Below are 115343 nucleotides of genomic sequence, written 5' to 3'. Positions count from 1 at the left end.
TTCTTTATACCTTGATGATCAATAACCGCTCCCTCGTCTTCGTTCGTAACAGCAATCGCAATCCCTGAAGTATCTCCGTACGGATCCCATGCCGCTTTTAAATTGAACCATGCGTAAAGAGATGGAAGAATCATTAATCCAACAATTAAAAATAGAGCGATTGGCACTTTGAAAATATTTCGCCAATCTGTCACGTAAATGTGAAACATCTTTTTCATCTATTGTCCAAGTCCCTTCTCTTGCCTTACATATGTTAGGCACAATGAATATGGTGGAAGTGTATCTCAAATCCTTCTTGTCATTCAAGTCATTTGCCGTCGCGTGAAAAATAGACTTTCTCATAACGTTTCCTTCTTTGGTCAAAACAAAACACAACCACCGTACGTTATAACGTTCATAAAGAAAACTCCCCGTGAATGCACAAGGAGTTTCAAAAGGTAGTTATTCGTTGTCAATCTCATCCGCAATCGCTTTAGCAAAATGTCCAAGTGTACCATGTGCATAGGAACGGACGACCCCAGGAACAAGTGACAGCAGCACTCGTTTTTCATAATCACCTGAGTGACCGGCTTGTCGCAGTGCCTTTTCAATTTCTTTTGCTGCTTTAATCGCATGAAAGGTAGCGATGCGGTTCACGCTTTCAACCGAAGCTTCACTGTCTATTATGACGCGGCCGATGGACGAAAACAGTTCCATAGCGGCCGTCTTTTCATCCGCTTCCGTGACAAAAAGTCCATGCCCGTTTTCTTTTAAATCATCCGCTTGCCCGACAAACTTCATACCGATCCATTCAATATGTGGGTACTGCTGCTTTAAATCGGATGTATAAGCGGCGGTGGCCATATTTACGAAAATCGTTTCATGAAACGACATATTGAGTGTCTCTATAAATGGTTCAATTTGTTTCGCTGGGAGCGCCAAAATGATACCACCAGCTTTAGGGAGTTCTTCCTTTTTCACAGCGTAATGAAGAGAGTACTGCGCTGCACATGCTTTTGCCTTCTTCATATTCGGGTGGAAAATGCCTGCTTGAATGCCCTCTTTTTCTAATTGTGTCAATAACGCGGTTCCTAGTTTTCCTATGCCGACAACGGTCCATTTACATATAGTCAACCTCATCTCTCCCTTTTTTATGAAAAAAGCCAGAACAGATTGCTTCTGCTCAGGCTCTTTCTTCTTCACTATTGTGTTGAGCGGTTCTCACTTCGACAGTGAGTGTCCCATTTTCTTTATCCATCTTTGTTTGCAGTAAAATCGGATATTCTTTATCATTCATAAACTTAAAGTCAGGTCCTCCCCATGCAACAGTTGCATCTCGACCTTCTGGCACGTAGCCAACTGCCTTCGAATGATGTGTAATGGCGGTGATGGTCACACCGGTTTGATCGATGGCGTTATACAACGTTGAGGATGTTTGACAAATTCCGCCGCCTATCCCCATTACGAGCTCCTTGTTAAGAATTTCTGGAGCTGGCTGGTAGCCCGTTTCTTCTGTTCTTGGTCCAACGACTTCATTGTAAGAAAAATAATCGCCAGGGCCAAGGATCACGTTGTTGATCGCTGCAGCAGATAATTCAATGTTGCGGTTTCTCCCTGTATCAGTTGTTCGGAAATTGGTTGTGTAAGAACCGATGACTTTTTCTTCAAGGCCGTTAATGTCTTCTTTTGTAACGTTCGGCTGCATTTCATAAATAGGAACTGTCACAGTTAATTCATTGTCAATTTCTAAATGTTTTAAATTCTCCACGAGCTCTTTTTCATTCAACACAATCCGCTTTGTTCCTTCAATTAAACGACCTTGTTCATCTAATTTTGCATTTCTCATCGGTGTGTCAATCTCATTCGCCATGCGCTTCGCTAATTTTTTAATTTCTTTCTCGTAAACTTCTGTTTCGCTATAATGAATAGGTTGATATTCTGCGAGAAGTTCCCCTGTTCTTGAATCTATTAATTTATAAATAAAATAATCTGGCTTAATTTCTCTTTCCTCAAATCCGGAGGCTTTCACTACATGTTCATTTATTTCTTCCACTTCAATTGCAGGTATTTCGTTTGCTTGTTCACTGCCGCATCCTGTCAGTCCTAAAACCAATCCTGCCGCTATTAACCAATTTTTCATTTGCGCTCCAACCTTTTTCCTGTTGTTTATTTAATTTTGTTTTGAGTGTACAAAGATTATATACAATTTCCTCTTCTTTTTTAAGCATTTTTCACTAGTTATTTCATCTTATTTTTTCTTTCAACCGGTTAGCCTATTTCCTCTGTGCACTTTATCATCTATATGTTGACCATGTTTTGTCTTATCACGGTAAAATTTTCGCATTTTCGATATATAATTACTCTTTTTGATTATAAATATTTCCCTGAATAAGGTAAATGTTTTTGACCAAAAATTTCCTCCTTATTCGCGATAATTTATTTTGCGCTTCTTTATAGTATTTAACGGAATGGGACTTCTTTAAGTTTCCAATTATAAGGTTTGACTTAATAAATACAAAAAAGCCTCTTTACATCCGAGGCTTTTTTGCTGCATTATTTTTTTCTTTTTGGGATTTGGCCAATCCCTAGTTCTCTCGATTCTTTATATAACGATTTGACAAGGCTGATGGTCATCAGTGCCATGATGATGGAAAACGGCAAAGCGGCCGCAATCATCGTGTTTTGGAGTGCTTGTAGCCCGCCAGAATATAATAAAACAAGCGCGATAGCCGACAGCATAATTCCCCATGTTAATTTGATTTTGTTTCCAGGTGTATGAGACCCGTTTGTCGTCATCATCCCAAGTACGTATGTTCCAGAATCGGCGGATGTAATGAAGAAAGTACCAATTAAAATAATGGCAATAATGGACAGAAACGATCCGAATGGATAGTAGGAAAATACGCCGAACAGTGATTCTTCCATTGCCAATTCAGAAATAGCAGCAACTCCTTCATGCTCTAATAAGATGGCAGATCCGCCGAATGTGGAGAACCATAAAAAGCCGATCACAGACGGCACAAGTAGAACGCTGAATACAAACTCCCGAATGCTTCGTCCTCTTGACACACGGGCGATGAAGATCCCAACAAACGGTGACCAAGCAATCCACCATGCCCAATAGAAAATGGTCCAACCATTGATCCATGAACGCGTCTCTTCATTTAAAGGAGCAATTCGGAAACTCATTTGCGGTAAATTTTGTAAATATGTACCAATTGTATTTGTGAACAAATTTAAAATAAATAAGGTCGGCCCAAGTATAAACATTAGTAAAAATAGAAGTGCGGCAAGACCCATGTTCGCGTTACTTAAAATTTTAATGCCTTTTCCTAATCCAGACCAAGCGGAAATCATGAAAAGGACCGTCACGATCGCAATGATAATAAACTGAATTAAAATGGTTGACGGGATACCAAATAAGTAGGATAATCCCCCGTTGATTTGAACGGCTCCAAATCCGAGTGTCGTCGCGACCCCAATGACAGTTGCGAGTACAGCGACAATATCAATTAATTGACCGATTGGTCCGGTCACCCTGTCACCAAAGATGGGTCTTAACGTCGCACTAATGAGGCCTGGCTGATCATGACGGAAATTGAAATAGGCGAGTACTAACGCGACAATTCCGTAAATGGCCCATGCGTGGACGCCCCAGTGGAAAAACGTAAAGCGAAGCGAATCTTTAATCGCCTGTGCCGTCCCCACTTCTCCTGTCGGGGAGCTGACCGCGTAATGACTAATTGGCTCGGCTGTTCCCCAAAACACGAGTCCAATCCCCATTCCGGCACTAAACAGCATCGCCAGCCAAGTAGGTCTTGAAAATTCTGGCTCATCATCCGGTTTTCCAAGCTTGATGCGGCCAATAGGACTGATGAGGAAATAGAGGCACACAATTAAAATGAGTGTGACAAGGATAAGATAGTACCAGCCAAATGCATTGGAAATGAAAACTTGAATATTGCTTGTCATACGTTCTAATGCATCTGGCATTAGGGCACCAATTGTAACAAGCAAGGCAAGCAGCACAACTGATACATAAAATACAGTATAACTCTTCTTCATACATAATCTCCCTTTCATGACAACGGCAGTGAAACTGTTGAAACAGTGTCTAGTATACCGATGCTCTCTTGACAATATTGTCTGACGGAACGGTTTGAAATATGTGAATAGATTTTGTTTCAATCACCTTCCTTTCTAAAGAACCCTCATAACTATTTAGTCACGTTAAAAATCATACCATAGTTGTTACCGGCATTAAAAATATTCCCAGCGAGACCGGTAGCAGCCGTCGCAAATTCCGTGAATGGCATTCCACGGCAGCGGTTTGCGGCACGACGAACACTTTCTTCCGTATTGTTTAATTTTTGTCGTTAACAATCGGTGAATTTCTTTTGATACTCTTCGCCGTTCACTGTCTACCCACGAGTAATCAAGCTGGAGCTGAAACGCTTTGGAAAAGGAATAATACAAGTCGAGCGCCTTAAAGTACGTTTCGAGTGATACAAGGTCATTTCCTCGCGGATATGGCTTTGATACAGCTGGTTCATGCTCTGACAACTCTTCCAAGTAGTGCAACCATTGGGAGACGAGCGCTTCATTTCGTTCAGGGAATGGAATATGAATCGCTTTATAAAGTTGCTCATGTGTTAACACATTTTCAAAACTTTTCGCATACACAAGCAAATCAAGCTGCGTGCTAATGTCCGTTTTTTCAAAATAAGCAACCTCGATTTCATAATCGCTCCAAGCTCGAAGCCGTTCTTCAAGCGTCCCGAACGGAAGCTGTAAAATCGTTTCTTCCATCGGAGCTAAATAAGCAGATGAAAGAGGTGTTTCCTCTTTTGTCAGCGCTGATTTGACGAGCGTTCGTTTTGTATAAGTGTTCACAAACCCTTCGTCATACATGCCTTTTCGTCCCGCCCGTCCGGCAATTTGTTTAATTTCCTGGACACGAAGCGGACGATGTTTTTCGCCATCAAATTTTGCCGCTTCTAAAAAGACGATCCGCTTAATCGGCAAATTCAGTCCCATTCCAATCGCATCTGTAGCAACGACGACATCGGTTTCTCCAGTTAAAAAACGTTCGACCTGTCTTCGTCTCGTCTCCGGCGGTAAATTGCCGTAAATAATGCTTGCTTTCATTTTTTTATCAGCGAGCGCCGCGGCTACTTGAAGCACCATTTTGCGAGAAAAGACGATGAATGCATCCCCTTTTTGTGCATCACGCGGAAAACGGAACACCTTATCCTCAAATTGGAGCGGCGTTTGCCGTTCATGTTGTTCAATCACATATTCATCTTCGCAATCGTCCAACAGGCGCTGAATGACGGGCAGTGCAATAGGCGAGCAGCATACGTGGATTTCCTTTGCCCGAATACCTAATAACGCTTTCGTCCACGCATTTCCTCTTTGGGCATCGCCAATCATTTGAGCTTCATCAATAACAACTGTATCGTAAATGCGGGAAAAGTCCGCTTTTTCAATTGTACATGCGGTATGGCGAATGCTCGGTCGGCTAATTTCCTCTTCCCCTGTCAGCAAATTACAGCGAACACCTTCCTCATTCAACCGTTCAAACACTTCAAGTGCCAATAATCGAAGTGGAGCAAGGTAAAGTCCATTTTCTGCCCGTTTCAACTGTTCAAGTGCATGAAACGTTTTTCCTGAATTCGTTGGGCCGACATGGAGGACGAAATACCGCTTTAGCCTTCTTGTTTCCGGAAATTCATCTTTTGGATGTGTGGGAAGAATGGTGCTTAATTCCCGATGAAACAGATGATTTAGCAGCTTCTTTCGTTTAATGGTAGACATAAGCCCTTCTGAGTAATAAAAGTTTTCGTCACCTTCCATAATTTCTTCCAACGTAAAAGTTGTTCGATAATGATGGTTGAATTCCTTCAACATCCCGATCGAGACGTGCTTCATTCGTTCCTTTATGCGCTCAGCCAGCTTATGTCCATCTTCGCGCCAGCTCTCTGTTTCAGGGTCTTGTGCCATTTTGGTAATGGTTCCTTTTAACTGCTGCAGTAAGGTACGAAGCGTCTGTTCCTGGTCTAAAGCCGTATGAAATTTGTCGGCCTCAAGTGAATTCAATAAATTGAACCGTTCTTCAATTCGCTGAATCTTTTTGTGCGGTTTTGCATTTGGATACATAACATCACTCCACCTTGTTCAATATGTTTGTCTACCTCTTATTTTCCGCTCTTTTTCAATAGGATACAATGAAAAATGTGCTTTATAAGGAAAATTTTTGATAGACGAACACTTTTCTGTCAGCTATAATCAATGAGTTTCCTTTCCCAAAATCAACAAAAGGCGCTATAATAAGCGTGTGTTCAGAAAAAATGGAGGAATTTTTGATGAATGATTTCACGAGAAATCTAATGGATTTTTTCAAAATAGACTGGGATTCAGTCCAAAATTATTTTGTATCGCTTTTTTTGACGGCTGCTTCTGCTTACATCATTTTTGTCGTTCTGCGCTTTTTGCTACACCAGCTTTTTAAGCGGACGCACCTTCTCGATGAGAAAAAAGAACAAACCATCGAGAGCGTCGTTAAAAATACAGCGAATTACGTCATATTTATCGTCATACTAGTAGCCGCCATCAAACCATTCGTCGGCGATTTAAAGGACTTGATTCTTGCCGGGGGTATTATTGCGGCAGTCATTGGATTTGGTGCACAAAAGCTCATTAACGATTTATTGAGCGGAATGTTTATGATTTTTGAACAAACGATCCAAAAAGGCGATTTCGTAAATATCAACGGAGAACCGGAAGCAGGAACCGTTGAGGAACTTGGCTTTCGGGTCGTGAAAATCCGACTAATCAATGGAAAGCTTGTGACGATCCCAAATGGAGAAATCCGAAAAATGGTCAATGGGTCCGTGGAAAAACGCCGCGTATTTGAAAGCATCGTTGTTTCCTTTAATGAAAATCCGCGCCGCGTAAAGGAGTTACTTGAAGAAGTATGTCAAGAACTGAATGAACTTCATAAAGACTATTTAAAAACCGATAAACTGACAGGCGAAATCATTGAACCTTATCAATTGTACGGCCTGCATTCCCTTGATGTCAGCCCAATCGGCTATAAGTTTTCCATTACGGCAACGGTAAACGATACAGATTATTTAGCAGCATCACAAGGGACGAAAGAATTGCTGGCACAAAAAATATACGACCATGGTCTATTAATGCCAGCCCAGCAAATCGTGCTTCAAAACGATAAACAAAAACAAGTCTTATAGAAAAACTGTCTGCTCGCAGACAACCTCAACAACATGGCTCGTTAAAAGCCCAATCAATGGTTTTCTTAACGAGCCATGTTGTGTGAGATAGGAAAAAATCTACAAAGATGTGATCACTTCGATTTTTCCACCTTAAAATGATAGATGAGAAGTATGAATAGGTAGCTCATTGCAGATAGCCATATATTCTAGCTTCCCCCCTTAATCGCTCCCCTTTTTCATTAAAAATTCTACTAATCTCACAATCTCCCCCTTATTATATACCATTATTTACCGCAAACTAAACCTCGCAATCGTTTTTCAAATAACAATCTCTCTCCATTCAAAGTTTTCATCATAGTTTTTCAAATCACTGATATACATATATATATATTCTATTTGATAACTCGACACAGCTTCATTGGATTCAAGAACATGTCCAATGGTTATTCAGACTACTCGAATTCTCTAGATTGATTTATATAGTAATAAGACTGTTTGGAAGGATGTGAGAGCGTGTTCCAAATAAGGGACTTCCCGGAGTTTTCCTGGTCTCATTCTCGCCATCGAACATGGATGGAATGTCCGCGAAAATATGCTTATATGTACTATGTTTCCCATAATGGCTGGCTACATAATGCTCCCGACTCCTCGAAGTATGCCTATCGACTTAAAAAGCTCGTAACACTTCCGATCTTGTTTGGACAAGTTGTTCATGATGTGATTGACCAAACGATCGATCAATATAGAAAATCAGGCCGCATTCCAGACGAGAAGGAACTGGAGCATCGTGTACGCGCCCGCCTTCGCACTGCTTTTCTTGATTCAAGAGACCGCGGGGAACAATGGTTTCGAAACCCTAATCGTTATACAATGCTGTTTGATATGTATTATGAAGGGCAACTATCTGAACAAGACATTCAAGACACTCATAATCGCCTTAACACTTGCCTGCAAAACTTCCTGCACAGCAAATCATTCCGTGACATGACATCAAGTTCAAAAATCTCAATAGCGGCATCTGAAGCTTTTCGCTCGATTGAGATGAATGGAATAAAAGTATATGCGGCCATCGATACTATTTATCAGCACTTGCAAGACGGCCGATGGGTCATTGTTGATTGGAAAACGGGAAAACACACCGCTGACGATATTAGTCAGCTCGCCGTTTATGCTTTGTACGCGATGAAAAAATGGGGAGTTCCACTTGCGAAAATCACTGTACGCAATGAATATTTACAGACAGGAAGCAGTCATACGTACGCTTTGACCGCCAATGATATTGCGGCAATGACTGAACAAATGAACGAAAGTGTACAAGCGATGAAGCAATACCAACAACATGAAACACTGAACAAACCGGTCCCTCTGGAGCAATTCGAACCCACTACACAAACTTTTCGATGTCAGCGCTGCAACTTCAAAGAAATATGTCTTGAGCGCATAGAAGATGATGCACTCTCATATAAATGTGCAACATAATAGTAAACAAAAAAAGCTTCTTTACGAACAAGAAGCTTTTTTATATTGGACTAGCAGCAACTATTATCCACGCCTAGCAGGACAAAGCCTGCCCCTTCAGGTCCTTCTTGATGATCGAGTGTTACTCCTTCTGTCATGGAGAGTACTTTTTCATCAATCGCAACACGAATTCCATTGATCGTTTGAACAACATCTTTTTCTTCTGGAGCATCTAGCGACAAGCCAATTTGTGGCCCGCAACACCCCGCTCCTTCAAAATAAAAGCGAACTCCATCTGCCCCGTTATGTTGAAATGCATTCTCTAACACTTGTTTCGCTGCTTCTGTAATTTTCATTGTTTTTCTCCCCTCGTTTTTTCACAGTTAACCGTTAAATGTAATCTTTCACTTTACCATAGCCAATCTTCTCTTCTGGCTGCCAAGGAATGATAGCACAGTAAGAAGTGAAGTCTTGCTGAACTTTTAAAATCCATGATTTCTCTGCATTAGCTCTTCCTTTTAATACAGGGTCAGACGTTTCAGTCGCGTAAAGACTTTGGTTAATCACCCACCATGTGGGCTTAATGCCGGCCCGCTTTAAATCTTCCTGTAAACGTCCAGCTTCCAATACTGGTGTCGCTTCAGCTAATGTGACAATTACAACACTCGTCTCTTGCGGGTTACGCAAGCGAGGAAGCAATGTCATCACATTCTCTGGCACTTCTCCCGTCGAACGCGCAAGCTCCTTTTGGTATGATTGAGCGGCATCTAATAAAAGTAATGTATGCCCAGTCGGGGCTGTATCAATAATGACCATTTCTTCATCTGATTTGGCGACAACATCTGCAAAAGCTCGGAACACCGCAATTTCCTCTGTACAAGGAGATTTCAAATCCTCTTCTAAATACGTAACGCTGTCTTCATCGAGCTCTTCTTCCGCTTTTGATAATACCTCTTTCGTATAAGCTTCCACTTCAGCCTTCGGATCAATTTTACTAATCGTTAGAAGCTCTTTTGTCTCATGATGTTGGAAGATAAAATCTAAATGAGCGGCAGGGTCTGTTGTTGTTAAATGAACACGGTGTCCTTTTTCCGCTAACCCAACTGCAATGGCGGCAGCTGTCGTTGTTTTGCCAACTCCCCCTTTCCCCATTGTCAAGATGACTTTTGGTTGTTTCTCGGAAAAGTCTTCAATGACCGCTTTAAACGAATGGATATCCTCTTTCGATAAATGAACCTCTTCTTGACTCTCACTAGCTGGCAGTGTGTATGTTTTGAACAAGTAACGAAGGGGATTTATGCCTGTTAAGGAATACGACACAAACGGCAATGAGTAGATGACCATTTGCTTTAATCCTTTTGGCATGGCTGCTAGTGCTTTTTGCTGTTTTTCATAAAAAGCGGTGGACACCACATCATTTTCTACATGCTGCTGCAGTAAACCATTGATAATTAAGCGCTGGTTTTGCATGCCAATCGCTTTTAATTCTGTCGCCGCTCGATTCGCTTCCTGTAAAGAAGAAAGGTCAGGGCGCGCAACAAGTAATAAAGTTGTTTGGTCAGAATTCGCTAAAGCGTTCATCGTTTTTGCATACAATCCTTTTTTCTCATTCAAGCCAGACAGAGGACCTAAACAAGAGGCGCCATGTGTACTTTCCTCTAAAAATCCCGTCCACGCTGTTGGCAGCTGAAGCAGTCGGAGTGTGTGCCCTGTTGGAGCGGTATCGAAGATAATATGGTCAAATTCACGCACTATCTCTTCGTTTGCTAGTAAGTTCGTAAACTCATCAAAGGCAGCAATTTCGACTGTACAAGCTCCTGACAACTGTTCTTCCATAGTCGCTACAACGGAGTCTGGAAGCTTTCCGCGATAAGGACCGACTACTTTTTCACGGTAGGCTCTTGCTGCTTCTTCTGGATCGAGGTTACATGCAAACAGATTGTGGACATTCGGAATGGAGGTTGGCTTCGTACCTAACTCAATTTCAAAGACGTCCTGTAAATTAGAAGCTGGATCTGTACTTACGATTAACACTTTTTTCCCTGCATCCGCCAATGCTACAGCTGTTGCACAAGCCGTTGATGTTTTTCCTACCCCGCCTTTTCCAGTGAAAAATAGAAAAGGGGTTTGGACTGTATGTTCAGGATGAAAAGGTTGAAACATCCCTTTTTCCTCCTTTATTTTAGGTTATTAATGTTTAATTTTAAGCGAACGCGCGGTTTCTCAGCTTTCAGCTCTTCTACACTTACCCCAAACCACGTTGCAAGCTCTTCGTTCGTCGGATAAGTACCGACTTTTACTACTTCTCCATCTTTTAAAACAACAGGAAGTGCATCCGGTCCTTGCTCATGAAGGACTTTGTTCACCTGTGCATTGTCGGCAAACTGATCTGGTTCGTTTGCTAAATTGTAGCGGGTAATATCAAACCCTTTCTTTTCTAACGAGAAAACGGCTGATGCTACTCTTGTTAATTCAGGGTCTACACTCGGTCCACAAACACCTGTAGGACAGCACATCGCTGGGTCAAATAATTGAACTTTTGTCATTTTTTCCTCTCCTAACCATCAGATATAACTATATATTTATAGTTTCTAAAAAGCCGAGGGGTGATTCCCTTCTCGGCTTCTGTCGTTTTAATGATTATTCACCTGTTTTTGCGAAACGCTCAATACGTTCCCCGATTTCATCACGTACACGTTGGAAAAATGCCCATTTCTCTTCTTCTGTGCCTTCTGCTTTAGCCGGGTCATCAAAACCCCAATGAACACGTTTCACGTGAGGCGGTGTTACTGGGCAATGATCCGCTGCATGGCCGCATAATGTCACAACTAAATCTGCTCGATTTAAAATGTCTGAATCGATAACATCCGATGTTTGGTTGGAAATATCAATGCCTGCTTCTTTCATCGCTTTTACGGCATTCGGATTTAATCCGTGTGCTTCAAGGCCAGCACTGCGAACATCCCATTCATCACCTAAATGATGTTTCGCCCATCCTTCTGCCATTTGGCTGCGGCAAGAGTTTCCTGTACATAAGAAGTAGATAGTTTTTTTCTCCATGTTAGCTGTCTCCTTTAGAAAAAAGTTCGATATGTCCTAGTGGAAAATGAAAATTAATCACACGTAATACGCAATCCTTGTTTTTCCAGTTCTTTTAAATGTTCTTCTTGACTTGGAAGATAATCTAGAAGGCTTTGTACAAAATCATGATAATCACTTTCTCTATTCATGGAATAATGAATCCATTGACCTCTACGGGTTTCTTTCACTAATCCCGCATCTTTTAGCTTACGTAAGTGTTGACTAATTGCAGGCTGACTTGTTTTGAAAATACTAACAAATTCACATACACAATATTCATTGTCTTGAAGCATTTTCATCATCGTTAGCCGCGTTTTGTCACCGAGTAGCTTTAAGATGCTCGCCACTTTTTCTAGTTCAATCACTGATGTTATCTTCACCTTTAGTCCACCTCCTAGTCAAGAATTATTATATAATAATTCACTTATATAAGCAAAAGATTTAGTTTTTCGCTTTCATTAGTATCTACGAAATCTATCCACATATTGATGAAACCATTCCGGCTTCTTCCCTTTTCTTAATCCAATGATGGAAAAAAGAAGAATGAGTACAAGAAATATGCCAATGGGAACGAGCTGTAAAATATTTAACATACGCGTCAACTCCTTATTGTTGCGGACATAATTGTTGAGGCGGATTGCACCAGATTTTTGTTTTTAATTTAAAGCAAGGAATGTTCAATATTGTAGTTAATTCCTCCATGTAAGACTCCGTTGGCTAGACCGTGCTTTCTTCTGTTTGCTTCATAAACGAGACTGTTGTTTGCTAGTTGTTCAATCGAAAGACCTGCTTTTACTCGATATTCTTGAATAAATCCTCCATAGTCCTTGCATGGTGTGTATAACATATTGTTTCCTCCTTTTTTATATTAGCATATAACACAATACTTATATAATACTTTGCTTATATTTGATTTGTGTTAATGAATTATTAATTTTTTGTAAATTACCACGACAATAAACGCGATTACAGACAAAAAAACCGAACTCCTCTTCAGAGCTCGGTTTTTTTGATTATTTACTCATTACTTAACCCATTTCACAACGTCGTTCATGTTTTGACGAGATTTCGGGCGTGGCTCGTTGATACGGTAGCCAAATCCAGCTAACACCGCTACTTTAAAGTTTCCGCCTTCTAGTACGCCTGCTTCTTCAAGAATAGCATGAACTTTTTCTTGATCGAATCCTTCGATTGGGCAAGAGTCAATGCCGATTTGAGCCGCTGCAGTCAGCATGTTTCCAAGTGCGATATACACTTGTTTGCTTGCCCAGTCAAACATTGCGCGTTTGCTTTCTAAAAGATTGAAATCAGATTCTTGGAATGTTTTGTAGAAGCCGCTGATCATTCCTTGAACTTCTTCTGGAAGCTGATGAACATTTTGCATCATATGTTGGATGTAATCTGAGCTGTAAATCATATCATCCGCTGTACGAGCAAGCATTACAACAAAATGACTCGCTGTATCTAATTGTTTTTGCGCTCCCCATGCAACTGGTTTAAGCTGTTCGCGCAATTCTGGGTTTTGAACAACCACAAAACGCCAAGGCTCGAAACCAAATGAACTTGGAGATAAACGTCCAGTTTCAAGGATAAATTCGAAATCTGCGTCTGAAATCTTTTTGTTTGGATCAAATTCTTTTGTTGCATGTCTAAAGCGGTAAGCATCTAAAATTTCTTGTTTTTTTGTTTCTGCATTCATGTATCATTCTCCTCCATTATCGCACACAACTATCGTTGGCATGACCATGATGCAATGGGAAAAATCACATCATTTGTAGTTGTGGTTTATGTTTTATAAGTAGTAGTAGTTATTGTTCACACGATTTATTATAAAAGTAATTTCAGAAATGAAAAGTACGCACATTTTTGTGTGATAGTATCATTTTTTATACTAATGGAGGAGGGAGAATATAGATTGTCGAGCTTTTAATAACGAATTTACTTCTAAAGCGAGGGCATAAGAGGCATCTCCATGAGATAAGTTCTCTCCTTAGTTTCTTTGTTCTCATTGATTTGAACTACGAGCCATTACAGATTTTCCGAACGAGAAAGCCCATTAAGGTTCGATAGCCTAAACTCACGCTATCGGTAAAACTATATGTGTCGTCACGCAAAAGACGTTAAAACATATACGAACCAACATCTGTACGGTATGGTAACAGTACCGTAGCCCACGAACCTATATGGTCTGTCGTGGGAGTGTCAAGATAACCCCCTCGGCCATAACATTATCATTACACCGATTAAACAAATTAATCCTCCAATCCAATCGTGGAGATCGGGGGTTTTTTGATCCACCCACCAGCCCCAAAATAAGCTCATGACAATAAATACGCCACCATACGCAGCATATACACGACCAAAGTTAGGGAATACTTGCCACGTCGCGATTACACCATATAAAAATAAAAGGATTCCCCCTATCAAACCTAGCCATCCTGACTTTTCTTCACGTAACCATTGCCAAATCAAATATCCCCCGCCAATTTCACCTAATCCAGCGAGAATAAATACGACGATTGCTTTTAACATTGACTAACACTCCATCTGTAACTCATTCACTATCATACTGATGTGGAATGAACTAATTTAATATTTCTCTAGCATTAAAAAGGGCACAGATTACCCCTCTTTTTCTTCTAATTCTTTTATCCTTTTTTCTAGCCTCTTAATTCTTGTTGCACAATCCACATAAGCTCCTACGGCAATCGACATGGCTAACCAAGAAAATAACGAGTCCATCAGTCCCCCTCCTTCTTTGAATGACTTGTTTCCAGTTACCACTAGTCTATCGTGAGGTGACAGCTTTCTAATCAACAAAAAAAACGCTCTTTTGATGGCTGTCAAAAGAACGCTTTTAAGTGAAAAGATTCGTATAGAATTATTGGTCAAATCGTTTTAATGATAACGGAGCGGCCAATAGTTTTTCCGCATTTCCAATAAACTCAACGAAGTGCGGCGCTTGACTATGAATATCAATTGCTTCTTGGTCTTCCCATTCTTCTAGCATCACAAAGTGATTAGAGTTTTCCGCTTCTTCAAATAAAGCATAACTGATGTTTCCCTTTTCAGCGCGAGAACCTTGGATAAGCGGTTGAACTTTTTCTAAAAATTCATCTCGAAATTCAGGTTTCACTTGCATATAAGCTTGTAACGCAATCATGTACGACGCCTCCATTGCAATTATTTAAAATTGGCCATATCTGGTTGATATTACAATATCACTGTAGATAGGATGAAGACAATTTTTCTGCTTCATGCTTTGTCTGTTTGCACTTTGTCATGAATGACTTCTAAGAAATGTTTTAAAATGCGGGCCGTTAAGCCCCAAATCACTTTATCTTCAAAGAAATAAAAATACTCGTCCGCTGTTCGTGTTTGCCAGTTATAGTTCGTCCCTCCGGCAATCAAATGGAATGGGAAATTTTGTTCCGGCTCGATTTTAAAATCGATTGTATATCGTTCTGGCTCTGTTTTCTCGAAAAAAGAAAGAGGAACGGTGAACACCTCAGCCACTTCATCTGGATTAGGGCGGATGGTGTCTGCTTTAGAGATGACACCAACATACGGATGGATGATGGTTCCAAATGGAGAAATCATATAATCGAGCGGAGCCACGTCGAGTACGTCCTTTTCCTCAATCCCAAGCTCTTCTGACGTTTCGCGGATAGCGGTATGCTGTTCGTTCCGATCTGTTTCATCCACTTTTCCTCCTGGAAAACAGATTTCTCCAGGCTGTCTTCTCATATCGAACGAACGCACTTCAAATAAAATGTGAATCTCTCCATCTTTTTCGATTAGCGGCAGCAATACCGCAAATTTCGAGAATGTTTCCCCTCCTAAAATGCCGGGGGTACGGTTACTGAGCGTAGCTGTTAGTTTTTCTATATTCATTTCATCTCCCCCTCATAATCGTTTGCTTATTTTCCTGCTTTTAGCAATGACAGTTCTTATATCATTGTACACGATTTTTCAATTGGCTATGATACAAGCTGGAATAAGTTCCTTGTTTTTGCAGTAGTTGTGCATGTGTTCCATTTTCAATAATACGCCCCTTGTCCACCACGATGATTTGATCGGCTTGTTGGATTGTATTAAGACGATGGGCAATGACAAAGCTTGTACGGTTTTTCATTAACTGTTGCAACGCCTCTTGTATATGGAGCTCGGTAATGGTATCAATGCTGCTTGTCGCTTCATCTAAAATCAAGATGGACGGATTGGCTAGCAACGCTTTGGCAATGGATAGAAGCTGCTTTTGACCTTGACTAATGCCGCTCCCATCTTGTTGTAATAATGTATCATATTGTTTAGGAAGCTTCGCAATAAATGAATGTGCATTCGCAAGCTGTGCCGCTTCTTCTACTTCTTCATCAGTTGCATCTAATCTTCCATAACGGATATTTTCACGAATGGTTCCTTCAAATAGAAAAGGGTCTTGCAAGACAAATCCCATATGGCTGCGTAGATGCTTCCGTTTGATATTGCGGATATCGTGACCATCAATAAAAATGCTCCCGCCGTCTAGTTCATAAAAACGAGCAAGCAATTGGATAATGGTCGTTTTTCCAGCTCCTGTTTCTCCAACAAATGCGACGCTTTCACCGGGCTGAACGTGAAAACTAATATCCGTAAGCGTTTTTTGGTCTTGTTCATAAGAAAACGACACATGGCGAAATTCTACCTCTCCTTTTAGAGAAGGAAGAAAGGCCGCTTCCCCACCTTTTTCTTCTACTTGTTCGTCTAATAGTTCAAATACCCTTTCTGCTCCCGCAACAGCCGAAAGCAATGTATTGAATTGATTGGCCAAATCATTAAGTGGACGGGTAAATTGTCTCGAATACTCCGTAAAGACTACAATTGTCCCGATGGAAATCATCCCTTTCAATGCCAACACCCCTCCAGCTCCGGCAATAATGGCAAAACTTGCATTGTTGAGTACATTCATCAGCTTTGGGATAAAGCCCGCATATGTTTGTGCCCAATATCCGGATTGCTTCAACTGTTGGTTCCTCGTCAGAAAATCAGCGATTACTCTATCTTCCTGTGAAAATGTTTTGACGATTCGCTGGCCGGAAATCGTTTCTTCAATAAAGCCGTTCAAATCTCCAAGATTCCGCTGCTGTTGTTTATACAACACCCCTGTCCGTTTCGTAATCCATTTCATGCCGGCAAACATGGCCGGAATAATGGAAAGCGCCAAAAGTGTCAGAATGGGACTTAACCAAAACATAAGTACAACCGTTCCAATGAGCGTAAGTACACTTGAAACGATTTGGGTGACAGAGCTGTTTAATGTGGAGCTGACATTCTCAATGTCGTTCGTGACTCTACTCATCAATTCCCCGTGCTGGCGCCGCTCAAAAAAAGAAAGCGGCAGCCGGTGTAAATGGCGAAATAAATCGATTCGCATGGCATAGACCGTTTTTTGAGAAATTGTGACCATGCCGAAATTTTGAATAAGGAGGGAGATGACATACATGAAATAAGTGAAAGCCAACCCGGTCAACAGCGTAAGTAAACCCGTTTCATCTTTTGTCACGATATAGTCATCAATCGCTTTTCCGACTAAAAACGGGCCGAGCAGCGCTAAAACAGAACTAACCGCAACCATTAAAAAGATGAAGGCTAAGAGCCAGCGCTGCTGTGACAAATAACGGCTCAACCGTTTTATCGTTTTTAGAGAATCCTTCGCCCTTTGAGGTGTTCCTTTTTCTGGCGAGGATTCAGGCCGGGCTAAGTTTGGACGCGTATAGCGGAAAGGCTCTCTCATTTGTTTAAGCATGATGAGATTCCTCCTTTCCGAGCTGAGAGTCGAAAATGGTTTTGTAAAGCGTAGAATGCCTTAATAGCTCTTCATGACTTCCTTGAGCAAGGAGCTCGCCATCTTCCAGAAGCAGAATATGGTCTGCTGCCATAGCTGTACTGATTTTTTGAGTAATAATCATACTTGTACAAGGGTAAGAATCGATGGCTCGGAGTAAATTTGCCTCCGTTTTCATATCCAATGCACTTGTACTATCATCCATCAGCAAAATTTTCGGATTGCGGATAAGTGCCCTTGCAATGGACAACCGCTGTTTTTGACCACCAGAAAGATTGACGCCTTTTTGCCCAAGCCTTGTTTTATATTGCTTTGGCAAGCCTAAAATCGTTTCATGAATTTGGGCTGCTTTTGCGGCTTTCTCGATTTCTTCCATGGATGCATCTTCTTTTCCCCATCTGAGGTTGTCTTCAATCGTCCCCGAAAACAAAAAAGATTCTTGCGGCACAAAGCCAATCATTTTTCGAAGTGTTTGGAGCTTGATTGTATGGACGGGGTATCCATCAATAACCACCATCCCCTCTGTTGCATCATAGAGCCGGGGAATGAGCTGAAATAACGACGATTTTCCTGATCCGGTAGCACCTAACAGAGCGGTTGTCGTCCCAGCAGGAACCGTAAACGAAAGATTCTGCAAAACGGGGACTGTACTGCCTGGATAAGAAAATGACACCCGATCAAATTCAATCATGCCAGGCATATCCTCTGTTGACGAATGAGTGGACTCTTCCTCACGCATGCCTTCTCGGGTTTCTAATACTTCTACTATACGGGAAGAAGACGCTCTTGCACGTGAAAACGCCATGATGAGGAAGGAAAGAATGGAAAAAGCAGACGTAATGCGAAAAGCATAATTGACAATGGCGACAACTTCCCCCACTTGTCCGTTTCCATCGTGAATCTCTTTGCTGCCAAACCAGAGAATAGCGAGAATACTTACATTTAGAATGAAAAGCAGGACGGGCATTGTAATTTCCATTACTCTCAAAGCAGCCATGCTCTTGTTCCTTAAGTGCTCGCTCGCTTTTGTGAACCGTTTCACTTCATGGTCGCTCCGAAAAAACGCCTGAATGACTCGCATCCCCGTTAAGTTTTCCCGCATGACCCCATTGACGCGATCTACAGCTTGCTGAACTTGTTGAAATAACAACCTGCTTCGTTTCAGCGCCCATATAAGCAAGAGAAAAATGACAGGAATGGTCACAACAAGGGCGAGGGCGAGCTTGGCATGAATAATTAATGCCATCACCATGCCCCCTATTATAAGGAGCGGGGCTCGAAGCATAATTCTTAGTCCCATGAAAACGGTCTGCTGAACTTGCGTAACATCGTTGGTCATTCTCGTAATTAGTGATGCTGTTGAAAAATTGTTGAAAGTCGAAAAAGAGAAGGCTTGAATTTTTTTAAATAATGTTTGCCTTACGTCATATCCAAAACTTTGGCTGACATGAGCCGCATAAAAAGAATTAACCACTCCAACGACCAATGCAAGCAAGGAGAGTGCCATCATTATGCCTCCCCATTTCAACACGACATCCAAATCTCCATTCATGATCCCTTCGTCGATGATTTTGGCCATAAGTAACGGCTGAAGCAGTTCTACGGTCAATTCAATCATCATTAAAGAGAGCGCGAGGGCGACCGAAAATCGATAAGGCTTAAGAAAACCCATCATTTTGACCATACACACCCCTCCTAAACAGCGGTTGGGCCTTTGTTGAATATATTGCTAGTTTTCATCGATTTTATCATAATCTGTTTGCAAATATGAAAAAGAGGCTCACGACCCGGATGGTGTGCGAACAAAAGGAATTTCTAAATGTATATGGACTTAGAAAATCCGACATGACCTAAGCGGATGTTCATTCAGAAGGTCGGAAGAACCTTTTGTAAACGCCTCTCCCATAAATAAAACGATGCTGAATGATTAAGTAACATGTATATATGTTATTTGGTTTAACATGGATAATATTTTGTTTGAACTCTCTTCATTTTTCATATACTATTTTAAGAGAATTTATACAGCTTAGAGTTTTAGAAGGAGAACAAGATTGTGAAATGGTTAATCATTTTGGGACCAATTTTAGAAGTGCTTTTTTATGCCGTATTTGCTCGTTTTTGGGGAAATGAGTATAAAGAAATCAAGCCTATCATTATACTGCAAATCGTTCTTTATACCGTCCTTATCATGCCGATACTCATATGGAAAGTCATTCTTAATCATTAATAGTTTTATAGGATAATATTTACACAGTACATATGGAAGATCATTGACAAAAAAAGGTTCAGAACAAGTGCGTTCAGAACCCTTTTTTATTCATTTATTTTCACAGAACTACTATTAGGTTCTTAGGCTGATTGACTATTACCATCAACCACAGGTGCATATCTGATATTCATAGCACCTACTAAATCACGATGTTTTTCAAAGCCACATGTACATTTATATTTGCGATCTTGTGCTTTGTTCTTTTCAGAACACTTAGGGCATGTTTAGCTTGTATAAGCAGGATTCACATATTCAACTTTAATACCTTCTAAATTCGCCTTATATTCAATGAAATGGGATAGGCGATAGAATGACCATGTATGCAGATTCTTTTCGTTTTTACGGCTTGTTCTTGCCGTCTGTCTGATGTTCGCAAGTTTCTCTAGGCGAATGACAGAAATTTTATTTCTCTTAGCAAAATTTACAATTGCACGACTTATCTTATGGTCTTGGTCTTTCATCCAAAGCTGTTCTTTATCTTTTGAATTACGAATGGCATTTAGTTTTTTCTTCTTACCTAACGCTTTGCGTTCAGAACGAAACTTACGCTTCATATATTTGTTCTGCCTACCGTTGCCAAAGAAATGGACACGTTCATCATCTGTGACTGCAACAGCAGGAACTTTCAGACCTAAATCGACACCCATAACTTTTAGACCTGTTCCCTCAACAGTCGGGATCGTGACAGAAATTTGGGCAATCCATTTATCTGCTTTCTGCGTGATTCGAAGCGTACCTAACTTATATTTCAACAAATCAAAGTTTCGGTTGTCTTTATCACATTCAAGAGCAACAATTTGTATTTGCATCTCCTCACACACTTCATGCACTAATTCTTTGAAACGTTGTTCTCCTCTGTTTGAAGAAAAATCTTTCTTCTGTATCGAGGACAGAACACAAAATGATAATTCAATAAAATTAGTATATACAGGATAACTATAACAAATAGTTGAGCAATTAGGGGAAAATCAGCTCCGTTATAAGGATGGCCTACTTTCACCGCGCACAGTGCTCTAAGTAAAAATATGCTGCTAATTTTTTCCCCCTTCTAAAATACTTCGAATGATATGTTTTGAATCATATTCATTATGTGAAAGGTTCACAATCATTGGTACTTTAGAAAACAGTTCCGCATTTATTTCATCAGTGGTATGTCCTTTTTTATACAAGTCGTGTACTTGTTCACTCAGCTCTTCTAGATAGTGAAGCTTCTCCTTCATGGCTAGTTTTCCATTTTGTATATAACCTGCATGTTGGCAAAACATTTCTTGGAAATCAAGTTGAAGTACTTTTTTGATTGACTGAATCATAATAGGAACGGACTCATCATTCATAATGACCTTCGGCTTTGGGTATAAGAACAGGTCCCCAGAAAACAGTCGCCCTCGTTCCTCATCGTATAAAGACATATGATTCTTCTCGTGTCCTGGAGTATGTATTAGTCTATATGAATGACGCTCAGACTGGATGGTTTCACCATATGGTAAAGGTGAGAATGGCTCTCGCACTCCCCATAATTTTTCCCTGTATAACGGTAGATTCGCTTTATTCTCACATTCAGGAATGGCTTCTTTTTTAATGTATACAGGAAGACCTAATGTATTTTGAAGCCATCTCGCCGTCCCTGTGTGATCTTCATGGGAATGGGTCAGGCTAACAAATTCAATCGGGACTTCCTTATAGAAAGGCATAAAATCTTCAAGCATCTTCGTAGCACCCGTGTCCACCAACATCCCATCCACATAAAATATATAAACGGACATAGCAAAATCCCCATAGCTCACTTCCCCCAACACAGAGGTTACTTCTCCATGCTGATTAACTTTCATTTTAACTCCCCCTGTTTACGACTTTTTTATTCTGCCAGTAAATGTATTTATCGAATGTTCCTCAACATATGTTTTCCGCGAAATATTGGCGAGACTCCTAAATGAGCTAAGGAGGAACTTAATAGCAATATGTTTTCTTAACCTTCTTTTTTCTTCGTAATCGCTGTAATGAATGAGTATCCAAATATTATCTCCATCGGAATTCCCATGTGTAAAAAGAAAAGTGGTACAGGAAACTTGAAATAAAAAGCACCGATTGGATAAATACTTATGATAAAAGACGGTAGCGCCAAAAATAACATTTTTTCTAGATTAAATGTCCACAAACCGGGCTCTTTTCTTCTTGCAAGTAATGTAGGTATTCCAAGCAATATACCTAAAACGATATATCTTAAAAGAAAATAATAAGCAAACGGAGGAAAAAACATAGGCTGATAGGTTTGTTGTGAAATTTCTTCAAGTCGATCTTCCATTACATCCGTAGCCAACCAATAAGAAATAATACCAACTAAATATAATAAGTATTTAAAAGAATTTTTAATGATTATAAATCCCTCCCTTACAATCCCAACTTTATCTTGCAATTTTTCTCTAAATAGGGAAAATGATTTTTAAAATTAATTATTCTAATCTTCTTTTTTTTCTTGAGTTAATTCTAATAAAGTTACTGACACAACTTCTTCTTTATCGGTATCACGGGAAGTCACAATTTCTACTGTTTGTCCTTTAATATCTTCCGTTACTTGCTCTTCGGATTCCTTATTGGCACTACATCCAGCTAACAAAATCGTCCCAAGTAAAACACCTGTGCAAAGATATTTTTTCAATATTCTCACTTCTTGATAACATTATCTTACCATAAATAACCAAATATTGTTCAGCTAAGAAAAAATTCAAGAAAAATGGTAAAATAAAGAAAAGTTTTAGGAGTGATTTTGTGATTAGTCTATTCTTTAGCTATTTTATTATCTTTTTTGTTATCGCGAGATTAGTTAGCTTATTAGGTAATTTCGTACATTCGGTAAAATAAAAATCCGCCCTCTTCAAAGCGATCTCTCCTCTCTTCTCCAATCCAAAGAGATTGGGTATCCGAAAGACGACCAACCTCTTTTCGTTGACATAAGTGACCTTATTAAGAAGCAAACTTACTTTTCTCTGGCTTTCTTATTTTTTTCAAGTTTTTCACTAAAATACAACCAGTATCCAATTGCAATAAAACCAGCAATACCGGCTAAAGCTAAAATGACCTCTATGAAAAGATACATTCTTTGCCTCCTTTTAGTCACCATAATTGCGAATTATAGAAAATACCTATGATCTCTTTAGGAAATATAGCTTTTGGAACGCCTTTTTTGCATCCACTCTTAACTGTTCTTCTGATATTTCAAAATCTGTTTCTTCCCCTGGTTTACATTCGTGCCAATAACAATCTACTGATTCAAATAGGGCATTTAAAATAATAAATGGTTTGCCATCTAACTCTTCAGTTTCGTCTTTAAAAGTTCTTAAGTATCTCTGTTCAAATTCTTCAACATTTATCTCATTCTTTAAAAAAGATTCAATTAGCTTTATATACTTATCAAGTACTTTATATTTCATAAGCTAAACCCTCCGCCAAAATCAGTCTCCCACTTGCCCAGGTTTCCATAGCCTTCGTACTTGCCACTCAAAAAGCCTTTGGTTTTATAGAATCAAAGGCTTTTCAATACAACATTTCTCATTTTATTAATCCAAAAGATTGTTTTCTTCTAGCATTTGAGAACACTCACTTAGAAGGTTCCTTACTCCCCAAAAGCACCTTATTGTTGAAGATTATTTTTTATGGAAAGACCACGTTGAGCATTTTTAATGTTATATCGTTAAAGAATCCTCTTTAACAATTATCTCAGATGGTTGCTTTTTAATTACTATTACAAATAAACTTGCTAACAAACAAAATATTCCTGCCAAGAAAAATGCCCAAGTGTAAGAATTGAATATTTTATAGATCAGCCCACCACCAAAAGCTGCTACTGCTGCACCAGCCTGATGCGAAGCAAAAATCCATCCATATATTATTCCACTTTTTTCAACTCCAAAAATTCTCCTTGATATTCCAATCGTTGGTGGTACGGTTGCAATCCAGTCTAATCCGTAAAATACAGCAAAAATAACAAGTAAAGTGTAAGAACCTTCCGATAACGCTAAAGGAAGTAAAACAAGCGATGCACCTCTTAAGCCATAGTACCAAAATAATAACCATCGATTATCGAAACGATCTGACAACCAACCAGAAAGGGTTGTTCCTACTAGATCAAAAACTCCCATAAATGAAAGTAGCGTTGCGGCTGTCACCAAAGGTATACCAAAGCTGATGCAATAAGAAACAAAGTGGGTACCAATTAATCCACTTGTTGAAAGTCCACAAATAAAGAAACTACCAGCTAACAACCAAAATTCTTTCACTTTTACTGCCTCAAATAAACCGTTGAAAGCAATGATAATAGGATTCTTTTTCGGTTTATCCATATTATCTTCTTTTTCTTTTTCAAGACCATAAGGAAGAATACCAACTTCTTTTGGGGAGTTTTTCATAAATAATAAAATGATTACTAGCATAATTACACTAAGTATCATAATTAAGGCAATCGCCCAATACCACGAATATTTATCTATCATCATCGCTAAGATGGGAAGCAGTATTAACTGACCAGTTGCTGTACTTGCTGTTAATATTCCTGTTGCCAATCCCCTTCTTTTTTCAAACCATTGATTCGCTACATATGGACTTAGCACAGTTAAAAATAACCCTGAACCTAATCCTATAATAATGCCCCAAATGATAATGAGTTGCCACGACTGTTGCATAATAAAAGTAAGCAAAGTACCTGTCAACAAGGTTGCCATTGATAACGCCATTATCCTCTTTAAACCGAACACTTCAATTAAGGCAGCCATAAAAGGACCTGATATACCATATAAAAATAAACCAACAGCAAAAGCTAGTGAAATAACTGAACGATCCCAGCCAAATTCCTTTTCGAAAGGTTCTATGAAGACCCCTGAAGATGATCTTACAATTCCAGCCACAATAATCGAGAAGAAAGAAATGATTAAAATAATCCAACTATAATGAATACGATTCCGATTCAAAATTCTCACCCACAATTTCAGTAATAGTGTTTAAATTATTATAATGAACAAAACGAACAATATATTAATTTATTGTATTGTACAATATGGATATTATAATGTTCAAGAGGAGGTTTTTAAGTTTGGAAAAAATTCAGGGCATAATATCAAATAATTTAAGTGTAATTAGAAAAAAAAGAAAATTGAGTTTGGATGATTTATCGATAATAACTGGAGTGAGTAAAAGTCTTTTAAGGCAAATTGAAAAAGAAGAGTCTAACCCTACTATAACCACACTGTGGAAAATTGCTGATGGATTAAAAATACCGTTTACCTCTCTAATGAAGTACGAAATGCCTGACGCTGAAATTGTTAGAAAAGAAAATATTGACCCACTATCAGAAGATAATGGGTTGTATCGTCTTTTTCCTTACTTTAGTTTCGAGGACCAAAAGCCTTTTGAAATGTACTCTGTTGAAATGGAACCTTCAGCTAGTTTGAAAGCAAATCCTCATAATTCAGGGGCCATAGAGTGTGTAACAGTTTTTAGTGGGACTCTTTGTCTGACTGTTAATGACAAGGAACATATTTTACAAACAGGTGATTCCATTAAGTTCAAGGCAGACAACCCGCATTCCTATTCAAATCCAAGTAATGAACTTACAAGATTAAGTATGATTCTTTACTATCCAGAATCATAAAAGAGGTTGTCTAATGAATCCCACCTCTTTTCGTTAGCATAGACCCCCACTAGTGGAAGTTAATTTAAATAAAATGAACTACTAGAATAATCGCTGAAAGAACGAAACTTACATACAAATCTAGTTAACATAAACATTCTTAGAAGAAGTTAGCATCATGAAAACCCCTTGGTAGATTTTGTCTAACTATTGGGGTGCAGTTCACATCCAAGGGGTTTTCACATGTCCGAATTTATCGTTTATGCAAGATTTTATAAAATTAGAATCTTTTTCAATACAATATAATCGTCCTTATGCTGCATTCAGTTATTATCAAAAATAGGTATCATCTATATTTTTTTGAAATGATAAACTGTACTATAGGTAATGTAATCATAGAAGCACATAAAGCTAACATTAATGGTGTATTAGAGAAGTTTTGGTTATGAGGTCCCGCTAATATTTCCACAGCTCCTAGAATACCTAAAATAATCATCATCAGGGCGAAATAGGCAATTTTACTACTCTCTCTTACAATATGCTCTTCTAATTCATCTGTTTTTTTCTCTTCTCTAGAATCTCCACCCAGATAAGTAATTTTTCCAAATGTGCTCAATTCAAATAAAGAAGCAATAAACAGGCTAATCACAAAGAAAGCATAAGGATTTATACGTTGGTTGCTGAAAAATTGATATAACATATGGCCAATAACAGCCAGAATTCCTAACCAGAGTATAGATACCATCAACTTCTTCTGATTGTTAGACATTGCTCTCCTCCTCACTAAATAAGAATATGGATAGGCTACACTGAGTTGGACAGAAAACTTAAGGTCAAGTAGACTACAGATAATATACTTGAGGAGAATCTACGATGACTAAAAAAGCACGTCGAACATTTACAGATGAGTTTAAGCAACAAATTGTGCAGCTGTATCAAAGCGGTAAACCTAGAAAGGACATTATTCGTGAATATGACCTGACGCCGTCTTCCCTGGATAAGTGGGTGAGGCAAAGTGAGAATAATGGCTCCTTTAAAGAAAAAGATCAGTTAACGCCTGAACAAAAAGAATTAATTGAACTTCGTAAACGAAATAAGCAGTTAGAGATGGAGAACGATATTTTAAAGCAAGCCGCGCTGATACTAGGACAAAAGTAAATGTCATCAAGAATAATCAACATAAATACTCGATATCAGCAATGTGCAAAGTCCTACAATTACCTAGAAGCACGTACTATTATGAAGCCAAAGAAAGAGCAGCAGTGGATGATATCACGTCAGATGTGATCGAAATATTCCGCGCCAGCCGTCAAAATTATGGAACACGTAAAATTAAAATTGAATTAAAAAAACGGGGACTCATCGTGTCTAGACGGAGAATTGGGCGTATTATGCAAGAGCAGGGCCTTGTCTCTGCTTACACAGTAGCTCAGTTTAAGCCGCATGTAAAATCCTGTAATGAATCCGAACAGAAGAATGAACTAAACCGCGAGTTCCACCAGGAAGAAGTGCTGACAACGATCGTCAGCGATTTAACATACGTAAGAGTCAAACAAAAATGGCATTATGTATGTGTATTTGTCGATCTCTTTAATCGGGAAATTGTGGGGTACAGCGCCGGGCCAAATAAGGATGCGTTACTCGTCTATCGTGCGTTCGCCTCGATCAAAGCCGACCTTCGTAAAATCCAACTGTTTCATACGGATCGTGGGAATGAGTTTAAAAATAAGCTAATGGACGATGCATTAGAGACATTTAACATTCAACGTTCTTTAAGTATGAAAGGCTGCCCATATGACAATGCCGTCGCTGAAGCAACGTTTAAAATCATTAAAACAGAGTTTGTGAAAGGTCAACATTTTGAGAGTTTAGAAGAATTAACAAGGGAATTACATGACTATGTCCACTGGTTTAATCACATCCGAATTCACGGGACACTTGGTTATGTAAGTCCAATTAATTATAAACTTGAACACCTTAAAAAATCTGTCTAGTTTAGTGTTGACATACCAATAACTCATCTACTTTAACCTCAACAAAAACTTTTTACACTTCAATCAATAAAACTACAGGTTGTTAATCTGTAACCACTCTTTTAAGAACCTGAACACAACAACCCATCAATATGAAACTACCTCGTTGAAGAAAAAGTTCTTATCATTATAAAAAGTATATTAGCCCCGCGATGCCTAATGACATTGCTCCTGTAAGACCAGAGTATAATGCAATTTGGGTTCTAAAATTCCTATGTTTGACTGTTTCTGAATGAAAATTTGCTCTCTGCTGTTGTCCATCCGTCCACGCCCCGATAAAAATTCCCGATATAACAATACCGACTACGCCAATGATAAGAAACACCTGAATCATCTATATCCATCTCCTTCCATCCCTTAATGAATTTACGTTTTTATAACTCATTTTGTTTCATTAACATAGATAAGTTCCTCTTCCTACTTTAGTTTTTTGAACTAACTCATCCACGTTCAACAAGGATAAAAGCCTCCTTCACAGAGCTTAGGCAATGTAAAGAAATAAAAAAGCAGAGTATAGGAAATTTCCCATACTCTGCTTTTATTGTTCTCCACATTAGGTCAAACCTGTGGCTTTCTTACAGATCTCATGTGCTTAAAACGGCTTGATGGCTTTCTCGTTTTTACCCATCTGAGGCTGATTTTCAATACTTCTTTCTTCCGTTTCCTTAGGAATTTCTTTAAGGTGTTTATTTACTTCTTCTACTTGATTAGTCGTTCTCATTTCATCCATTTTCAAAAACCTCAATTCATTAAAATATTTTGATAAGCATAGTATGCAGCAATAACGAAGATTTTATGTCCGCTAAGTCAGATTTATATCTCTCTTTTCAAATGAAAAACTAAATAAATTTATAATAAATAACTGTCGCATCTAATTCACAATTCGAAAGAAGTGATACCCTACAACCAACAAAGCCTCAAATCCTTGGAATTTGAGGCTTTCACGTAAAAATAAGAGTATAAAAGCTAAATATTTAGGCAGCTATATTTTTGGTGCTCGTTTCATTAAAATAAAATGTATAAGAAATTAAATGATCCTGTTTTCTCTTAGCCACTTTTCAAATTTTAGTGAGCCTTCTTCGTATGTTAATTCTTGTGAGTGCACAACTAATATTTTATAGCCGAAATAAGGCATATAATTACCTTCCTTAGCTATTGGTAGATTATATTGATCTGAGTCAAAGTAAATATCCCAAGTATGTATCCCTTTTCTCTTAAAGGCTATAGCTTCTAAATCATACCCTTCTTGGTAATAGCCTAAATGTAAGTGTACATCTTCATAAAGATTATCCATGGTCTCATTCCTTAAAACTTGTTATTAGAAGTCCATTTACTTTATTGAGTTCCTCATCATGAGCTAAAATACCTGCCCCTAGTATGCTAAAGTTTCATCGTACTGGGGGCAGGCACCTATTGTTGGGTATGAAATAGAAAAACAGTTATCTTCTAAAGCATGTGGAACGTGTTAAACAGCTCCAAGTGTTTCGCTTGTTGTTTTGGCTTGCATGTGAAGAATTAGATAGTCGGGACCTCCTGCCTTCGAGTCTGTTCCTGACATGTTAAACCCGCCAAACGGATGGTATCCAACAATCGCTCCCGTACAACCACGATTAAAATAAAGATTTCCGACGTGGAATTCCTCTTTTGCCCGCTCAATATGATCACGATTATTTGAAAGTAATGCCCCTGTCAAACCGTAGTCTGTGTTGTTTGCAATTTCCATCATATGATCAAAATCACGGGCTTTACAGAAGGCCACAACAGGGCCAAAAATTTCTTCTTGCATGAGGCGTGCTTTTTCATCAAGATCTGCAAAAATCGTTGGTTGAATAAAGTAGCCTTTGGAATCGTCTCCTTCTCCACCTGTCATCAATTTGCCTTCTTTTTTACCAATTTCGATATATTTCATAATTTTATCGTAGGAAGCTTGACTAATAACAGGACCCATATAAGTAGTTACATCTTCAGGGCTGCCAACTGTTAACGTTTTTGTTAATGCCACTGCTTTTTCAAGTACTTCGTCATATACATCTTGGTGTACTACTGCGCGAGAACCAGCTGAACATTTTTGGCCAGAGAAACCAAAAGCAGAGTAAACAATGGACGATGCTGCCACGTCTAAATCGGCATCTTTATCTACAACAACTGTGTCTTTTCCACCCATTTCAGCAATGACACGCTTTAACCAAATTTGACCCGGATGTACTTTTGCCGCACGCTCGTAAATACGGCAGCCGACTTCACGGGAACCCGTGAAAGAGATGAAGCGGGTTTGTGGATGGTCGACAAGGTAATCGCCTATTTCCGCCCCATCTCCTGGAACATAGTTCAGCACACCCTGTGGAAGACCAGCCTCTTCCATCACCTCCACAAATTTCGCTGCCACTACCGGCGTGTTATCGGATGGTTTTAGAAGAATCGTGTTTCCAGCTACAATCGCTGCAGCAGCCGTTCCGGCCATAATTGCTAATGGGAAGTTGAATGGAGAGATGATAATCCCCACCCCAAGCGGGATATAATTAAAATTGTTTATTTCCCCTTTACGGCTTTGTACAGGTACTCCGTCTTTTAATTTCATCATTTGGCGGGCATAGAATTCTAGAAAATCAATGGCTTCTGCTGTATCTGCGTCCGCTTCTTTCCATGGTTTTCCAGCTTCTTTAACTAAATAACCTGAAAACTCATGTTTTCTACGGCGAATAATATCGGCTGCACGAAATAGGATGTTCGCACGTACTTCAGGAACTTCTTTTTTCCACGTATTAAACGCAAATAGTGCTTCCTGCATTGCTTTTTCAGCTAATAGTTTATTGGCTTTAGAAACACGGCCAATAATTTCTTTCTTATTAGCTGGATTGATTGATATAGTTTGTTCATCAGTTGTAATCAATTCTTCTCCAATAACAAGTGGATAGTTTTTTCCGAGCTCTGATCTTACAACTTCTAAAGCTTTTTCAAATTCTCTTTTATTTTCCTCAAGTGTAAAATCGGTAAATGGTTCATGCTTATATGCTATCATGTCCGTATTTTGTGTTTTAGTCATCTTACTCTCCCCTTTTAATGAATAACAGACTTTAGGTATATAAAAAGTAGGGTATGAATTCCCTTGGATGACAGATTATGGTACTTGTGTGTAGGTAATCAGCTTACAGGCTGTGTATGGTAAGCTTCTTCAAGAATTTGCAGATAGTCAGCCGCTGTAACTGTCCGAACATTGCTTGGTGTTGAGCCGTTCTGTACCGCCAATTCTACAATGCTCGGAAAATCTTCTTCCCGTACACCAGGCAAGTCTTTCAACTTGGGAATTTCGAGAGCCTCTGTGAAAGCCGTAATCCCTTCTATGAGCTTTTCGATAGCTCTTTCGTCCGTGTCTGATTCCTTCGCAAATCTCATATATCGCGCAATTGTAGCGTGCATTTGTTTGTTTTCCGATGCGTTGAATCGTAACACATGCGGTAAGAAGACAGCATTTGCGACACCATGAGGCGTGTCGTACAGTCCACCAAGTGCTTCTGCTAAACAATGGACAGCTGCCACATCCGCGGAACCCAAACAGAGACCAGCCAACAAGCTACCTTCTAACATCTCTTGACGTGCTACCTCATTTTGCCCATCACGGAAAACGATCGGTAATGCAGAAATAATCGTTTGCATCGCTCTAGCACCAAGTGCTTGTGAGATTGGGTTTGTTACTTTACATGTATATCCTTCGATGGCGTGAACCAATGCGTCCACACCGGTAGCAGCAGTGACAAAAGGTGGAACACTGAATGTTAATTCAGGATCCAGAACAGCCAAAGTTGGTCGCAATGAGGCATGTTTGAGAGTCATTTTCCGATGTGTGGCTGCCTCGGTAATAACAGCTGAGCGAGTGACCTCAGACCCCGTTCCTGCTGTGGTGGGGATGCAAATAATTGGTGCAATGTTTATGTATGGACGTCGACCGTCTGCATAATCAGATGGTGCCCCGCCATTCGGCCCACATAGTGCGATAGCTTTACCTGTATCCATTGCGCTTCCACCGCCGATGGCAACAACAGCATCTGCCTGAAAGTCACGAAATTGTTCAGCCCCAGCTAAGCACTCTGTATCCCTAGGATTAGGAGAAAGCGAATCGAATAACGATACTTGAAATCCGGATTTCTCCAGTGCAGCTTTGATTGGGTTAACTAATCCCGCACGAACGACACCTGGGTCACTTACAAGTAAGATAGATGAGTCAACTTGTAAGGATTTCAACATGTCTGGTAGCTTTCTTGCTTTTCCTATTCCCATCTCAATTTGGGTGGCGCAAAAATAGTTATAGGACTTCATAGATTAATCCCCCTGTTTTATAAAATATGGCCTACTAGTATATGTATCTAGGCCGAACCCCTTACGTACATGATACAAGCAATATACTAATCATTACAGACGAATATTCCGATTTGTTTAATCTAAAAAAACGATTTAGAGATTCACTTTACAAAATTGAATTGACTGAAGAATGTTTCTAAACGTAGTGTTCAAATGGTTGATGGGTGAACTTCACTTGATGTTGGATAGATCTATTCAGTAAAGTAAGTTGCCTTTTTACTATATATTGTTGGTTTCAGAGATATTTGATATTTTGACTTACAAGTATCGTACGAGAAATGTTACACTTTTTTTATTGGAACATTCTGATCATTTTTATCTATAAAACCGATTTAGAGGTGTTTATTATGGAACTAAAACAGTTAATGATTTTTCAAATTGCCGCTCAAGAGCTGAATTTTACACGAACTGCTGAAATTCTTTGTTTTGCTCAATCTAGTATAACAGCTCAAATTAAGTCACTTGAGGAAGAAATTGGTGTTCCGCTGTTCGAACGATTAGGAAAACGTGTAATTTTAAGTGAAGCAGGTCACCGTCTTAAGCCGTATGCTGATAGAATACTTAATCTAGCTGAAGAGGCAAAGGTAACCGTTGGTGGAAACATCGAGCCAAGTGGAAAACTTACAATTTGCGCTTCAGAAACTCAATGTACATACCGCTTACCATTACTGTTACACCAATTTCAAACTAGTTTTCCAAAAGTGCAGCTTGTTTTTCGTCCGGGAATAGCGGAAGCGGACCTCGAGGGACTTCTTGCTAAAGGCCTCATAGATGCCGTCTTAATATCAATGACTCCAATCACTTCAGATAATTTAATTGTTGAACCACTTCTTCCAGAACCTATTGTTATCGTGAGTCATCCAGATCATTTTTTAGCCTCTAAGTCTGAGGTAAGACCTGTGGATCTCGATAATCAGTCATTACTTGTTACGGAGGAATGTGATTACCGTCGTATATTTGAAGAATCCCTCACAGAGGCAGGTGTTCAACCGTTAAACAAACTTGAACTTGGTGATGTAGAAGCCATCAAGAAATGTGTAATAGCAGGAATCGGAATAGCTGCGCTGCCAAAAATTGCTGTAGAGACAGAAATAGCTCAAGGTGATTTAACGGTACTGAAATGGGTTGGGCCTGACTTTCCTATCGTAACTCAATTAGTTTGGCATAAAGACAAATGGATGTCCCCAGCTTTAAAGGCTTTTTTAGAAGTAACACGGGAAGTTGTACTAACAAAGTAATCTTCAAATTGACCACAGGCTCGTATTGATACCAACTGTTTCCCATCAAATGAGAGGACTCTTGTAGGATAGGCATTCAAACGAAACACATCTATTTTTTCAAAGTCCTCTTATTGACATAGGATAATACTACACTTGCTCCCATTTTGATTTTTGTATGGCGATAAATTTAACGTTCATAAAGATTTTTCCTCCTTAAGCCTGGTTTTTTATGTTAGAAGATTGCTTGTCAGGCTCCCAACACTCAACGCCTTTTAGTCCAGGGATACTGGTATTGTAGAATATTGGATCTATTCCTGATCTGCGCTGCCGGATGTAATCGTCTAGTGCTGCAAAGGCAAACTTTCCTAAAATTGCAATGACAATAAGATTGATGACTGCCATAACAGCCATAGACAAATCGGCTAAGTTCCAAACAATTTGAAGATTGGCTACAGCTCCAAACATAATCATAATTAATACGGCAATTCGGTATATCAATAAGGCTAATGCACTATTATGAATAAAGTCTAGATTTGCTTCTCCATAATAATACCCTCCTACAATTGAACTAAATGCAAAAGTAAATATCGCAAACGTTAAAAAGATACTTGCCCATGAGCCAAAATGCTGAGTCATAGCCGCTTGGGTAATTGCAATACCAGATAAACCACTAGTCATCTCTGCTTTTGATAGCATGATAATAAATGCAGTACAGCTGCAAATAATTAAAGTATCAAAAAATACCCCTAGTAATTGAACAAACCCTTAATACGTATAATGACGAGGATAATCGTACAATGGTCGCAAAATTCAAAACACATGAACTAAACCTTGTTGGAATAGGATTACGAGGCAAGAAAAATCAAGTAGATAGATTACTAAAGGGTTTTGAATTGCATAAATGAAGGCGCAAATAATAAAAAAGGGTCAGACGCTTGTAAAACCTTAACAAACGTCTGACTTCTTTATTCCCCTATAAGGGGTCCAAAGCAAAAAACGCGAATTTTGTACGCTAAGCAAACTTCAACATAAATATAGCTGATATTCTGTACGCTAATGGAATATCGGCTATATTATTGTCACTACACAATTATTTCATTTTTTGGAATATACAATCCTGATTTTTCATAGAAACAGCTAACCCTCTGTAGTTCTACCCTTATAAGCGTCTTTCCGTTTGTTATTTTTACAAAAAACGGCATTATAACTCTCTTATAATATTTAAAAAGCTCTATTATTTTTTTAAGAGGTCTGTTGCTAATTGACTTTTGCCCCTTAAAATACATTTATTGTAAAAAAAGGAGGAATTTTGTAATTTAAAAAGAATTATAGAAGCTGAAAGTAAATTTTAATTTAGGAGTGTTGAAGAGTAATGAGTAAATTAGTTAGAGTTTTGATTTGTAGCCTGCTAGCCTTTGGATTTTTATTTAATGCTGTAAGTTTAAATGTTAAAGCAGAATCAGATCCTTTCTCCACTGTAGAACAACTTACTAAGTACGAGAATGCAAAACAATGGTTAAATATTCCAAGTCTATGGAGTCTAGACCAAAACAATATCCTAAAAGACTTCTTATCTAATAAAGATAATGAGTTAGAACATCTCGGTCTGTTTAATATTAAAAAAGCTAAGATTGTACAATCAAAGGTTATAGATAATGAATTTAAGTATCTTTTCCCCTATTTAAAAGAGGATTCAATACTATATTACTATGCTGTAGATTACCAAGTTCACAGAGAAGATAAATATCATATGAACGGTATTAATTACTATCTGGTTGAGTTAGTTAAAGAGAACAGCGAATGGAAAATTTCTCAACTAATGAATGCTCCTGTGGATATCATTAGTACATATAACCTTGGCTTTAATACTGAAGATGAAAAAGAAATGATAAAAACAATCAAAAAACGATACAAAGGGATATTTACTAATAGAGAAAATAAGATACTAGAAACAAATAGGATAAGTGATAGTGAGTTATTAGCCAAACGAAGCAAAGGTCTTAAGAATATAGAACAACTTTCTTCTAATAACTCTTTATCAAAAGCAGAATCTAGCATAAGTAGTGACGTCTCCATCTTAACAACAGCTGATCACGTAGAACCAAGTAGTATAGATGTTTATATTACGTCTGACCATAACTATAACTACTATAAGTGTAGAAACTGCGTTAAAGATGTTGGATTTACTTATTATGTTAAAAATGTCCTGCCAAATGAATGGGTATCGTCATGGCATAGTAATTCTTTAAAAACTGGTGCAGCTTGCGTTAAAATGTATGGATGGTATGCTGTATATTATCCTCTTGCTTCGTCAGTAAATGCCGATTTATATGACTCTACACGTGATCAAGTTTATAAGATTAATTCTGAACTTACGAGTACGAATAATGCAGTAAATGGAATGGATGGAATAGGGGTTCATCGAAAAGACAATCAAAGCTTATTTCTCACCCAATATATAGCCGGAACTCAAGGGAGTACTGGAACAAAGGCTTCCGGAAAAGTTGAACAATGGGGTTCAAAGCTCCTTGCTGAACAAGGTAAATATGTCAATGAAATACTCGGATATTACTATAACGGATCAAGTAAAGTTGGCGGATCTGGAAAAGTTTTTGAATACTTTGTTTATTAATAAAAATAAGGGATTAAAGACAATATGTCTTTAGTCCCTTATTTTTATTCGCAAGTTATAACATTAAATGGAATATCTGAGATTTCCTCCCCTTTATCATTTGTAGCAGTTATTTCTATATGATTTAGAATGTTTCTTGATCGATGTTTCCATAATATAGACCACCCATCTTTTCCATCCCGATCTATACCCAATAATTTTCTATGTTTATAAGTACCTGTTCCTGTGGGGATAATCCAAAAAGACATTTCTTGTACATTTTTTGCATCAACAATAATTTTTAACGTTCCTTCTTTTGGGGGAATGCATATCCAATTTCCAATGCGTGGATAATTAGGTTCGGTTTTGTAACCCATAATTTGTGGTAAATTGCTAATTTTGTCATGATTTGAGCTAGAAGCAGAAATAACATTGTATTTAAAACAAAAAACAATTGCCAATAAGATAAAAAAAGTTGTTTTCTTCATTTTAGTCCCCTTGCAGTTAATTTAAGGTGATATCATGAGAAATCTCCTTAATAATTTATCCCCTAAATTACAATCTATACTAAATGAAATTGATTTAACAAAAAAGTTCTGAAAACGGTCGTTTTTGGAACTTGAAATAATGACCTATAAAACTACCATAAAACCTATATAATTTAAGTACCAAAAACCATGACCAAAAACAAAGTTTCTTTATTCATGGATTTATTCGTTTATGGTACTATAAATGATGATTTTGGTATTTTTGGAGGTTGGATAAATGAATTTTGGATATGCCCGTGTAAGTACAGAGGAACAAAATTTAGATATGCAGTTAGATGCTTTAAAACATTATGGAGTAAACAAAATTTACCAGGAGAAGCTTACAGGTAAAAAAAAGGATCGTCCGCAGCTTGAAGAACTGCTCAAAGTATTACGTAAGGGAGATAAAGTTGTTGTATATAAATTGGATCGAATTTCTCGATCAACCAAACACCTCATCGAGTTGAGTGATCTTTTTGCTGAAATTGGAGTAGATTTCGTTTCTATTAGAGATAGTATCGATACCTCAACTGCAATGGGGAAATTCTTTTTTCGAACAATGGCAAGCATTGCGGAACTGGAAAGAGATATTATCAGCGAACGAACAAAGTCCGGATTAGAAGCCGCAAGAGTAAGAGGAAGAAAAGGGGGAAGACCACGAAAAAAATCAAACAAAGTTCAAATGGCATTAAAGATGTATGACAGTAAGGAATACAGTATTAAACAAATCACTGAAGCAACGGGTCTGAGTAAGACCACCCTTTATCGTTATATTTATAGAAGATAAAAAATTATTAGAGATAGTAAAGGTGGGAGAATCTTGCGAGGAAGAGAATTGCTATCGGTCGAACAACGGAATGAGTTATTACGATTAGTATTGTCAAATACAGAAGAATTAGCCATGTATTATACCTTTTCAGAATATGATATCGAAGTCATTAATCGTCATCGTAGAGATCATAACCGATTGGGTTTTGCTATTCAGTTATGCACTTTAAGACATCCAGGATGTTCATTAGTTGATTTACCAGAAAAGGTTCCGGAGATGCTTGTACGATTTGTAGCTAAACAAATTGGAGTGGACCCTACTGTTTTTAATATATATGCCAAACGTGATCCGACTCGCCGTGAACATTTAGAGGAAATACGAAAAGAGTACGGTTATCGCAGTTTTCAGTTAAATGACTATCGGATAATTTCCTCCACTTTATTGCAACATGCTTTAGAAAATGGCAATACCATGTATCTAATTCAAACTACGATTAATCTTCTGCGTAAAAGAAAAATCATTATACCGGCTCTTCCAACCATAGAACGTCTAGTATGGGAAACCCGTAAACGAGCAGAGAAAAAAATATTTATGACACTTACAAATTCTTTATCTGACTGGCAAAAAAGAAAATTAGACGAGCTAATTGCTTCATCAATAGATAATAAAAAAACTCTCCTTGCATGGCTTAAAGAGATTCCGGGGCAATCATCACCAGACGCATTTTTAAAAGTAATAAAGCGATGGGAATACGTCCGCGATTTAAAATTATCAATTAATATAAGAGAAATACATCCCAACCGCCTTCTTCAATTGGCCCGGATTGGTGCACGATATGACGCTTATTCTTTTCGTAGTTTTAAGGATAGCAATAAAAGATATGCTATATTAGTGGCCTTCCTTTTAACACTTGGTCAGGATTTAATCGATCAAGCTATTGAAATACACGATCGGCAAATGTTAATTCTCCAATCCAAAGGTCGAAAACAACAGGAAGAAATTCAAAAACAGAACGGAAAATTAATTAATGAAAAAGTGGTTCAATTTGCAGACATCGGATCCGCTTTAATAAAGGCAAAAGAAGAAGGGCTGAATCCATTTGAAATATTAGAAAGTATTATGCCTTGGGAAAAGATTGTGGAATCTGTTGAAGAAGCCAAGCGCTGATTACAGCCATAGAAATGTACCACCATTGACATAGTTCTTACCACTGAATGACAAAGAATGTACCAGTAAACGACAGACTGTTTACCAGTTAGTCTTCTGTATAAATAACGAGCTGTATATTGTAATTACTAATAATGTTTTTGTCAGTCTCATAATGGTTAATGATGTATAATTGTATGAAGGTTAATTTGTATGTAAATTAATATTTATACACTGGCAATGGGAAATCCTATTGAACAAACGGGGCAGTTTAGTTGAAGAAGGATGATATAATAAAAAACGGAAAATAAAATTATATAGAGGAGAAAATTAAACTTGAACAAAACTCAAGTAATGGTTTACTTCAGCTTATATGGAGATGAGTTTCCAATAGATGGCGTAACGGAAAAGTTAGAAATAACACCTACTAAAACTTATAAAAAAGGTGATTTAATTCCAAACCGTTCAACTGTTCTTTACAGAAAAGAGACAAGTTGGGATTTAGGAACAGGCTACCAGGTCTCGTTTGATGTAAATAACCAACTCCAACAAATTATAGGTAAACTACAAAATAAGTCGTCAATCATTAACCAAATAAAAGAGGCTTACTCCGTGGAGTGTAAATTCTTTATCGTCGTTAAAATAGAAGAGGGAAATACCCCTGCTTTATATCTAGATAAAGACATCATAAAGTTTGTTGCAAGCATTGAAGCTGAATTTGATATAGATTTGTACGCTAATCCTTATGAAGATGATTTTAGCGATTAAAAGATACAAATTTTCTTCAACGAACGGGTGCTTTACTTCAATAAGGAGCATTCCTGTTAGAAGGATTTTCGGGGACTTGTACAAAAAGAGCCCTCTTGGTATGATGCGGGGTGTCAAATCGTAGCGCGAAATGACCCCTAATTTGATAACCAAGGAGGACTCCATATGGATTTTAAACAAAATCAAAAAATAAATCAAGTCACGGAAAAAACACTCGTTGTCGGGATTGACATTGCCAAGCGTACACACTTCGCTTGTTTTGTCGATGATCGTGGGCGGGTGCTCCGAAAATCATTTTCCGTTTCGCAGTCGCGAGAAGGATTCGAGCGTTTCTATCAACTCATCCTAAATGCGCTGAAAGAACACGGAAAAACCGAAGTCCTAGTTGGGATTGAACCGACTGGACACTATTGGCTGAACCTAGCCTATTTTCTTGAAGAACGAGGCATTCCACTCGTTATGGCGAATCCGATGCATGTCAAACGTTCCAAGGAGTTGGATGACAATCTTCCAACAAAACATGACCGTAAAGATGCGCTTGTGATTGCCAGACTCTTGAAAGATGGACGCTTCAGTTATCCACGAATTTTAAAAGGTGTGGAAGCTGAACTTCGCGTCGGATCAACATTTAGAAGTAGATTGACGGAGGAACTAGGTGCGGTCAAAAATCAGATGATTCGCTGGTTAGATCGCTATTTTCCTGAATTTACTCAGGTCTTTCCGTCATTCGGAAAGATGGCGTTGGCCGTACTTGAATGTACGCCATTTCCGAGTGATCTTCACCAGAAACAGCCCGATGAAGTACTATCCCTTTATCGAGAGGTTGAGGGGCTCAAATCACCCCAGAGACCGAAAGCTACACGTCTGATTGAAGTCGCAGCTCACTCTATCGGAGTAACAGAAGGACGCGAGATGGCCCGTTATGAAATCGCCACATTGGTCCGTCGTTACCACCAGTTAGAACAAGAAATCGAAGACATTACTCAACGCTTAGTTGAGCTTGTCCAAACATCTTTAGAATACAAATGGCTGTCAACGGTTCAAGGACTTGGAGATACGACGATTGTCGACCTGTTAGCTGAAATCGGAAGCTTTTCACATTACGAAGATCCACGCCAACTCATCAAACTTGCGGGATTAACGTTACGTGAAAACTCCTCCGGTCAGCACAAAGGTCAAAAACGCATCTCTAAACGAGGCAGAAGGAAGCTGCGTGCCCTCCTGTTCCGAGTCATGATGCCGATGATTCGCCACAACAAGGCTTTTCGAACATTGCATGAGTACTACACCACTCGTACGGTAAATCCGTTACGCAAGAAGCAGTCCATCGTGGTTTTATGCGGAAAACTATTAAAAGTGTTACATGGAATTAGCACGAAGCACCAAGCGTTTGACGCACAGCGAATGATGAAGGACATCCCTAGTCTCGCAGAGGCTATGTAACGTCTACATCCCCTTGAAAGACCTAGACAACAGGATGACACGGAGAAGCTGGCATTATACCATCCATTCGACCTCGAGTCCCTTAAGGAGCTTCGCTAGCCTCTGCCTTATGACTAGACCGAACGAAGGAATGTAGGCACACAGATGCCCAGAGACATGGGAGGGTACGTCATCATAAGTTACGCAGAGATCCATGGTGCATCGAATAAATCCACCACACTGCTTACCATATTTTCCTAGTAGTGACCGCGTAGCGTACCCACTGACTGTTAAAGAATCACATATTTTAAAAATACTGTTAGGAATCGTGTTGAAAAATATTTTTTTGACACCCCATCAACGGGTTAAAACGTTGATAAATCAATATTTATAGAGGGAGTAAGGCTTTTTTGTTGGACCAACGAGACAGGATAGTTGAACAAGGAGGCTTTTGAAAATCAATTTTTGTTGCTAGAATTCAATTAGATATTCTCAGGTAGAGGGTGGTCAAGTATGGCGGGCAGGAAGTTTCTTGTTGAGAACGGTACTGTTAAAATTCAAGGGGAAAGAATTGCTGAATACATTAATTTTATAAACGAACATAATTATAAAAGTGTTGAGATTATGAGTCATAGATATAAACTAGCTGATATTCACTTTCTAAAGGAATGTCCTCAGATAGAGGAGTTATTTATCAATAGCCCCTACATTACGGATTTCTCAGGTCTTTATAAATTGAAAAATTTAAGAACCATATCGCTGGTTGAAATTGCTGACATTCACTTTTTGAATGAATGCCCTCAGATAGAGGAATTATCTATTTCTAACCCTTATATTACAGACTTCTCGGTTCTTTATAAATTAGAAAATCTAACGTTTTTAGGGTTGACTGAGCCTGAAATAAAGATAGATTTTACAAAGTTAAATAGCTTTAGCAGATTGGAAAGTCTTTCTATGGATTGGAATAAAAATGTGAAAGGTTTCGAACAGTGTTGTAATCTGAAAGAACTTTCATTGTGGAAATATAAGCCAAAAACTAAGAGCCTTGAAGAACTAGCGTTGCTCACTAACCTTGAAAAATTAGATATAACACAAGGAAATATTAATTCGCTAAAAGGTTGCGGAGCATTTCCTAAGCTCACTAAATTAGAAACACATTACTTGAGAAACCTTGAATATATTGATGAGATTGAAAAGAACTCGTTTCTAACATATCTTGAATTCGAAAATTGCAGCAAAATAAAAAACCATAATGTCATTGCTTGCTTAAAAGAGTTAGAAACCCTTATTCTTTCTAATTGTGGAGATATACAAAATTTGCGGTTTGTTAAAGAAATCCCAAAATTAAAGCACTTGAGTTTTGAAGGCTCAAACATTGTAGATGGTGATATTACTCCCTGCATTGGAATAGACTTCGTGGGATTCAACAACAAAAGGCATTATAGCCATAAGTTTGAAGAATTGAATCCAGAGCTTGCTGAGCGTCTTTCCCGTTTTAAATAGTTAGTATGCCTTGTTGAACTATTATAAATAATTTGTGAAGTAATGTACTTAAAGTAACGGGTGCGATAGTAAAACAACCTTAAATCTCACTGAAGCCAAAGCATGCATTATTTTATTCACTCATGTGCATATTTTGGCTTCTTAATTCTTAATATCCTGTTGAGCTTTTATTCATTGGTAAATATATTGGCGATGTGTGGTAAGTCCCTTGGCGTACATTGGTAAAAAAGATGGCAAGGGTGGTAAAATCTTGTGGCGGTAATCAAGCGCTTAGCTCGTCCTATGAATTATGACTATCTTGACCTTTTAAGCACCCGGTTTGCTTACCTTAGAAAATATACACCTACACTTCTTAAAGTATTGGAATTTCGTTCTTCAAAGGCTTCTAAGCCTTTACTACAGGCTTTAAATACAATTAATGAAATGAATGAAACAGGGAAACGTAAAGTACCTGATGGTGCTCCGTTAGATTTTGTTCCAAAACGATGGCAAAAGTATGTTTATGATGAAGACGGAAATATAAATAGGAAGTATTATGAGTTAGCTACGTTGACTGAATTGAAAAATCATATCCGTTCAGGGGATGTTTGGGTAGTTGGAAGCCGATTACATAAAGATTTCGAGGAGTATCTAGTTCCAAAAGAAGAATGGAATAAAGCACGTATAGAAGGAAATAGATTAGCTGTTAGTGTATCAGCTGAAGATTATATTAAAGAACAAACTACAGTGCTACATAAACGACTTAACTGGATTACGAATAACCTTGATTCTTTAGAAAGTATAAACCTTGAAAAATCTAGAATTCAAGTGGAACGCTTAGATAAAAGTACCCCAGAGGAAGCCAAATCCTTTAGTTTGTCTCTTTACAATGTGTTACCCCGTATTAAACTTACAGATTTATTAATTGAGGTTGCAAATTGGACAGGTTTTGATGAACAATTTATTCATGCTTCGACAAACCGGCCGCCAAAAGGAGAAGAAAAAGCTGTACTAATGGCAACTCTAATGGCGATGGGAACAAATATCGGCCTAACTAAAATGGCTGAAGCAACTCCTGGTATTTCCTATTCTCAAATGATAAATGCCATGCAGTGGAGATTACATGAAGATGCTTTAACTAGAGCACAGGCAACCCTTGTTAATTTTCAGCATAGGCTCAGTTTAGCATCTTACTGGGGAGATGGAACAACTTCTTCTTCTGATGGGATGAGGGTACCGATCGGTGTTTCTTCTTTGCATGCCGATTCCAATCCGCATTATGGAACCGGGAAAGGATCTACAATCTATCGTTTTACAAGTGATCAATTTTCGTCATTCTACACAAAAGTGATTAATACGAATGCGAGAGATGCTGTACATGTGATCGATGGCTTACTTCATCATGAATCGGATCTTTGTATTGAAGAGCATTACACTGATACAGCTGGTTATACAGATCAAGTCTTTGGATTAAGTCATATACTTGGTTTTCGTTTTGCACCTCGATTGCGTGATTTAGCCGATTCAAAACTTTATTTTATCGGTCAGTCAAGTGATTTTCCAAGATTAGAAGGTATTTTACGAGGAAAAATCAATACAAAAATTATTCAAGAAAATTACGATGATGTTTTAAGATTAGCTCATTCGATTCGGGAAGGAAAAGTATCTGGTTCGCTTATTATGGGAAAATTAGGCTCATATGCGCGTCAGAATAAGGTAGCTACTGCACTTCGCGAAATAGGAAGAATTGAAAAAACTATTTTCATCCTTGATTATATTTCAAATGAAGCATTGCGCAGGAGAATACAACGGGGATTAAACAAAGGTGAATCTATGAATAGTTTAGCCAGGGCGTTGTTCTTTGGAAAACGTGGAGAATTACGGGAACGCAGACTGCGTGACCAGCTTCAACGTGCTAGTGCTTTGAATATTTTGATCAATGCTATCAGTGTATGGAACACGGTATATCTTACAGAAGCAACAAAAATGTTAAAAGAAAAAGGAATACTTAGGGAAGATTTGTTGCAGCATGTTTCTCCATTAGGGTGGGAGCATATTAATTTCCTTGGTGAATATAAGTTTGATTTAAGACGAAATTCTACAATAAATTCCTTACGACCTCTAAATCAGTAAATAAACGAAGCCGGTATTCCTTAGCGTACAGAATATCGGCTATCTGTATGTTGAAGTTTGCTTACCGTACAAAATTCGCGTTTTTTGCTTTGGACCCCTACGTGCGCTAATTTCTCTTCGTTACGACCATGCAGCAATACCTCATGACCTTGTGCCACTAACATCCTCACCGTCGCTAACCCAATACCATCCGTAGCACCAGTAACTAAAATTTTCATCTTAACCCCTCCTATTAAAAAAATCTTCTATTCTACTTGGCAGATTCACCAATTGACTTCATATGAATCGGATTTATATCCGCAATTGCTTCTTTTCATTACAAAATAATCGTAGCATATAACCTCGACTGATATAAGTATGCACATTTTTGATACTTGGTATTAAAAATGATACGTTCCTCATCTTTCATAACCATTAGTAAAAGGAGGACACTTCCCTTGATTGCCAGTGATGGTTATATTATACTGTGGGACGGAAGCATTCTTTCTAATACTATAGTGAGGTTATTGCCCATGATTTTTGAATCAGCTGTTTTTCATATTAAAAAAGGGAAAGAGCAAGAGTTTGAGTCTGCTTTTAAAGAAGCAGTTTCGTTAATTGCGTCTGTTGACGGCTACATTTCCCACTCTCTGAATAAAAGTATTGAAGACGAAAGCAGCTATATGGTCATTGTCGTCTGGGACAGTGTGGAAAGCCATATGGAAGGCTTTGTACAGTCAGAGCTGTTTGAGCAGTGGAAAGAAAAAATGGATCCTTTCTTTGAACCGAATATTTGGATGAATCATTTCCAGACCGTTCAATCTTCTAAGTAAAAAAACAGCTTGAAGCATAGCTTCAAGCTGTTTTTCTTTATGATGGTTTCGTTTCTTTCCAAATGGACACGACGCTTCCGGCTTCGTCCTGATCAAGGACGAACGAGCCGTTGCTGTAGCGGTCATTTGGCCGCAGAGCAGAAGAATCGATTTGTTCGGTGACCATTTTCTCGGTCTGTATCCAAATGAGGTCTTCTTTTGAATGGATAACAATTCCGGCGACTTCATGCGGATTTGTTTTTACTTCGCGAATCATGACTAAACCGCGTTTTGCTCTTGTCATGCGCTCAAATTCTTGGATGTTCATTTTCTTCACGGCACCGCGCTGTGTGACCATGACAACGGCTGTCTTTTCTCCTTCAGGGAAGATTTTCCCGTTGACGACATAATCTCCGTCTTTTAAGTTAATACCTTTCACACCAGCCGCACGTGCACCGACGATGTTCACTTCTTCTTCGGGGAACCATAAGCCATATCCTTGTCTTGTCGCTAAGAATACGTCTTGTTTTCCATCTGTGAGATGGACATCGACGACTTCATCATCGCCTTTTAAGTTAATCGCAACAAGCGGTCGTGAATAACGCTGGGCTTTATAGTTGCCTAGCTCCGATTTTTTCACCATCCCATTTTTCGTGATGAATAAAAGGAATTTCGCTTCTTCGAAATTGGATACTGGGATAGCTTCTATAATCATTTCCTCTTTATCAATCGGCACGATGTTTGTGACGTGTTGACCCATGTCTTTCCAGCGGATGTCCGGCAGTTCGTGGATCGGCATAAATAAATAATTGCCTTTGTTCGTAAAGAGAAGAAGCGTATCGGTTGTGTTAATTTCTAGCTTGGCAATCAAGCGGTCTGTATCCTTCATCCCGAAATCTTGCCCGTTTGAAGCTGCATAAGAGCGAAGGCTCGTGCGTTTCACATATCCGTCTTTTGTGACTGTTACCATCACATCTTCGGAAGGAACCATTACTTCCAAATTAATTTTAATTTCTTCGATCTCCGCTTCAATGTTTGTGCGGCGCTCGTCGTAATACTGCTTTTTCACTTTGCGTAAATCCGTTTTAATAACATTCAATAGCTTCTTTTCACTGTTTAAAATGGACTCAAGCTCGGCAATTTTCTGTTCCAGCTCAGCCGCTTCTGCCTGTAGAGCTGTCACATCGGTATTTGTTAAGCGGTAAAGTTGCAAGGACACAATCGCTTCCGCTTGTTCTTCTGTGAACTCAAAGCTGGCGATTAAGTTATCTTTTGCATCACGCTTATCTTTCGATGCACGGATCGCGGCAATGACTTCATCTAAAATGGATAAAGCTTTAATGAGCCCTTCTACGATGTGCTCGCGTTCACGCGCTTTATTTAGTTCATATTGCGAGCGGTTTGTGACAACTTCGCGCTGATGCTCGATGTACGCATCTAAAATAGCTGGGAGGCTCATTAGCTTAGGACGTTTACGTGAAATAGCCACCATGTTAAAGCTATATGGTACTTGCAGGTCGGTGTTTTTATATAAATAATTCAATACCCCTTCTGCATGAGCATCCTTTTTCAGTTCAACAACAAGGCGCAATCCTGTTCGGTCTGTTTCATCTCGCACTTCAGCGATGCCTTCTACTTTACGGTCAAGGCGCAGCTCATCCATTTTTTTCACTAAGTTTGCTTTGTTTACTTCAAATGGAATTTCCGTGATGACGATTTGCTGTTTACCGCCGCGAATGTCTTCAATCTCCGCTTTTCCGCGAATAATAATTTTTCCTTTTCCGGTTTCATATGCTTTCTTAATGCCGTCGATTCCTTGAATCGTGCCACCTGTCGGGAATTCTGGCCCTTTCAGTACGGTCATAAGGTCATCGACTGTGCATGTCGGCTTATCCATACGCATAATCGCAGCATCAATAACTTCCCCTAAATGGTGCGGCGGGATTTCCGTTGCATATCCCGCGGAAATTCCCGTCGAGCCGTTCACAAGCAAGTTCGGGAACATGGCTGGCAAGACGACAGGTTCTTTACTCGTATCATCGAAATTCGGGACGAACTCAACTGTCTGTTTATCGATATCCCGTAAAAGCTCGGAAGCAATCGCCGATAAGCGCGCCTCCGTATAACGCATCGCTGCTGGTGGATCGCCGTCGATGCTTCCGTTATTTCCGTGCATTTCAATGAGCAGGTTACGCAGCTTCCAATCTTGGCTCATCCGCACCATCGCATCATACACGGACGAGTCTCCGTGCGGGTGATAGTTACCGATAACGTTACCAACTGTTTTCGCTGATTTACGGAAACCTTTCTCCTGTGTGTTGCCGTCAACGTGCATGGCGTATAAAATACGGCGCTGTACCGGCTTTAATCCGTCGCGAGCATCTGGGAGCGCCCGTTCTTGAATGATGTACTTACTATATCGTCCGAAGCGGTCGCCCAGTACCTCTTCAAGAGGCAAGTCTAAAAAGCGTTCTGTTTGGGTCATCTTATTCTTCCTCCTTTGCGACCGTTACGTTTTCGTTATCTAAGATGTTCGGGTCTTCTTCAAGGCCGAAGGCGACATTGTTTTCAATCCATTTGCGGCGCGGTTCAACTTTATCACCCATTAGTGTCGTCACACGGCGGTCTGCACGAGCCGCATCATCAATGCGAACACGAATAAGCGTCCGTGTCTCTGGATTCATCGTCGTTTCCCAAAGCTGGTCAGCATTCATCTCTCCAAGACCTTTGTAGCGCTGAATCATATAGCCGCGCCCTACTTTTTTGACTGCATCCTTCAGTTCATCTTCATTCCACGCATATTCAATCACTTCTTTTTTCCCTGTTCCTTTGCTTACCTTATAAAGAGGCGGCAAGGCAATGAACACTTTTCCGGCTTCGACAAGTGATTTCATGTAACGGTAGAAGAACGTAAGAAGTAAGACTTGAATATGCGCTCCATCTGTATCGGCATCTGTCATAATAACGATTTTGTCGTAGTTGACATCGTCGATAGCAAATTCAGTTCCGACTCCGGCACCAATGGCATGAATAATCGTATTAATTTCTTCATTTTTAAAAATATCCGAGAGCTTCGCTTTTTCGGTATTAATAACTTTTCCGCGCAAAGGCAGAACCGCTTGGAAACGGCGATCTCGTCCTTGCTTTGCTGATCCGCCTGCCGAGTCTCCCTCGACGAGGTACAGCTCATTTTTTTGCGGATTGCGCGATTGTGCTGGTGTTAACTTTCCACTTAAAATCGTTTCTTTTCGGCTTCGCTTTTTCCCGCTCCGCGCTTCTTCTCTCGCTTTTCGAGCCGCTTCACGTGCTTGTGCAGCTTTAATCGCTTTTTTCACAAGCAAGGAGCTGACATCTGGGTTTTCTTCAAGGAAATATGCAAGCTTTTCCGAGACGACTGCATCAACGGAAGAACGTGCTTCACTCGTTCCAAGCTTTCCTTTCGTTTGCCCTTCAAATTCAGCAGCTCTTCTGGTATACGAACAGATACAATCGCAGCTAATCCTTCGCGAATATCCGCGCCTTCAAGGTTTTTATCGCGTTCTTTGAGCAAGCCTGTTTTACGGGCATACTCGTTGAAAATACGGGTCATCGCGCTTTTCGAGCCTGCTTCATGTGTTCCGCCGTCTTTCGTACGGACATTGTTAACGAATGATAAAATTGTTTCAGAATAGCCGTCATTGAATTGGAAAGAAAATTCTACTTCAATGTTGTTTTGCTCTCCTTCGAAAAACAGCACAGGATGAAGCGGATCTTTTCCTTCATTCAAATAAGAAACGAAAGCTTCAATTCCATTTTCATAATGAAACGTATCGCGTTGATCGAAGCGTTCATCGATTAAGTCAATCTTTAGTCCCTTCAATAAGAAAGCGGATTCGCGCAAACGCTCACTCAACGTGTCATAATTGTACGTCGTCGCGCTGAAGATGCTTCCATCTGGTTTGAAATGAATTTTTGTTCCGGTTTCACGTGTTTTTCCGATTTTTTCAAGCGTCGTCACCGGCTTCCCGCCGTTTTCAAAGCGTTGCTCGTACACAATTCCGTCACGCTTAATCGTCACAACAAGCCATTCGGATAAGGCATTCACGACAGATGCCCCCACTCCGTGAAGACCTCCACTCGTTTTATAGCCGCCCTGTCCGAACTTTCCTCCGGCATGTAGAACGGTTAAAATGACTTCCGGCGTCGGTTTGCCGAGTTTATGCATACCTGTTGGCATTCCGCGCCCTTTATCTTGTACAGAAATGGAATTATCTTTATGTATGGTTACTTTAATCTCGTTGCCGTAGCCTGCCAGTGCTTCATCAACCGAGTTATCCACAATCTCATAGACGAGATGGTGCAAACCGCGGCTGTCTGTACTTCCAATGTACATGCCCGGACGTTTTCGGACCGCGTCAAGTCCTTCCAGAACTTGAATCGCATCATCATTGTACTCAAAAACTTGTTTCTTGCCCAAAAATACATACCCCTTTCAATTACACACATTCCACTATCTCTCTAAATGTGTAGTGTCGCACAACACGATCCAACTCATTCAATTGAAGAGATACAGTCTTTCTTCCTCAAATACAGGAATATCTTTTTCATTCTTATAAATTAGAACGTATGTTTGATTTTAGCACAACTTTTTTATTTTTGGAATATGGTCCCTCATTTTCATCGTTTCTTATGCATAGAGGTTTCTTTATATCATACATATCTTAGCACTATTTTAGCGGCAAATGGCAAATCCTAAAACTAAAATTATTGAAAAGCAAAGAAAATCCTTGGATTCAACAAGGATTTTCCAGAAAATCGGTTATTTTGTTAAAGCATGCTCCACTTTAATGCATCGATCCATGACAACGGTATGGCCATTTTCCTTCAATAATTTGTAAGCTTCTTCATTTACAAGACCAAGCTGCGCCCAATAGACGTCAGCATCGATTTCCAAAAATTCCTTCGCCACATCAAGTAAGTGCTCTGAACGGCGGAACACGTTGACAATGTCAATATGACCGTCGATGTCTTTTAACGATTTAACCGCCTTCACACCTAATATTGTATCGGCATTTGGATTTACCGGGATAATGTCATAGCCAGCGTCTTGCATCGCTTTTGATACCATGTATGACGTTTTTTCAGGATTGTCGGACAGTCCAACTACTGCAATTCGCTTACTTTTTTTCAAGATGGTCCCGAGCTCTTGGCGGGATGGGATGTCAATATTCATGTCGTTCTCTCCTTTTTCAACAAATTGAATGGTTACTTTCTTCTGTATGTATACCCTAATTCCTGCTTTTCATAGCCATTTTCTTTTAAAAGAATACATATAATGAAACAAACGCGCAACATCAGAATGGAGTTTTTATCGATTACAGGTTGTTGTTTTGTTCAGTTCTTGTTAAAATCCTCTATGTCTGCCAAAAGGAATTTGCATAGGCAACTGCGAATGTAAGAAACAGATGGAGTTTTAGCGGACTCATGATAAAATGAAGAAAAAAGGAGACAAACATATGGCATTTATTTTATTAATTATCGCGTATCTTCTCGGTTCGATCCCGTTTGGCCTCATTGTCGGCAAAGTCGGATACGGAATTGATATACGTCAGCATGGCAGCGGAAATCTCGGCGGAACAAACACGTTTCGGACGTTAGGAGTCAAAGCCGGACTCATTGTAACAATTGCCGATATTTTAAAAGGAACGCTCGCCGCTTCTTTACCTTTATGGTTTATGACGGGTTTGCATCCGTTATTTGTCGGAATGTTTGCCGTTATCGGGCATGTGTATCCAATATTTGCGAAGTTTAAAGGTGGAAAAGCAGTCGCAACATCTGCCGGCGTCCTGTTATTTTATAATCCGCTCTTATTTATCGCGATGCTTGCTTGCTTTTTTATTACTTTGTACATATCGAAATACGTATCGCTTTCCTCGATTATAACCGGCATTTTCACATTTATTTTCACACTCTTCACCGGAGATCTTCCACTTATTATCGTTGTCGGCTTTTTAGCAGGATTCGTCATTTGGCGGCACCGTGCAAACATTAAACGAATCCAAGACAAAACAGAGCCGAAAGTTAAGTGGCTGTAAGAACCTACACTTTGCATGTCATGTTTTAGCACTTATAAATGAGAAAGAGGCAACCCTCAAAATGAAAGGTTGCCTCTTTCTTTGTATTAATTTAACTATCTTCTACCTCAAAATCAAATTCCTCGGGTTTGTCTAGTGAGTTTACTGTAATAATCCAATTATCCGATTTTGTATCATATTTTATCTCTTTGACAATTACTATCTCACTCTCAGTCATTTTCATGTTAAGTAGAACTTTACGGAGAGCTTGAGCTTCCGATAAATCTGCCCCACTAGGCTTTTTACTACTAATGATCGAGACCTTTTTAGCATTTAAAGTCTCTTTTTATATGTATAAAGAAGGTAGCTGCCGTGCTACCCTCTTGTTCATTTAGCCTATTTACATAATTGAATGTCGGTGCTTTTTGCTTACTCCCCTGCTTCCTCAATATAAATCGTCCAGCCGAATTTTTGCTCGATTTCTTGCTTTAAACGTGTGGTCGTTGCGATTCCTTTGAATGTTCCCGTTACAATCCGGAAATCGGACGGATTAAACGCTTGGTTAAATGAATCATAAAGAAGCCAGTTGTATTCATCCTGTAAGCGTTTTTTTCCTTTTACATACTCTTCCAAAGAGGAAAAGGATCCCGTTTTTAAACGATAGAACTGATCATCGTCAGGAATAGTCGGAGTCGACGTATTTGGCACATACGTAACAGAAAAATAGTCGCATAAACCTTTCGCCAATTCGACAGCACATTCTTTTCGATATGCTTCACTTCTCAACAAATCGGCCTCTCGTCTATTTGTCATGAAGCCGCATTCCACTAAAGCAGTCGGCATATTCGTGCGCTTGACAATATATAACCAAGACCCATCCTTTACACCGCGGTCTTTCAAGTTCGTTCCTTGAATTAAATAACGATGAAGAATTTGGGCTGCCTGTTTGGAAGCATTACTTGTTCCAGCATATGTTTCAATTCCTTCCGCACTGCTCCATCCACTTCCTGCCGCATTCGCATGCACTGATAAATAAAAATCGGCATTTGCGTTGTTCGCTCTGTCGACACGTGTGCTAAGAGGCGTATCTTCATCTGTTGGCGCCACAAGTAATGTTCGGAAACCACATCGTTTCAGTTCGATATCAAGCAAAGCGACCACGCGGCGATTGAATTCATTTTCTTTCATGACGCCGCCATCAGGAAAAGATGGGGTGCGCTTTCCTGGCGTATTCATACCATGTCCGTCGTCTAAGGCGATGAGTTTGCTCATAATTGGTTCACCTCCTTTTGAAAAGTCACTTATTAAATAGAGAAAAATCAAGCGTAAAGGGATGACTATTTTCTTTTTTTGCTCACAATAGCGTATGGCGTGCGCATTTAATAGGTGACATGCTTGTTTTTTAATCGTTAACGAGAAAATTTGAACATATTAGAAGGAGAGAGTAAGCTTTCGCCTAAAACTTCTTGGTAACTATGTTTTATTTATTAATTTTCATTTAGAACATAGTTTTATTCGATAGACTCAGTTGAATCACGGCTCCCAATCGGGATGGTCATTCATTCCTTGTCCCTTCGTTGCATAAAAATTTGTACAAAGAGAATGTTTACTTTCTATTGCATCGGGAAATCCATCTATGTTATTTTTTATGGGAAAGGAGTTGTTAACAAATGGAATTATATTTCCAATCAAATTGTTGGAAGTACCTTATGATTGGCAGTACCGCAGGAATGATCCTTGGATTAATTGCGAGCTGCTTCACTTAGCCTCGGTTCTCGAGGCTTTTTTTTGCTTAAATTTGTTGACCTATAATCGTTTTTGAACGCTTTTTGAATGGACCGCTCAATCGTTTTGCATGACTTCACAGAAAAAGCTGCTATGAATGTAGATAACTTTCCCTTCCCAGTGAATGGCTTGAAATGTGTAGTAACGACTAAATGGATGCTGCAATGGGAGCTTTGTTCCGGCAGGGATATAGCCTCCTCCACTAATCGGAAAATCTTCGCATAATGTCAGAAAATCCATCATTCTTACACCCCAGATGTTTCTTAATTCTATACAGTATCTTACGCTCGGCACATGATTTTCGTTTGAGACAGGTGAACTAAAATGCATATTTTTTGTTAAATTTGTATACAGAACGATTCCGACTTGCTTCGTTCATCATAAAAGATGGACGGTTATTCCATTTTTCTATTTTGACTATGCAGCTAAGATAATAGCTTAATGTAAACTATTTCTTTATAATAAAAGAGGATGCTTTACAAAAAGGGAGATGTAAACAATGAACATTACAGTATCAAAAGAAGCCCTTCAATGGTATAAAGAAGAATTGGAGATTAGCAACGGAGATATGGTGAAATTTTTTGTCCGTTACGGCGGATGCAGTACCGTGCAACGTGGTTTTTCACTTGGGGTAGCCAAACAGCAGCCTGTATTAATCGGTGCTGAAACGAACATCGATGGCATTACGTTTTATATTGAAGACCAAGATTTATGGTATTTCGAAAATAATGATCTGAATGTGACATTTGATGAAGAAAAGGACGAACCAGCCTTTACAATAACACAATAAGCAATAACCAAAAGAGCCTGTCTTCATCATACTAGGATGGAAAGACAGGCTCTTTTGGTCAAACATTTACTGCAGATTAATATCGATTACTAACCGTCCCACCAATTGGGGAAATTGTATTTTTTCCTTCTTCTACTAACTTCGCCATCGTCCCTACGGTTTCTTCAATCGGTGTATTCGGATCGACACGATGTAAATAATATAAGTCAATGTAGTCTGTACCTAGTCTTCTTAAACTCGCTTCACATGCTTCTTTCACATATTGAGGAGAACCGTTGTATCCAAGAAGCTGCGTTTGATTACGAAGTGCTCCGATTAACCCTTATTGTACATCAGGCTGTTTTTTCGCGTTTTCATATGCCTCATGCCAATCTGGATAACGTTTTCGAATCGAAATAGGGCGGAAGGTTTCCTTTTTCACGCAAACATGTGACGAAGTAGCACTTACAGCCAATTCTCCATCTTGCGTAAAAATGTCATAGCCATACACGACCCGTAAGCCGTCATATAATTCAATCCACGTATGAACCGTTGCTTTATCACCGTAACGAAGCGGCTTTTTATAGGACACTTGTACATCTGTAACCGGTGATAAAATGCCGTCCTCCTCCATTTTTGCATAGCTGAAGCCGAGATCTTGAATAAGACTCGTGCGCCCCACTTCCATCCATACTAAATAGTTGGCGTGGTAAACGACCCCCATTTGATCGGTTTCTGCATAGCGTACTTCAATTTCTTTTTTACTAATAAACATGATCTTTCCCCTGCCGTTCTTTCAAAAAATTATGTATCCGCTATAATTTTAGCATATTTTGCCGTTCTTTTCGGGGGAAACGGGAAAAACCAGAGAAAACTCTCTGGTTCGGCGGTTATTCGTATTTTTGCTGGCTTTCAGCATACCCGCTTTCACGGTCGGCCGCCTCTTCTTGAATTTCATTACGCATTGCTTGGATGCTTTCTTCACGGCGATGATTTTTTTCTTTAATTTGCTGGCGCTGTTCTTCCGATTCAGCAAACGCCAAGCTTTCTTCTGCTTCTTCAATATTTTCAAGGGTGTTTTGCACCATTGATTGTAATTTTTCTACATTGTCACTGCGGTCATCTGGATTTGGACGTTTCCATGCCATTGTTTATTCCTCCTTGGAGTGTAGTGATGCTACATGAGTAGTATGTGAAATGGCCATCGGAATATTGATGGTAAAGTTTGTGACTCGCTCTTTTTACAACCATAATATTATTATGTAAACTTATAGTTAGATTTACGATGATAAATCAAAAGAACTTATCGAGGATTTCTCTTTTTAGTTGATACAAAATGGACCGTTGATAAAAACTCTTTTTATGGCTAAGTTTTCATTACAGTCCATTTTGCAGTAACTATCTGAAAAGGAATAAAGTTCTCTTTTCAGACACTCTCTACTCCCCTTTTGTTTGAATCACTTGCGGGTGCTGACCTGATTTATCTTGCATTTGCTTGCCTTTATTTCCTCCAGCTGCCTGTGGCTGTGTACCAAGGTGATTTGGAACGAAATGCTTGCGACTCCCTTTTGGATTACTCATTGCTCATCGCCTCCTCACCTATACTTTAACCGTTTTTGAAGCCGGTTATGTTGGCAGTTTATAGTGGAAACACATCATGTATGATTCCTTTCAGCAACATAGCACGCATAGCGAATCATTTGCTTTGCAACATCGATTTCTAATGAAAATGTTGGGGGTGTTCCCGGTCTCCAGTTCACTTCAAAAACCCAAAGCTTGTTGTTGGAATCAATGCCGACATCAATGCCTAATTCATCCAGACAATGGCCGTAAAGGCTATCAAAATGCTTAGCAAATGAAACAGCAAAATGTTCAACATATCGTTTCATATTATAATACTCATGTCCAAACTCTTGTTTTAAAAAATCATCAAACATAATGGTATAGCCGTCACTATTTAAATTCGCGACAATGCCTTTAAGCGTAACGCACGGAAAAACGGTCGTCAGTCCCCATGTTCCTTTGTCATCTTTTTGGACATGCAGCCGCAAATTGTACGAAAACCCTTGCATGGTTTTAGATGAAATGTACGCTTGTGTTAAATACCGCCCTTTCTTCAGCTTTCCTATAAAGGCTTCTAATTGTACTCTGTTCATCACATACGTTCGGTCACTTCGAACGATAAAAGAGTCGCGCTGTTTTTGAACAAACATCACGTCTTCTCCTTTATGCCCGTTGACCGGCTTAATAACAATTCGTCCATAGCGATCGAGAAATGGAAAAATCTCTTCCCCTGTCATAATAGGTGCGTATGGAATCAAATAAGGAGAAAAAAGTTTCGCTCCTTTAATTTTTTGATACACATTCATTTTGTTTCCGATGGAATGACTTGTAAACGGAATCATCTCACTGAGTCGATCCATCGTTTTTTGCTGCTTTGTCGTCATAGGGGGGCTGGCATTATAAATGACATCGGGAAACGACATGGTTCGTTCCTGCCATTCGCCCTCTTCATATACCCATCCTACAATCGTTTTCTCTTTAAAGTTAACACGGCCTGGGGAAAAGAAATAAAAATTAACGCCTTCCATTTTAGCTGCTGCCGCGTAAGCATATGATTTAAATACTGTTTTCGGGTGCTTTCGGTGTGACATCATCCCTACTGTAACCAATATGCTGTCACCTCCATTCGCCATGAACAGGCTGTAAGTGAAACTGAATTTCATCTGCGGCGTTTTCCGCAATCGCTTTCGCTTCCTTCAGCGTGTCTGCCGCTGCCAGCACGTAACCGTAGCGATGTCCCATCGAAAAAGGCGGCGTAAGAATCATGCCTTTTCGCGGTTTAATGTAGACTTCCTCGACACCGTCCACACGCAGCGCCTGCTGTTTTCCGGTCACTTTTTCCAATCTTCCTTTTGAATCAACCGTTATATAATGCGCGTAAGCAAATTGTTCTCGCCGTCGACGAAGGTCTGGTTCCTTTCCGAGATACAACTTAATGGTCTCCTCCACAAGGTTAATGCCAAAACCAGTTTCAATTAACCGATTCATCACCCCACCAGAAATACGCGGATTTACTTCGATTACTTTCCATTCTTTCTCTATTTGCTTTAATTCAATATGACAGGCTCCGTTTTGAATGTGAAAAGCTTGAACCACCAGTTTTACTGCTTCTAGAAGGCTTTTTTCCATTTCTTCTTCTAGTTCCGCTAATAATCCGTAGCCCGTTACGATAAAACGATCTTGTTTGGAGATTTTTTGTTTAATTACTGCTACGAGATGGACACGACCGTTTTGAACTAATACTTCCGCTAAATATTGAGGACCTTGCATATATTCTTCAATGAGAATCGGTTGATTCGGATAGATGTTGGAAAGGGTTTGAAGAGAGGTTTTCAGCTCATGCCGCGTTTCGGCTAATAAAACATCTTTCGAGCCTGTCGATACAGGAGATTTTACGATTAACGGGAGTTTCTGTTCATATTGAGCTAAAAACTGCCCGAATCTTTCTTTATGTTCACGATGAAATACAGTATAAAATGGTGAAAGAGTGTAGTCTTTTAAGGCCATTCTTGTTCGTATCTTGTCCTCCATTTTCTTAATGGAAATGGCATTTACACGACCAGAGGAAAACTCTTCCGATAATCGAGCCGCTATGTGTACAAAGGGATCAATAAAGCTTAAAACCGCCATAATTTGTTTGCTTTGCCCTTTCAAAAAGCGGATTTTTTGCCGTAGCTGTTCCATCTCCATGTCATCTACGTAGTACATTTGATGAACATCTGGAAACTCGGTTCGCTGCTTTAAAAAATTTTTTCGATTAGTTAAAAGCACAGTTAAATAACCAAGACGTTCAGCTGCCTTGATGGCTTCCCTGCTAGAACCAGATTTATTCGTTTCAATAAATACAATTGTTTGCATAACGATGCCAACTCCTGTTGCATAGTCGTAATACATGAATACGGTTGTCGTTGCTGAGCGAATATACTGACATATCTTCCTAATAGTTCCCGCTCACCACTATAGTTTCAAATCATCTATTTAAATTATGGTTCAAACAAACGAAATGAGCCAGTCCATGGAAATCTTTCCAAGGACTGGCTCGTCATATAAAATTCCGTCATTATTCTGCTTTTTCAATCATTCTGGCCTCTAGACGTTCTTCAATTTTGGCGAGTGCTTCTTCATCTTTTAATAGTTGCTTTTTATTTTCTAACACTAATTCAGCAAACGTTCGTTTTCTCATTTTTCTCATCGTTGATCTACCTCTTTCTATATCGTTTAAAAGAATGAATTTTCTAATATCTTTTGTTTTCTATTTTCATCTTTCCCATTTTCAAATCAAAATAATCCTTTTTTTCAGATTCTTTCAAACTAACGGAAAAATAAAGACGCAAAAAACCGGAAAGAAATGACTTCTCTCCGGTTTGGCGCATCCTTATTTGGCTGTCACAAAGCTCTCCATTTGAGCAAAGTTCATCGGTCCGTTAATGCGTTGAACGATGACCCCTTTTTCATCAATAAAATAGGAGGTAGGAATGGTTAACACACCGTATTGTTTCGTTCCAACAACATCTTGTTCATCTAACAACACAGGGAATGTGAAGCCTTCTTCTTGTAAAAAGGCTTGCACTCGGTCTCGATTGGCTTCTGTGCTCGTTAAATTAACCGCTAAGATGACAATATCTTCTCCATATTGTTCATGAATTTTTTGCATTTCCGGCATTTCTGCTTTACAAGGCGGACACCACGTCGCCCAGAAATTCAGCAACACCTTTTTTCCGTGAAAATCCGCTAATGAAGTGTTCTTTCCATCAATCGAAGGCAATGTAAAATTAGGTGCTTCTTGATTTTGTGCAACTCCGGAAACCGGGATGTCCTGCACATCTGCTGATCCGTCTACATAGCCTTCTAGTTCATGTTCGACCGTTTCTGTCGCAACCTCGTTTGGAAGAAGCGCTTGCCATAGGGCATAGCCGACCAGTCCAAGAAGCAGCGCGGATGCTACTAATTTTTTCACCATACGAATCTCTCCTTTCGGCATCATTACTTAAATAACATAATGTGATGAATGGCATACGTTCCCGCTCCCGATAACATGGCTACAAACAGGACATCCATATAAGGAATCAATGGAAGCCCTTTCTTTCGATATGTTCGAATGAAATAAAACAAAACGACCGCCCCTGCCAGCACTCCTCCAACCGTTCCGCCAGTGAAGTACAGAAGGCCGTATAAATTATGTATAAGCATTTCGGGATTCGTTAAAATTATACTACATTTCCAAACGACGAAAGCTAAAAACACACTATTGTAAAAAATTTGTACCATCTCTTCTTTTAGCTCCGGGTACTTTTCCAGTCGAACACGCATCATCACATACGCACAAATTAAGGAATACACGATGGCGATCCAGCCATATTTAATGAGTAAAGGACCGACATGTATAGCTTCATGAAACACGTATTCCCCTCCTTATCATCTGCTATCTTTAGTTAAACATACAGATGCAGACATAATCAATTCGAAAGCTTATCTACTTCAAAAAAGCCTCCCTCCAAAATCGGAGGAAGGCTTCCTTCATTAAGCTAACGTTTTTGAATTTAATTTTTCACGAAGTACCATTTGTAAAATACCGCCATGACGGTAGTAGTCAATTTCAACTTCACTATCGAAGCGAACCAGTACTTCAAATTCTTTCTTTTCGCCAGCTTCATTTGTTGCTGTTACTTTCACATAGTCACGAGGTTTGACAGTTTCGTCAACGTGAACCTCAATCGTTTCTGTGCCTGTTAAGCCTAATGTTTCAGCGCTATCGCCAGCTTTAAATTGAAGTGGTAATACACCCATCAATACAAGGTTTGAACGGTGGATACGCTCAAAGCTTTCTGCGATAACTGTCTTAATGCCTAAAAGGTTTGTTCCTTTTGCTGCCCAGTCACGGGAGCTTCCCATACCGTAATCTTTTCCTGCCAATACGACAAGACCTGTGTTTGTTTCTTTATATTTCATGCATGCATCGTAAATGCTCATCACTTCGCCAGTTGGCCAGTATGTCGTCCAACCGCCTTCTGTACCAGGAGCGACTTGGTTGCGGATACGGATGTTAGCAAATGTACCGCGCATCATCACTTCATGGTTACCACGGCGAGAACCGTAAGAGTTGAAATCTTTTTGCTCGACGCCTTTTTCTAGCAAGTAAAGACCTGCAGGAGACGTTTTCGCAATAGAACCAGCTGGTGAAATGTGGTCTGTTGTAACAGAATCCCCGAACTTCGCTACGACGCGCAATCCTTCTAATGGAGCTACTTCACCCGCATCAGCCGTTAATCCTTCAAAGAACGGAGGATTTTGGATATACGTGGACTCATTATCCCATGTATAAAGCGCTTCTTCGCTTGTTTCAATTTCGTTCCAACGCTCATTCGCATCAAACACGCTCTCATATTCTTTACGGAATAATTCCGGTGTTACCGTTTGTTTTACTACTTCTTTAATTTCCTCTGCTGACGGCCAAATGTCCGCGAAGAACACTTCGTTTCCGTCTTTGTCAACACCAAGTGCATCGCTTTGAAGATCGATGTTCACTGTTCCTGCTAGTGCGTATGCCACAACTAACGGCGGTGATGCTAAGTAGTTTCCTTTTACAAGCGGATGGATACGTCCTTCAAAGTTACGGTTACCAGAAAGAACAGATGTCACGAGTAAATCGCTTTCTGCTACCGCTTTTTCAATTTCAGGAGCTAGTGGACCTGAGTTTCCGATACATGTCGCACAGCCGTAGCCGACAATGTTGAAGCCTAATTGATCTAAATATGGCTGTAAGCCAGACTCTTGCAAGTAGCCTGTAACAACTTTAGAACCAGGAGCTAAAGATGTTTTGACATATTTCGGCACTTCCAACCCTTTTTCAACCGCTTTTTTCGCCACTAACCCTGCGCCGACTAATACGTATGGATTGGATGTGTTCGTACAGCTCGTAATCGATGCAATAGCAATAGCACCTGTTTTCATTTTCGTTTGGTCACCGTTTGCGAATTCAACCGTAATTTCCTTCGCAATGTCATCCGCCGTTAAACCGAAGCCTTGGTTGCCCATTGGAGCAGCAAGTGCTTGTTGGAATTCAGGTTTCATTTGAGAAAGCGGAATTAAGTCTTGTGGACGCTTTGGACCAGATAAGTTCGCTTCGATTTCAGAAAGATCGATTTCGACTATATCTGTAAACGTTGGATCTACTGCATCAGGTGTGTAGAATAAGCCGTTTGCTTTGCTGTACTCTTCAACTAGTTTCACTTGATGCTCGTCGCGTCCTGTTAAACGCAAGTATTCTAAAGACTCGCCGTCAACTGGGAAGAATCCGCATGTTGCCCCATATTCAGGAGCCATGTTCGCAATTGTCGCACGGTCTGCTAATGGAAGCTTCGATACGCCTGGACCGAAGAATTCAACGAATTTTCCGACAACCCCTTTTTGACGAAGCACTTGTGTTACTTTCAGCGCTAAGTCTGTCGCTGTCGTGCCGTTTGGCAATTCACCTGTTAATTTAACCCCGATTACTTCTGGAACTGGGAAGTATGAAGGCTGACCAAGCATCCCTGCTTCTGCTTCAATCCCACCAACGCCCCATCCGAGAACGCCGATTCCATTGATCATTGTTGTATGAGAGTCTGTACCGACTAACGTATCTGGAAATGCTTCAAACTGTCCTGCTTCTGTTTCCACTGCATGAACAACGTTCGCCAAATACTCAAGGTTTACTTGGTGAACAATTCCTGTTGCTGGTGGAACCGCACGGTAGTTATTGAATGATTTTTGAGCCCAATTTAAGAAGTTGTAACGCTCTGTATTACGCTCAAATTCCAAGTCCATGTTGAAGTTCAAGGAATCTGGCGTACCTGCTTTATCAATTTGTACAGAGTGGTCAATAACGAGGTCCACAGGAATTTCTGGATTGATTTTATCTGGATCGCCGCCCATATCTGCCATTGCTTTGCGAAGAGATGCTAAGTCGACGACAGCTGGAACACCTGTGAAGTCTTGAAGAATAACACGAGATGGTTTGAAAGGTACATCAACGTCTTGAACGTCTGCTGTTCCCCATTTCGCCAGGTTTTCAACATGCTCTTTTTTAATAACGCGTCCGTCTACCTGACGAAGAACGGATTCTAATAATACTTTAATTGAGTATGGAAGTTTGCTCACATTGCCGATGCCAGCATCCTCTAATGCTTGTAGACGGTAGTAATCATATGTTTTCCCATCCACTTGGAAAGATGAACGTGCATTGAATAAGTCTTGCTTTGCCATCATATTACCCCCTTAAAACGTATGTACAACCGATGGAAAAGTCCATCCAAAATATTCTCTACATCATCTATCTTAATATAACGTTATACATAAGTAAATAAAAAGAATGTTATTAAATACGATAAGATTTTCTTATATCATTTCTGTTAATCCCTTACTTTTTCTAATAATTCATAAATATCGGATTGTTGGGGATATTAATCATCGGAGGTGAACAACAATGGCAAAACGTAAAGCAAACCACGTCATTCCTGGGATGAACGCGGCAAGCGGACAAGGAACAGGAACAGGCTACAACGAAGAATTTTCGAATGAGCCACTAACCGAGCAGCAAAAACAAAACAATAAAAAACGTAAAAAAAATCAGTAATGCATCAAAAGTAAAAGACGCTTCTCTCTGTTCATACGTCGCTCTTTCTCTTCGAAAAGGCCAAACAATGACCGCAGAGAAGCGAAAGCAAACGGCCTATTTCTAGTTTGCTCGTGAGAAACCGGAATCGATGACATACATCTGTCTTCCATTCCGGTTTTCTTTGTCATGCACAAAATGAAACACGGGCGTTTTTTGCCCGCGTCCATTCTCTAATCAAGATTGACTTCATTGACGATTGACTGAAGATCTTGCTGAAATTGCTCCAATTGTTGACGCTGCGTTTCTGTGGCAACTTCGAGAGCATTTTCGATTTGTGCATACGTTTCATTAACCTCTTCTTTTACATGTTTCAGTTGTTTCCCATATGATGCCTCTTCTTTCACAAGCTGAGAATACGCATAAGCGTCCATCGTTTGTTTATGTCCTTGCTGAGCGGCCTGAAACGCTTGTTGTTTGTTTTTATGATATGGCATGCTGTGACAGCTCCTTTCACATGTTCTGTTGGTAGTGTTCCTTGTTAGGCATGTTTTCATGCGAAGCACGGATGAATAAAAAAGTGAAAATGTTTCACGCTAAGAAGGACAGATTCGTCTGTTCAATCCGCAGCGGAAAAAGGAGAATGAATGATGACAAACAAAAATAACAGCAAAGATATGCACAAAAATGCGCCAAAAGGCGATAATCCAGGACAGCCGGCCCCTTTAAGCGGATCCCATAAAGTAAAAAACCGCAATCATACGCGCCAAAAACATAATAAAGGGCATGATATGTAACAGGCTATTTAATACGTCCTGAAATTTTTAGAAATGATGGTTTTTCTTTTAAGCAAACTAGACCGTTTATCAATCCTTTCGTATTACTAGGTTTGGTAACGGTCCAGTTTGCGGGTCTGTCTGACAAGAGGGAAATAACCTCTTGTCAGACAGACCTTATTGCTTTCGTCTCGCTTCTTCTTCACGTCTCATTTCTTCTAATTCCTCTGTTGCCGCTCCAATAACAGGTGCCGCATCCCGATTAACGGGCACGAGCGCCGCTCCTGTTAAAATTTCCGTTGTGTATCCTTTTTCTTTTGGCTGTTCGATGTCTCGGTCCATGGTATTCCACCTCCTATTTGTATTATGTGAAAGTTCAGCTGTTTCATTAATAGAATGGTGTAATATTTCCTCTTTTTAGTTAGCTTGATGGGATAGAAAACAAAGGCGCCGTTTTGTTGTTTCGGCGCCTTTGTTATTTTAAATTGATTATTTAGAACATAGTTTTGTTAAATTACTAGAGAAGGTTTGCTCCTTTTTGGGCTGATTCTAACTCAAAACATAAAAAAAACCTTTTAACGCTTTTTGTAAAAAGCGTTAAAAGGTTTCTACCGTAAACGTCCCTTTTTGAGCCGTCGGTGTTAAAATGCCATATTGCGTCGGTAACATAATGTATTGCGCAACTTGATTATTTTCTACAAATACAATGAGATTAACATCGTCCGTTTTATCGATTTTCGTTGATTTTGCCTCAAACCATGAGAAGCCTAATGTGTCTTCAATCGCTGCAAGTTCGGTACCTGCCGAGAAGACATGGACTTCATCCCACTTGAAATCAAACAATTGGCGAAGATCAATCGTTGATACGCCATGTTGCTGTTTTTCGATTTCGTCAATTAATACTTGCTGGCTTACTTCTTGATTATGCTTGCTGTAAGAACGATCGATAAAAAAGACGGTCAATAACGCAACGAGTGTGATAACAAGAATTCTCTTCAAGACCGGTATACCCTCCACCAAAATTGATATTGCCATCATTATAGCATGTTTTCCGATACTTGAAATCGACATTTTTCCGCTTTTTCTTGAAATATTAATGAAAATTTGACTAATTCCCCTTGTTATTTCCATTTCTTTTCACTTTCGCCCAAACGATGGCAAACCCATTATGCTATACTAAAGGGAAAATCATCCAAATAAGGTAGAAGAAAGTAGGTTTCAGTATGTCAACGCAATGGCTGGAATGGGCGAAAAAAATTCAAGCACTATCTCAAGCTGGACTTGAATACTCAAAAGATGTATACGATTTGGAACGTTTTGAAGAACTGCGGAAAATTAGCGGTGAAATTATGATGGAGTATACGAATATTAAAGATTTCCAAACGATTGAACAATTGTTTTTTAACGAACAAGGCTACCAAACACCAAAAGTCGATGTTCGCGGTGTCGTGTTTCAAAATGACAAACTTCTGCTCGTCAAGGAAACACATGATGGGTGTTGGTCACTGCCTGGCGGCTGGGCAGATATTGGCTTAACTCCCTCTGAAAATGTTGTGAAAGAAATTTGGGAGGAAGCAGGATTAGAAGCGAAAGCCAAACAAATCATCGCTGTCTGGAACCGAAGCAGCCATCCACATCCTCCTTCCCCTTATGAAATTTATAAAATCTTCATCGATTGCGACATCATCGGCGGTGAAATGAAAAGCGGCGTTGAAACAGAAGCAGTCGGCTTCTTTCGTGAACACGACCTTCCCCCACTATCAACGGGACGAATTACTGAATCACAAATTCAGACATTGTTCGCTTATCACCGAGGAGAAGTGACACACACATTATTTGATTAATTATGTTTACCCCTTTGCTATATCGGGTAAAAGTAAACTATCAACATCAAGCTTCTCCCCCTTTGAAAAAGGCCGGCATTTGCCGGCTTTTTTTCTGTCCTTTATAAAAGGTTACTTACTGTGGAACGCTTGCTTTGCTAAATTCATAATCGTCATATCATCCATCGGGGGGTTATGAAGCCCTGCCCGAACGTCGCGGTAATATCGTTGGAGCGGATTCGAGCGCTGTAAGCTTTTCGCACCGACAATACGCATCGCTTTATCCACCACAGAAATGGCGGTGTTGGTCACAACGTGCTTTACTCCGGCTAACTCCCCTTGCATGTTTTCACGTTGTTCGCTTTCATCCCATTTTTGAGCCACTCCATACATAAAGTGACGAGCACTCATCAATTCAAGCTCCATTTCTCCCATGAGACGTTGAACATTTGGCAAATCTTTAATGGTTCCTGTAATGCTGTTGGGAGAATACGTGGACGCAAAATTGACCGCGTAATTTCTCGCCGCTAGCGCAATTCCTATATAGCATGCTGGAATATGAAGAAGCCAGCCGTTCGGTTTTTGTTTTTGGGCTGCTGTCAATGTTTCCGCTAACGCTTCGTCGGCAAGTGTGACCTCATGTAAAAGAAGATCATGACTTCCCGTCCCGCGCATCGCCATCATATCCCACGTCTCTTCGATGGACACACCGTCTGTCTTTCGTGGAACAATGAAATTCCCGACTTCTTCGCTTCCTTCGATAGAAGCCTTCACTAAGAAATAATCAAGGGCAGGTGACATTGTCGTAAAGGTTTTTCGACCATTAAGCACCCAGCCTGCTGATGTTTTCCTTGCGGTCGTATGCGGTTTCCCGCCGCGTGTAGGACTGCCGGTTTGCGGTTCGGTTGCTGCACTATTGACGAGCGCTCCGCCGGCAACCTCTTTCATGAGCCAAGTTAAGGCCGATTCATTCCAATTCTTTTTTTCCCACACATCCATCACCACACCAAGATGCCAGCCGATGCAAAGGGCCGTTGAAGCGTCCCCTTGCGCCAATCGTTCTTGATAAAGGAGCATTTCATGTAAAGAAATCTCTTCCCCGCCAAATAGTCGGGATAACGTCCATTTCGGATAGCCAGACTGCTTCAACTTCTCCATGTTTTCATGAGGAAAACGTCCCTGTTCGTCAATTTCTTCAGCCCTCTCGGCAAATTCATTGGCCAGCTCAGCTACTAAATTGTAGCGCTGCTGCTGTTCGTTTGTTTGAATAAATGAAATGGTCATCGCACGCACACCTTCACTTTTTAGTTAATGAAAGTGTAGCCGATTCTCCTATATTTTTCAAAGAAAATGCCGCTTGTTCCCTTATTCTTTACCAAATCGGAATCAAGCTGTAAAATATCTGTAATAGGTTTTATATGAAACGAATGGATTCGTACATCTGCGATTGGGCGCATGAACCCTGCCGCATGCAAAATACATCCACGAGCAAAAGAGGAGTGAACATATTGAAAGGAATCGGTCATTTCCCCTTCGAGCTGAACAGTCAGCTCATGTTAGAAGGGATTCAAGAAACCATTATGGTCGCCGACTTAGATTATCGCATCCAGTGGTTAAACTCTACGGCTGTTAAGCAGCTAGGACCTTTATTTAAACTGTACGGTGTAACACAGCCTGAGAACGCTATCGGCATGAGCATGGATATGTTTCATACTTCCCCTGCCCATCAACAGCGTCTTATGTCAGCATTAGAAACGACACATCGAGCGCGCATTACGATTAAAGACCAATACGTAGCGGAAACCATTATTCATCCTATTTACGAAGATGGAAAAAAGCGTGGGTACTTACTCATGCTGCTTGATGTGACCACTCAAGCGAATGCCGAAAAAGAACGTGAAAAAATTATTGAAGAACTGTCTACTCCTATTTTAAAAATATGGGATTCTGTATTGGCTGTTCCCATCGTCGGTAAGATCGATGAACTACGTGGAAAGAAGCTAACGGAAAAAGTGTTGGAGGAATGTGTGAAAGAGCGGGCGCGTCATTTTTTAATTGACTTATCTTCCTTAAAAGAAATGAATGATCATATCGCTTATCATATTAATAATATTCACGAGGCACTCCGGCTAATCGGAACAAAATGCGTCATCGTCGGCATTTCCGCCGAAATGGCTCTCTCCCTCGTCAACTACGATTACCATTGGAAAACGTTCGCAAGCGTCCGTCAATCCATTGCCTATATTTTAAAAGAAGAAGGAAAAGAAATTACGGATGTAAACTAAATGAGGGGACTCATCTATAAACGGAAGGTGTTTGAGAAGGAATGATTTTTTCTTTTCAAATACCTTCTTTCTTTTACCACACACCATCACACATAGGCTGAATGAACCGATAGGCCGCTATCCGCATATACTGAATTATCAATTTGCCCGTTCTACGTTTTCTGGCTTTTCTCTTCATACCATTAAGGTGAAAGGATGAACACGATGTTTCCATTTGGAAAGCTGCCGCAACATAACCATATGGAGCAATTTTTGAAACAAATGAATACAAGTGGCGTGGAAGAATACGTCCAAAAAACGATGTCTTCCATTTTCTCCGGCTCCATGCCTGATTTTTTTAAAGATCAAGATGTTCTTCAATCATTTGCCCCAAACAGCACTCCTTCTCCTCCTTCAAAATTAGAGACAAAGGTATTTGAAACGTTTGATGATTGCATTGTTCAAGTGAAGCTTCCAGACCGCTCACTTCTTCGTCAATTAAAAGTGTTCCACACACCTTATCAATGTATTTTGGAGTGGACAGACGGCGAGATACACCGAGAGGAAATTCAGCTTCCAAGCTCTGTTCGCCGGAAAGGAACAACCGCTGTGTACCGAAATGGACTGCTCGAAATTAAAATGCCGAAGCATTCCCATATACCGATATCTGAAATTGACGTTCATGATCACGACTGACATGAACGTCTTTTTATTTTGGTGGTAATCATCGGCGGAAGTCTTACTGCCTGTTAATGCGGGATAAAAGAAGAAAGTTTGACGCACAATAAAGCGAAACGGAACATCGAAGAGGAGTGAAAAACATGCAGCAAATTCGTTGCAACGTGTCAAACTGCAACTTTTATGGAGAGGGAAACTTCTGCCAGGCAAATGAAATTATTGTCCAAGCTTCTCCCTATTCATACGATGATCAAGTCAATAATGCTTACACAAGCGCTATTTTAAACGGAGAGGTGCAAACAAGTGCTGGCCAAAGTGTAGAAACCTTTTGCCAAACTTTTCAATCGAAGTATTAATGTTTGAATGAACACAAAAAAGAGGGTGAAACTCCACCCTCCATTTTTTCATTTAGATCAATGTGCTACTTTTTTCGTTAGAAAACTTACAACTACAAACGCAATGAATGACAACAATACTGGAAGCACGACGGTGTGCATGCCAAACGGATTTGGCATAAACAAATGGATGAGCATATAGCTCGCCATCCCCGTAACCATCGACGCGATCGCCCCGTATTTATTCCCAGTGCTCCAATATAGGCCTAACACAATGGGCCAAATAAAGACCGCTTCTAAGCCACCGAATGAGAATAAGTTAAACCAAATTAACAATTCCGGCGGATTAATCGCAAATAAAAAGACGAGAATACCGACAGAGGCTGTCGCAGCTAAGCTCCATCGTCTTACTTGCTGTTCGTTTGCTTTTGGATTCACGTAATTTAAGTAAATGTCCTTCACAAGGGCCGAGCTGACGAGCAGTAAAATGGAATCGACCGTCGACATAATCGCAGCCATTGGAGCGGCCAATACAATTCCTGCAAGCCATGCTGGCAACACTTTCATCGCTAAAAGCGGCATAACCGTATCTCCAACTTCCACCCCTGGCATGACCGCACGAGCGAAAACACCCGTCAAATGCATACCAAGCATAATGACCCCGACGACAGCCGTTCCGATAATCATCGCTCGGTGCATCGCTTTTGAGTCACGATAAGACATCGCACGAACCGCAATTTGCGGCAAGCCGACAACCCCAACTCCAACTAAAATCCAGAAAGAAGATAAATAAAGCGGCGTCAGCGAGCCGTCTGCACCAAACGGTGTAATTAATCTTGGGTTTTCCTGAACAAGCTCCTGCATAATTGCGTCAATGCCCCCACCGGCAATGATTGTGCCAATTAACAGAACCGACGTCCCAAACAACATCACCATTCCTTGCACTGTATCGGTAATCACAACAGCACGAAACCCTCCGATTGCTACATAGACGAGAACCGAAACCGCAAAGATTGAGAGTGCAGCTTGATACGAAATACCGACAAGCGACTCAATTAATCGAGCTCCGCCCACCCACTGGGCCGCAAGTGACGCGAATAAAAAGATAATAATGCTTGCCGCTGATAAAATGACGACGACTGGACTACCGTAGCGATGTTTTAAGAAGTCGACAAGCGTGACCGCCTTCATTTTCCGCGACATAATCGCAAACTTTTTCCCAAGTATGGTTAGAACGAAGTACCCCGTCACCACTTGAATGACCGACAAGAGCACCCAGCCAAGCCCCATTTGGTAAGCGATACCGGGACCGCCGATAAAACTGCTTGCGCTTCCATATGTCGCGATCATCGTCATCGCTAAAATGAAGCCGCCAAGCTCACGGCCGCCTAAAAAATATTCTTCCACAAAATTGTTAGAAGTTCGTACCTTTTTAGACGTCATCCATCCGATGAAATAGACGATTACAAGAAAGAGAAGAAGCGGAATTATAACAGCTGTATTCACAATTGTCCACCTTCTTTCTCTTCGTCTTCAAACGGCAACTCGGTAAAATAGCGACGAACGACGAACACAACGAGTGTCACCATGACAATGAGCCCGCCGATGCAGCTGTAAAAAAACCAAGCGGGAAAGCCAAATATGTATGTATAGTCCTCTACCGGCCCGCTCCCCATTCCATAGGCAAAGCCAAACCACCAAAGAAAGTGAAAGAGCGCCAAGGCAATGCCCATTTTCGCTTCTCGATGCGCGATGAAAAAGCGCCGGTCCTTGCCTTTTTGTTTATCTTGTTTTGTCATGAACTTGCTCCTTTCTGTCTTTACGATGATTGTCTATTGAACAAGCATCATTTTGCTAAATAAAAGACAAGACGTGTTTTATTTTACATAATTTCCATGCTAGGAGAAACCTTTTTCTTTTCTATTAAAAGAAACAATTTGCATCAATGATTCGTTAATTGATTAAAAGGGAAAAAAACGTTCAAATGAACCATCTTTTTAGCTTTTCCATTATCTTCCCAAAATTTGAACGGGTCATGGTAAAATAACAAAGAATGTTGAAAAATCGGGGTGATTCGTATGAAAAAGAAGATTGGGTGGGGCGTAGCGATGGCTGCCGGTTTGTACATACTGACTGTTTCTTCTTTCATGTATGCCACTGCACATGATGCCCCTCCGAAAAACGCGGAATATTTAATCGTTCTCGGGGCAAAAGTCGACGGAACAGAAATGTCACTTAGTCTCTACAACCGAGCGGAAGCCGCGCTTCGTTATTTGGAGGAAAATCCCGATACAAAAGTGGTTGTCACAGGTGGACAAGGACCTGGTGAAGACATTACTGAAGCCGAAGCGCTGGAAACGTATTTTTTAGAAGCCAACATTTCACCAAATCGGATTTTAAAAGAAGATCAATCCACCTCTACCTTTGAAAATTTTTTATTTACAAAAGAGCTAATCGATGACTTGGACGCAAACATTGTCATCGTCAGCAATGATTTTCATTTATTTCGCGCGCACATGATTGCGAAACGACTAGGCTACGAAAATATCCATGCACTAGCTGCTCCTACTCCGAAAGTCGTTCAGGCCCAAACATATACACGTGAATATGCGGCAGTGTTGAAATCCTACATTTTAGACCGACCGTAAGGAGGAACAGTGATGAATCCAAACTCAAAAAGAAAGCTGTACATAACTTGGGGAATTGTCACGATGCTGTTAATAGCGCCCCTCTTATCTTGGGTAATCGGTATTCTGTACGGGGTCAGCGTTTCAGACGGGTTTGCTGGTGGGGGATTGATGGTCATACTCTTCCCCATTATTTTTGTTATCGGGATTCTTATTTTCATTAAAGGCCTTAAAGAGCCAAAATAACGATAGCCTTTTAAAGGAATACGTACATTTGCACAAAAAAGGTTGGGTTTTTTACATTTCCCCAACCTTTTTTCGCTATTAACGCTATGGAATAGCTGTTTGCTCTACGCAATCGAAACTGCCTTCTTTTTTAATGCTCGTAAATCATTTTTCGTGTCATGCCGCCATCAACGACAAGATTAATACCTGTGACAAAGTCATTTCCTTTCGCAGATAAATATACGCAAGCTTTCGCAATATCTTCTGGTTTGCCAACACGTTGTGACGGGTGCTGTGTATGGTCAATGGAACGCAGCTCTTCGTAATCATTCGTTTCGATCCAACCTGGCGAAATCGCATTAACCGTAATCTTGTCTTCGCCTAAAGAGACTGCAAGTGCATGTGTAAGAGAAAGAATGCCGCCTTTTGTCGCCGCATACGCTTCTGAATTCGGCTCTGACATGGACGCTCTCGTCGACGCAATGTTAATAATAGCGCCCCCACCACTTTCTTTCATGTAGCGAGCCGCTTCACGGGAACAAAGAAACACACTGCGAAGATTCGTATTTAATACATCATCCCATTCATCAATCGTCAATTCGTACGGCGATTTCCATCTTGAGACACCTGCATTATTAATCATCACATCAATGCGGCCATATGTATGAACGGCTGTTTCCATTAAACGAACAACGTCTTCTTCTTTTCGCACATCTGTCTGAACGAACAGCCCGGTTCCGTATCGTTCCTTCAGCTCGGACACCGTTTGCTGTCCTTTCTCTTCTGATACATCGGCAATGACGACGATGGCCCCTTTTTCAGCATAAGCAGATGCCAGCCCTTTGCCGATTCCGTTCGCACCGCCCGTAATAATGACCACTTGATCTTGAAATTCCATCCTGTCTCCTCCTTTTTGCATTACGCAATAATAGTAAAACTATATACGATTTCAAAGAAAACTGAAAACAAAAAGCGCCCTTATGTACGCTATGACAAAAATACGCCTCCGTAAAGCAACGCTCCGGCAATGACGAGTGCTGGATGAATCTTTAAACGTTGAAGCGTCACATAACTAGCCAATGTCAGTAAGACGAGCTGAAACATGCCGCTGCTTTCCAAAGCTGTTAAAAAAAATTGGTACGCCATCACTCCAAGCAAGACGGCAATAATCGGTTGGACAGACTTTGTCATAAGCTTTACTTTCGGAGAATCTTTAAATAAACTGACGAATTTAAACAACAGAATAACGGCAATCGCAGACGGCATAATCGTCGCTGCAAGCGCAAGCACGGCCCCCCATGTCCCAGCTACATTATAGCCGATAAACCCCGCCATTTTTGTGGCGATTGGACCTGGCAACGCATTGGCGATAGCCAGAACGTCTCCAAATTCAGACAGTGTCATCCAATTATAACGATTGACAACTTCGTTTTGAATTAAAGGAATGGTGGACGGACCCCCTCCGTACCCTAAAAGATTTGAAATAAAAAAAGCCCAAAAAACGTCCCAGTAAATCATTCGTTTCCTCCCTTCTCTTTCATCGTCCCGCTTCTTTCCGCCTTTTCTCTACGGGCAGCGATCATAAAAGCAGATGCTAAAAAGATGGCAATTAAAATGCCTGGATGAACACCAAAAAACTGAATGAACGCTAATGAAATACTAGACAAAGTGACCATTTTGGACAGACCGAATGCTTTACGTCCATTTTCAAAAAAACGATACGCCATTTCTGCCAGCATGTATCCGATAACTGGCGTCACCCCTTGAACCATACCACTGACAATAGGCGATGTTCGAAATGCATAAAGAAGGCTTAACAAGCCGAGCATGGCCACAATCGATGGCAAGACGTGAGCAAGAATCGCCGTCGTCGCTCCCATCCCACCCTTTACTTTATAACCGATGTATGCAGCCATCTTCGTTGCGATGGGCCCAGGCAATGTATTAGCAAGCGCTAAAATTTCCCCAAACTCTTCTTCTGTCATCCACTTATAGTTTTGAACCGCTTCATATTCAATGAGCGGAATCGTTGACGGTCCGCCACCGTAGCCCGTAACACCTGTACGGGCAAATCCCGCCGCAAGATCTACATAATCTTTCACTAACATCTCCCTCTTCCTTCAGCAAGCTGGACACTTCCCTATTTCCCTTCTGCCAACTCTCATTTTAACGTAGTGGAAATCATTCGTCATCTCTCTATAATAGATGCGTTTATTCTTAAACAAAGAACAGAGCGAAGGGCTGTCTGAAAAGAGAAACCCCACTTCTTTTCAGACAGCCCTTTCTTCATTTATATTTACTCAACACTTTCCTACATCCCTAAACGATCAAGAATTCTGGAACAGCTGTGACTGTACAAACAATTCAAATGTCTCTTTCGTCAGCGAGCAGCCCGCTGCCTTCGGGTGTCCGCCTCCTCCAAGCGGAGATACGACATCAAGTAAGTTTAAATCTTCCTTTGTCGTACGGAACCCGATTTTCTGTCTGCCCATATCAACCATCGCCGAAAAATCAATTTCCTCGTCTTCCAGGCAAAGCGCATTGCCGAGTTCGGATTGATATGTTTCCGCAAATACAATGCCTGCTTTCCATTCTTTTCCGCCAATTGAAAGAACGGCCTTCAGCATTTGTTTTTGCTTTTCGCGAATGTATTTCTCAATTTTTTTCTCTTCTACTTCCAGCAATGTTTGATGGCGCTCGGAAAAGGCAAAGCTTCCTTCTGCATTTCGTAAAATAGGCAAAATTGCTTCTTCAAACTCATGACGGCTAATTAAATAAAATAAATGATTCAGCTGTTTCGCCGTTTCATTTTTATTGGCAAACCAGTCCCATGTGTCAAATTGGCGGACAAGTTCCACATATTCATCGACAATCGCCGTTTTTTTCAAATATCCTTGCTCGATTAAATAATCATAAAACAACGTCGTCGCCGCTGTTTTCGTTCCGTCTGCGTAAGTAGGCTGAACATGGGCCCACTCATATTTTTCGCCAAGCGCCAGCGCCGAAGCATGGTGGTCAATTAAAACGACCTTTTGGCCTTTTTGAACTCGCTTTTGCAGCATAGCTGCCACTTCTTCGTTCACGCTAATATCTGTTATGTATAAATCGATTCCTGTGTCTTGATGTTCCTCCAAAAACTCGGTAATGACTTGGTCAATTCGAGCAATCCCGACACAAGAGTATTCAAATTTTTCTCCCCCAAAAGCCATTTTCCCTAACAATGCCGGACTGAACCCGTCTAAATCGTTATGAGAAAACAAATGAACATTGTTCAATGAAACTCCTCCTTTTTTTACACAAGAGTATTGTTAGTATACCCTATGAAATTTCGCAATAAAACGGTTGACATTTTCTCCAAATATAATATTTTTACCGCTTCGCAACAATAATTGGCTGTTACAATGGTTATATATAATATAACTTCATACAAAAAGGAGGAGGACAGATGATCGTCATAAATGGATTAACGAAGCAGTTTTCAAATGGAAAAGGAATTTTCGATATCAGCTTTTCCGTGTCTCCGAGAGAAGTCGTCGGATTTTTAGGTCCAAACGGTGCCGGCAAATCTACAACCATCCGCCATCTCATGGGGTTTATGAAACCAAAAAAAGGGAGAGCTACCCTTTTCGACCTCGATGCATGGGAACATGCTGCCGCTATCCAACAAAGAGTCGGGTATTTACCAGGAGAGATTTCTTTTTTGGACGGAATGAACGGCATGGAGTTTTTACAGCTTCTTGGTCGAATGCGCCGCATGAAGGATGTGACGTACCGGGATGAACTAATTGAGCGGTTACAGTTTGATGCCGCTGTTCCTATTCGCAAAATGTCAAAAGGAATGAAACAAAAAATCGGCATTACAGCTGCCTTCATGCATCGGCCGGATGTCCTCGTTTTAGATGAACCAACCTCTGGATTAGACCCGCTCATGCAGCAAATTTTTCTTGATTTAGTCATTGAAGAAAAGAAACGAGGTGCCGCAATATTAATGTCCTCTCATAGTTTCGTTGAAGTGGAACGAGCTTGCGACAAAGTAGTCATCATTAAAGATGGAAAAGTAATCGCCCATGAAAAAATGGAAGAGCTTCAACGAAAACAACGTAAAGTATTTGAACTTACCATCATACACAAAGCCGATATTCAAACACTTTTATCAAGCAGCTATGAAACAGAACAAATTTCCGAACATGAAGTGCGAGTGGCGATGCATGGCGACTATCAAACATTCTTCGCTTTCCTTGCCACGCTCCACATTCAACATGTCAACGTCCACACTCAAAATCTTGAAGACCTTTTTATGAACTTCTATGACCAAGGAGGGCACTCGTTATGAACATGGTTCTTTATCGTGCAATGCTCAAAATGTACAGGAAGTCCATCATCAACTATGCTATTGGATCCGCTCTTTATTTATGGCTCATTATGGCCATTTATCCTTCCATCGCTAATGCCAAGGGATTAAACGAGCTAATGCAGTCATTGCCTGAAAGTTTTTTAAAAGCATTTGATATGGAAGCGGGCTTTCAATCGTTGGGTGATTTTATCGCCGGAAAGTATTACGGCTCCCTTTTCATCATCATTTTAGCGATTTTCTGCTTACTAACCGCAAGTCAACTCATCGCAAAACTAGTCGAGCGAGGTTCGATGGCCTATTTGCTGACAACTCCGAATTCACGCCGCACCATCGCGATTTCTATGGCAGGTGTTCTTATCACTGGTCTTATCATTATTGTCGGAGCGACCACCATTACAGGGCTTCTTGTCGGGATGTATGGAGCTAGTGAACTACATTTTCACGCCGCCGATTTTTTAAAATTAAATTTTGTTGTCTTTCTCCTCTTTTTCGTCGTATCCGGATATGCCTTTTTATTTTCCTGTTTGCTGAATGATGAAAAACAAGCGCTGAGTCTCGCCGCTGTCGCCACCTTGCTGTTTTACGCGGCCGATTTCATCGGTAAACTAAGCGAAGAATTCGAGTGGCTGCGAGCTCTCTCCTTATTTTCCTTATTTGACCCCGTTAACATTGCGAATGGAGCGACCGGCATCGCTGGCATTTCCTTTCTTTTCACCATCATTGGCTTTCTTCTTTACGGGACATCCATCTTCTTGTTTCAAAAAAGAGATTTACCGTTATAACGGTACTGCTAAAGAGCGTACAGAAAGTTTAAGATTGGCTGTTTCCTTCCACGATAAAAGAAGAAGGAGGTGTCTAAAAAGAGACAAACTACCTCTTTTCAGACACCCCCTGCCAAATAAAATGGACCGTTACAAAAAACCAGGAGTATTACAGGTTTTGATAAACGGTCCATTTTGCATAAAAAGAAAAACAATCGTTTCCTCGAAAATATTAAGACTTATGGAAAAGCCCCTTCTTCTTTCACTTTTTCTCCGTTATCGTACTTCTTTCCGATGCTCCCGCTGTGATTCTTGATACAGTTCAGCAATCAAAAAGCTGACACTGTAAAATAAAAGGAGCGGAACCATCGAATTTGTAATCATGTACAAAGCCGCCAAAAATGCACCGACGAACAGAGTTTGAGCGCTTAAGCGATCTTTTTGAAACGCAAGGTGGCTCATTGTATATAATAGCGCTGCGCCAAGCACAATCAAATACGCATTGCCAACTACAAGCAGCTGCCCCACAAAGTAAACGAAAAACGGGATGTACACGATAGCTTCTGCTAAAAAAGCGAAAATCGAGTACAGAACCCACCAACGATATTCTGTTTTGTTATGCGGAAATATCGCTTCAATGGAAGGAGGAAGCTCGTCTGCTTCAAACACTTGCTCTCCGCTTTCTTTCATCCACTGAATCGCAAAACAAAATAACACATAAAGCACATAGCCAATTAACAATAAATAATTGATGACTTTCGGAAAATAGACGGATTCGTTCACCGTTTCCAAAAAAGCACCATTCCACCCGAACATCGATAACGGAATTTCATAAAAAGCGATCATAGCTCCAAAAAACATAAAGATGATGATGGAAAAAAACATCTGTTCTTTGTAAAAGCGAATGCGCTTTGCCTCCGTCCCTAAGCGCGGGATGGCGACGCTCTCAAAATAAGGCCGGATGACCGTTAAAAACAATAGAAAAAATGTAAACCAAATCATTGATGATGTCATCCACCTTTAGAAGTGTTAGACCGCTTTCCTCTATAAAACGGCCGAATACTGCGTAAATTATTGTTCCTTTCCATTATATCGGTTGAGAAGAAAAAGGGGAAGGCGCAATCTCCCCTTGTCATCATCGTCTCATTACCGCACGCGCCACATTCATGCCGCTAATGACGACCATTGGTGACCCTCCCCCTGGATGCGTCGTACCGCCAGCAAAATACAAATTGGAAATGTCTTTTGACACATTGCCTGGGCGTAAAAAACTATCCATTTTTCGATTGGAGCTAATTCCGTACAACGCTCCTTTATAAGCAGAAAACATAGAGGCAATATCCTTTGGAGTCACGACTTGTTCGACTTCCAGACGCGACGGGATATCGACCCCGAACCGCTTCAGCTTATCATAAATAACTTGTTTATATTCCTCCGCTCTCGTCTGATCGGAACTCGTAACAGCAGGGGCATTCACTAAAATAAATAAATTGTCCCCAGGGGCGGCAGAAGGGTCGGTATACGATGAATTACAAATATAAATGGTCGGGTCATCTGGCAGACGCTTTTCATGAAAAAGCTGGTGAAACTCTGCTTCGTAATCTTCAGCAAAATAGACTTGATGGTGAATGAACTTTGAGCTTCGCCCCTTCAGTCCCGCCATAATGACAAAGGCGGAAATGGATGGTTCGTATCGCTCCACTTTTCCGTCTTTAAAGTGCGGTCGGTGCTTTTCTTCTACTAAAGCTGGATACGCAGACAGCAAATCCCCATTCACAATAACAATGTCTCCAGCAATCGTCTTTCCATTTTCCAACTGAATCGCCGTTGCCCGTTTTTGCTCCACTTCGACTTTCGTCACTTTCATATTTTTGTACAGCTTCCCTCCGAGCTTTTCTAGTACGTGGGCAAACACTTCAGCAATTTTCGTATTGCCGCCTTTTACGTAATACACCCCTTCATTTAATTCAAGATGACCAATTAAACTAAACGTCGCCGGGGAGGTAAAAGGTGATGAACCTATGTAAGTCGCATAACGGTTAAACGCATGGCGGACATAATCATTTCGAAAAAATTGACGGTGAAAATGGTCCATCGTTTCAAACGGACGAACGGACAGCAATGCTTGAAAAAGAGATGGATCGACATAATCTGTCCACGATGAAAACGTTCGGTAAAAAAACTGTTTTTCTGCCGTTTCGTACAGCATTTTCACTTCTTCCAAGTAGTCGTAATAGCTAATTTCCGCATGCACATCGAGGCGCTCGAATTGCTCGATCATTTCATTTCGATCTGTCGTCATATATAAAGACGTTCCATCTGGAAAATGGTTGGCTGTATGAGTATTGAGCTTAATAAATTCAAGGTGGTCGTCTGGACGTTCTCCCGCTTCTTTCAATACTTCGCAAAACACATGGGGCATCGTGATTGTATTCGGCCCAAAATCAAAGGAATATTCACCGAGTCGAACAGGCATCATTTTCCCGCCAAAATGTTCATTTTGCTCAAAAATCGAAACATCATAGCCGTTTGCTTGAAGTTGAATGCCAGCAGCCAGTCCTCCGAGTCCTCCTCCTACAATTAATACTCGTTTCATTCATATCGCCTCCCTTTCCACTCGTATCCCCGCTTTAAAAGCGCGGTTATCATTGAATAGTTCATCATCGCTACAAGTGCCAGTGCCGCTGCTGGCATGAACAACGCCAAGCGCCGTTGCTGATGAACATGCATATCGACTAAAAATCGCTGCACACATACGATGATAAATGGCCATAGCCATGCTCCGTTTCCTGCAACAAGTCCGCTGAAAAACAGCGGCAGCGGATAGACGTAAAAAACCATATAATAACTTGTCAGCAACAGCACCCGAACCGGTGACCTTCCTAGTCCTGTATAAATGTTTTTAGCAAAACCGTTCCATACTTCCTGATTCGTTTCATACATAAAGCAAGTGACATGTGACGCAATATTAACAAGCAGAACGCGAAAGCCATTTTCCTTTAATATCCTTGCCAAATGGACATCTTCAATAAGAGACGATTTCACCGCTTTATGGCCGCCAGACGCTTCATACGCACTTCGCTCAAAAAACATGAATGCTCCGTGAGCGGCTGTTGCTGCCTTCCATCTCGTTCCATTTGCTAACATAATCGGCAAATGAAAATAAACGAGCGCATGCTGCATCGGTACAAGAAGCTTTTCCAGCCATGTTTTCACAGGAAATTTCGGAAAGCCTGTTAATAAGCCAGCACCGGTCTTTCGCTGAAGCCCAACCATTCGTTCGATCGTATCACTTTTCAGGCGTACATCTGCATCCATAAATAAAAAATAATCCCCTTGCGCTTCTTTCACGAGCTGATGACACGCATGTACCTTTCCCACCCATCCTTCTGGCAGCGGCATCCCACGCAGCACCCGAATGCGAGAATCGTTGCTTGCATACCGCTTGAGCATGTCGCCGGTAGCGTCGGTCGATTGGTCATCAAGAATGAGAATTTCTACATTTGGATACGTAAGATGTTGAATAGATTCCATCAATCCATGAACATTTCGCTCTTCATTGCGCATCGGCACTAAAAGTGACACGAGCGGTGCTGGTGTACTTCCATCGTCATCACCCTCTGTTAAATTGGGAAAAAAGACGATATTGACGATGGTGTAAAGAAGAAAACCGAGCAGTAGTAAAATGTATACACTCATTTTGTTAGCGTCTCCTTCCACCAAGTGAACCATTCACTAATGGTTCGATATCCGCACAACGCGGTTTTGTAGCGGTTCGTCTGTTCTTGAATAACGGATTGCTTCACATCATCAAGCTCAAATGTTAGCTTCTGTTCTAAATGATTTGTTATTTGTTCCCGTGACAACTGTTGAAAGCTGTCCCCTTCTATCGCCTTACCGAACGAAATGAACAGCTCTGGCCGCTGGTCATGGCGAAACGTATAGTAAAATGCAACCGGGATGATTTGGATATCTGATACTTCCTGCACTAAATAGGAAGCACCCGGAGCAAAAGACAGCGGGCGCTTTTCTAAATGTTCTTCTTTTCCTTGCGGGAATAGCCATACCGCTTTGTTTGTTTCGAGTAGTTTCTTCGCAAAACGCAGTGAGCGCAACACATGCTTCGGTGAAATTGGATTAACCGAAAAAGCGCCTATTTTTTTAAAAAACGGGAAATTCTTCATCCCTTGTTCTGACATCATCGCATAGCTGTCATAGTCTACAAATGTTCTCGTTAAATAAAAGCAAACAAGACCATCCCACCAGCTTGAATGATTAACAAGCAACAAGGTCGGTCGTCCTTTTGCCAGCGGCTGATGTGAGTAGACATAGACGCGGTAAAACTGTTTTTTTAACAGATGGCGAACAAAAGGAAAAAAGAACGATTGAAATCGTTCATCCTTATGCGGCTTTATCATCGTTCCAGCCTCCTTTTCATAACAAAAGTCAGCCCGAGGACGACTGCCGTTATACTAATTGCTAAGTATAGTCCGTTCGTCAAACACATTAAGGCAAACATCGATAAAATTAAAAAATAGAGCTGTTTCATTCTTTGTTCCCATAACACATCTTCTTTTCCTTTGTTTCCTTGCCAAGCATAAAATAGAAGCTGCAAGCAAAATGAAACGATGAACCATCCGGAAAAGTTTTTCAGCGGAATGCTGTAATAAAAACTGTCGCCTTCCCATATCCAATATTGTTTCACAACAAATGAAACCGGATCAATCAGCAAATCCATAATAACGGCAAATAACGCACTGACCGTCGCATAGACGACTGCATTGAGGACGGTTCGTTTTTGATGAATCACCTTTTTAGTGAGTACATGTCCTGTCACGATGACCATCAACCAAGCAAAACCGATCGTCAGCGGCACACCGAACAGCTGAAGGCCAAAATCCTTTTCATAGCGATATGTACCGAAAATAAGACCGTATTCTACCCCAAGCCATTCAGAAAACATCGATACTGCCATAATCAGAACAGACAGGAAAACCGCTAGTTTCGTTCCTCTCGTACGCTGCAAATAAAGATAAGCAAGAAGACCGCTTGCATATAAAAAGACGGCATTCGCCCATTCAAGCCAAGGTGGCAGCAAGTCGAATGTAAGCAGCACGACCCCGCACACATACCAAACGAGAAAAAAACGATAGACGCCGTTTGCGATATTCATATCATTCTCCTTTCTAGCTCCCGTTCGTAGACGAGCCAATATTTACGATTACTTCCATCATGTAAAATGAAGACACTCACATTATAAAACGACTCACTTTTTATACATAATTTTAATGTGTTCTTATCATTTCCTTCATTATATTTACGGTAAATTTACATGCGTGTGATACACTACATGAGATTATATGTCGAATGTAATGTCGTAATGAAAGCAAGACTAAACTAGCTTATGTGAGGTGATTATCTTTGAATGAATTCGGATGGGTAGCCGCCATTGGGTTTACTGTCCTCTTCTGTTTGACTGTATTGATGTACAAAAGAAATAAAAAGCGGCCTTTCGTGAAATACATCCCGTCTCTGCTTGTCTTTTCTCTCTCATTTCTCGGCATTTTAGCTGGCACATTCTGGACGATGGAAGGAGATGGCAGCTATTTAAGCTTTTGGAGCACAGCTATGAATGTCGCTAGTTTAATGAACATCGTCGTATCGGTCTTTGTCGATTTGCTTGCCGAAGCACATGAAGATTATCCATCTATATAAAAAGATGTGACTCATCATGAATCACATCTTTTCATTCAAACTATATAGCCCGATCATTCAATCTTGTACATGGACATTCCCTTTGTCGTCAATCTCGACATTATATGAAAGACTGTTCAGCTTGTTTAATAGTTGCTTACTCTCCGTTGGATTCATCAACACGGGCTGATGGGCTTCAATTTTTAATGGCGTGACGCTGCTGGAGATTTTCCCATTATCAAGCTGAAGATGAGCGATGACCGTTTCATTTCCTTTCGGGACCGATGATTTCGTAAAAATGAAATTGCCGAGGCTGTAATAGATGGGGGCTCCTTTGTAATACTCAATTCCCATTAATGAATGGCTATGTGAGCCAATGATGGCTGAAACACCAGCATCGATAAGCTCCCTTGCCAGCTCTTTCGCGTAATCTTCTGGATAATCTGCTAATTCCTTATTCCAATGAATCATTACAATCGTGTAGTCCGACGATTGAACCGCTTTTTTCACATAGTCCATCATCGGCTCTTCCCGATACGCATTTGCAATGCCAGCACGATCCTCTGTCGCAAACCACGAAACTGCTGGCAGCACTCTGCTTAAACCGAGAATGGCGATTTTTTTCCCTTTAATGATTTCGTAATGGGCAGCAAACGCCTCTTCTTCGTTTTTCCCTGCCCCTGTATAACCAATCCGAGCTTTTTTCAAATAAGTCAGCGTATCCATTAATGCCTCTTCACCATAGTCGAGCGTATGATTGTTAGCAAGAGAGACGACATCAATGCCTGCATCTCCGACTCCCTTCAATGTGTCAGGGTGAGAGCGGAACGTAAAGCTTTTTGGAAAAGGTGTCCCTCTCGTTGACACAGGTGTTTCTAAATTAACAGCCGCTAAGTCTGCTTCCGATAGCAGCGAGGCAACGTGCTCGAACGGATAGGAAACACCATGCTTTGCGATATCTTCCCCGACTCCTGATCCAAGAAGCACATCTCCTCCGAAAGAAAGATGAATCGGATCATGCGAATCTTCCGACTCAATGATCATTTTCGGATCGAGATAATTTTCTTTTTCCGGCATTTCACCTTCTATCATTATTTGTTTTACTACAGGTTGCGACACCGTCTCTTCACGCTGTCCCCATTCCCGTCCATTCATAAAAAGCAAGAGAGCAAGCAAACTTAAAAGAGCCGTTAACAACCGCCGAAACTGCTTTTCCTTTCGTCTCCTCTTGCGTTGTCGATTTCGAAGTGTATCCACGCTGTTTCCCCTTTAATTCATTATCTATATAAGTCGAGTTATTAAGTGCAATATATATATTGGACTTGCGTTTCAGATTTTCTCTATCGCTTTATCATTCTATGTATTTATTACGACATTATTAAATTATATCACATTCATAAAAATAAGGAGATTTTTTCAAGTATTCCCTTCTTATAAATCGATTACGAAAATAGGCCATGCGCCTAAAAGCGGTGATGCAAAAACCCCGCAAGAAAAGCAGCCGGAACACGACCATTTTTCTTGCGGGGTTTCTTTTGTTGTCGTTCAGCGTACGGTTCTTTTCCTACACAAAATCCATTGAAGCACCCATCCTACGGTAACACCTGGGATAACAAACAGCATCGGAAGCCAAATAGGACCAAGTAACACGCCGCCAATTTTCAGCTTCGTGGAATACATCACTCCAACCGTCACAAAATAGGCGGAGAAAACAAACGGTAAAAATGAATAAGGCGATACAGAACCCGTTTCTTTCACCGCGTCCCACATCGCAAAAAAGTAGAGACAAGGATAAAACATAATCCATTGAAAATTAAGGACGAAGATGGATTGATCAATGTCACCGACAAAACTAAGTAAAATGGCTTCATTGAAATTAGACTGGGAATTGATTAAAAATTCAAGCAAGACAAACAGGACGCCTTTTATGTACTGTTTCTGAAGGAGTTGACCGAACCCCGGCAAGGCAATGCTCCATAACAGCGCCTCCAGTTTTGTCACGAATCGTTATTCCTTTGCATGATAGAGTGGTGGTACTGCTTGAAAGAACGGCCTGCTGCCGGTAAACATATGCGTTGTTTGCCCATACGGTTCATCCTTCATTTTTTCTTTGTTTAAGGCTCTGCAAAACCATGTTGCAAATGACTAAAAAAATCTACTCAGAGCGTTAGCATATCCTTATTTTAACAACTAAACGCGATTTTTATACCGACGTTCATTTTTTCAAGTGTTCGCAACGCAAATATTTGAATAAATGCCTTCATCAGTTACACACTAATGACGTAAAGGAAGGTGACGAATATGGAGGCAGAACGTGCACAGCAAATTGCTGAATCCGCTAATGAGGTGAGTGTAACCTATTTAGGCCATCCCGTTATCATTCAGCATGTAGATACCGAAAGCGGAACAGCCCGCATTTATGAAAAACAACATCCTGATGTTGAAAAAACCGTACCGTTGACAAGCTTGCATGAATCAGTTTGACAGAGCAGAAACTGAAAATAAAGCGCTGCTCACAATACTCGGACAACAGGCTCCGCCCGATTGCTGCCCGTTGTCCGCCTTCTTGTCCGGTCAACTATTTCCCTGACTTCACACTCCATGAAGAAGCAGTCGCAGATAAGGTATGACGGCGACGGTTTGTAGCAATAATATACACGGCCGCACACCCAATCCCAAGGACAATGAAGGAGCCGAGATTAAAGAGGCCCTTTTGTCCATACCAGACAATTGAATAGCCAATAGCTCCTGTCAACAGCGCATAGTAAGTGAACGGAAACAATGTTTTTCGAATGACAGCTCCTTCTTTCCCAACGAGTCCGACAACGGCTGATGCGGCGACGACGTTATGCACACAAATCATATTTCCCGCTGCTCCCCCGACAGCCTGAAGAGCGACAATCCACGTCGGATCCACTCCAATTTGAGAACCTACATCGTATTGGAACAATGAAAACATCATATTGCTCACCGTGTTGCTGCCTGCAATAAACGCTCCTAATCCCCCGATAAAGGTGGAAAACAGCGGCCAGTAGTCCCCGGCTAATGCGGCCACGCCGTTCGCCAGCTCAATTGGCATTTTGTCAAACCCAGCTGCCCCGCCGCCTGAATTTAAAAACACTTGCACCATCGGAACGGTAAACACAAGCGCTGTCGATGCGGCAATCATCGTTTTAGAGGATTGATTCCACGCACGTTTGTATGCGCTTCCATTCATTCCGTGAAGAAAGAAGGTAATTAGCGACACGACAATAAAAATCGTCCCTGGCAAATATAGCGGCTGAAAACTAGCTGTAATTTCTGTTCCAAACATGTTCGGAATCGAAATGCTCCACGCTTTCATCCATGCATTAAATGGAAGAAAAGTAAGTCTTGTTAAAACAAGCAACAAGCCAACGAGAATATACGGCGACCATGCCCGCACCATGCTCATACTTCCGCTTTTATGAGCAATGTCTTTAATTTCAATTTTTCCGCTCCATTCTGGATCCCATTTCGACTTTTCCTCGAAATCCCATGTCTCTTCTTTCGGAGGCATTAAAAATCCTTTTTTCGCAGCCGAAATCACAATCGCTAACCCGACAAGCCCGCCAATCATGGACGGAAATTCTGGTCCGAGTACGTTAGCGACGATAATATAAGGAATTGTCATCGCAAAAGCGGAAAATAAAGCAAACTTCCATACTTTAATTCCTTCTGAAAAAGATTTGTTTTTCCCAAAGAAACGAGTCATTAAGGCGACAACGAAAAGCGGGATCAGTGTACCGGCAATAAGATGCAGCAATGCCACTTTCGTTCCAATCATCGTCACCAATGACAGGAAGTCACCCGTAATGCTCTGGTCAGCTGATAACCCGGTCTGCACCCCTACTAACATCGGTGTTCCTACCGCCCCAAAGGAAACGGGTGTACTTTGAATCATCATTCCAGCAATAACAGCAGCCATCGCTGGAAAGCCTAAGCCCACCATGAGCGGAACCGCCACAGCAGCTGGTGTCCCAAATCCAGCTGAGCCTTCAATGAAAGAGCCGAACAGCCAAGCAACAATAATAACTTGAATGCGGCGGTCAGCGGAAATATCGGTAAAACCTTGACGAATCGTTTTCAAACCTCCGCTTTCTTGCAAGGTGTTCAGTAGTAAAATCGCCCCGAAAATAATGTACAGCAACGTCACAGCGACGACAAGCCCGTTCACTGAAGCAGCGGCGACGTTGGCGCCAGGCACCTTCCAGACGAACAGAGCTAATACAATCGCAACAACATACGAAATTGGCATTGCCTTACTCGCTGGCCATCTAAGCCCGACAAGAAATACCCCTACTGCGATAATCGGAAGAAGTGACAAAAATGCTAACATCCCTGTACCCATACCATAACTCCCCCTTTGTTTCATAATACAAAACTATTGATCGTTTCGTTTCGCATGACGCTCTATTGTTATATAACTATTTTGTTTTGTTATATAACAAATGGTTGACTCAAATCCTATTATACAGGCTATTTGTTTAATTTCAATAATTTTCTAATTATTACAATAATTAGATACAAAAAATGATCCAGTCTTTTTCTTTCCCAAAAAAGACTGGATCATGGCTGCCATATATTATGGAGTTTCTGACTCAAAAATTAGAAACATCGCTCTCGCCTTTCTTATAACCAAGTCGGCGAGAAATTTGTTTGCCGATACTCTTCATCGTTGACTGAAGCTGTTCAAGTCGCTCCTCTGTCATTCGAATGGTCGGCCCTGAAATGCTGACAGCGGCTGTCACTTTTCCGGAATGATCGAAAATCGGGACGGCAATGCATGTAATCCCATATTCGTTTTCCTCTAAATCAAGCGCATAGCCCCTTTGTTTTACTTGAATGAGCTCTTTTAAAAATGCCTCTTTTTCCGTAATCGTTTTATCCGTATGCATCGGCATGCCTTTACGCTCCAAAATCTCTAGCACGACGCTAGACGGCAAATGGGCGAGTATGGCTTTCCCAACGGACGTACAATGCATCGGCGCTCGTTTTCCCACTTTCGAATGCATCCGAAGCGTTTCGTTTCCTTCTAATTTTTCAATGTATACGACTTCTCCTTGGTCGTACACAACAAGATGGATCACTTCATTTGTTTGGCTCTCTAATTCCTGCAAATACGGTTTTGCCTCCGTCCGCAAATCAATCGATTCAAGGAGTCGCGAGCTAATTTCTAAAAATTTATAGCCGAGCTTATAGCGACCTGTCTCAGCATCTTGCTCAATATAACCATATTGAACCATCGTCGATAAAATGCGATAAACAGAGCTTTTGTTAATATCCATTTGGTTCGCGATTTCCGTGACGCCTAAGCCGTCCTTTTTTAACCCGACAATTCCGATAATATCGAGCGCCCGGCTTACCGATTTCACCATGTTTTCTCTTTCCAATCTTGCTCACCTCTGATGTCTTACATACTTGTTTTCATTTGCCGTTCCATGATTACGAAATGCTAGCTTTCTCCTTTGCCTTTACAAAGGTGTTGCGAAGCGTTCCGATTTCATGGATCGTGCAGTCAATTACATCGCCCGCTCCGACCATTTCCGCCCCGACAGGACTGCCTGTTAAAATGACATCGCCTGGCTTCAATGTCATCACTTTCGACAAGTAGGAAATCATCTTCTCAATGGAAATAATCATTAAGTCCGTCCCGCTGTTTTGTTTTTCAGTACCATTTAAGCTTGCTTCCACCCGAATGCGGGACAAATCAAGCTCGGTTTCAATAACCGGACCAAGCGGGGTAAACGTATCAAATGATTTCCCAATCGTCCAATGACCGTCTTCACGAAAAAATTGCGGCGCCGTTACATCGTTTCCGACAGTATAACCGAACACATAATCAAGCACTTCTGACTCTGGCACATGTCTCGCTTCTTTTCCAATTACAACAGCGAGCTCCGATTCAAATTTCACTTGTTCAATGTCTTCTGGAATGACAATTTCCTTTTCTGGTCCAATGACAGATGAAACCGGTTTGAAGAAAAAGACCGGAATTTCCGGCCATTCACGTGGCAGCTCGTCTAGTTTTGCGACATAGTTCGCGCCAATGCCAATCACTTGATTCGGTACAAGCGGTGCTAACAATGTCGCTTCATCTATCGGGAACACCGCTCCTGTATAAGACCACTCTCCAAACATATTTCCATGAATCTCTCTCAATGTACTGCCTTCGATTACACCTGTATGTACCATTTCATTGAATGTAAATCTAGCAAACTTCATTCTCCCACACCCTTTTCTTTTTTATATACATTTCACTTAATAACTCGACACAGCTTGAGTTTTCCCTCTTAGGTCTAGCAAATGATAAATCGTGATTAGGAGAACCCGCCGCTAAATCCTTTGTTTGATTGGATAGTTGCGACGGGTTCTTTTTCGTCATTCGTTTGTTCTATGATTGGTTGACAGTAAATTTCGCTTTCGCTTCAAGGCGGCGGCGGTGAAGAATTGGCTCCGTATAGCCGTTCGGCTGATCATAGCCTTCAAAGACAAGCTCGCATGCTGCTTGAAATGCGACAGAATCATCATAGTTTGTCGCCATCGGACGATATTCCGGATCGCCCGCATTTTGCTCATCAACGACTTTCGCCATTCGTTTCATCGTTTCAAGCACTTGGTTTTTCGTGCAAACACCGTGGTGAAGCCAGTTCGCCATATGCTGGCTTGAAATGCGCAATGTCGCACGGTCTTCCATCAGTCCGATGTTGTTGATGTCCGGCACTTTCGAGCAGCCGATTCCTTGCTCGACCCAGCGAACCACATAGCCTAAAATGCCTTGTGCATTATTATCTAATTCTTGTTGAATGGCTTCAGGACTCCACTGCGGATTTTGTTCTACTGGAAATTGTAAAATATCATCTTTCCAATCATTCACTTCTGCGAGCTTCTCGTTTTGAACATTTGTCACATTGACTTCATGGTAATGAAGCGCATGCAGCGTTGCCGCCGTGGGTGATGGTACCCACGCTGTATTAGCACCTGTTTTCAGCTGAGCTACTTTTTGCGTCATCATTTCTGCCATCATATCAGGCATTGCCCACATTCCTTTTCCAATTTGGGCACGACCTTGGAAGCCGATGGCAAGACCTGTGCTCACATTGGACTGCTCATAGCCTTGAAGCCATGTTGATGCTTTCATCTCATTTTTGCGAATCATCGGACCTGCTTCCATTGATGTATGCATTTCATCTCCTGTCCGGTCGAGGAATCCTGTATTAATGAAGACAACGCGGTCTTTTACTTCACGAATGCATGCCTTCAAATTAAGTGTCGTGCGGCGCTCTTCATCCATCACACCAATTTTCAGCGTATTCCGCTTCAATTCAAGCAAATCTTCCACTCGGTCAAATAACTCATTAGCAAATGCCACTTCTGCCGAACCGTGCATTTTCGGTTTTACGATGTAAATCGAATGTTTAGAGGAATTTTGATACACCGCGTTTTCTGACAATGTATGCTTCGCCAATAAGCTTGTAATGACAGTGTCTAAAATTCCTTCATGCACTTCTTCACCATGTTTATCTAATACAGCACTGTTTGTCATTAAATGACCGACATTTCGAACAAACATAAGCGAACGTCCCGACAATGTGAGCGTTTCGCCAGTTGGCGACGTATAAAGACGGTCGGCGTTTAGCTTTCGTGTCAGCTCCTTGCTTCCTTTTGTAAACTTTGCCGTTAAGTCCCCTTTCATCAACCCAAGCCAATTCCGATATACAAGCACCTTGTCTTCTGCATCAACTGCTGCGACAGAATCTTCACAATCCATAATCGTCGTTAGGGCTGCTTCCATTAAAATGTCCTTCACACCAGCATCGTCTGTCTTGCCAATTGGATGGGAGCGATCGATTTGGATTTCAAAATGCAACCCGTTATTTTTCAGCAGTACAGCTGTCGGCGCATCTGCTTCTCCTTGGTAGCCCGCCAGCTTGGAAGCCTCTTTTAAATAAGCGATTTTACCGTTATTCAGTGACACTGCTAATGCCCCATCCACAATCGCATAATGAACGGCTTCATTATGCGAGGCGTCTGTTAATGGTGCTGCTTTATCAAGAAACACTTTAGCAAACGAAATCACCTTTTCTCCGCGAATCGGATTGTACACCTCTTTTCGCTCGGCTCCTCCTTCTTCGCTAATTGCATCTGTTCCGTAAAGCGCATCATAAAGACTGCCCCAGCGAGCATTGGCAGCATTGATTGCATAGCGGGCATTATTAACTGGCACGACTAATTGAGGTCCTGCCTGAACCGCAATTTCATCATCCACCGCTTCTGTCGTAATTTGAAAATCTGTTGCTTCCGGCTCTAAATAACCAATTTTCTGTAAAAATGATTTATATTCGTTAAAGTCAAACGATTGACTATGATTTCGATGCCATTCATTGATTTTGTGCTGAAGTTCATCACGTCGTGCTAGCAGTTCTTTATTTTTCGGCGTTAAATCGTGAATAATGGCTTCAAATCCAGTCCAAAACTGCTCACTTGTTAACCCGCTGCCTGGAATAGCTTCTGAATTAATAAACTCATACAAAGCGGATGCGACTTGTAGCTGACCTGTTTTTACATACCCTTCCATTACGATTCCTCCTTCAATATGCACCTTGACGAAAACGCTACCAAATCTTACGGCGTCCTCTTTTTGTTTCTTATTACAAAACAATGTTTCGTAATTTCTCTAACTTGATGATAGCATGGCATTTATTGGATTTCAATTATTTTTGTGAAAATTCTCATTTTGTTCACGAGGTGGCTTCCTGCCGCTCTTTTTTTATTTCCACACAGCGCCCTGGTGTCGGAAACAACTTCCCGGCATTCAGCAAATTATCCGGATTAAACACTTCGCGAATATCCGTTTGAGCCGCAATTTCTTCATCTGTAAAAATAAAACGCATTTCTTCCTTTTTCTCAATGCCAACTCCATGCTCCCCCGTAATCGAACCGCCAACATCGGCACATGCTTGAAGGCAGGCACTTCCGGCTTTCAGCGCTTTTTCTGTTTCTCCAGGCTTTCGAGCATCAAACAGGACGAGCGGATGAAGATTACCATCTCCCGCATGGAAAATATTCGCGATGCGCAAGCCATATTGCGTGCTAATTTCCTGAATGCGCTGAAGCACTTCAGGCAAGCGGCTTCTCGGAATGACCCCGTCCTGTACTAAATAGTCAGGAGAAATCGCTCCCATCGCGCCAAACCCCGTTTTTCGGTTCGCCCACCATCTGGCGCGCTCTTGTTCATCCTGTGCCACTTTCACTTCTCTAACATTTCGATTTCGGCAAACGGCTAAAATTTGTTCAATTTGCTCATCAATTCCAGCTGAAATGCCGTCCACTTCAATAAGTAAAAGCGCTTCGATGTCTTTTGGATGACCGACCGGAAACGCGGCTGCTTCTACTCCTTCAATCGCCGTTTGATCCATCATCTCCAGCGCTGCAGGTACAATTCCGGCCGAAATAATGTCTGAAACGGCCTGACTTCCGTCTGACACTCGATCAAAGTAGGCAAGCACCGTCTGTTTCGCTTCGGGGTTTTTCAAAATGCGAACCGTTATTTTCGTCACAATGCCTAATGTGCCTTCAGAGCCTGTCAATAAGCCAAGTAAATCATATCCTGGGGCATCCGCAATCCCATTTTGGCCAATGTTAATAATCTCTCCATTCGGCAGTACAACTTCGAGTCCGAGAATATGATTCGTTGTCACCCCATATTTTAAACAGTGCGCTCCGCCAGCATTTTCCGCAACATTGCCGCCAATGGTACAGCAATATTGGCTCGACGGGTCTGGCGCATAATAATAGCCTTTATCCGAAATCGAATTTGTCAGCTTCAAGTTCACAAAACCAGGTTCGACTACCGCACGCCTATTCTCAAGGTCGACACTTAATAAGCGCTTCATCCTCGCAAGACTGATAATCACCTCGCCATTGAGTGGAATCGCTCCGCCGCTTAAGCCCGTTCCAGCTCCCCTTGCGAGAAATGGCAAGCCATGTTCGGCACAATATTTGACAACCTTCGCTACTTCCTCTGTATTTTTCGGAAAAACGACAGCCTTTGGTAAATGCTGATGAATCGTAAAGCCATCACAGTCATATGCGGTCAAATCTTCACGGTGATATAAAATCGAACGCGGGCCGCTAACGAGCTTCGCCAATTGTCGAATATGCGGGTCGGTTGTTTTCACATCGTTTCCTCTCATCATTTCCCCTCCAAGCCGTCTTCTTTTTGATAAGCCCAATCAAGCAACTGAATTGTATGAACGACCTTCTGATTTCGTCCGTACTTTTGAACCCCCATCGCCATTTGCAGCATACAGCCAGGGTTCCCCATTGAAATCATGTCGACTTCTTCTGGGACGTTTTCCATTTTGCTTTCCAGCACCGCGTTCGCCATTTCCGGATTCGTAATATTGTAAATGCCCGCACTGCCGCAGCAACGATCAGCATTTGGCATATGCACCATCTCGACACCGGGAATATTCAGCAGCAAATCGCGCGGCTCTTGGCGAATCCCTTGGCCATGTGCCAAATGACAAGCATCGTGGTACGTAATCGTTGTGTTCAACTCTGCTTTCGGCACATCATAACCCGTATCATGAAGATATTTTGAAATATCCTGCACTTTGTCTGAAAACTGTTCGGCTCGCTCCCGCCACTCAGGCTCTTCACGGAATAGTTCGGCATATTCCTTCAGCATACATCCACAGCCGGCGGCATTAACGATGACCGTGTCGAAATCTTGAAACGCTTCAATGTTTTGTTTAGCGAGCTTTCGACCTGTTTCCCGATCACCTGCATGCACGTGAAGAGCGCCGCAGCACGTTTGCTTTTTCGGGATGACGACATCATTTCCGTTTCGGGTAAGTACATTAATCGTTGCTTCATTAATATCACTGAACATCACATCCATCACACAGCCAGTCAAAAAGGAGACTTCATGCTTTGTTTCTCCTTTTGCCTTCACGACGTTTTCATCTTTATATTTTTTGCGCACAGGCTCCTTCACTTCCGGCATGATTGCTTCCATCTCCACTAAATGCTTTGGCATCATGTTAATGAGACCAGATGTACGAACGATTTTTTGCATACCGCTCTTTTGATATACTTTTAATAAGCTCCCTAATGAGTTCAACCGCTTTTGGTGTGGAAACAATCCTTGCAGAAATATTTTGCTGACCATTCCTTTCCATCCGGTCAACGGCATGGCTTGCCGAACTTGACCGCGCGCTTCTTCAATTAAACCGCCCACATCCACATCAGCTGGACAAGCCGTCGTACATGCTCGGCAGTCGAGGCACGTAAAGACGGGATCCATAAATTGCTCGTTCACGTGAAACTTTCCTTCTGCCACTGATTTAATTAAATACACACGCCCTCTTGGTGAATGCTGCTCTTGACCTGTCAGCTCGTACGTTGGACAAGATTCAAGACACATGCCGCAATGCACACAGTCTGCCCATTTCGTTTCATCCGGCGCATCACTCCATAAATAATTGCTTAAGCTATTTGCTGTACATGCCGGGTCTTGTTTCACATTTGTACTCACGCTTAAATCCCTCCCACGAATCGTCTATGATTTAAGACATTCTTCGGGTCCACCTTTTCTTTAATCCCTTTAAATAGGAAGAAAGTCGGCGGCGTTTCCCCCCACACACTGATTTGCTGGCGAAGTTCGAGCGGTAAATGCTTCACAATGACATAGCCGCCAAGCTGTGTAACCGCTGCTCTTATTTCATGAATGGCTGCCAAAATGTCTTCACTCGCTCCTTGCAAATAAATGGAACCCAAACCATGACCGAGTCCTCCGTGCGCTTCTACTGCTAGATGATGTACATCTTGCAATAGCTCGCTTTCTTTCAGCACATGAATCATATCTAAATTCACGACACCAACTTTTAGCAGCGCTGTCGTTTGATCGTTCGATGGAGCGAGCTTATAAAAAGACGTCCAAAAAGTGTGCGCTTCTTCTTTTGGCAACATCGTCATAAAGGTATCGGTCGGTTGAAGCGTTTTCAAAAATTGTTCTTGATAGTGAACCGATCTTTCTACATCTTCAAAGCTGACAGCTAGCGTATAATGGTTAACATGAATTAGTCGCTCGGCTAAAGACGGACTCAACAATTCAAGCGCAGACGGCTCCAGCGCTGAATCAAGCAGCTTGACCGCAAACGACCGAACTTCTTCTAGCTTGCCTTCTGGAAACGATAAGAGAATGAGACTTTCATATTTTGGAAGAGGACGGAGCTTCAGCGTGACTTCGGACAGAACCCCAAGCGTGCCCATCGAACCGATAAACAGCTTATTCATATCATAACCGGCGACATTTTTAACAACTTTGCCTCCAGTGCGAATCACCTTCCCATCTGGGTAAACGATTCGCATGCCAATGACCGCATCTCTTGCTGAACCATAGCCAAGGCGCTTCGGTCCGCTTTCATTTGCTGCAACAATACCGCCAATGGTCGCCCGTTCTGGCTGTGATGGATCAAGGGCAACTTTTTGGTTGTAGCTGGCCAAATATTCCTGTAATTCATGAAACGGCGTGCCGGCTCTCACCGTTACCGTCATATCACCAGGTGTGTGCTCGACAATCCCTTTATAAGTAGACAGCGACAGCAAAAAATCAGCCTGATCTGTCAAACCGCCGAACCCCCGCTTCGTGCCGGCTCCTGCCACTGATATGCTTTTGCCCGTTTCATTGGCATAACGTAAAATAGCTGCGATGTCGTTCTCTGCTGTCGGATACATGATGACTTGTCCCCCATTCCCAAGCGGATGGGTTTTTCCTTCTCGCATGTTTACTTCAGGTAAAACAGCTCTTAACTCTGTTAACAGTTGGGCTGTAACCAATTCCGACACCTCTTTCGTTTTGTAATACGAAACATCGTTTCTAAATATAAGCATAAATTATGCCCACCGCGCATACGACAGTACGATGCACACACGCGCAACACTCAACTATCCATCATCCTTTCGTATGTAATCTATTTACCATTATTAAATCATTGCTGGTATTTTTTTGCAATAAATTTAAAGAATATTCAAAATATAAAATTCGACATTTCTCTTCCACCAACAAAAAAAGGCGAGCTCCGACCGCCGCCTTTTTTGTGACTGTTTATCCACCGAATGCATCCAGAACGTCTTCCACTTCGGTTAAATCTACTGATTGACGAACGACAGGAAGAGCGGTAGGAAAAGCCGATTCACCCACTTCTTTCGGTATATACCCTTGTGCAAGCATTCGTTTTATTTCCGACAGCTCCTGTAAAATGGCCTCGTTTCCTGCAATGCGATTCCGTGGTTTTAAGTATTGATGGAGAGCAGAAAAAAGAAAATGAGGCAATGTGCCGTTATTCGTATGGTATTGAATTTGTTCTTCTACTTTCGAAGAAATTGGACGGGATACCCCTGTTTTGACATCAATGAATTGTTCCGGGACGGTCAAGGCAATTTTATTCGCATAGTCTGTATACGTTCTGGGCATAACGGTCACCCTTTAGTCGAAACAAGCTCGTCAGCATGATCGCGCTTATGTTTCATATGATTCATTTTGGCTAAAATCATCAAACCGAGAACATTCAGCTTTTCCAAATGCTCCGGAAACATGAGCTCAATTGGGCGTCCTCTTTCCGCCCACTTCACAGCCGCCTCTTGAAGTTGTCTTTGTGCAAGTTTTACCGCTCCTCCAACCGCAATGTAACGAACCGCTCCTTTAATTTCATTGGAACCACTTCGCACTCGGTCGAAATGCTCTAAATATTTCATCGCCATGGACCTTAGCTGTGGAATGACGTATTTGCTAATGTCTTTTTTGACACCGGCAAACGGTTCGACATACCACTCTGACGGGCCCGCCGCTAGTTTTTCTTCCAACTCGGACCGTGAGTCAAATTTGTACAGCTCGTTCTTACTCACCTTTTGAATAATCTGATCAAGAAATTGATTAATTCCAAACGGTTCTCCTTCTACAGATGCAACAGGCTTGTTATATTTAATTCCAACAAAATCAACCGAATCTCCACCTAAATCTCCAATGATAATTCCTTTTGCAGACTCTTTCACGAGCAATTCATCTTTAACGGCCAGCGTCTCCTGGTCACGCGTCATTCCTAAATAAGCGCAAGCCCCTTCCGCTCCCACAATAACATGATGAATTCGAAGTTTCACAGCCACTTCTTTCGGTTCTTTCACACCTGGAATTTTATGCAAAATAATTGTATGTGTACCAGTTAAACGCTCTTTAAATCGCTCTTTTTTCTCTTTATATTGTGTCGTCGGCAGTGAAACCGCTAGCTGATTGACCTCATATACGAGCTCGGTTTCTTCATGATTTAATGACAGTGCATGATAGGCAGCAAGTGAAAAAAGTAACATATACGTACGGTCTTCTTCCACTTTCTGATTGTTAAAAGACGTTAAGCTGACATTTCGTTGTCTCGCCGCTGCTTTTCCGATATAGTAAATTTCCCGTTTATCGACAATCGCCTGACTTTTCACCTCAGCAATAAGGTTTTCCTCCAATACGAGATCCTCTTCGTCATAAGGCTTTTCGTAATATTGCTCATCAAACAGCGCCAGCGCATTCGGCATTTGATACTCACTCATCACTCCGTTATCACAAGCAAGCATTTTGTACCAGCTATTCCCGATATCAACAGCAAGAAAATGATCGTTTTCCACCTTACCCACCTCCTGTTGAAGTTTATGCACAGAACTCTTCCACTCGTGCACGTACTAAACGATTTTCACAGGGAGAAAACAGATTTTCCCTTGTTCATATGCCTTAAAATCCGCATTCTTCCTGCTTCATTTATCTATGCTAAAAATTTTTATTCGCATAGGATAAACTGTACCTTAAATTAAAAAGGAGGAATTTTTTAAGATGAGCAAAGATAAAAAGTGTGTTAACTTTGATACATCTGCCACTGTGGAACAATGTATGAGCAACTCCACAAGATTCCCAGCACGTGCCAACGCTTTTATAAATGCTCCTGTCATTTTAGCTCAACTAAATGTTAATACAAATATGGTGGCTAACATCCATTTTCCAGAGCCAGTTTTAGAAATTAAAGATATTAAAAAAACGGTTAAAATTATCCAATGTCGCTTGTTACTTCCAACAAACCGTTTGTATTTAAAAGGATTCGTCCGCAAAAACATCCAATACGCTACTCCTTGCCCTGGCTCTTCCAGCTCATGTGTTTCATCTGAAATGCGCTCCCTAACGGTTGATGTGCCTTTCGAATGCGTAACGATTATTGACAACTTCATTACACCACCGCTGCCTACATTTAGAAACTTTAGAAGTGAATTCGACTTCTTCCATGCACAAGATTTAGGTCCAGGCTTCCCAGAGAAAGATCAGTTGTTATCGAATGACCTTTCCCAATTCCATCAAGTGAGCACACAATTTTACAATCAGCTGCCTTACTGTGAAATTTTAAGAAGTCGCATTGCTGAGTGGGATGAATCGACAGACCGACAACCTTTACCTGGTCATGCTCCGTTCGAAGAAGGTTATTTCCAGCATATCGTTGAGAAAATGTTCGTATCCTTCACTATTCGTGTTCTACAAAATCAACCTGTACGCGTTGGCAATCCGCAATTCCCTGACGGCACGCTTGACGAAAATGAAGACAACAATCTTTTTGAGTAAAATCTTTGTTACTCTCTAAGAAATGTAAAAGCATTACTATGACTGTTTCCTTATCGGACACATGCTCATGATAATGCTTTTTTCATTTACACACACTATATATGTTCACTTTCATCCCCCATTAACGGGCAATAAACTCCACTTCCGATCTATACATGTTTACTTGTTTAAATAGAAGAAGAACTGTCCAGTGAAGAATGAAGAGAACTACTCACGGATGGAAGTTTTTTTATCCTATTTTTCTCTCCTTTATATGTTTATGCCGCTGAGGTTCATGTGACCGCTTATTTTTTCAAGAAAGCAGATTAGACTCTTTCACTTTCCGTAAATGTCCCTGGGCATTCGCCCATACATAGTCATTTATCCCACATATGATGAACCATCTTGATTTTTTAGGAGGAACATGGATGTCTAATTCATATAAACATAAAAAAGGAAAACAAGATGTCAGCAATTCCCTTCATTCTTGTGATAATACACCGCATTGTCCACATGTATCCATTGGAAAAATCGTCGCAAAAGTTCCTGTCGTGCTAGCTGAAGTGACAGTTCAAATTAATATGGACGCGATGATTGACTTCCCAGAACCCGTACTGGAAATTAAAGACATTAAAAAGCGGGTAAAATTGACTCAATGTCGCCTCCTTTTACCGACAAACAAGTTATTCATAAAAGGCTTTGTCCGGAAAAACATTCAGTACGCAAGTCCAAGTAAAGAAATTGAACCAAGCACTTCTGCATCAATTGCTTCTGATCTTCATTCTTTTACGATTGACATTCCCTTTCAATGCGTCACCGAAATAAAGAAATTTTTAACGAAACCGACTATGCCCGAAACGAACCACCGTGAAGAATTTGACTTTTTCGTATCAAAACCGCTATCTTCCGGTTTTCCTGAAAAAGATGAACTACTGACAAGCGATTTATCACAATTCCATCAGACGAGTACTCAGTTTTATAACGAGCTGCCTTTCTGTGAGCTTGTATCGAGCCATATTATCGAATGGGATGAAGCAGTAGACCGCACCCCTCTCCCTCATTCATCTCCTGTCGGCGAAGGACACTTTTCCACCCTTGAGGAAAAAATGGTGCTTGATTTAACAGTTAAAGTCCTTCAAAACCAGCAAGTTCGCGTCTCTTCTACCACAAATGATGATTACGACGGTTATGATGACTTTGATGATTATGATGACTATGATGACTGTAAATGAGGAATGCCTTGATGAATGTGGGGATATACTGACATCGTTTAGTAGTATCCCTTTCTTTTTGTGAGCGTTCTACAAACAAGTCATTGATGGAACGTTGTACAAATAGATGAAAAACACATGAAAGGAGGGCGGCGGAAAGGATGCTTGAATAAACAGCTCCTTCCATTCCAAAATGAACCATATGAAAAAAGAGCCTTCAAATTCATTTTCAGTCAATGTTCCTGCCCCCTTGATGTTTCCTCCGCCAAAAGTAAACAGCTCTCACCATACAAATATAGAGCAGCATAACGAAGAACAAAAGGAGGATGAAACATTACAACAACAAGTACACTCCTCCAAGCAAAAAGAGGACCAACGAAAAAATATGTTAACACATGAAGAGTGCTTCGTTTATCAACCCCAAAATAGAAATGAAGCCTTTTTTTATGTAGAGACAAATGACGAAGAATACGAAGAAGAAATGACTACAAGTCAGGAGAACGAAACTACAAACGATTACCTTTTATTATTAGAAAAGCCACATGAGGCTGACTTTACTACTCTTGATTCTGAACAATTATCAAACTCTCATGAGGATGCTTCTTCTGACCACGATCCATTGCTTACCGCTGAGGAAACAGACGCTCCTTTTCCTTTAACCTTCGAAAGCGAGTTGAGCACTCTTGATTCTGAACAATTATCAAACTCTCATGAGGATGCTTCTTCTGACCACGATCCATTGCTTACCGCTGAGGAAACAGACGCTCCTTTTCCTTTAACCTTCGAAAGCGAGTTGAGCACTCTTGATTCTGAACAATCGTCAAGCTCTCATGAGGACACTTCTTCTAACCACGATCCATTGCTTGACATTGAGGAAACAGAACCTTCTCCTCCTTTAACGCTCGAAGACGACCTTTCAATAATAAATGAGGATAAAGACGAATGTGCTGTGGATGAGGTAAAACGAAGCGATGAAATAGAGGACTCCTCTCTTGATGCCAACGGTATATGTGGAGAAAACGCTCCTCCATCATCACAGCTGGAAGAGAAAAAACCAGTCTGTACGTATCAAAGCGGAACCCGATCCAATCACTCTCTGATTGTTAAACTTCCTGTCTTACTGGCTACGGTTGAATTGGATTTCGAGTTTTTTGATTCCTTTATTTTACCCCCGTCTACAGGGAGCGTTACGAACATTCATTGGAACATTCATTCTGTACAAGGTCATGTACCCACTACTTCCGATACACTCTTTATAAAAGGCATATTATGTGCCACTATCGATTTATGTAACGATGCAAAACAGTCGCTTCACGCGATGACTGTTGATATACCATGGAACAAAACAAAGAAGATTGAATGGATGCATAACCCTATTATTGGCGGAAGTGCGGATGCTGAATATATGTTCCACTCCTTAGATGGGGAGCCAATTGCCCATCACCAGCATAACGAACAGTTAACCGAGCCAATTCAGTTTGAACTGGGGGAACTCCATCATACATGGAGCGAGCAGCTCGAAACGAAAGATGGAACTAGTCAACTTTGTGTACAAAGTAATGTTTGCTTATCTATTCATCTATTACAAGCGCAATATGTGCAACTTCAATAAGAAAACTAGCATTCTTTTCCTTAATCAATAGGGTGTCTCAAATGAGAGGCACCCTACCATCATTTTTATTCATTTTTTATTTACTTTAATTTCTGGAAACTCGTTGAACTTGTAACAGCGTAAAGAATAACAATACTTCCATCTTCTCTGTTACTCTTTCAAATTGGCCAAATCGGTTGAAATCCTTAAAAAGATCTAGTTCATTGATGACTGCTGAATCTAACTCACATTTAATCGGCTCATTGAAAAGCTCCCAATGTAATGACCCTGTTGTACAACGATCTGCCCCATGACCATTATCTGCAAGCTCTCTTCTTTCAAACACAGAATTTTTCACACTTAATCCTTGCGCTTCTAATGGAAGTGCTACATTTGGAATATCTGGGAATTGAAGCGCCTCAAAAATTGGAACCGTTTGATTACATTTAAATTCCACATCTACGCTGTAATCACGGACAAAGCCTGTGCACTCTTCGACGTATTGAATGTTTTTGTGTACAATCCCTGTAACGTACAATTTAACCAGAGCAGCGGCACCACTTGGCGGAGACAAAAGTGACGGAATTGCTTTACATTGTTTCAATGACACGTTTTTACGGATATGTTTAATTTCTCTTGCTGGTGTCGGAAGATGAATCTCTGCTTCCACATCCGCTTCTAACGTAACATTGGCAAGCGGAACAGGAACTTTGATAACAGTTGGATTGGCCCCTACAACTACATCAGCAGAACGAGTTACGCAATCGACGCGGTCTGCAGGAACAACGTCACAACTTTGAGCAGGAGGACAGCCATGATTGTCGTTACATCCTGTATTTTTCTTCATTTAATCCACTCCTTTATATAATTAAATCAAAGACAGTCCACAGCAATTATCGTCAATAAATTGGCTGCTTCTTTGTTTTGACTTACTATTTTTATATGCTTTAAACTGCTTCTTTGCATGGACAGTTGTCGTTAGACATACGCATATTTTTACTGATGAGAGTTGATGATGTCCACCTTCTTTCACGCCTTATAAATTACCTGCAGTAACAATAGTCGTTCCCTTCTCTCAAAAGCAAGAATAAACAGGAAAAATAGAATAAATGATAGACCTTAATAGTGTATTTAAACTATATGTAGGGTTTTACGTAACACTTAAAAACAGGAAAAATCTTACCTATCAACTGACAGATAAGATTGAAAGGAAACTGACATTCCCATTTCTCATTAAATAGTATAGCGCGGAGTAAGACAGATTTGGCCAGATGTAGCACGAAACGGTGTCTGTGGAAGAAAAGCGCGAATCGTATCAAAGCGCGCAACCACAAATGTAAAGCAACCGCCTTCTGGTACATCTACTTGTCGAACAAGTGTCGTTCCTCTTAAAAATTGCACACGAAGTATATTCGGCCCACAGTTTTTAATGGTACCTGGTGCTACAAGATTTTCACACGACACTGCTGCATCCGTAGCATAAATGACTGTAGCTGTAGCTGCACTTACAGCCGTTTCAGGCACAGTAAAATCACAGCACAGTTTATCTTGAACAAGCTCCTTTTCTTCACAGCAACTAAAGCAGCAGTCATCGCCATGTTTTCTTTTCCATGAACTCATATATTTATCCCCCATTCATTTTATGTTAGGCAACTATACTATTAAATTCTATAACGCGGAGTGAGGCAAAGTTCACCACTTGTTGGATTTGAAGAAGACGTGCCAGCTGCGCCAAATGCACGAATCGTGTCAAAACGCGCAACTGTAAACAAGGCGCAACCACCAGGCGGGATGACTAATGTTCTCACGATAGTCCCACCTAGCCCCGTTTCAATGCTCGCTCCTCTCACGAACTGAACCGTTAAAGTACCGGGCCCACAGTTTTTAATGGTACCGGATGCCACTAAATTTTCACATGACACGGTAACATCTGTCGCGAAAAGAGTGTTAAACGGTTGTGTTCCAGATGTGACTGCTGCTGCTGTCACCGTAAAATCACAACAAAGCTTATCCTGCACACTTTCTTTCTCAAAGCAACAACTAAAACAGCAGTCGCCTCCATGCTTTTTGCCTTTGCATGAACATGAGCTCATATAAAAAACCTCCATCGTCTTTTATTGTTAGACAGCCGTAACAACCTGCCTAACAATAGTAAATGCAGGACAGCTCATCCATGTATAGGTAATCGCTCATTTGTTCCGGCCCATTTTCCTCCTTTCTTTTTAACCCTTCCCGGAAAAAGGCGTGCTTGTTCACGTACCAACTAGGCAATGCACACATAAGATAAAGAAGTACGCTCTCGTTTATAGTTAGTCGAGCCTGTGATTAACCGTAATGCGAGATTGAAACGGAACGATGTCCGAAAGGAGTGAATCAATATGCTGTCAGAGGATGTGATGGCCGCTCATTGCGTGCGGGTCCCTAAAATATTTGACTGGGTCAATCGGACGACGCTAATCAAATTGAAGGAAGACATTCAGCTTGACCAAAAGAAGGAAACGGACTTTTTATGTTGTGATTTTCATGTCCCATGCGGATTAGAAGAACGGACTACGTTATGGACCTCATTTGGGGTTGAGCATATCGGTGGATCGATTTGCATTGAATTTAAACAAGGGTGCGGATTACCACTTCAAGTGTTTATTAATGGAAACAAAGCGGCTTCTGTTGAAGAAGGAAGTTCATTTTCAGGCAGTTTTTCACGACTGCGATCGGTCGAAGTGCGGTGTGAAGGAGAAAAGGCTGCAGACCTCTTTTGTGTCGGAACATTTAAAATCAACCTTCATTTTGATCCAGAAGGTCACTGTAAGCTCCGTTCTTTTCGCGATATTGGAGCGACGAAGTGCTTTTTATCCGATTGCCACGGCCATCCTGTATCTCTTCAAAATCGGTGTGTGCTCACTTGTAAAGAGCTAACCTCACCGGAAGACCGGACAGAAGTTCATACTGTCACTCCAGAAGGAAAAAAAGTTACTTTGCAGCGGGTCGATTTACTGAAGCAAGGATTTGTCACTGTGCAATTTTTCAATCGAAAACGGCAGCTCTGTCTCCAGTGTGTGTTTCCGTTTTCCGAAGTCGAAACCATCCTTCTCTGTGCTCCGCCTGGCACGGAGATTGATTGTGAAATTACAGCAGCCGATTGCAAGGCATACCCGCTCCCGCCTATCGACAAATGTTCTTTATGCCTTGATGTGGCGATCAGTCTGTTAATATGCCAAAGCATTGTTTCAATCGCAGATGTCAAAATTGAAATTCCAGCCGTCAACTGTACACCGCGTGAGGAAACGGTTATGAATTGCGTCTCTCCTCCCCCTCCGGAAGATTGTCCCGTTTTCCCTGAAGAGGCCCCTTACTCATAAAAACGGTCATGACAAAGAGGAGCTGTTACAATGTTTAATAAAATGATTGTTTATGAAAATCCGTAATATTCCTGAGCGTTTGTCACGGTTCATTTTGCGGGGGTGTATGACCAGAGATGGTTTTTCTCTTTTCGGACACCCCATCTTACTTTTCATCACTCAAAATGAATACTGTGCATCCAGTTCCTTTTTACGCTGTTCAAGCTGGTGCTTCAGCTTTCGTTCCTGTTCTTTTCGGTAGTCAACCGCTTTTTCGTATTGCTTTTTCATTTTTTGGGCACGCTCCACATCTTGCGGGATTACATCGCCCCTTTGCAAATAAACGGCGAAATCAGAATATGCATCCTCATATTGCAGCTCAAGCGCTACATTCATCCAATGCATGCCGTCTTTCACATTGTTTATACTCATATAGTAACTGCCGAGACTGAAAGCGGCGGAACCATTTTGGCAGACAGCCGCTTCCTTATAGTAACGGAGAGCTAACTCCATATCTCCCTCATCTTCAAGTAAATAAGCAAGCCAGCACTGTGCTTCCCCATGTCCTTTTTCAGCAGCACGCTCAAGCATCGCCTTAATTGCAGCAGTACTTAATCCATTCTTCTCTCCCATTAGGGCAAATACATATTGGACGTGCGGGTCTTCTTTGGAAAATAAGGAAGCTAATTCGTTTAAAGGGGTGTTGACTCGAAAAAGATTAACAAGTATCTTTTCATCCCCTCCGTTATAATCAGGCTTTATACGGTTGAGCAGCTCTTTTACATATGCCACGTCACGAAGCCATGTGAGTCTTTCTCGAATTTGCTTTGTTTTATGTACATCTTTATATTTCTTGCTTTCTGCAAAAAAGCGACCGATATATTTGAGCTCATCCACCTCTATGTCCGGATTATGAAGCGCAGTATAATAAAGATGGTTCACTGCTTCAAAGTTATCGTCTTCTGACCGTTCGAATCGGATAAGCGCTTCTTTATAATATCCTTGCCTCATGCAGTAAACAGCACTTCCATTCCAATGTTTTCGGTCATCAAATTCTTTAATTTTGTATTCATTTCTCCATTCCACCCATTTTGGATTCCCGCTTCGTTCCATCTGACGGCAAATACGCAAAATGGACGTATACTTTTTAGCGACTTCATAGCACTCGATCGCTTCATCATACAGCTTTGCTTGTTCAAATAATATTCCTGCCTGTTCATAATCGGCTTGCTGCTTGATGAGATGAGCGCGGCAAACTAATAGACGCTGCTCAACAGCGGCATTAGACGGTAAGCGTACATAACAGTTTGCAGCCTGCTCGTATAAGCCGCGCTTAAAGAAGATATCCCCTTGCTCCTTCCAATCCTCCACGGAAAAGACCGTTTCTCCCTGAACGTCTATTTCTTCAATCGTGGTTTGAACATTGAGCTGCTTTTTAACACGTTCCATCTCCCATACGTCAGAAGCAGTAACCCCGTCATAAATGAGGCATTCTTTCATCCCTCGCGTTACCGCTACATAAAGCAAGCTTGCCTCGTAGCGAATAAATCGCTGCATAACCGCATTCCCCTCAAAATGGAAAAGCTCGTCTCGGCGAATAATGTTAGCAATCTTTTTCCACTGTTTATACTCTTCCAACTGTTCATGAATGACTTTCCACAGCAACACTCTTCGGAATTCGAGCCCTTTCGCTTCATTAATGGTAAACAAGAGCGGAATCGACTGTGAGCGCTTCTCCATTTTTTTCAAAAAGTCTGACTTCTCCTCCTCGCTTCGAACGAGCACCGCATCATATGGACCAAAATGACGAAGCAGCGGCAATAAAGCCGACTCTTCCATTCCTTTCAACAGCTTTGGCATTTCACCGAAATGAAAAGGAACGGCTTGATCGGTTTTATATTTAAAATCAGTATAATTTTTTTGTAATAGGTTAATTTCTCTCGCAAGAGCGGCAATTCGTCCTGTATTGCGGAAGTTTTTCGACAAAGAATGAATATCAGCTACTCGCTCACCGAAAGCATCGTAAAAAGCATTTTTTACATTTTCCCACCGAAACCCGCTATGGTGAACAACTTGATGGTCATCCCCTGACAGGACAAGACGTGACGGGTCATTTTGAGCCAATTGAAACAATAGTGTAAGATGACGCATCGTCAAGTCTTGTATTTCATCACATAGTACAAGTTCGTATGATGGCAGTTCTCCCTGCAGCAACTGCGCGAGCAAATCTTGCTCATCAATGAGAAAGTGCTGTGCTAAATATTGCTCGTAAGACAAAAAAAGACTGTACAGCTGTTCTCGCTTCTTATAAAAATTCGGCGCTTCATTGCCGCTTAACGCAAGGTATTCGTCTTTCGTTAAATAAGCATTCGTAGAATGAAAGGTGCCCCCTTTAATGATTCCGCGAATTTCTTCCCAAACCATTAATGCCGGGAAATCTTTCTCAATTCGGCGACCTCTTGCTATATTTTTATAATAACGAATAAAATGCTCTTTCGTCGCAATCGTCTGGAAGCGCTCAGACATATGTTCCTTCATAAAGTCTTTAAACGTTAAAAAAGTCGTCTGCCGCCGATACTCTTCTTCTTCATCAAGCCCTTTTACAAGACTTACAAACTGCTTTTCTGCTTCATCTCTCAACTGTTTCGTTGACGTAATATAGAGCTTCCGAACCGCCGGTGACTCTAGCATTTTATGAATTAAAATGGTTGTTTTCCCGCTTCCGGCTGTCCCACTAATGAGCAAAGGGAGTGGCTTTGTTAATAATGCCCGCTGTTCGCCAGTAAGCCGCAACTTCATTTCCCAAAATTCTCCCGCATCCTCTTCTTGCTTCATTAAAAAGCGGGTCAGCGTTTCATCATCAATTTCATACGCTTTCAATTGCTGGAACTGTTGGAACACATAATCTGCTTTCCATAATGGTGCTTGACTATCAGCAAATTCACGGAATGACTCTCCAGCAATCAGCTCTTCTTTCTCATACAAAACAAAGTCAATATCATCGTCTAAAATGGTGCGGGCTGTGCGGATAACATCATCATGATGCAAGGAAAGTCTGAACACGAGAACAACCGTCTCATCAAGTTCAACATCGTAAAAAAGCGTAAACAGCATACGGTTTCCTTTATCAATTCTCGCTTCAAATAGATTGATTTGCTTTTGGACTGCTCGAAGCTTTTTCACTCGCGTTCCATTTTTCCAATGTCCTTGCCGAAGCATATGAAGCCTTTTATCAATTAAACTCACTTCATCTACTGACATGGTTTCGAATTCTTCTTTTGCCTGTGGATGAAGACAAATCGTATACATCGTACTCTCCTCTTCCATCGTTCATTTTTGCATGCTTTTACCAAACTACGACTATTATACTATAAGAATATCCTAAAATAAGTCAAAACCCGCCCTTTTATTATAACGGACGGGTTTTAATTTATAACAGTTAACATGTTCTTTTATGCTTAGACTTTGAACTTCACTACCTCCCCCTGTAAATTTGTCACGCTGTCTTTTGATTTGGATATTTGTTTTATCACTTCATTCGACATATGGCTCGCATCTGCTACTCGATTGGCTATATGAGCGGTTCCGATCGCCCCTTCACCAGATGCTGAAGCGACGCCGTCAATAGACTCTAACACCGTTTGAATGGACGCTAAAAGCTGTTCGGACGTAGCGCTGAACTCCGTCACAAGTTCATCTACAAACTCCGCATCACTGCTGTATTTGCTTGCTACATCAAGCATGATCTTATAATCGTTATTGACATCCACTGACATGAATGTCAATAAATTATTTGTCCCTGTCGAAAGATTCTCAACAGAATTGGTTACTTTCGATGTAACATCCTGGATTTTCAGTACGGTATCTTTTGACTGCTCCGCGAGCTTTCTTATTTCATCTGCTACAACTGAAAACCCTCTTCCCGCTTCGCCTGCTCTCGCAGCTTCAATCGCCGCATTCAATGCGAGCAGATTCGTTTGTTCTGTTATTTGCATAATGGTTGCAGAGAAAATATGTATTTGCTCGACCACTTTCGAATCTTGAAGTGCCTTTTCCAGTTCGTTTTTCGTCGCTGAAAAGATGTCCATCGCTTTCTGTTGAGCTGCATGTACATCTTTTCTTGTGCTTTCCGCTCGTTTGCTTATTTCACCCGCTGCCGCCGCTCCTTCTTGCGACCTTTGGGCAATGGACTGAACGGCTCTTTCAATTTCTTTAGAGCTTGCAGTCATCTCCTCTGATGAAGCAGATGTTTCTTCCATGCTCGCCGCCAACTGTTCGATCGTAGCTGTTATTTCTTCTAAGTGACTGTTCAACAAATACACGGTGTTTGTTACATGCCCTACTTCCTTTTCAATAGCGACGGATTCATTTTGGATGCTGTAAAGTAAACCTTTCAACGAGTTTTTCATATTATTGACACCATTCGCAATCGTCCCGATTTCATCTTTCCTTGATAAATATTTTTGTTCCATTTCTCCGGAAAAATCGCCTTTAGCCAACTCTTCTAAATGCTTAGACACCTTCACAATTGGATTGGTCATTCGCTTTGTACTGATGATGATTAAAATACTTGTCAGCACAAGCATGACAGCGGAAACGACGACAATGCTGAGCACGATTTTTTCAGCCCCTGCAATTAATTCCTTCTCCGCCATGAAAGAGGCTAAAATCCAATCTGTTCCTTCCACCTTGTATGAATTGACCATATATTGATGATCGTCCATCATAATTTCGAATGATTTCGTCTCATTTGACAAGAGTTTTTCCAAGCCTTTTATGTTGATTTCTTCTAATTTTTTAAAATTATTATCCGGATTATGCCCATCTGCCATAACTACACCTGTATTATGCACAATCATTGAAAAACCTGTCTCACCGCTTTTCATTTTGCTTAACATATCACTGATGGCCGTTTGTTGCACATCAATACCTATTACTCCGATACGCTCTCCCTCTGCATTCGTAACAGTTCGCACATTACTCGTCACGAAAGATTGAGTCGTGCTGTCTACATACGGGGCTGTTCTTGCAATATTGCCATCATTGTTTACAGCTAGCGGGTAAAACGGGCGTTTTGTAGGGTCGTAGTTTTTCGATATGTCAGCTTCCGGCCATTGAATGTACCCGCCTTCCTCTGTTCCCAAATAAATGTATAATGTCCCTTCATGCGAATCTCCGTAATGCTTGAATGCCTCAAAAATCTTTTGCTCCACCCCCCCATTTTGTGAAGGAGTCATGGGCAGCTGTTCTGAACGGTCTTTATAACTTGTAATACTCTCATCTGCCTGCATGACGAGCGGGTGATTTGCCATCATATGAATATCTTTATCTAATTGATCATAAAAAATGTTGATGGAATCGGCGACAATTTTCATTTGCCCGTTAGAATTAGCAATATAGTCATTTCTCGCCTGCTTAGTTACTTGATATCCGACTATTCCACCAACGGTTATTAACGTAATGAGAATGACAATGACTGATAATGCTAAAAATTTTGTTTGTATGTTATGAAAACGCTTACTAAACATATTACTCCCTCCACTCTCCTCAATCGGTCTAGCATCTGTTTCTTCATAATAAACATGACAAGCTATCGTTAAACAAACGCTCTCTTTCAGTCCCCTTTCGCTTTTTTAAATACTTAGAATAATATTACAGAATCTGACGAATTTCGTCATTATTTTTCTAAGAAAATATTCCTAAATATTTTGATGATAAATAGGAATATTTTCTCACTCATAAAAATGTTTCCCCCATTCTTCTAACACCTTCAGAACAAAATATTTCTCTTGCGTTTCTTTTTCATTTGTATTAAAATCTACTTAAATCGTAATTATTACGTTTTATAGGGGCGTTGGTATAAATCAGACACTTATCCCTTCAAACACACATGCTTTTCATCTACATAATGTTTATTGCCCCTTCTCATACGAAACGCCCCTTCTTCGCATAAGAAGGGGCGTTTCGTATTATGTATAATGATCGCTGCTTCATCAATGTTGATGGCCGCTGTCTTCTTCCATCTCTTCGTGATTCATTTCTTTCGGTTCTTCATTCATCGTGACCTTGTCCCCAACTTGAATGTGCATGCTTGGCATTGTATGCATGCTTTTCGCGTTCGTATGGGCAATTACTTCATATGTCCCCTCTTCAGTAAACGCTTTCTTTATGCCGTACATCCCTTTTCCTTGTCCCTCTGCTTCAATCCGCTCTTTCTGTTCGCCATTAATGAGTTCAAAGGTCACTTCTGCATCGTCGACTAGTTCATCACCGTATGTCACTTTTGCCTCAATCGATGTTTCTTCATTCATTTCGACTTTTTCAGGAGCAACTATTTCCACTTCGACTATTTTCACTTCCGGCTCTGCTTCTTGCTGGCCGCATGCTGTGATGATGGTCCCCATGCCAAGCAGCAACGCAATCATCCATTTCTTCATGACATCTTCCCCTTTCCCTGTTGTGCTTCCATTTAAATGGTACCATATAATTGTGAGAACTTTGTGAAGCGATGAAAGTTCACGCTTTCATCACAATTATAGTCTATAATAAAATGAACTTGAAGGAGGAGGAACTGTTGAAAAAAACTGCTTTATCCGTTTTAACCTGCTTATGGCTGCTTGCGGGCTGTTCATCTGCCGAACAGCTCCCTCTCATCCCTTTGCAGGACGATTACGTGATTACTGTCAATATTCAAGACCATTCCCTTTCATTCATTGATCCACAATCCTATGAGAAAACAACATGGACACTTCCTTTTGCGTTCGAGCGGGCGTTATTGTTGGAAGCTGACCAACTTTTGCTTTATGGAAAAGAACTTCATCGCGCCTATGTGTACGAGCTTTCTACTGGACAAAAGGTCGATGAGTGGAAAACAGGAAGCGGCATTGGCCATATGGTGCTCTCCATGGACGGTTCGCTCGTTTATGCTGCTGACCAAGAGAAAAACGCGTTGCGTATTTTTTCTGTGGATGGCACCGTTCGTCATGAAGTGCCGCTAAAAAGCGCCCCATTTACGATATTGGAAAGCCGCGATAAACTGTATGTAAACAGCTATGAAGAGGAACGCATGAATGTGATTGCGAAATCGTCATGGCAAAAAATTGATGAATTCCCTACGCCGTCCCGAACAGTCGGCGGATGGATTGATGAAGAAAAAGAAGAGCTTTGGCTCGGGGGACACGGCTCTGGAGAATACATTCAAGATGATATTTACGTTTACTCGCTTGCCGATGGACAATTGAAAGAAAAAATTCATACGCCTGTCATGCCAATTGATTTTGTCCGTTCCGACGACCTTATGTATGTGTTAAGCCATGGGTCGAATGATTTATGGAAAATTGACTATGACACGAAACAACCGCAAGAAAAAATTGAAACTGGCTCCAATCCGTTTTCGATGAAACAGTTTCAGCAGAAGTTATACATTGCAAGCTATGACAGCAATAAAGTGCAAGTCATTGATTTAACATCCTTTGAAACGATTCAACAAATTCCTGTTGGCACCGGACCGTTTCAAGTATTAGTAAGAGAGGAAGATCCTGCATGAATGATGTGACAATTTTAATTGTTGATGATGAAGCAGATATGCGACAGCTTATTAGATTGTATTTGGAACAAGAAGGCTTCCGCTGCATGGAAGCAGAAAACGGGCAAGAAGCGCTCGACCTTTTACATACATATGAACCGCAACTTATTTTGCTTGATGTGATGATGCCGAAAATGGACGGCTTTACAGTAGCCGCCAACATTCGAAACACAAAGCAAATTCCGATCATATTCTTAACGGCACGTGCCGATGAATGGGACCGCATTCATGGTTTGAACCTCGGCGCAGACGATTATATGATGAAGCCCTTTAGCTTCGGCGAGCTGATCGCCCGTGTTCAAGCTGTTCTCCGCCGCACCCAGCCTGCTTTTAGTCCATCAGAGACGATCCAAATCGGTCCATTGTCCATCCATAAAAAAGGGCGGCAAGTACTTTGCGGCGGCAAGCCTGTTTCTCTCACCTTGAAAGAATACGAACTTCTTCAGTTCCTTTGCGAGTATAAAGGACATGTCTTTTCAAGAGAGCAGCTGCTCGAAAAAATATGGGGCTATGATTATGAAGGAAGTGAGCGAACGGTCGATACTCATATTAAAACGCTTCGCTTAAAACTGAAAGAGGGCGCCAACATCATCCATACCGTTTGGGGTGTCGGCTATAAGGTTGAGGTGTAGCAAGTGAAGTGGAATTCCTTTTCGTTTCAGGCCCGCTTTCGCCTCATGGTGAGCGCCATCATCTGCCTGACCATCGCCTTTTCGTTTTTATTTATCCATTTTTTATATCGCGATCTTTACGTAAAAGATGTGGAACGCTCTTTGTTGCAGGAAGGAAAAAATATCGCCGGACAATACTTAGGCGGTGACATCTCCGAACAACTGAAGCAAAATGTCGCTTGGCATAATGCAATCTCGGAATCGGAAATTTTACTTATTGATAACCCGCGCGATTTAAGTGCTTGCCTTCCTTTTGAAATGAATCATGAAGCGCTCGTCAGCGAGGATGAACGGCGAACATTGCTTGAGGGAAACCATTTAATTAAAACAGGGTATGAAGAACGATTCGCCCGTGACATTATGGGCGTCATCATCCCCCTTTTAGATGAAGAACGATTAATGGGCATCATTTATTTATACTTACCTTTATCTCCAATTCAAGAAGTATTTAATAAAGCAACCCCCATTTTAGCGGCTACAGGCGTCTTATTTTTCCTATTTATGGTCATCTTCGGCAATAAACTCGTTCGCTCGCTTGTCACCCCGATTCGCGAAATGGAAGCTTTCTCGCAGCATATTGCGAGCGGCGATTTATCAGTCCGGCTTCCAGTTCAATCAAAAGACGAGCTTGGGCATTTGGCACAGGCGTTCAACAACATGACTGAAGCGCTTGAAAATCAAGACCAGCAAAAGAAAGAATTTCTCGCGAACGTCTCTCATGAGCTTCGCACTCCGTTAAGCTATATTAAAGGATATAGCGAAGTGTTAAAGAGCGATATGTACCATAATAAAGAAGAAGCGCTCAAATATATGAATCTTATCCACCGGGAATCGGACCGGATGCATCGCCTCGTTCAAGATTTGCTGGATTTAGCCCAACTAGAAGCAGACATGTATCCGATGAAAAAAGAACCGCTCGTTCTCGCTCAAGTGTTAGAAGACACAATCGAACAGCTCATGCCTGTTTGTCAACAAAAACAGCTTGTCTGCCACGTTCAGCTTGATTCTGATATTATTATGAACGGCGATCACGACAGGCTGTCACAAGTGTTTTACAATTTAATTGACAACGCTGTGAAATATAATCGCGACAGTGGCCATCTGTCTGTTTCCCTGACAGCGGTTGATGAACAAATTGTCATTCAAATTGAAGACGGCGGCATCGGCATTGCAGAAGAAGACATTACAAGACTTGGCGAACGCTTTTTCCGTGCGGATAAAGCACGGACACGCACAAAAGGCGGCACCGGTCTTGGATTAGCTATCGTTAAACAAATTGTCCAGCGCCATGAAGGGACAATGGAGATTACCAGTATTCCGAATGAAGGCACTGTCGTTACACTTCGCTTTCCACTTGAGCATTTTGAATAATGTGCAAATATGGTAAAATGGAAGAAACATTGATTTCGAGATAAGAAGGGATTTTTCCGATGAAAGACGAACAAATGAAAAATGTGAGCGAGTCTTTAGATGAAGAAACATTATTTATGGTCAGCCAGACGTTTAAGGCACTGTCCGACCCTACCCGCCTGCGCATTTTATATTTACTGTTTCAAGGGGAACATTCAGTCAATGAAATTGCTGAGCGACTCGGTCTGCTGCAATCGACCGTTTCCCATCAGCTTCGCTTCCTGAAAAACTTACGGCTCGTCACCTTCCGCCGGGAAGGCACATCCCTTTATTATTCCCATGACGACGAACATGTGATGGACTTATTAAAACAATCCATTGAGCACGCGAGGCACCATTGATACATGATTGGAAAAGGAGCTGCCAAAATAAGCGCAGCTCCTTTTTTTGATTGACCTATCAAAATTTTCAGTGATTGTATGTTCATTTCCGCTTTTTTCCTTTATACTATTAATGAGTTAAATAACTAAAGGATGTGACAGAAATGGAAATTAGCTTACTATCAGTATTAGCACTAGGACTCGTACTTGGCATTAAACATGCGATTGAACCGGACCATATTATCGCGGTCTCCACTCTCGCAAGTGAAAGCAACAAGCTTTGGCGCTCGTCATTAGCTGGCGTGTTTTGGGGCATCGGTCATACGCTCACCTTATTTGTCGTCGGGATGGTCTTAATTGTACTCAAAGACGACATACCGGAAGCATGGGCAATGTCACTTGAATTTTCCGTCGGCATCATGCTCGTCTACCTCGGCCTCTCCTCCTTTTTCACGTGGAAACAGGCATCTAAAGAACAGACGCCCCCTCGCCGTTCGTACATCAAATCAATGATCATCGGATTTATTCACGGACTTGCGGGCAGTGCGGCGATGGTATTGCTGACGATGAGTACTGTTGAACACCCATGGCAAGGCGCTATTTATATTATCGTGTTCGGAATTGGAACATGTATCGGCATGCTTGCCTTCACAACCATTCTCGGGATTCCATTTACTGCCTCGAAAAATAAAAAGGTGGTCAATCAATCGTTAACCCGCTTCGCTGGAGCTGTTAGTACTTTATTCGGACTTTATTATATGTACAACTTAGGGGTGACAGAAGGTTTGTTTTCCATTTGGTTCCGCTAAGTCTCCGCTATACATAGGAAGGACCCGTCGCTGTTAAAGCGAGCGGGCCTTTTTTAATACTTTCGGTAATGAACAGACGGCTGGCGTAATAGCTGCTCTCGAATGAAGTTTTCATATGTCGTAAAAATGGCTTCAATTACTTGCGTGCGATTCGCGAGCACTCTGACAACCGCTCCTCCTGCTGCCGAAATAGACACTCCAATCCGCGCTTCTTGTTCATACGGCTGCGCCGCCTCTTCTAATAACCTCATCATGTCCGCATCGAGCCCATCATGCAGAAATAAAAGCGAACCGAAATGCGTGTATCCTTCCATCAACAACATCGATGAAAGCTGTTCTTTCATATTTAAATAAAGATGATCCAATAACATAAGACGGCCTTCTCGATAGACCTTCACTTTCGAACGAATACTGTCATAAGTAAACAACTCTCCGCTTTCTGACCAGCCTGGTGTCAATATGTCTGTCATCAGCAAAGACGCTCCTTGCTCAAGGTGAATCGTCGCCGTTTGGACATATTGGGCATGCTCATATAAAATAAGCGGATCTTGAACGAGCGATAAAAAGCTGTCTTTTTTTAACGTTATGTTCATCTCTTGTCTGGCCGGGGTTGCTAATGTTTTGTATACTTTCGCTGCTGATTGAGTCGTAAGCGAAAGTTTCGCTCCTTCTTCCAATGTGAAGGAATAGTTGTATACATCGCCGCCGACATAGCCTCCGCCAATATGCATTAAATAAAAGGTCGGATGATCGTCCGCTAAATAGACGGGACGGGAAACTTTCAACGCCCCGTCGTAATAGCACTCATGTAAAACCGTGCGGCCATTTTTTATTTTGGCCGCCATCGAAAGCGTCCCTGTCGCCGTCATTTTTCCAGCCCGGCTAGCAGCGCTTCTGACTTAATCCACTCCACCACTTCCGGCAGCCCTGTTTCATCTTTTAAATTTGTAAAAAAGAACGGTTTGCGTCCCCGCGTCGCAATCGTGTCTTGCTCCATAATGTCAAGGCTCGCGCCAACATACGGAGCTAAATCGATTTTATTAATAATGAATAAGTCCGATTTAATCATCCCTTGTCCGCCTTTACGAGGGATTTTTTCCCCTTGGGCCACGTCGATAATATAGATTGAGAAATCAACAAGTTCTGGGCTGAATGTCGCCGCTAAATTGTCGCCGCCGCTTTCTACGAAAATGATATCTAACTGTTGATGACGTTCCTTTAGTTCATCAATA

General features: G+C 41.0%; 114 protein-coding genes and 9 pseudogenes (2 of these 123 running past the window's edge). 38 read left to right on the top strand and 85 right to left on the bottom strand.

The window, feature by feature from the left end:
- The 5 genes from ACXAEO_RS10700 to ACXAEO_RS10680 all read right to left on the bottom strand — a co-directional run.
- Positions 1-218, bottom strand: partial view of a YhgE/Pip family protein gene (locus ACXAEO_RS10700; protein WP_474880688.1) — the 5' end (the start) only. The gene continues 2470 nt to the left of window position 1, outside the view; the window shows 218 of its 2688 coding nt (coding positions 1-218); its start codon is at positions 216-218; the stop codon falls past the left edge of the window.
- Positions 219-441: 223 nt separating this feature from the next.
- Positions 442-1113 carry an NAD(P)-binding domain-containing protein gene (locus ACXAEO_RS10695; RefSeq protein WP_474880686.1) on the bottom strand — a complete coding sequence of 224 codons (672 nt, stop codon included), beginning with the start codon at positions 1111-1113 and terminating at the stop codon, positions 442-444.
- Between the two features lie 49 nt (positions 1114-1162).
- A complete protein-coding gene (locus ACXAEO_RS10690) occupies positions 1163-2119 on the bottom strand; it encodes a VanW family protein (RefSeq protein WP_474880684.1) in 957 nt (318 codons plus the stop codon).
- Between the two features lie 413 nt (positions 2120-2532).
- Positions 2533-4044: a glycine betaine uptake BCCT transporter gene (locus tag ACXAEO_RS10685; RefSeq protein ID WP_474880683.1), complete on the bottom strand. Its 1512-nt coding sequence runs from the start codon at positions 4042-4044 to the stop codon at positions 2533-2535.
- Positions 4045-4239: 195 nt separating this feature from the next.
- Positions 4240-6138: a helicase-related protein gene (locus ACXAEO_RS10680; protein WP_474880680.1), complete on the bottom strand. Its 1899-nt coding sequence runs from the start codon at positions 6136-6138 to the stop codon at positions 4240-4242.
- A 206-nt stretch (positions 6139-6344) separates the two neighbouring features.
- Here ACXAEO_RS10680 and ACXAEO_RS10675 point away from each other — a divergent pair, with 206 nt between their 5' ends.
- A complete protein-coding gene (locus ACXAEO_RS10675) occupies positions 6345-7232 on the top strand; it encodes a mechanosensitive ion channel family protein (protein ID WP_474880678.1) in 888 nt (295 codons plus the stop codon).
- 495 nt (positions 7233-7727) lie between these two features.
- Complete coding sequence (locus ACXAEO_RS10670; protein WP_474880675.1) at positions 7728-8693, top strand: RecB family exonuclease; 966 nt, start codon at positions 7728-7730, stop codon at positions 8691-8693.
- A gap of 50 nt (positions 8694-8743) precedes the next feature.
- Here the strand turns inward: ACXAEO_RS10670 and ACXAEO_RS10665 are convergent, their stop codons facing one another.
- From ACXAEO_RS10665 to ACXAEO_RS10605, 13 genes are all read right to left on the bottom strand, one after another.
- Entirely contained in the window at positions 8744-9028 is a 285-nt protein-coding gene (locus ACXAEO_RS10665) for a HesB/IscA family protein (RefSeq protein WP_474880673.1), read from the bottom strand.
- A gap of 34 nt (positions 9029-9062) precedes the next feature.
- Entirely contained in the window at positions 9063-10835 is a 1773-nt protein-coding gene (arsA, locus tag ACXAEO_RS10660; protein ID WP_474880671.1) for an arsenical pump-driving ATPase, read from the bottom strand.
- 14 nt (positions 10836-10849) lie between these two features.
- Positions 10850-11218 carry an arsenite efflux transporter metallochaperone ArsD gene (gene arsD, locus ACXAEO_RS10655; protein ID WP_474880669.1) on the bottom strand — a complete coding sequence of 123 codons (369 nt, stop codon included), beginning with the start codon at positions 11216-11218 and terminating at the stop codon, positions 10850-10852.
- A gap of 94 nt (positions 11219-11312) precedes the next feature.
- The gene (gene arsC / locus ACXAEO_RS10650; protein ID WP_474880667.1) at positions 11313-11732 is read right to left on the bottom strand and encodes an arsenate reductase (thioredoxin); all 420 of its coding nucleotides are present in this window, start codon (positions 11730-11732) and stop codon (positions 11313-11315) included.
- A 53-nt stretch (positions 11733-11785) separates the two neighbouring features.
- Positions 11786-12133, bottom strand: coding sequence for an ArsR/SmtB family transcription factor (locus ACXAEO_RS10645; RefSeq protein WP_474880664.1), 348 nt, complete (start codon positions 12131-12133; stop codon positions 11786-11788).
- Between the two features lie 78 nt (positions 12134-12211).
- Complete coding sequence (locus ACXAEO_RS10640; RefSeq protein WP_474880662.1) at positions 12212-12346, bottom strand: hypothetical protein; 135 nt, start codon at positions 12344-12346, stop codon at positions 12212-12214.
- Between the two features lie 68 nt (positions 12347-12414).
- Positions 12415-12600, bottom strand: a complete 186-nt coding sequence (locus ACXAEO_RS10635) for a hypothetical protein (RefSeq protein WP_474880661.1) — start codon at positions 12598-12600, stop codon at positions 12415-12417.
- Between the two features lie 177 nt (positions 12601-12777).
- Positions 12778-13452 carry an NAD(P)H-dependent oxidoreductase gene (locus tag ACXAEO_RS10630; protein WP_474880660.1) on the bottom strand — a complete coding sequence of 225 codons (675 nt, stop codon included), beginning with the start codon at positions 13450-13452 and terminating at the stop codon, positions 12778-12780.
- A gap of 503 nt (positions 13453-13955) precedes the next feature.
- Complete coding sequence (locus ACXAEO_RS10625) at positions 13956-14285, bottom strand: YnfA family protein (protein ID WP_474880659.1); 330 nt, start codon at positions 14283-14285, stop codon at positions 13956-13958.
- A gap of 349 nt (positions 14286-14634) precedes the next feature.
- Complete coding sequence (locus ACXAEO_RS10620) at positions 14635-14916, bottom strand: putative quinol monooxygenase (protein ID WP_474880658.1); 282 nt, start codon at positions 14914-14916, stop codon at positions 14635-14637.
- Positions 14917-15008: 92 nt separating this feature from the next.
- Positions 15009-15647, bottom strand: coding sequence for an NUDIX hydrolase (locus tag ACXAEO_RS10615; protein ID WP_474880655.1), 639 nt, complete (start codon positions 15645-15647; stop codon positions 15009-15011).
- Positions 15648-15708: 61 nt separating this feature from the next.
- The gene (locus ACXAEO_RS10610; RefSeq protein WP_474880652.1) at positions 15709-17538 is read right to left on the bottom strand and encodes an ABC transporter ATP-binding protein; all 1830 of its coding nucleotides are present in this window, start codon (positions 17536-17538) and stop codon (positions 15709-15711) included.
- On the bottom strand, positions 17531-19261 hold the full coding sequence (locus tag ACXAEO_RS10605) for an ABC transporter ATP-binding protein (protein WP_474880650.1): 1731 nt from the start codon (positions 19259-19261) through the stop codon (positions 17531-17533). The genes ACXAEO_RS10610 and ACXAEO_RS10605 overlap by 8 nt, the downstream gene beginning before the upstream one ends.
- Positions 19262-19630: 369 nt before the next feature.
- Between ACXAEO_RS10605 and ACXAEO_RS10600 the strand changes: the two genes are divergently transcribed.
- The gene (locus ACXAEO_RS10600; protein WP_474880648.1) at positions 19631-19804 is read left to right on the top strand and encodes a hypothetical protein; all 174 of its coding nucleotides are present in this window, start codon (positions 19631-19633) and stop codon (positions 19802-19804) included.
- Between the two features lie 122 nt (positions 19805-19926).
- Here the strand turns inward: ACXAEO_RS10600 and ACXAEO_RS10595 are convergent.
- The 7 genes and pseudogenes from ACXAEO_RS10595 to ACXAEO_RS10565 form a co-directional block, all read right to left on the bottom strand.
- Positions 19927-20637, bottom strand: a pseudogene (locus ACXAEO_RS10595) (RNA-guided endonuclease TnpB family protein); the annotation flags it as partial.
- A pseudogene (locus tag ACXAEO_RS10590) lies at positions 20614-20786 on the bottom strand (transposase); the annotation flags it as partial. The pseudogenes ACXAEO_RS10595 and ACXAEO_RS10590, both read right to left, overlap by 24 nt.
- A gap of 91 nt (positions 20787-20877) precedes the next feature.
- Positions 20878-21675, bottom strand: coding sequence for an MBL fold metallo-hydrolase (locus tag ACXAEO_RS10585; RefSeq protein ID WP_474880646.1), 798 nt, complete (start codon positions 21673-21675; stop codon positions 20878-20880).
- 137 nt (positions 21676-21812) lie between these two features.
- A complete protein-coding gene (locus tag ACXAEO_RS10580; RefSeq protein WP_474880644.1) occupies positions 21813-22259 on the bottom strand; it encodes a hypothetical protein in 447 nt (148 codons plus the stop codon).
- A 42-nt stretch (positions 22260-22301) separates the two neighbouring features.
- Entirely contained in the window at positions 22302-22502 is a 201-nt protein-coding gene (locus tag ACXAEO_RS10575; protein WP_474880641.1) for a hypothetical protein, read from the bottom strand.
- Positions 22503-22986: 484 nt separating this feature from the next.
- A complete protein-coding gene (locus ACXAEO_RS10570) occupies positions 22987-23274 on the bottom strand; it encodes a colicin immunity domain-containing protein (protein ID WP_474880638.1) in 288 nt (95 codons plus the stop codon).
- A gap of 252 nt (positions 23275-23526) precedes the next feature.
- Complete coding sequence (locus tag ACXAEO_RS10565; RefSeq protein WP_474880636.1) at positions 23527-24807, bottom strand: MFS transporter; 1281 nt, start codon at positions 24805-24807, stop codon at positions 23527-23529.
- Positions 24808-24929: 122 nt separating this feature from the next.
- Here ACXAEO_RS10565 and ACXAEO_RS10560 point away from each other — a divergent pair, with 122 nt between their 5' ends.
- The gene (locus ACXAEO_RS10560; RefSeq protein ID WP_474880634.1) at positions 24930-25487 is read left to right on the top strand and encodes a helix-turn-helix domain-containing protein; all 558 of its coding nucleotides are present in this window, start codon (positions 24930-24932) and stop codon (positions 25485-25487) included.
- 325 nt (positions 25488-25812) lie between these two features.
- On the opposite strand, the gene ACXAEO_RS10555 is transcribed toward ACXAEO_RS10560, so the two are convergent.
- The gene (locus ACXAEO_RS10555) at positions 25813-26235 is read right to left on the bottom strand and encodes a hypothetical protein (RefSeq protein ID WP_474880632.1); all 423 of its coding nucleotides are present in this window, start codon (positions 26233-26235) and stop codon (positions 25813-25815) included.
- A 104-nt stretch (positions 26236-26339) separates the two neighbouring features.
- Between ACXAEO_RS10555 and ACXAEO_RS10550 the strand changes: the two genes are divergently transcribed.
- A protein-coding gene (locus tag ACXAEO_RS10550) for an IS3 family transposase (protein WP_474878936.1) occupies positions 26340-27460 on the top strand; the annotation gives its coding sequence in 2 pieces (ribosomal slippage) (positions 26340-26589 and positions 26589-27460; 1122 coding nt in all).
- 166 nt (positions 27461-27626) lie between these two features.
- Here the strand turns inward: ACXAEO_RS10550 and ACXAEO_RS10545 are convergent.
- The 5 genes from ACXAEO_RS10545 to ACXAEO_RS10525 all read right to left on the bottom strand — a co-directional run bounded on the left by ACXAEO_RS10545 (position 27627) and on the right by ACXAEO_RS10525 (position 31813).
- Complete coding sequence (locus tag ACXAEO_RS10545; protein ID WP_474880630.1) at positions 27627-27833, bottom strand: DUF5316 family protein; 207 nt, start codon at positions 27831-27833, stop codon at positions 27627-27629.
- A gap of 258 nt (positions 27834-28091) precedes the next feature.
- The gene (locus tag ACXAEO_RS10540) at positions 28092-28229 is read right to left on the bottom strand and encodes a hypothetical protein (RefSeq protein ID WP_474880627.1); all 138 of its coding nucleotides are present in this window, start codon (positions 28227-28229) and stop codon (positions 28092-28094) included.
- Positions 28230-28526: 297 nt separating this feature from the next.
- Positions 28527-28793 (bottom strand): DUF3986 family protein, encoded by a 267-nt coding sequence (locus ACXAEO_RS10535; protein ID WP_474880626.1) that lies wholly within the window; start codon positions 28791-28793, stop codon positions 28527-28529.
- Between the two features lie 171 nt (positions 28794-28964).
- Positions 28965-30518 carry an L-glutamate gamma-semialdehyde dehydrogenase gene (gene pruA, locus ACXAEO_RS10530; RefSeq protein WP_474884095.1) on the bottom strand — a complete coding sequence of 518 codons (1554 nt, stop codon included), beginning with the start codon at positions 30516-30518 and terminating at the stop codon, positions 28965-28967.
- Positions 30519-30640: 122 nt separating this feature from the next.
- A complete protein-coding gene (locus tag ACXAEO_RS10525; protein WP_474880624.1) occupies positions 30641-31813 on the bottom strand; it encodes an iron-containing alcohol dehydrogenase in 1173 nt (390 codons plus the stop codon).
- Between the two features lie 389 nt (positions 31814-32202).
- Here ACXAEO_RS10525 and ACXAEO_RS10520 point away from each other — a divergent pair, with 389 nt between their 5' ends.
- On the top strand, positions 32203-33093 hold the full coding sequence (locus ACXAEO_RS10520; protein ID WP_474880622.1) for a LysR family transcriptional regulator: 891 nt from the start codon (positions 32203-32205) through the stop codon (positions 33091-33093).
- A gap of 195 nt (positions 33094-33288) precedes the next feature.
- Here ACXAEO_RS10520 and ACXAEO_RS10515 read toward each other — a convergent pair.
- A pseudogene (locus tag ACXAEO_RS10515) lies at positions 33289-33840 on the bottom strand (alanine:cation symporter family protein); the annotation flags it as partial.
- 32 nt (positions 33841-33872) lie between these two features.
- Between ACXAEO_RS10515 and ACXAEO_RS10510 the strand changes: the two are divergent.
- Together ACXAEO_RS10510 and ACXAEO_RS10505 are read left to right on the top strand one after the other, a co-directional pair.
- A complete protein-coding gene (locus tag ACXAEO_RS10510; protein ID WP_474880620.1) occupies positions 33873-33980 on the top strand; it encodes a DUF2000 family protein in 108 nt (35 codons plus the stop codon).
- Positions 33981-34447: 467 nt separating this feature from the next.
- Positions 34448-35707: a SpoIID/LytB domain-containing protein gene (locus ACXAEO_RS10505; RefSeq protein WP_474880618.1), complete on the top strand. Its 1260-nt coding sequence runs from the start codon at positions 34448-34450 to the stop codon at positions 35705-35707.
- 44 nt (positions 35708-35751) lie between these two features.
- Here ACXAEO_RS10505 and ACXAEO_RS10500 read toward each other — a convergent pair whose 3' ends face one another.
- Entirely contained in the window at positions 35752-36174 is a 423-nt protein-coding gene (locus ACXAEO_RS10500; protein ID WP_474880616.1) for a hypothetical protein, read from the bottom strand.
- Between the two features lie 277 nt (positions 36175-36451).
- On the opposite strand from ACXAEO_RS10500, the gene ACXAEO_RS10495 reads away from it, so the two are divergent.
- The 6 genes and pseudogenes from ACXAEO_RS10495 to ACXAEO_RS10470 all read left to right on the top strand — a co-directional run.
- Positions 36452-37000, top strand: coding sequence for a recombinase family protein (locus ACXAEO_RS10495; protein ID WP_474880614.1), 549 nt, complete (start codon positions 36452-36454; stop codon positions 36998-37000).
- 33 nt (positions 37001-37033) lie between these two features.
- Positions 37034-38146, top strand: a pseudogene (locus ACXAEO_RS10490) (DUF4158 domain-containing protein); the annotation flags it as partial.
- A 336-nt stretch (positions 38147-38482) separates the two neighbouring features.
- Positions 38483-38896 carry a DUF4279 domain-containing protein gene (locus tag ACXAEO_RS10485; RefSeq protein WP_474884093.1) on the top strand — a complete coding sequence of 138 codons (414 nt, stop codon included), beginning with the start codon at positions 38483-38485 and terminating at the stop codon, positions 38894-38896.
- A 165-nt stretch (positions 38897-39061) separates the two neighbouring features.
- The gene (locus tag ACXAEO_RS10480; RefSeq protein WP_474880612.1) at positions 39062-40339 is read left to right on the top strand and encodes an IS110 family RNA-guided transposase; all 1278 of its coding nucleotides are present in this window, start codon (positions 39062-39064) and stop codon (positions 40337-40339) included.
- A 492-nt stretch (positions 40340-40831) separates the two neighbouring features.
- Positions 40832-41821 (top strand): leucine-rich repeat domain-containing protein, encoded by a 990-nt coding sequence (locus ACXAEO_RS10475; RefSeq protein WP_474880610.1) that lies wholly within the window; start codon positions 40832-40834, stop codon positions 41819-41821.
- 264 nt (positions 41822-42085) lie between these two features.
- Positions 42086-43933, top strand: a pseudogene (locus ACXAEO_RS10470) (Tn3 family transposase); the annotation flags it as partial.
- A 20-nt stretch (positions 43934-43953) separates the two neighbouring features.
- On the opposite strand, the gene ACXAEO_RS10465 reads toward ACXAEO_RS10470, so the two are convergent.
- On the bottom strand, positions 43954-44151 hold the full coding sequence (locus tag ACXAEO_RS10465) for an SDR family NAD(P)-dependent oxidoreductase (RefSeq protein ID WP_474880608.1): 198 nt from the start codon (positions 44149-44151) through the stop codon (positions 43954-43956).
- Between the two features lie 294 nt (positions 44152-44445).
- Between ACXAEO_RS10465 and ACXAEO_RS10460 the strand changes: the two genes are divergently transcribed.
- Complete coding sequence (locus tag ACXAEO_RS10460) at positions 44446-44745, top strand: antibiotic biosynthesis monooxygenase family protein (protein WP_474880606.1); 300 nt, start codon at positions 44446-44448, stop codon at positions 44743-44745.
- Positions 44746-44782: 37 nt separating this feature from the next.
- On the opposite strand, the gene parC is transcribed toward ACXAEO_RS10460, so the two are convergent.
- From parC to ACXAEO_RS10440, 4 genes and pseudogenes are all read right to left on the bottom strand, one after another.
- Entirely contained in the window at positions 44783-47209 is a 2427-nt protein-coding gene (gene parC / locus ACXAEO_RS10455; RefSeq protein WP_474880604.1) for a DNA topoisomerase IV subunit A, read from the bottom strand.
- Position 47210: 1 nt separating this feature from the next.
- A complete protein-coding gene (locus tag ACXAEO_RS10450; protein ID WP_474884090.1) occupies positions 47211-47438 on the bottom strand; it encodes a hypothetical protein in 228 nt (75 codons plus the stop codon).
- Positions 47439-47645: 207 nt separating this feature from the next.
- Positions 47646-49096, bottom strand: a pseudogene (locus ACXAEO_RS10445) (DNA gyrase/topoisomerase IV subunit B); the annotation flags it as partial.
- 426 nt (positions 49097-49522) lie between these two features.
- The gene (locus ACXAEO_RS10440; RefSeq protein ID WP_474880602.1) at positions 49523-49936 is read right to left on the bottom strand and encodes a CoA-binding protein; all 414 of its coding nucleotides are present in this window, start codon (positions 49934-49936) and stop codon (positions 49523-49525) included.
- Between the two features lie 283 nt (positions 49937-50219).
- Between ACXAEO_RS10440 and plsY the strand changes: the two genes are divergently transcribed.
- Positions 50220-50798, top strand: coding sequence for a glycerol-3-phosphate 1-O-acyltransferase PlsY (gene plsY / locus ACXAEO_RS10435; protein ID WP_474880600.1), 579 nt, complete (start codon positions 50220-50222; stop codon positions 50796-50798).
- A 408-nt stretch (positions 50799-51206) separates the two neighbouring features.
- Here plsY and ACXAEO_RS10430 read toward each other — a convergent pair whose 3' ends face one another.
- Complete coding sequence (locus tag ACXAEO_RS10430) at positions 51207-52049, bottom strand: N-acetylmuramoyl-L-alanine amidase family protein (RefSeq protein WP_474880598.1); 843 nt, start codon at positions 52047-52049, stop codon at positions 51207-51209.
- Between the two features lie 570 nt (positions 52050-52619).
- Positions 52620-52805, bottom strand: a complete 186-nt coding sequence (locus tag ACXAEO_RS10425; RefSeq protein WP_474880596.1) for a hypothetical protein — start codon at positions 52803-52805, stop codon at positions 52620-52622.
- A gap of 256 nt (positions 52806-53061) precedes the next feature.
- On the opposite strand from ACXAEO_RS10425, the gene ACXAEO_RS10420 reads away from it, so the two are divergent.
- Positions 53062-53352 (top strand): HesB/YadR/YfhF family protein, encoded by a 291-nt coding sequence (locus tag ACXAEO_RS10420; protein ID WP_474880593.1) that lies wholly within the window; start codon positions 53062-53064, stop codon positions 53350-53352.
- Between the two features lie 121 nt (positions 53353-53473).
- Here ACXAEO_RS10420 and ACXAEO_RS10415 read toward each other — a convergent pair.
- From ACXAEO_RS10415 to acnA, 10 genes and pseudogenes are all read right to left on the bottom strand, one after another.
- Positions 53474-53644: pseudogene (locus ACXAEO_RS10415) on the bottom strand (aldo/keto reductase); the annotation flags it as partial.
- Positions 53645-53674: 30 nt separating this feature from the next.
- Complete coding sequence (locus ACXAEO_RS10410; protein ID WP_474880591.1) at positions 53675-54106, bottom strand: acyl-CoA thioesterase; 432 nt, start codon at positions 54104-54106, stop codon at positions 53675-53677.
- Positions 54107-54221: 115 nt separating this feature from the next.
- A complete protein-coding gene (gene tlp / locus ACXAEO_RS10405) occupies positions 54222-54479 on the bottom strand; it encodes a small acid-soluble spore protein Tlp (RefSeq protein WP_474880588.1) in 258 nt (85 codons plus the stop codon).
- Positions 54480-54768: 289 nt separating this feature from the next.
- Positions 54769-54912 carry an acid-soluble spore protein N gene (locus ACXAEO_RS10400; protein WP_474880585.1) on the bottom strand — a complete coding sequence of 48 codons (144 nt, stop codon included), beginning with the start codon at positions 54910-54912 and terminating at the stop codon, positions 54769-54771.
- A gap of 74 nt (positions 54913-54986) precedes the next feature.
- Positions 54987-56003, bottom strand: a complete 1017-nt coding sequence (locus ACXAEO_RS10395; RefSeq protein ID WP_474880582.1) for a YheC/YheD family endospore coat-associated protein — start codon at positions 56001-56003, stop codon at positions 54987-54989.
- 7 nt (positions 56004-56010) lie between these two features.
- Positions 56011-57252 (bottom strand): ATP-grasp domain-containing protein, encoded by a 1242-nt coding sequence (locus ACXAEO_RS10390; RefSeq protein WP_474880580.1) that lies wholly within the window; start codon positions 57250-57252, stop codon positions 56011-56013.
- 202 nt (positions 57253-57454) lie between these two features.
- On the bottom strand, positions 57455-57586 hold the full coding sequence (locus ACXAEO_RS10385; protein WP_474880578.1) for an FbpB family small basic protein: 132 nt from the start codon (positions 57584-57586) through the stop codon (positions 57455-57457).
- A gap of 183 nt (positions 57587-57769) precedes the next feature.
- The gene (locus tag ACXAEO_RS10380; protein ID WP_474880576.1) at positions 57770-58354 is read right to left on the bottom strand and encodes a TlpA family protein disulfide reductase; all 585 of its coding nucleotides are present in this window, start codon (positions 58352-58354) and stop codon (positions 57770-57772) included.
- A gap of 23 nt (positions 58355-58377) precedes the next feature.
- Positions 58378-58794 carry a hypothetical protein gene (locus tag ACXAEO_RS10375; RefSeq protein WP_474880574.1) on the bottom strand — a complete coding sequence of 139 codons (417 nt, stop codon included), beginning with the start codon at positions 58792-58794 and terminating at the stop codon, positions 58378-58380.
- A gap of 120 nt (positions 58795-58914) precedes the next feature.
- Positions 58915-61638 (bottom strand): aconitate hydratase AcnA, encoded by a 2724-nt coding sequence (gene acnA, locus ACXAEO_RS10370; RefSeq protein WP_474884087.1) that lies wholly within the window; start codon positions 61636-61638, stop codon positions 58915-58917.
- Positions 61639-61858: 220 nt separating this feature from the next.
- Between acnA and sspO the strand changes: the two genes are divergently transcribed.
- Positions 61859-62008: a small acid-soluble spore protein O gene (gene sspO / locus ACXAEO_RS10365; protein WP_474880571.1), complete on the top strand. Its 150-nt coding sequence runs from the start codon at positions 61859-61861 to the stop codon at positions 62006-62008.
- Between the two features lie 212 nt (positions 62009-62220).
- On the opposite strand, the gene ACXAEO_RS10360 is transcribed toward sspO, so the two are convergent.
- Positions 62221-62484: a hypothetical protein gene (locus ACXAEO_RS10360; protein ID WP_474880569.1), complete on the bottom strand. Its 264-nt coding sequence runs from the start codon at positions 62482-62484 to the stop codon at positions 62221-62223.
- Positions 62485-62637: 153 nt separating this feature from the next.
- Here ACXAEO_RS10360 and ACXAEO_RS10355 point away from each other — a divergent pair, with 153 nt between their 5' ends.
- Positions 62638-62784, top strand: coding sequence for a small acid-soluble spore protein P (locus tag ACXAEO_RS10355; RefSeq protein ID WP_474884085.1), 147 nt, complete (start codon positions 62638-62640; stop codon positions 62782-62784).
- Positions 62785-62940: 156 nt separating this feature from the next.
- Here ACXAEO_RS10355 and ACXAEO_RS10350 read toward each other — a convergent pair whose 3' ends face one another.
- Both ACXAEO_RS10350 and ACXAEO_RS10345 read right to left on the bottom strand, forming a co-directional pair.
- Positions 62941-63105, bottom strand: a complete 165-nt coding sequence (locus ACXAEO_RS10350; RefSeq protein ID WP_474880567.1) for a hypothetical protein — start codon at positions 63103-63105, stop codon at positions 62941-62943.
- A 255-nt stretch (positions 63106-63360) separates the two neighbouring features.
- Positions 63361-63762 carry a hypothetical protein gene (locus ACXAEO_RS10345; protein ID WP_474880565.1) on the bottom strand — a complete coding sequence of 134 codons (402 nt, stop codon included), beginning with the start codon at positions 63760-63762 and terminating at the stop codon, positions 63361-63363.
- A gap of 224 nt (positions 63763-63986) precedes the next feature.
- On the opposite strand from ACXAEO_RS10345, the gene ACXAEO_RS10340 reads away from it, so the two are divergent.
- On the top strand, positions 63987-64607 hold the full coding sequence (locus tag ACXAEO_RS10340; protein WP_474880562.1) for an NUDIX hydrolase: 621 nt from the start codon (positions 63987-63989) through the stop codon (positions 64605-64607).
- Between the two features lie 111 nt (positions 64608-64718).
- Here the strand turns inward: ACXAEO_RS10340 and ACXAEO_RS10335 are convergent, their stop codons facing one another.
- Complete coding sequence (locus tag ACXAEO_RS10335; RefSeq protein WP_474880560.1) at positions 64719-65870, bottom strand: acyl-CoA dehydrogenase family protein; 1152 nt, start codon at positions 65868-65870, stop codon at positions 64719-64721.
- 224 nt (positions 65871-66094) lie between these two features.
- Between ACXAEO_RS10335 and ACXAEO_RS10330 the strand changes: the two genes are divergently transcribed.
- The 3 genes from ACXAEO_RS10330 (at position 66095) to ACXAEO_RS10320 (ending at position 67884) form a co-directional block, all read left to right on the top strand.
- Complete coding sequence (locus ACXAEO_RS10330; protein WP_474880558.1) at positions 66095-66871, top strand: STAS domain-containing protein; 777 nt, start codon at positions 66095-66097, stop codon at positions 66869-66871.
- A 195-nt stretch (positions 66872-67066) separates the two neighbouring features.
- On the top strand, positions 67067-67546 hold the full coding sequence (locus ACXAEO_RS10325) for an Hsp20/alpha crystallin family protein (protein WP_474880556.1): 480 nt from the start codon (positions 67067-67069) through the stop codon (positions 67544-67546).
- Positions 67547-67671: 125 nt separating this feature from the next.
- Positions 67672-67884, top strand: a complete 213-nt coding sequence (locus tag ACXAEO_RS10320; protein WP_474880554.1) for a DUF1540 domain-containing protein — start codon at positions 67672-67674, stop codon at positions 67882-67884.
- A gap of 57 nt (positions 67885-67941) precedes the next feature.
- Here the strand turns inward: ACXAEO_RS10320 and panF are convergent, their stop codons facing one another.
- Together panF and ACXAEO_RS10310 are read right to left on the bottom strand one after the other, a co-directional pair.
- Positions 67942-69369: a sodium/pantothenate symporter gene (gene panF / locus ACXAEO_RS10315; RefSeq protein WP_474880552.1), complete on the bottom strand. Its 1428-nt coding sequence runs from the start codon at positions 69367-69369 to the stop codon at positions 67942-67944.
- Complete coding sequence (locus ACXAEO_RS10310; RefSeq protein WP_474880550.1) at positions 69366-69662, bottom strand: YhdT family protein; 297 nt, start codon at positions 69660-69662, stop codon at positions 69366-69368. Before ACXAEO_RS10310 ends, panF begins: the two co-directional genes overlap by 4 nt.
- 279 nt (positions 69663-69941) lie before the next feature.
- Here ACXAEO_RS10310 and ACXAEO_RS10305 point away from each other — a divergent pair, with 279 nt between their 5' ends.
- Together ACXAEO_RS10305 and ACXAEO_RS10300 are read left to right on the top strand one after the other, a co-directional pair.
- On the top strand, positions 69942-70511 hold the full coding sequence (locus tag ACXAEO_RS10305; protein WP_474880548.1) for a YdcF family protein: 570 nt from the start codon (positions 69942-69944) through the stop codon (positions 70509-70511).
- Between the two features lie 12 nt (positions 70512-70523).
- Positions 70524-70736: a hypothetical protein gene (locus ACXAEO_RS10300; RefSeq protein WP_474880546.1), complete on the top strand. Its 213-nt coding sequence runs from the start codon at positions 70524-70526 to the stop codon at positions 70734-70736.
- A gap of 130 nt (positions 70737-70866) precedes the next feature.
- On the opposite strand, the gene ACXAEO_RS10295 is transcribed toward ACXAEO_RS10300, so the two are convergent.
- The 4 genes from ACXAEO_RS10295 to ACXAEO_RS10280 all read right to left on the bottom strand — a co-directional run bounded on the left by ACXAEO_RS10295 (position 70867) and on the right by ACXAEO_RS10280 (position 73990).
- Positions 70867-71613: an SDR family NAD(P)-dependent oxidoreductase gene (locus ACXAEO_RS10295; RefSeq protein ID WP_474880544.1), complete on the bottom strand. Its 747-nt coding sequence runs from the start codon at positions 71611-71613 to the stop codon at positions 70867-70869.
- Between the two features lie 89 nt (positions 71614-71702).
- On the bottom strand, positions 71703-72233 hold the full coding sequence (locus tag ACXAEO_RS10290) for a chromate transporter (RefSeq protein WP_474880542.1): 531 nt from the start codon (positions 72231-72233) through the stop codon (positions 71703-71705).
- The gene (locus tag ACXAEO_RS10285; protein WP_474880540.1) at positions 72230-72823 is read right to left on the bottom strand and encodes a chromate transporter; all 594 of its coding nucleotides are present in this window, start codon (positions 72821-72823) and stop codon (positions 72230-72232) included. The genes ACXAEO_RS10290 and ACXAEO_RS10285 overlap by 4 nt, the downstream gene beginning before the upstream one ends.
- Before the next feature lie 219 nt (positions 72824-73042).
- Positions 73043-73990 (bottom strand): DHH family phosphoesterase, encoded by a 948-nt coding sequence (locus tag ACXAEO_RS10280; protein WP_474880538.1) that lies wholly within the window; start codon positions 73988-73990, stop codon positions 73043-73045.
- Between the two features lie 170 nt (positions 73991-74160).
- On the opposite strand from ACXAEO_RS10280, the pseudogene ACXAEO_RS10275 reads away from it, so the two are divergent.
- Together ACXAEO_RS10275 and ACXAEO_RS10270 are read left to right on the top strand one after the other, a co-directional pair.
- A pseudogene (locus ACXAEO_RS10275) lies at positions 74161-75049 on the top strand (ABC transporter ATP-binding protein); the annotation flags it as partial.
- A 1-nt stretch (position 75050) separates the two neighbouring features.
- Positions 75051-75851, top strand: a complete 801-nt coding sequence (locus ACXAEO_RS10270; protein ID WP_474884082.1) for an ABC transporter permease subunit — start codon at positions 75051-75053, stop codon at positions 75849-75851.
- A 255-nt stretch (positions 75852-76106) separates the two neighbouring features.
- On the opposite strand, the gene ACXAEO_RS10265 is transcribed toward ACXAEO_RS10270, so the two are convergent.
- From ACXAEO_RS10265 to ACXAEO_RS10245, 5 genes are all read right to left on the bottom strand, one after another.
- Positions 76107-76832, bottom strand: coding sequence for a hypothetical protein (locus tag ACXAEO_RS10265; RefSeq protein WP_474880536.1), 726 nt, complete (start codon positions 76830-76832; stop codon positions 76107-76109).
- 133 nt (positions 76833-76965) lie between these two features.
- On the bottom strand, positions 76966-78426 hold the full coding sequence (locus ACXAEO_RS10260) for a phytoene desaturase family protein (protein WP_474880534.1): 1461 nt from the start codon (positions 78424-78426) through the stop codon (positions 76966-76968).
- Positions 78423-79529 carry a glycosyltransferase family 2 protein gene (locus ACXAEO_RS10255; RefSeq protein ID WP_474880532.1) on the bottom strand — a complete coding sequence of 369 codons (1107 nt, stop codon included), beginning with the start codon at positions 79527-79529 and terminating at the stop codon, positions 78423-78425. The genes ACXAEO_RS10260 and ACXAEO_RS10255 overlap by 4 nt, the downstream gene beginning before the upstream one ends.
- Positions 79526-80248 carry a lysophospholipid acyltransferase family protein gene (locus ACXAEO_RS10250; RefSeq protein WP_474880530.1) on the bottom strand — a complete coding sequence of 241 codons (723 nt, stop codon included), beginning with the start codon at positions 80246-80248 and terminating at the stop codon, positions 79526-79528. Before ACXAEO_RS10250 ends, ACXAEO_RS10255 begins: the two co-directional genes overlap by 4 nt.
- Entirely contained in the window at positions 80245-81003 is a 759-nt protein-coding gene (locus ACXAEO_RS10245) for a carotenoid biosynthesis protein (protein WP_474880527.1), read from the bottom strand. Before ACXAEO_RS10245 ends, ACXAEO_RS10250 begins: the two co-directional genes overlap by 4 nt.
- A gap of 248 nt (positions 81004-81251) precedes the next feature.
- On the opposite strand from ACXAEO_RS10245, the gene ACXAEO_RS10240 reads away from it, so the two are divergent.
- Positions 81252-81545 carry a hypothetical protein gene (locus tag ACXAEO_RS10240; protein ID WP_474880525.1) on the top strand — a complete coding sequence of 98 codons (294 nt, stop codon included), beginning with the start codon at positions 81252-81254 and terminating at the stop codon, positions 81543-81545.
- 57 nt (positions 81546-81602) lie between these two features.
- Here ACXAEO_RS10240 and ACXAEO_RS10235 read toward each other — a convergent pair whose 3' ends face one another.
- Both ACXAEO_RS10235 and ACXAEO_RS10230 read right to left on the bottom strand, forming a co-directional pair.
- Positions 81603-82781 (bottom strand): CapA family protein, encoded by a 1179-nt coding sequence (locus ACXAEO_RS10235; protein ID WP_474880522.1) that lies wholly within the window; start codon positions 82779-82781, stop codon positions 81603-81605.
- A gap of 288 nt (positions 82782-83069) precedes the next feature.
- Positions 83070-83525, bottom strand: coding sequence for a hypothetical protein (locus ACXAEO_RS10230; protein WP_474880519.1), 456 nt, complete (start codon positions 83523-83525; stop codon positions 83070-83072).
- 300 nt (positions 83526-83825) lie between these two features.
- On the opposite strand from ACXAEO_RS10230, the gene ACXAEO_RS10225 reads away from it, so the two are divergent.
- The gene (locus tag ACXAEO_RS10225; protein ID WP_474880517.1) at positions 83826-84008 is read left to right on the top strand and encodes an H-type small acid-soluble spore protein; all 183 of its coding nucleotides are present in this window, start codon (positions 83826-83828) and stop codon (positions 84006-84008) included.
- A 94-nt stretch (positions 84009-84102) separates the two neighbouring features.
- On the opposite strand, the gene ACXAEO_RS10220 is transcribed toward ACXAEO_RS10225, so the two are convergent.
- The 9 genes from ACXAEO_RS10220 to ACXAEO_RS10180 all read right to left on the bottom strand — a co-directional run bounded on the left by ACXAEO_RS10220 (position 84103) and on the right by ACXAEO_RS10180 (position 96221).
- Entirely contained in the window at positions 84103-85893 is a 1791-nt protein-coding gene (locus tag ACXAEO_RS10220) for an L-lactate permease (RefSeq protein ID WP_474880515.1), read from the bottom strand.
- A 250-nt stretch (positions 85894-86143) separates the two neighbouring features.
- Positions 86144-86935, bottom strand: a complete 792-nt coding sequence (locus ACXAEO_RS10215) for an IclR family transcriptional regulator (RefSeq protein WP_474880512.1) — start codon at positions 86933-86935, stop codon at positions 86144-86146.
- 52 nt (positions 86936-86987) lie between these two features.
- Complete coding sequence (locus tag ACXAEO_RS10210) at positions 86988-87767, bottom strand: fumarylacetoacetate hydrolase family protein (RefSeq protein WP_474880508.1); 780 nt, start codon at positions 87765-87767, stop codon at positions 86988-86990.
- A 169-nt stretch (positions 87768-87936) separates the two neighbouring features.
- Positions 87937-90120 carry a malate synthase G gene (locus tag ACXAEO_RS10205; RefSeq protein ID WP_474880504.1) on the bottom strand — a complete coding sequence of 728 codons (2184 nt, stop codon included), beginning with the start codon at positions 90118-90120 and terminating at the stop codon, positions 87937-87939.
- 163 nt (positions 90121-90283) lie between these two features.
- Positions 90284-91738: an FAD-binding oxidoreductase gene (locus tag ACXAEO_RS10200; protein ID WP_474884080.1), complete on the bottom strand. Its 1455-nt coding sequence runs from the start codon at positions 91736-91738 to the stop codon at positions 90284-90286.
- The gene (locus tag ACXAEO_RS10195; protein ID WP_474880502.1) at positions 91738-93084 is read right to left on the bottom strand and encodes a (Fe-S)-binding protein; all 1347 of its coding nucleotides are present in this window, start codon (positions 93082-93084) and stop codon (positions 91738-91740) included. Before ACXAEO_RS10195 ends, ACXAEO_RS10200 begins: the two co-directional genes overlap by 1 nt.
- Before the next feature lie 2 nt (positions 93085-93086).
- Positions 93087-94388, bottom strand: a complete 1302-nt coding sequence (locus ACXAEO_RS10190; protein ID WP_474884078.1) for an FAD-binding oxidoreductase — start codon at positions 94386-94388, stop codon at positions 93087-93089.
- 268 nt (positions 94389-94656) lie between these two features.
- On the bottom strand, positions 94657-95025 hold the full coding sequence (locus tag ACXAEO_RS10185) for a hypothetical protein (protein WP_474880499.1): 369 nt from the start codon (positions 95023-95025) through the stop codon (positions 94657-94659).
- Between the two features lie 5 nt (positions 95026-95030).
- Positions 95031-96221, bottom strand: coding sequence for a ParM/StbA family protein (locus ACXAEO_RS10180; RefSeq protein ID WP_474880497.1), 1191 nt, complete (start codon positions 96219-96221; stop codon positions 95031-95033).
- A gap of 202 nt (positions 96222-96423) precedes the next feature.
- Between ACXAEO_RS10180 and ACXAEO_RS10175 the strand changes: the two genes are divergently transcribed.
- From ACXAEO_RS10175 to ACXAEO_RS10165, 3 genes are all read left to right on the top strand, one after another.
- The gene (locus tag ACXAEO_RS10175) at positions 96424-97197 is read left to right on the top strand and encodes a CsxC family protein (protein ID WP_474880494.1); all 774 of its coding nucleotides are present in this window, start codon (positions 96424-96426) and stop codon (positions 97195-97197) included.
- Positions 97198-97604: 407 nt separating this feature from the next.
- On the top strand, positions 97605-98408 hold the full coding sequence (locus ACXAEO_RS10170; protein ID WP_474880492.1) for a CsxC family protein: 804 nt from the start codon (positions 97605-97607) through the stop codon (positions 98406-98408).
- Positions 98409-98589: 181 nt separating this feature from the next.
- Positions 98590-99999 carry a hypothetical protein gene (locus ACXAEO_RS10165; RefSeq protein ID WP_474880489.1) on the top strand — a complete coding sequence of 470 codons (1410 nt, stop codon included), beginning with the start codon at positions 98590-98592 and terminating at the stop codon, positions 99997-99999.
- Between the two features lie 85 nt (positions 100000-100084).
- Here the strand turns inward: ACXAEO_RS10165 and ACXAEO_RS10160 are convergent, their stop codons facing one another.
- From ACXAEO_RS10160 to ACXAEO_RS10150, 3 genes are all read right to left on the bottom strand, one after another.
- Complete coding sequence (locus tag ACXAEO_RS10160) at positions 100085-100825, bottom strand: CsxC family protein (protein WP_474880486.1); 741 nt, start codon at positions 100823-100825, stop codon at positions 100085-100087.
- 386 nt (positions 100826-101211) lie between these two features.
- Positions 101212-101598 (bottom strand): S-Ena type endospore appendage, encoded by a 387-nt coding sequence (locus ACXAEO_RS10155; protein ID WP_474880483.1) that lies wholly within the window; start codon positions 101596-101598, stop codon positions 101212-101214.
- Positions 101599-101639: 41 nt separating this feature from the next.
- Positions 101640-102071: an S-Ena type endospore appendage gene (locus tag ACXAEO_RS10150; protein ID WP_474880481.1), complete on the bottom strand. Its 432-nt coding sequence runs from the start codon at positions 102069-102071 to the stop codon at positions 101640-101642.
- 285 nt (positions 102072-102356) lie between these two features.
- On the opposite strand from ACXAEO_RS10150, the gene ACXAEO_RS10145 reads away from it, so the two are divergent.
- Positions 102357-103337: a BMQ_0737 family morphogenetic spore coat protein gene (locus ACXAEO_RS10145; RefSeq protein ID WP_474880478.1), complete on the top strand. Its 981-nt coding sequence runs from the start codon at positions 102357-102359 to the stop codon at positions 103335-103337.
- A 159-nt stretch (positions 103338-103496) separates the two neighbouring features.
- Here ACXAEO_RS10145 and ACXAEO_RS10140 read toward each other — a convergent pair whose 3' ends face one another.
- The 4 genes and pseudogenes from ACXAEO_RS10140 to ACXAEO_RS10125 form a co-directional block, all read right to left on the bottom strand.
- Positions 103497-106625 (bottom strand): UvrD-helicase domain-containing protein, encoded by a 3129-nt coding sequence (locus tag ACXAEO_RS10140; RefSeq protein WP_474880474.1) that lies wholly within the window; start codon positions 106623-106625, stop codon positions 103497-103499.
- Between the two features lie 149 nt (positions 106626-106774).
- The gene (locus tag ACXAEO_RS10135; protein WP_474884076.1) at positions 106775-107575 is read right to left on the bottom strand and encodes a methyl-accepting chemotaxis protein; all 801 of its coding nucleotides are present in this window, start codon (positions 107573-107575) and stop codon (positions 106775-106777) included.
- Between the two features lie 144 nt (positions 107576-107719).
- Positions 107720-108553 (bottom strand): annotated as a pseudogene (locus tag ACXAEO_RS10130) (cache domain-containing sensor histidine kinase); the annotation flags it as partial.
- Between the two features lie 756 nt (positions 108554-109309).
- Positions 109310-109753: a FixH family protein gene (locus ACXAEO_RS10125; RefSeq protein ID WP_474880472.1), complete on the bottom strand. Its 444-nt coding sequence runs from the start codon at positions 109751-109753 to the stop codon at positions 109310-109312.
- A gap of 137 nt (positions 109754-109890) precedes the next feature.
- Here ACXAEO_RS10125 and ACXAEO_RS10120 point away from each other — a divergent pair, with 137 nt between their 5' ends.
- The 5 genes from ACXAEO_RS10120 to ACXAEO_RS10100 all read left to right on the top strand — a co-directional run bounded on the left by ACXAEO_RS10120 (position 109891) and on the right by ACXAEO_RS10100 (position 114111).
- Positions 109891-110862: a YncE family protein gene (locus tag ACXAEO_RS10120; RefSeq protein ID WP_474880470.1), complete on the top strand. Its 972-nt coding sequence runs from the start codon at positions 109891-109893 to the stop codon at positions 110860-110862.
- Positions 110859-111533, top strand: coding sequence for a response regulator transcription factor (locus tag ACXAEO_RS10115; protein ID WP_474880468.1), 675 nt, complete (start codon positions 110859-110861; stop codon positions 111531-111533). Before ACXAEO_RS10120 ends, ACXAEO_RS10115 begins: the two co-directional genes overlap by 4 nt.
- Before the next feature lie 3 nt (positions 111534-111536).
- Entirely contained in the window at positions 111537-112943 is a 1407-nt protein-coding gene (locus ACXAEO_RS10110; RefSeq protein WP_474880466.1) for a sensor histidine kinase, read from the top strand.
- Positions 112944-113002: 59 nt separating this feature from the next.
- Positions 113003-113323, top strand: coding sequence for an ArsR/SmtB family transcription factor (locus tag ACXAEO_RS10105; protein WP_474880463.1), 321 nt, complete (start codon positions 113003-113005; stop codon positions 113321-113323).
- Positions 113324-113466: 143 nt separating this feature from the next.
- On the top strand, positions 113467-114111 hold the full coding sequence (locus ACXAEO_RS10100) for an urease accessory protein UreH domain-containing protein (protein WP_474880461.1): 645 nt from the start codon (positions 113467-113469) through the stop codon (positions 114109-114111).
- A 53-nt stretch (positions 114112-114164) separates the two neighbouring features.
- On the opposite strand, the gene ACXAEO_RS10095 is transcribed toward ACXAEO_RS10100, so the two are convergent.
- On the bottom strand, positions 114165-114980 hold the full coding sequence (locus ACXAEO_RS10095) for an urease accessory protein UreD (RefSeq protein ID WP_474880459.1): 816 nt from the start codon (positions 114978-114980) through the stop codon (positions 114165-114167).
- Positions 114977-115343: the 3' portion of an urease accessory protein UreG gene (gene ureG / locus ACXAEO_RS10090; RefSeq protein WP_474880457.1), read on the bottom strand. The gene runs 251 nt beyond the window's last position; only the last 367 of its 618 coding nucleotides appear in the window; its start codon lies beyond the right edge, outside the window — the gene reads right to left on this strand; its stop codon occupies positions 114977-114979. Before ureG ends, ACXAEO_RS10095 begins: the two co-directional genes overlap by 4 nt.

This window comes from Bacillus sp. ABA4_010, assembly GCF_056159105.1.
The sequence above is the reverse complement of the archived record's forward strand: the minus strand, read 5'-3'. Positions and strand labels throughout refer to the sequence as shown.

Excerpts from the sequence above, each read along its gene's own strand:
- ACXAEO_RS10690 (WP_474880684.1), bottom strand. The coding sequence starts at position 2,119 with ATGAAAAATTGGTTAATAGCGGCAGGATTGGTTTTAGGACTGACAGGA.
- ACXAEO_RS10685 (WP_474880683.1), bottom strand. The coding sequence starts at position 4,044 with ATGAAGAAGAGTTATACTGTATTTTATGTATCAGTTGTGCTGCTTGCC.
- ACXAEO_RS10680 (WP_474880680.1), bottom strand. The coding sequence starts at position 6,138 with ATGTATCCAAATGCAAAACCGCACAAAAAGATTCAGCGAATTGAAGAA.
- ACXAEO_RS10675 (WP_474880678.1), top strand. The coding sequence starts at position 6,345 with ATGAATGATTTCACGAGAAATCTAATGGATTTTTTCAAAATAGACTGG.
- ACXAEO_RS10665 (WP_474880673.1), bottom strand. The coding sequence starts at position 9,028 with ATGAAAATTACAGAAGCAGCGAAACAAGTGTTAGAGAATGCATTTCAA.
- arsA (WP_474880671.1), bottom strand. The coding sequence starts at position 10,835 with ATGTTTCAACCTTTTCATCCTGAACATACAGTCCAAACCCCTTTTCTA.
- arsD (WP_474880669.1), bottom strand. The coding sequence starts at position 11,218 with ATGACAAAAGTTCAATTATTTGACCCAGCGATGTGCTGTCCTACAGGT.
- arsC (WP_474880667.1), bottom strand. The coding sequence starts at position 11,732 with ATGGAGAAAAAAACTATCTACTTCTTATGTACAGGAAACTCTTGCCGC.
- ACXAEO_RS10640 (WP_474880662.1), bottom strand. The coding sequence starts at position 12,346 with ATGTTAAATATTTTACAGCTCGTTCCCATTGGCATATTTCTTGTACTC.
- ACXAEO_RS10635 (WP_474880661.1), bottom strand. The coding sequence starts at position 12,600 with ATGTTATACACACCATGCAAGGACTATGGAGGATTTATTCAAGAATAT.
- ACXAEO_RS10630 (WP_474880660.1), bottom strand. The coding sequence starts at position 13,452 with ATGAATGCAGAAACAAAAAAACAAGAAATTTTAGATGCTTACCGCTTT.
- ACXAEO_RS10625 (WP_474880659.1), bottom strand. The coding sequence starts at position 14,285 with ATGTTAAAAGCAATCGTCGTATTTATTCTCGCTGGATTAGGTGAAATT.
- ACXAEO_RS10620 (WP_474880658.1), bottom strand. The coding sequence starts at position 14,916 with ATGATTGCGTTACAAGCTTATATGCAAGTGAAACCTGAATTTCGAGAT.
- ACXAEO_RS10615 (WP_474880655.1), bottom strand. The coding sequence starts at position 15,647 with ATGAATATAGAAAAACTAACAGCTACGCTCAGTAACCGTACCCCCGGC.
- ACXAEO_RS10610 (WP_474880652.1), bottom strand. The coding sequence starts at position 17,538 with ATGCTTAAACAAATGAGAGAGCCTTTCCGCTATACGCGTCCAAACTTA.
- ACXAEO_RS10605 (WP_474880650.1), bottom strand. The coding sequence starts at position 19,261 with ATGGTCAAAATGATGGGTTTTCTTAAGCCTTATCGATTTTCGGTCGCC.
- ACXAEO_RS10585 (WP_474880646.1), bottom strand. The coding sequence starts at position 21,675 with ATGAAAGTTAATCAGCATGGAGAAGTAACCTCTGTGTTGGGGGAAGTG.
- ACXAEO_RS10570 (WP_474880638.1), bottom strand. The coding sequence starts at position 23,274 with ATGAAATATAAAGTACTTGATAAGTATATAAAGCTAATTGAATCTTTT.
- ACXAEO_RS10555 (WP_474880632.1), bottom strand. The coding sequence starts at position 26,235 with ATGTCTAACAATCAGAAGAAGTTGATGGTATCTATACTCTGGTTAGGA.
- ACXAEO_RS10545 (WP_474880630.1), bottom strand. The coding sequence starts at position 27,833 with ATGATTCAGGTGTTTCTTATCATTGGCGTAGTCGGTATTGTTATATCG.
- ACXAEO_RS10540 (WP_474880627.1), bottom strand. The coding sequence starts at position 28,229 with ATGGATGAAATGAGAACGACTAATCAAGTAGAAGAAGTAAATAAACAC.
- ACXAEO_RS10535 (WP_474880626.1), bottom strand. The coding sequence starts at position 28,793 with ATGGATAATCTTTATGAAGATGTACACTTACATTTAGGCTATTACCAA.
- pruA (WP_474884095.1), bottom strand. The coding sequence starts at position 30,518 with ATGATAGCATATAAGCATGAACCATTTACCGATTTTACACTTGAGGAA.
- ACXAEO_RS10525 (WP_474880624.1), bottom strand. The coding sequence starts at position 31,813 with ATGAAGTCCTATAACTATTTTTGCGCCACCCAAATTGAGATGGGAATA.
- ACXAEO_RS10520 (WP_474880622.1), top strand. The coding sequence starts at position 32,203 with ATGGAACTAAAACAGTTAATGATTTTTCAAATTGCCGCTCAAGAGCTG.
- ACXAEO_RS10510 (WP_474880620.1), top strand. The coding sequence starts at position 33,873 with ATGGTCGCAAAATTCAAAACACATGAACTAAACCTTGTTGGAATAGGA.
- ACXAEO_RS10505 (WP_474880618.1), top strand. The coding sequence starts at position 34,448 with ATGAGTAAATTAGTTAGAGTTTTGATTTGTAGCCTGCTAGCCTTTGGA.
- ACXAEO_RS10500 (WP_474880616.1), bottom strand. The coding sequence starts at position 36,174 with ATGAAGAAAACAACTTTTTTTATCTTATTGGCAATTGTTTTTTGTTTT.
- ACXAEO_RS10495 (WP_474880614.1), top strand. The coding sequence starts at position 36,452 with ATGAATTTTGGATATGCCCGTGTAAGTACAGAGGAACAAAATTTAGAT.
- ACXAEO_RS10485 (WP_474884093.1), top strand. The coding sequence starts at position 38,483 with ATGGTTTACTTCAGCTTATATGGAGATGAGTTTCCAATAGATGGCGTA.
- ACXAEO_RS10480 (WP_474880612.1), top strand. The coding sequence starts at position 39,062 with ATGGATTTTAAACAAAATCAAAAAATAAATCAAGTCACGGAAAAAACA.
- ACXAEO_RS10475 (WP_474880610.1), top strand. The coding sequence starts at position 40,832 with ATGGCGGGCAGGAAGTTTCTTGTTGAGAACGGTACTGTTAAAATTCAA.
- ACXAEO_RS10465 (WP_474880608.1), bottom strand. The coding sequence starts at position 44,151 with ATGAAAATTTTAGTTACTGGTGCTACGGATGGTATTGGGTTAGCGACG.
- ACXAEO_RS10460 (WP_474880606.1), top strand. The coding sequence starts at position 44,446 with ATGATTTTTGAATCAGCTGTTTTTCATATTAAAAAAGGGAAAGAGCAA.
- parC (WP_474880604.1), bottom strand. The coding sequence starts at position 47,209 with ATGACCCAAACAGAACGCTTTTTAGACTTGCCTCTTGAAGAGGTACTG.
- ACXAEO_RS10450 (WP_474884090.1), bottom strand. The coding sequence starts at position 47,438 with ATGAATGCTGACCAGCTTTGGGAAACGACGATGAATCCAGAGACACGG.
- ACXAEO_RS10440 (WP_474880602.1), bottom strand. The coding sequence starts at position 49,936 with ATGAATATTGACATCCCATCCCGCCAAGAGCTCGGGACCATCTTGAAA.
- plsY (WP_474880600.1), top strand. The coding sequence starts at position 50,220 with ATGGCATTTATTTTATTAATTATCGCGTATCTTCTCGGTTCGATCCCG.
- ACXAEO_RS10430 (WP_474880598.1), bottom strand. The coding sequence starts at position 52,049 with ATGAGCAAACTCATCGCCTTAGACGACGGACATGGTATGAATACGCCA.
- ACXAEO_RS10425 (WP_474880596.1), bottom strand. The coding sequence starts at position 52,805 with ATGATGGATTTTCTGACATTATGCGAAGATTTTCCGATTAGTGGAGGA.
- ACXAEO_RS10420 (WP_474880593.1), top strand. The coding sequence starts at position 53,062 with ATGAACATTACAGTATCAAAAGAAGCCCTTCAATGGTATAAAGAAGAA.
- ACXAEO_RS10410 (WP_474880591.1), bottom strand. The coding sequence starts at position 54,106 with ATGTTTATTAGTAAAAAAGAAATTGAAGTACGCTATGCAGAAACCGAT.
- tlp (WP_474880588.1), bottom strand. The coding sequence starts at position 54,479 with ATGGCATGGAAACGTCCAAATCCAGATGACCGCAGTGACAATGTAGAA.
- ACXAEO_RS10400 (WP_474880585.1), bottom strand. The coding sequence starts at position 54,912 with ATGAGTAATCCAAAAGGGAGTCGCAAGCATTTCGTTCCAAATCACCTT.
- ACXAEO_RS10390 (WP_474880580.1), bottom strand. The coding sequence starts at position 57,252 with ATGCAAACAATTGTATTTATTGAAACGAATAAATCTGGTTCTAGCAGG.
- ACXAEO_RS10385 (WP_474880578.1), bottom strand. The coding sequence starts at position 57,586 with ATGAGAAAAATGAGAAAACGAACGTTTGCTGAATTAGTGTTAGAAAAT.
- ACXAEO_RS10380 (WP_474880576.1), bottom strand. The coding sequence starts at position 58,354 with ATGGTGAAAAAATTAGTAGCATCCGCGCTGCTTCTTGGACTGGTCGGC.
- acnA (WP_474884087.1), bottom strand. The coding sequence starts at position 61,638 with ATGGCAAAGCAAGACTTATTCAATGCACGTTCATCTTTCCAAGTGGAT.
- sspO (WP_474880571.1), top strand. The coding sequence starts at position 61,859 with ATGGCAAAACGTAAAGCAAACCACGTCATTCCTGGGATGAACGCGGCA.
- ACXAEO_RS10360 (WP_474880569.1), bottom strand. The coding sequence starts at position 62,484 with ATGCCATATCATAAAAACAAACAACAAGCGTTTCAGGCCGCTCAGCAA.
- ACXAEO_RS10355 (WP_474884085.1), top strand. The coding sequence starts at position 62,638 with ATGACAAACAAAAATAACAGCAAAGATATGCACAAAAATGCGCCAAAA.
- ACXAEO_RS10350 (WP_474880567.1), bottom strand. The coding sequence starts at position 63,105 with ATGGACCGAGACATCGAACAGCCAAAAGAAAAAGGATACACAACGGAA.
- ACXAEO_RS10340 (WP_474880562.1), top strand. The coding sequence starts at position 63,987 with ATGTCAACGCAATGGCTGGAATGGGCGAAAAAAATTCAAGCACTATCT.
- ACXAEO_RS10335 (WP_474880560.1), bottom strand. The coding sequence starts at position 65,870 with ATGACCATTTCATTTATTCAAACAAACGAACAGCAGCAGCGCTACAAT.
- ACXAEO_RS10325 (WP_474880556.1), top strand. The coding sequence starts at position 67,067 with ATGAACACGATGTTTCCATTTGGAAAGCTGCCGCAACATAACCATATG.
- ACXAEO_RS10320 (WP_474880554.1), top strand. The coding sequence starts at position 67,672 with ATGCAGCAAATTCGTTGCAACGTGTCAAACTGCAACTTTTATGGAGAG.
- ACXAEO_RS10310 (WP_474880550.1), bottom strand. The coding sequence starts at position 69,662 with ATGACAAAACAAGATAAACAAAAAGGCAAGGACCGGCGCTTTTTCATC.
- ACXAEO_RS10305 (WP_474880548.1), top strand. The coding sequence starts at position 69,942 with ATGAAAAAGAAGATTGGGTGGGGCGTAGCGATGGCTGCCGGTTTGTAC.
- ACXAEO_RS10300 (WP_474880546.1), top strand. The coding sequence starts at position 70,524 with ATGAATCCAAACTCAAAAAGAAAGCTGTACATAACTTGGGGAATTGTC.
- ACXAEO_RS10295 (WP_474880544.1), bottom strand. The coding sequence starts at position 71,613 with ATGGAATTTCAAGATCAAGTGGTCATTATTACGGGCGGTGCGAACGGA.
- ACXAEO_RS10290 (WP_474880542.1), bottom strand. The coding sequence starts at position 72,233 with ATGATTTACTGGGACGTTTTTTGGGCTTTTTTTATTTCAAATCTTTTA.
- ACXAEO_RS10285 (WP_474880540.1), bottom strand. The coding sequence starts at position 72,823 with ATGTTAGTGAAAGATTATGTAGATCTTGCGGCGGGATTTGCCCGTACA.
- ACXAEO_RS10270 (WP_474884082.1), top strand. The coding sequence starts at position 75,051 with ATGGTTCTTTATCGTGCAATGCTCAAAATGTACAGGAAGTCCATCATC.
- ACXAEO_RS10265 (WP_474880536.1), bottom strand. The coding sequence starts at position 76,832 with ATGATTTGGTTTACATTTTTTCTATTGTTTTTAACGGTCATCCGGCCT.
- ACXAEO_RS10260 (WP_474880534.1), bottom strand. The coding sequence starts at position 78,426 with ATGAAACGAGTATTAATTGTAGGAGGAGGACTCGGAGGACTGGCTGCT.
- ACXAEO_RS10255 (WP_474880532.1), bottom strand. The coding sequence starts at position 79,529 with ATGAGTGTATACATTTTACTACTGCTCGGTTTTCTTCTTTACACCATC.
- ACXAEO_RS10250 (WP_474880530.1), bottom strand. The coding sequence starts at position 80,248 with ATGATAAAGCCGCATAAGGATGAACGATTTCAATCGTTCTTTTTTCCT.
- ACXAEO_RS10245 (WP_474880527.1), bottom strand. The coding sequence starts at position 81,003 with ATGAATATCGCAAACGGCGTCTATCGTTTTTTTCTCGTTTGGTATGTG.
- ACXAEO_RS10225 (WP_474880517.1), top strand. The coding sequence starts at position 83,826 with ATGGAGGCAGAACGTGCACAGCAAATTGCTGAATCCGCTAATGAGGTG.
- ACXAEO_RS10220 (WP_474880515.1), bottom strand. The coding sequence starts at position 85,893 with ATGGGTACAGGGATGTTAGCATTTTTGTCACTTCTTCCGATTATCGCA.
- ACXAEO_RS10210 (WP_474880508.1), bottom strand. The coding sequence starts at position 87,767 with ATGAAGTTTGCTAGATTTACATTCAATGAAATGGTACATACAGGTGTA.
- ACXAEO_RS10205 (WP_474880504.1), bottom strand. The coding sequence starts at position 90,120 with ATGGAAGGGTATGTAAAAACAGGTCAGCTACAAGTCGCATCCGCTTTG.
- ACXAEO_RS10200 (WP_474884080.1), bottom strand. The coding sequence starts at position 91,738 with ATGAGAGGAAACGATGTGAAAACAACCGACCCGCATATTCGACAATTG.
- ACXAEO_RS10185 (WP_474880499.1), bottom strand. The coding sequence starts at position 95,025 with ATGCCCAGAACGTATACAGACTATGCGAATAAAATTGCCTTGACCGTC.
- ACXAEO_RS10175 (WP_474880494.1), top strand. The coding sequence starts at position 96,424 with ATGAGCAAAGATAAAAAGTGTGTTAACTTTGATACATCTGCCACTGTG.
- ACXAEO_RS10170 (WP_474880492.1), top strand. The coding sequence starts at position 97,605 with ATGTCTAATTCATATAAACATAAAAAAGGAAAACAAGATGTCAGCAAT.
- ACXAEO_RS10165 (WP_474880489.1), top strand. The coding sequence starts at position 98,590 with ATGAAAAAAGAGCCTTCAAATTCATTTTCAGTCAATGTTCCTGCCCCC.
- ACXAEO_RS10160 (WP_474880486.1), bottom strand. The coding sequence starts at position 100,825 with ATGAAGAAAAATACAGGATGTAACGACAATCATGGCTGTCCTCCTGCT.
- ACXAEO_RS10155 (WP_474880483.1), bottom strand. The coding sequence starts at position 101,598 with ATGAGTTCATGGAAAAGAAAACATGGCGATGACTGCTGCTTTAGTTGC.
- ACXAEO_RS10150 (WP_474880481.1), bottom strand. The coding sequence starts at position 102,071 with ATGAGCTCATGTTCATGCAAAGGCAAAAAGCATGGAGGCGACTGCTGT.
- ACXAEO_RS10145 (WP_474880478.1), top strand. The coding sequence starts at position 102,357 with ATGCTGTCAGAGGATGTGATGGCCGCTCATTGCGTGCGGGTCCCTAAA.
- ACXAEO_RS10140 (WP_474880474.1), bottom strand. The coding sequence starts at position 106,625 with ATGTATACGATTTGTCTTCATCCACAGGCAAAAGAAGAATTCGAAACC.
- ACXAEO_RS10135 (WP_474884076.1), bottom strand. The coding sequence starts at position 107,575 with ATGGAAGAAACATCTGCTTCATCAGAGGAGATGACTGCAAGCTCTAAA.
- ACXAEO_RS10125 (WP_474880472.1), bottom strand. The coding sequence starts at position 109,753 with ATGAAGAAATGGATGATTGCGTTGCTGCTTGGCATGGGGACCATCATC.
- ACXAEO_RS10115 (WP_474880468.1), top strand. The coding sequence starts at position 110,859 with ATGAATGATGTGACAATTTTAATTGTTGATGATGAAGCAGATATGCGA.
- ACXAEO_RS10105 (WP_474880463.1), top strand. The coding sequence starts at position 113,003 with ATGAAAGACGAACAAATGAAAAATGTGAGCGAGTCTTTAGATGAAGAA.
- ACXAEO_RS10100 (WP_474880461.1), top strand. The coding sequence starts at position 113,467 with ATGGAAATTAGCTTACTATCAGTATTAGCACTAGGACTCGTACTTGGC.
- ACXAEO_RS10095 (WP_474880459.1), bottom strand. The coding sequence starts at position 114,980 with ATGACGGCGACAGGGACGCTTTCGATGGCGGCCAAAATAAAAAATGGC.